Annotated in this window: 127 protein-coding genes, 4 tRNA genes and 1 pseudogene (2 of these 132 cut by a window edge); 60 read left to right on the top strand and 72 right to left on the bottom strand. The window is 39.3% G+C overall.

All coding sequences use genetic code 11. The features are described 5' to 3' along the window. The 3 genes in view from lpxD to LS69_RS00610 are tightly spaced (at most 8 nt apart) and all read right to left on the bottom strand, a layout consistent with a single transcriptional unit that may run on beyond the window. Positions 1–247, bottom strand: partial view of a UDP-3-O-(3-hydroxymyristoyl)glucosamine N-acyltransferase gene (gene lpxD, locus LS69_RS00600; protein WP_138121454.1) — the start only. Its footprint begins 758 nt before the window's first position; only the first 247 of its 1,005 coding nucleotides appear in the window; it begins with the start codon at positions 245–247; its stop codon lies off the left edge, out of view. Positions 248–255: 8 nt separating this feature from the next. Continuing rightward, on the bottom strand, positions 256–729 hold the full coding sequence (ilvN, locus tag LS69_RS00605) for an acetolactate synthase small subunit (protein ID WP_138121455.1): 474 nt from the start codon (positions 727–729) through the stop codon (positions 256–258). Positions 730–732: 3 nt separating this feature from the next. Further along, a complete protein-coding gene (locus LS69_RS00610; protein WP_138121579.1) occupies positions 733–2,424 on the bottom strand; it encodes an acetolactate synthase large subunit in 1,692 nt (563 codons plus the stop codon). A 412-nt stretch (positions 2,425–2,836) separates the two neighbouring features. Between LS69_RS00610 and LS69_RS00615 the strand changes: the two genes are divergently transcribed. After that, positions 2,837–3,334, top strand: coding sequence for a flavodoxin (locus LS69_RS00615; RefSeq protein WP_138121456.1), 498 nt, complete (start codon positions 2,837–2,839; stop codon positions 3,332–3,334). Between the two features lie 171 nt (positions 3,335–3,505). Here LS69_RS00615 and LS69_RS00620 read toward each other — a convergent pair whose 3' ends face one another. Further along, positions 3,506–4,333 (bottom strand): prephenate dehydrogenase, encoded by an 828-nt coding sequence (locus tag LS69_RS00620; RefSeq protein WP_138121457.1) that lies wholly within the window; start codon positions 4,331–4,333, stop codon positions 3,506–3,508. 128 nt (positions 4,334–4,461) lie between these two features. Between LS69_RS00620 and bamA the strand changes: the two genes are divergently transcribed. From bamA to recG, 4 genes are read left to right on the top strand one after another with little or no spacing between them, the layout of a single operon-like run. After that, entirely contained in the window at positions 4,462–6,717 is a 2,256-nt protein-coding gene (gene bamA / locus LS69_RS00625; protein ID WP_138121458.1) for an outer membrane protein assembly factor BamA, read from the top strand. Further along, positions 6,717–7,868, top strand: coding sequence for a dehypoxanthine futalosine cyclase (locus LS69_RS00630; RefSeq protein ID WP_138121459.1), 1,152 nt, complete (start codon positions 6,717–6,719; stop codon positions 7,866–7,868). Before bamA ends, LS69_RS00630 begins: the two co-directional genes overlap by 1 nt. Positions 7,869–7,923: 55 nt before the next feature. After that, the gene (locus LS69_RS00635) at positions 7,924–9,168 is read left to right on the top strand and encodes a pitrilysin family protein (RefSeq protein ID WP_194145354.1); all 1,245 of its coding nucleotides are present in this window, start codon (positions 7,924–7,926) and stop codon (positions 9,166–9,168) included. Between the two features lie 12 nt (positions 9,169–9,180). Further along, positions 9,181–10,977: an ATP-dependent DNA helicase RecG gene (gene recG, locus LS69_RS00640; RefSeq protein WP_138121461.1), complete on the top strand. Its 1,797-nt coding sequence runs from the start codon at positions 9,181–9,183 to the stop codon at positions 10,975–10,977. Between the two features lie 484 nt (positions 10,978–11,461). On the opposite strand, the gene LS69_RS00645 is transcribed toward recG, so the two are convergent. The 5 genes from LS69_RS00645 to LS69_RS00665 are packed head-to-tail and all read right to left on the bottom strand — an operon-like array spanning position 11,462 to position 16,178. Continuing rightward, positions 11,462–11,848, bottom strand: coding sequence for a hypothetical protein (locus tag LS69_RS00645; RefSeq protein WP_138121462.1), 387 nt, complete (start codon positions 11,846–11,848; stop codon positions 11,462–11,464). Continuing rightward, positions 11,845–12,960 carry a hypothetical protein gene (locus LS69_RS00650; RefSeq protein ID WP_238699040.1) on the bottom strand — a complete coding sequence of 372 codons (1,116 nt, stop codon included), beginning with the start codon at positions 12,958–12,960 and terminating at the stop codon, positions 11,845–11,847. The genes LS69_RS00645 and LS69_RS00650 overlap by 4 nt, the downstream gene beginning before the upstream one ends. Positions 12,961–12,969: 9 nt before the next feature. Next, on the bottom strand, positions 12,970–14,934 hold the full coding sequence (gene metG / locus LS69_RS00655; protein WP_138121581.1) for a methionine--tRNA ligase: 1,965 nt from the start codon (positions 14,932–14,934) through the stop codon (positions 12,970–12,972). After that, positions 14,924–15,301, bottom strand: coding sequence for a hypothetical protein (locus LS69_RS00660; RefSeq protein ID WP_238699041.1), 378 nt, complete (start codon positions 15,299–15,301; stop codon positions 14,924–14,926). The genes metG and LS69_RS00660 overlap by 11 nt, the downstream gene beginning before the upstream one ends. Then, positions 15,285–16,178 carry a class 1 fructose-bisphosphatase gene (locus LS69_RS00665; protein WP_138121463.1) on the bottom strand — a complete coding sequence of 298 codons (894 nt, stop codon included), beginning with the start codon at positions 16,176–16,178 and terminating at the stop codon, positions 15,285–15,287. The genes LS69_RS00660 and LS69_RS00665 overlap by 17 nt, the downstream gene beginning before the upstream one ends. 138 nt (positions 16,179–16,316) lie before the next feature. Between LS69_RS00665 and rpe the strand changes: the two genes are divergently transcribed. Beyond that, positions 16,317–16,952, top strand: coding sequence for a ribulose-phosphate 3-epimerase (rpe, locus tag LS69_RS00670; RefSeq protein WP_138121464.1), 636 nt, complete (start codon positions 16,317–16,319; stop codon positions 16,950–16,952). Positions 16,953–17,431: 479 nt separating this feature from the next. Here rpe and LS69_RS00675 read toward each other — a convergent pair whose 3' ends face one another. From LS69_RS00675 to LS69_RS00700, 6 genes are all read right to left on the bottom strand, one after another. After that, positions 17,432–18,127 (bottom strand): ABC transporter ATP-binding protein, encoded by a 696-nt coding sequence (locus tag LS69_RS00675; RefSeq protein ID WP_138121465.1) that lies wholly within the window; start codon positions 18,125–18,127, stop codon positions 17,432–17,434. Next, a complete protein-coding gene (locus tag LS69_RS00680; RefSeq protein ID WP_138121466.1) occupies positions 18,114–18,887 on the bottom strand; it encodes an ABC transporter ATP-binding protein in 774 nt (257 codons plus the stop codon). Before LS69_RS00680 ends, LS69_RS00675 begins: the two co-directional genes overlap by 14 nt. Next, positions 18,887–20,068 carry a branched-chain amino acid ABC transporter permease gene (locus tag LS69_RS00685; protein WP_138121467.1) on the bottom strand — a complete coding sequence of 394 codons (1,182 nt, stop codon included), beginning with the start codon at positions 20,066–20,068 and terminating at the stop codon, positions 18,887–18,889. The genes LS69_RS00680 and LS69_RS00685 overlap by 1 nt, the downstream gene beginning before the upstream one ends. Positions 20,069–20,077: 9 nt before the next feature. Further along, on the bottom strand, positions 20,078–20,977 hold the full coding sequence (locus LS69_RS00690; protein ID WP_138121468.1) for a branched-chain amino acid ABC transporter permease: 900 nt from the start codon (positions 20,975–20,977) through the stop codon (positions 20,078–20,080). Between the two features lie 30 nt (positions 20,978–21,007). Then, the gene (locus LS69_RS00695; RefSeq protein ID WP_138121469.1) at positions 21,008–22,123 is read right to left on the bottom strand and encodes an ABC transporter substrate-binding protein; all 1,116 of its coding nucleotides are present in this window, start codon (positions 22,121–22,123) and stop codon (positions 21,008–21,010) included. Between the two features lie 174 nt (positions 22,124–22,297). Further along, positions 22,298–22,840 (bottom strand): YceI family protein, encoded by a 543-nt coding sequence (locus tag LS69_RS00700; protein ID WP_138121470.1) that lies wholly within the window; start codon positions 22,838–22,840, stop codon positions 22,298–22,300. 319 nt (positions 22,841–23,159) lie between these two features. On the opposite strand from LS69_RS00700, the gene ffh reads away from it, so the two are divergent. The 8 genes from ffh to LS69_RS00740 all read left to right on the top strand — a co-directional run bounded on the left by ffh (position 23,160) and on the right by LS69_RS00740 (position 28,809). Continuing rightward, a complete protein-coding gene (ffh, locus tag LS69_RS00705) occupies positions 23,160–24,500 on the top strand; it encodes a signal recognition particle protein (protein ID WP_138121583.1) in 1,341 nt (446 codons plus the stop codon). 111 nt (positions 24,501–24,611) lie between these two features. Next, complete coding sequence (gene rpsP / locus LS69_RS00710; protein WP_138121471.1) at positions 24,612–24,839, top strand: 30S ribosomal protein S16; 228 nt, start codon at positions 24,612–24,614, stop codon at positions 24,837–24,839. 18 nt (positions 24,840–24,857) lie between these two features. Continuing rightward, positions 24,858–25,100, top strand: coding sequence for a KH domain-containing protein (locus LS69_RS00715; RefSeq protein WP_138121472.1), 243 nt, complete (start codon positions 24,858–24,860; stop codon positions 25,098–25,100). A 40-nt stretch (positions 25,101–25,140) separates the two neighbouring features. Beyond that, on the top strand, positions 25,141–25,701 hold the full coding sequence (gene rimM, locus LS69_RS00720; protein WP_238699042.1) for a ribosome maturation factor RimM: 561 nt from the start codon (positions 25,141–25,143) through the stop codon (positions 25,699–25,701). Next, positions 25,701–26,405: a tRNA (guanosine(37)-N1)-methyltransferase TrmD gene (gene trmD / locus LS69_RS00725; RefSeq protein ID WP_138121473.1), complete on the top strand. Its 705-nt coding sequence runs from the start codon at positions 25,701–25,703 to the stop codon at positions 26,403–26,405. The genes rimM and trmD overlap by 1 nt, the downstream gene beginning before the upstream one ends. Continuing rightward, positions 26,395–26,751, top strand: coding sequence for a 50S ribosomal protein L19 (gene rplS, locus LS69_RS00730; RefSeq protein ID WP_138121474.1), 357 nt, complete (start codon positions 26,395–26,397; stop codon positions 26,749–26,751). Before trmD ends, rplS begins: the two co-directional genes overlap by 11 nt. Positions 26,752–26,951: 200 nt before the next feature. Continuing rightward, a complete protein-coding gene (locus tag LS69_RS00735; protein ID WP_138121475.1) occupies positions 26,952–27,458 on the top strand; it encodes a PAS domain-containing protein in 507 nt (168 codons plus the stop codon). Continuing rightward, a complete protein-coding gene (locus tag LS69_RS00740) occupies positions 27,433–28,809 on the top strand; it encodes a methyl-accepting chemotaxis protein (protein WP_138121476.1) in 1,377 nt (458 codons plus the stop codon). Before LS69_RS00735 ends, LS69_RS00740 begins: the two co-directional genes overlap by 26 nt. Here LS69_RS00740 and LS69_RS00745 read toward each other — a convergent pair. Together LS69_RS00745 and LS69_RS00750 are read right to left on the bottom strand one after the other, a co-directional pair. Next, complete coding sequence (locus LS69_RS00745; protein WP_138121477.1) at positions 28,735–28,947, bottom strand: hypothetical protein; 213 nt, start codon at positions 28,945–28,947, stop codon at positions 28,735–28,737. The genes LS69_RS00740 and LS69_RS00745 overlap by 75 nt on opposite strands. A gap of 9 nt (positions 28,948–28,956) precedes the next feature. Then, positions 28,957–30,039 carry an FUSC family protein gene (locus LS69_RS00750; protein ID WP_138121478.1) on the bottom strand — a complete coding sequence of 361 codons (1,083 nt, stop codon included), beginning with the start codon at positions 30,037–30,039 and terminating at the stop codon, positions 28,957–28,959. 106 nt (positions 30,040–30,145) lie between these two features. Here LS69_RS00750 and LS69_RS00755 point away from each other — a divergent pair, with 106 nt between their 5' ends. The 5 genes from LS69_RS00755 to LS69_RS00775 all read left to right on the top strand — a co-directional run bounded on the left by LS69_RS00755 (position 30,146) and on the right by LS69_RS00775 (position 33,579). Next, entirely contained in the window at positions 30,146–30,862 is a 717-nt protein-coding gene (locus tag LS69_RS00755) for a triose-phosphate isomerase (protein WP_138121479.1), read from the top strand. A gap of 12 nt (positions 30,863–30,874) precedes the next feature. Continuing rightward, positions 30,875–31,696 (top strand): enoyl-ACP reductase FabI, encoded by an 822-nt coding sequence (gene fabI, locus LS69_RS00760; RefSeq protein ID WP_138121480.1) that lies wholly within the window; start codon positions 30,875–30,877, stop codon positions 31,694–31,696. Between the two features lie 23 nt (positions 31,697–31,719). Then, positions 31,720–31,986 carry a flagellar biosynthesis protein FliQ gene (gene fliQ, locus LS69_RS00765; RefSeq protein WP_138121481.1) on the top strand — a complete coding sequence of 89 codons (267 nt, stop codon included), beginning with the start codon at positions 31,720–31,722 and terminating at the stop codon, positions 31,984–31,986. Then, the gene (locus LS69_RS00770; RefSeq protein ID WP_138121482.1) at positions 31,987–32,805 is read left to right on the top strand and encodes a UDP-N-acetylmuramate dehydrogenase; all 819 of its coding nucleotides are present in this window, start codon (positions 31,987–31,989) and stop codon (positions 32,803–32,805) included. 177 nt (positions 32,806–32,982) lie between these two features. Continuing rightward, complete coding sequence (locus tag LS69_RS00775; RefSeq protein WP_138121483.1) at positions 32,983–33,579, top strand: pyridoxamine 5'-phosphate oxidase family protein; 597 nt, start codon at positions 32,983–32,985, stop codon at positions 33,577–33,579. Positions 33,580–33,802: 223 nt separating this feature from the next. Here the strand turns inward: LS69_RS00775 and LS69_RS00780 are convergent, their stop codons facing one another. From LS69_RS00780 to flhA, 5 genes are read right to left on the bottom strand one after another with little or no spacing between them, the layout of a single operon-like run. After that, the gene (locus LS69_RS00780) at positions 33,803–34,912 is read right to left on the bottom strand and encodes a glycosyltransferase family 4 protein (RefSeq protein ID WP_138121484.1); all 1,110 of its coding nucleotides are present in this window, start codon (positions 34,910–34,912) and stop codon (positions 33,803–33,805) included. Beyond that, the gene (locus LS69_RS00785) at positions 34,909–35,673 is read right to left on the bottom strand and encodes a phosphoribosylglycinamide formyltransferase (RefSeq protein ID WP_138121485.1); all 765 of its coding nucleotides are present in this window, start codon (positions 35,671–35,673) and stop codon (positions 34,909–34,911) included. Before LS69_RS00785 ends, LS69_RS00780 begins: the two co-directional genes overlap by 4 nt. Then, entirely contained in the window at positions 35,673–35,915 is a 243-nt protein-coding gene (locus tag LS69_RS00790) for a hypothetical protein (RefSeq protein ID WP_138121486.1), read from the bottom strand. The genes LS69_RS00785 and LS69_RS00790 overlap by 1 nt, the downstream gene beginning before the upstream one ends. Continuing rightward, a complete protein-coding gene (locus LS69_RS00795) occupies positions 35,908–36,984 on the bottom strand; it encodes a 3',5'-cyclic-nucleotide phosphodiesterase (protein ID WP_138121487.1) in 1,077 nt (358 codons plus the stop codon). The genes LS69_RS00790 and LS69_RS00795 overlap by 8 nt, the downstream gene beginning before the upstream one ends. A gap of 8 nt (positions 36,985–36,992) precedes the next feature. Continuing rightward, entirely contained in the window at positions 36,993–39,254 is a 2,262-nt protein-coding gene (gene flhA, locus LS69_RS00800; protein ID WP_138121488.1) for a flagellar biosynthesis protein FlhA, read from the bottom strand. A 154-nt stretch (positions 39,255–39,408) separates the two neighbouring features. Between flhA and rpsO the strand changes: the two genes are divergently transcribed. After that, positions 39,409–39,684: a 30S ribosomal protein S15 gene (rpsO, locus tag LS69_RS00805; RefSeq protein ID WP_138121489.1), complete on the top strand. Its 276-nt coding sequence runs from the start codon at positions 39,409–39,411 to the stop codon at positions 39,682–39,684. 471 nt (positions 39,685–40,155) lie between these two features. Beyond that, complete coding sequence (locus LS69_RS00810) at positions 40,156–40,785, top strand: Crp/Fnr family transcriptional regulator (RefSeq protein WP_238699057.1); 630 nt, start codon at positions 40,156–40,158, stop codon at positions 40,783–40,785. A 5-nt stretch (positions 40,786–40,790) separates the two neighbouring features. Here the strand turns inward: LS69_RS00810 and LS69_RS00815 are convergent, their stop codons facing one another. After that, complete coding sequence (locus tag LS69_RS00815; RefSeq protein WP_138121490.1) at positions 40,791–41,573, bottom strand: MBL fold metallo-hydrolase; 783 nt, start codon at positions 41,571–41,573, stop codon at positions 40,791–40,793. A gap of 94 nt (positions 41,574–41,667) precedes the next feature. Here LS69_RS00815 and LS69_RS00820 point away from each other — a divergent pair, with 94 nt between their 5' ends. After that, on the top strand, positions 41,668–42,756 hold the full coding sequence (locus tag LS69_RS00820) for a deoxyguanosinetriphosphate triphosphohydrolase (RefSeq protein WP_138121586.1): 1,089 nt from the start codon (positions 41,668–41,670) through the stop codon (positions 42,754–42,756). A gap of 6 nt (positions 42,757–42,762) precedes the next feature. Here LS69_RS00820 and LS69_RS00825 read toward each other — a convergent pair whose 3' ends face one another. From LS69_RS00825 to LS69_RS00830, 3 genes are all read right to left on the bottom strand, one after another. Beyond that, the gene (locus tag LS69_RS00825; RefSeq protein ID WP_138121491.1) at positions 42,763–43,464 is read right to left on the bottom strand and encodes a hypothetical protein; all 702 of its coding nucleotides are present in this window, start codon (positions 43,462–43,464) and stop codon (positions 42,763–42,765) included. Further along, complete coding sequence (locus LS69_RS10235; RefSeq protein ID WP_194145356.1) at positions 43,412–43,696, bottom strand: hypothetical protein; 285 nt, start codon at positions 43,694–43,696, stop codon at positions 43,412–43,414. Before LS69_RS10235 ends, LS69_RS00825 begins: the two co-directional genes overlap by 53 nt. Positions 43,697–44,097: 401 nt before the next feature. Next, the gene (locus tag LS69_RS00830) at positions 44,098–44,388 is read right to left on the bottom strand and encodes a hypothetical protein (protein WP_238699043.1); all 291 of its coding nucleotides are present in this window, start codon (positions 44,386–44,388) and stop codon (positions 44,098–44,100) included. 134 nt (positions 44,389–44,522) lie between these two features. Between LS69_RS00830 and LS69_RS00835 the strand changes: the two genes are divergently transcribed. The 3 genes from LS69_RS00835 to LS69_RS00840 all read left to right on the top strand — a co-directional run bounded on the left by LS69_RS00835 (position 44,523) and on the right by LS69_RS00840 (position 45,430). Further along, positions 44,523–44,708 (top strand): hypothetical protein, encoded by a 186-nt coding sequence (locus LS69_RS00835; protein WP_138121493.1) that lies wholly within the window; start codon positions 44,523–44,525, stop codon positions 44,706–44,708. 24 nt (positions 44,709–44,732) lie between these two features. Continuing rightward, positions 44,733–44,867, top strand: a complete 135-nt coding sequence (locus LS69_RS11020) for a hypothetical protein (protein ID WP_275050947.1) — start codon at positions 44,733–44,735, stop codon at positions 44,865–44,867. Positions 44,868–44,938: 71 nt separating this feature from the next. Next, positions 44,939–45,430, top strand: coding sequence for a cysteine peptidase family C39 domain-containing protein (locus LS69_RS00840; protein ID WP_138121494.1), 492 nt, complete (start codon positions 44,939–44,941; stop codon positions 45,428–45,430). 20 nt (positions 45,431–45,450) lie between these two features. Here LS69_RS00840 and LS69_RS00845 read toward each other — a convergent pair whose 3' ends face one another. The 5 genes from LS69_RS00845 to LS69_RS00865 all read right to left on the bottom strand — a co-directional run bounded on the left by LS69_RS00845 (position 45,451) and on the right by LS69_RS00865 (position 50,879). Further along, complete coding sequence (locus LS69_RS00845) at positions 45,451–46,584, bottom strand: glycosyltransferase (RefSeq protein WP_238699044.1); 1,134 nt, start codon at positions 46,582–46,584, stop codon at positions 45,451–45,453. Beyond that, on the bottom strand, positions 46,571–48,406 hold the full coding sequence (gene pglF / locus LS69_RS00850) for a UDP-N-acetylglucosamine 4,6-dehydratase (configuration-retaining) (protein WP_138121495.1): 1,836 nt from the start codon (positions 48,404–48,406) through the stop codon (positions 46,571–46,573). The genes LS69_RS00845 and pglF overlap by 14 nt, the downstream gene beginning before the upstream one ends. After that, positions 48,406–49,533 (bottom strand): UDP-N-acetylbacillosamine transaminase, encoded by a 1,128-nt coding sequence (gene pglE, locus LS69_RS00855; RefSeq protein WP_138121496.1) that lies wholly within the window; start codon positions 49,531–49,533, stop codon positions 48,406–48,408. The genes pglF and pglE overlap by 1 nt, the downstream gene beginning before the upstream one ends. A gap of 10 nt (positions 49,534–49,543) precedes the next feature. Then, the gene (locus LS69_RS00860; protein WP_138121497.1) at positions 49,544–50,164 is read right to left on the bottom strand and encodes an acetyltransferase; all 621 of its coding nucleotides are present in this window, start codon (positions 50,162–50,164) and stop codon (positions 49,544–49,546) included. A 109-nt stretch (positions 50,165–50,273) separates the two neighbouring features. After that, on the bottom strand, positions 50,274–50,879 hold the full coding sequence (locus LS69_RS00865; protein WP_138121498.1) for a Crp/Fnr family transcriptional regulator: 606 nt from the start codon (positions 50,877–50,879) through the stop codon (positions 50,274–50,276). A 406-nt stretch (positions 50,880–51,285) separates the two neighbouring features. Between LS69_RS00865 and LS69_RS00870 the strand changes: the two genes are divergently transcribed. Together LS69_RS00870 and cmoB are read left to right on the top strand one after the other, a co-directional pair. Beyond that, the gene (locus LS69_RS00870) at positions 51,286–51,510 is read left to right on the top strand and encodes a hypothetical protein (protein WP_238699045.1); all 225 of its coding nucleotides are present in this window, start codon (positions 51,286–51,288) and stop codon (positions 51,508–51,510) included. 31 nt (positions 51,511–51,541) lie between these two features. After that, positions 51,542–52,480 carry a tRNA 5-methoxyuridine(34)/uridine 5-oxyacetic acid(34) synthase CmoB gene (cmoB, locus tag LS69_RS00875; RefSeq protein ID WP_138121499.1) on the top strand — a complete coding sequence of 313 codons (939 nt, stop codon included), beginning with the start codon at positions 51,542–51,544 and terminating at the stop codon, positions 52,478–52,480. Positions 52,481–52,532: 52 nt separating this feature from the next. Here the strand turns inward: cmoB and LS69_RS00880 are convergent, their stop codons facing one another. After that, positions 52,533–53,135: a sugar transferase gene (locus LS69_RS00880; protein WP_202978657.1), complete on the bottom strand. Its 603-nt coding sequence runs from the start codon at positions 53,133–53,135 to the stop codon at positions 52,533–52,535. 75 nt (positions 53,136–53,210) lie between these two features. Then, positions 53,211–54,332, bottom strand: a pseudogene (locus tag LS69_RS00885) (glycosyltransferase family 4 protein); the annotation flags it as partial. Positions 54,333–54,436: 104 nt separating this feature from the next. Here LS69_RS00885 and LS69_RS00890 point away from each other — a divergent pair. Continuing rightward, positions 54,437–54,916 (top strand): hypothetical protein, encoded by a 480-nt coding sequence (locus tag LS69_RS00890; RefSeq protein WP_138121500.1) that lies wholly within the window; start codon positions 54,437–54,439, stop codon positions 54,914–54,916. Between the two features lie 86 nt (positions 54,917–55,002). Here LS69_RS00890 and LS69_RS00895 read toward each other — a convergent pair whose 3' ends face one another. Beyond that, positions 55,003–55,506 carry a hypothetical protein gene (locus tag LS69_RS00895; protein ID WP_138121501.1) on the bottom strand — a complete coding sequence of 168 codons (504 nt, stop codon included), beginning with the start codon at positions 55,504–55,506 and terminating at the stop codon, positions 55,003–55,005. 172 nt (positions 55,507–55,678) lie between these two features. Next, a complete protein-coding gene (locus LS69_RS10240) occupies positions 55,679–55,855 on the bottom strand; it encodes a hypothetical protein (RefSeq protein WP_194145357.1) in 177 nt (58 codons plus the stop codon). Between LS69_RS10240 and LS69_RS00900 the strand changes: the two genes are divergently transcribed. The 8 genes from LS69_RS00900 (at position 55,838) to LS69_RS10245 (ending at position 64,456) form a co-directional block, all read left to right on the top strand. Then, positions 55,838–56,617 carry a histidinol-phosphatase gene (locus LS69_RS00900; RefSeq protein WP_138121502.1) on the top strand — a complete coding sequence of 260 codons (780 nt, stop codon included), beginning with the start codon at positions 55,838–55,840 and terminating at the stop codon, positions 56,615–56,617. The two genes, LS69_RS10240 and LS69_RS00900, sit on opposite strands and share 18 nt — an antisense overlap. Before the next feature lie 99 nt (positions 56,618–56,716). Continuing rightward, a tRNA-Sec gene (locus tag LS69_RS10210) sits at positions 56,717–56,815 on the top strand. A gap of 1,608 nt (positions 56,816–58,423) precedes the next feature. Continuing rightward, entirely contained in the window at positions 58,424–60,652 is a 2,229-nt protein-coding gene (locus LS69_RS00905; RefSeq protein ID WP_238699058.1) for a DNA translocase FtsK, read from the top strand. Between the two features lie 100 nt (positions 60,653–60,752). Beyond that, positions 60,753–62,054 (top strand): trigger factor, encoded by a 1,302-nt coding sequence (gene tig, locus LS69_RS00910; protein ID WP_138121503.1) that lies wholly within the window; start codon positions 60,753–60,755, stop codon positions 62,052–62,054. Then, positions 62,054–62,644: an ATP-dependent Clp endopeptidase proteolytic subunit ClpP gene (gene clpP / locus LS69_RS00915; RefSeq protein ID WP_138121504.1), complete on the top strand. Its 591-nt coding sequence runs from the start codon at positions 62,054–62,056 to the stop codon at positions 62,642–62,644. The genes tig and clpP overlap by 1 nt, the downstream gene beginning before the upstream one ends. Before the next feature lie 11 nt (positions 62,645–62,655). Then, positions 62,656–63,765, top strand: coding sequence for a diguanylate cyclase (locus tag LS69_RS00920; RefSeq protein ID WP_138121505.1), 1,110 nt, complete (start codon positions 62,656–62,658; stop codon positions 63,763–63,765). Next, positions 63,762–64,271, top strand: coding sequence for a peptide deformylase (def, locus tag LS69_RS00925; protein WP_138121506.1), 510 nt, complete (start codon positions 63,762–63,764; stop codon positions 64,269–64,271). Before LS69_RS00920 ends, def begins: the two co-directional genes overlap by 4 nt. Before the next feature lie 47 nt (positions 64,272–64,318). Beyond that, a complete protein-coding gene (locus LS69_RS10245) occupies positions 64,319–64,456 on the top strand; it encodes a hypothetical protein (RefSeq protein WP_194145358.1) in 138 nt (45 codons plus the stop codon). A 29-nt stretch (positions 64,457–64,485) separates the two neighbouring features. Here the strand turns inward: LS69_RS10245 and LS69_RS00930 are convergent, their stop codons facing one another. Next, on the bottom strand, positions 64,486–65,655 hold the full coding sequence (locus LS69_RS00930) for a cation:proton antiporter (RefSeq protein WP_138121507.1): 1,170 nt from the start codon (positions 65,653–65,655) through the stop codon (positions 64,486–64,488). Between the two features lie 114 nt (positions 65,656–65,769). On the opposite strand from LS69_RS00930, the gene LS69_RS00935 reads away from it, so the two are divergent. Beyond that, positions 65,770–67,098 carry an aminotransferase class V-fold PLP-dependent enzyme gene (locus LS69_RS00935; RefSeq protein WP_138121508.1) on the top strand — a complete coding sequence of 443 codons (1,329 nt, stop codon included), beginning with the start codon at positions 65,770–65,772 and terminating at the stop codon, positions 67,096–67,098. Positions 67,099–67,204: 106 nt separating this feature from the next. Here the strand turns inward: LS69_RS00935 and LS69_RS00940 are convergent, their stop codons facing one another. Then, positions 67,205–67,387 carry a hypothetical protein gene (locus LS69_RS00940; protein WP_138121509.1) on the bottom strand — a complete coding sequence of 61 codons (183 nt, stop codon included), beginning with the start codon at positions 67,385–67,387 and terminating at the stop codon, positions 67,205–67,207. Between the two features lie 180 nt (positions 67,388–67,567). On the opposite strand from LS69_RS00940, the gene LS69_RS00945 reads away from it, so the two are divergent. The 9 genes from LS69_RS00945 to LS69_RS00975 all read left to right on the top strand — a co-directional run bounded on the left by LS69_RS00945 (position 67,568) and on the right by LS69_RS00975 (position 72,903). Next, on the top strand, positions 67,568–67,750 hold the full coding sequence (locus LS69_RS00945; protein ID WP_138121510.1) for a hypothetical protein: 183 nt from the start codon (positions 67,568–67,570) through the stop codon (positions 67,748–67,750). A 312-nt stretch (positions 67,751–68,062) separates the two neighbouring features. Continuing rightward, positions 68,063–68,839: a hypothetical protein gene (locus LS69_RS10250; RefSeq protein ID WP_194145359.1), complete on the top strand. Its 777-nt coding sequence runs from the start codon at positions 68,063–68,065 to the stop codon at positions 68,837–68,839. Positions 68,840–68,850: 11 nt separating this feature from the next. Next, entirely contained in the window at positions 68,851–69,663 is an 813-nt protein-coding gene (locus LS69_RS00955; protein WP_138121512.1) for a hypothetical protein, read from the top strand. Positions 69,664–69,971: 308 nt separating this feature from the next. Further along, entirely contained in the window at positions 69,972–70,241 is a 270-nt protein-coding gene (locus LS69_RS00960) for a hypothetical protein (RefSeq protein ID WP_194145360.1), read from the top strand. A 58-nt stretch (positions 70,242–70,299) separates the two neighbouring features. Next, positions 70,300–71,001: a hypothetical protein gene (locus tag LS69_RS00965; protein WP_202978655.1), complete on the top strand. Its 702-nt coding sequence runs from the start codon at positions 70,300–70,302 to the stop codon at positions 70,999–71,001. A 312-nt stretch (positions 71,002–71,313) separates the two neighbouring features. Next, the gene (locus tag LS69_RS00970) at positions 71,314–71,976 is read left to right on the top strand and encodes an acylneuraminate cytidylyltransferase family protein (RefSeq protein WP_138121513.1); all 663 of its coding nucleotides are present in this window, start codon (positions 71,314–71,316) and stop codon (positions 71,974–71,976) included. Positions 71,977–72,012: 36 nt separating this feature from the next. After that, positions 72,013–72,174 carry a hypothetical protein gene (locus LS69_RS10255; protein ID WP_194145361.1) on the top strand — a complete coding sequence of 54 codons (162 nt, stop codon included), beginning with the start codon at positions 72,013–72,015 and terminating at the stop codon, positions 72,172–72,174. Continuing rightward, positions 72,168–72,485, top strand: a complete 318-nt coding sequence (locus tag LS69_RS10745) for a hypothetical protein (protein WP_238699046.1) — start codon at positions 72,168–72,170, stop codon at positions 72,483–72,485. Before LS69_RS10255 ends, LS69_RS10745 begins: the two co-directional genes overlap by 7 nt. A 19-nt stretch (positions 72,486–72,504) precedes the next feature. Further along, positions 72,505–72,903 (top strand): class I SAM-dependent methyltransferase, encoded by a 399-nt coding sequence (locus LS69_RS00975; protein WP_238699047.1) that lies wholly within the window; start codon positions 72,505–72,507, stop codon positions 72,901–72,903. Positions 72,904–73,127: 224 nt separating this feature from the next. Here LS69_RS00975 and trpA read toward each other — a convergent pair whose 3' ends face one another. Next, positions 73,128–73,919, bottom strand: coding sequence for a tryptophan synthase subunit alpha (trpA, locus tag LS69_RS00980; RefSeq protein ID WP_138121514.1), 792 nt, complete (start codon positions 73,917–73,919; stop codon positions 73,128–73,130). An 11-nt stretch (positions 73,920–73,930) separates the two neighbouring features. Further along, positions 73,931–75,214 (bottom strand): tryptophan synthase subunit beta, encoded by a 1,284-nt coding sequence (gene trpB, locus LS69_RS00985; protein WP_138121515.1) that lies wholly within the window; start codon positions 75,212–75,214, stop codon positions 73,931–73,933. A gap of 400 nt (positions 75,215–75,614) precedes the next feature. Here trpB and LS69_RS00990 point away from each other — a divergent pair, with 400 nt between their 5' ends. The 5 genes from LS69_RS00990 to LS69_RS01010 all read left to right on the top strand — a co-directional run bounded on the left by LS69_RS00990 (position 75,615) and on the right by LS69_RS01010 (position 83,210). Continuing rightward, entirely contained in the window at positions 75,615–76,700 is a 1,086-nt protein-coding gene (locus LS69_RS00990; protein WP_138121516.1) for a hypothetical protein, read from the top strand. A gap of 9 nt (positions 76,701–76,709) precedes the next feature. Beyond that, positions 76,710–78,344 (top strand): hypothetical protein, encoded by a 1,635-nt coding sequence (locus tag LS69_RS00995; RefSeq protein WP_138121517.1) that lies wholly within the window; start codon positions 76,710–76,712, stop codon positions 78,342–78,344. A 176-nt stretch (positions 78,345–78,520) separates the two neighbouring features. Further along, a complete protein-coding gene (locus LS69_RS01000; RefSeq protein WP_138121518.1) occupies positions 78,521–80,056 on the top strand; it encodes a chorismate-binding protein in 1,536 nt (511 codons plus the stop codon). Further along, on the top strand, positions 80,053–81,672 hold the full coding sequence (locus LS69_RS01005) for a bifunctional anthranilate synthase component II/anthranilate phosphoribosyltransferase (RefSeq protein ID WP_138121519.1): 1,620 nt from the start codon (positions 80,053–80,055) through the stop codon (positions 81,670–81,672). Before LS69_RS01000 ends, LS69_RS01005 begins: the two co-directional genes overlap by 4 nt. Then, positions 81,672–83,210, top strand: coding sequence for a bifunctional indole-3-glycerol phosphate synthase/phosphoribosylanthranilate isomerase (locus LS69_RS01010; RefSeq protein WP_238699048.1), 1,539 nt, complete (start codon positions 81,672–81,674; stop codon positions 83,208–83,210). Before LS69_RS01005 ends, LS69_RS01010 begins: the two co-directional genes overlap by 1 nt. A gap of 351 nt (positions 83,211–83,561) precedes the next feature. On the opposite strand, the gene LS69_RS01015 is transcribed toward LS69_RS01010, so the two are convergent. The 16 genes from LS69_RS01015 to LS69_RS01090 all read right to left on the bottom strand — a co-directional run bounded on the left by LS69_RS01015 (position 83,562) and on the right by LS69_RS01090 (position 96,762). Further along, the gene (locus tag LS69_RS01015; protein ID WP_138121520.1) at positions 83,562–84,128 is read right to left on the bottom strand and encodes a thiamine phosphate synthase; all 567 of its coding nucleotides are present in this window, start codon (positions 84,126–84,128) and stop codon (positions 83,562–83,564) included. Further along, a complete protein-coding gene (locus LS69_RS01020) occupies positions 84,112–84,795 on the bottom strand; it encodes a F0F1 ATP synthase subunit A (RefSeq protein WP_138121521.1) in 684 nt (227 codons plus the stop codon). The genes LS69_RS01015 and LS69_RS01020 overlap by 17 nt, the downstream gene beginning before the upstream one ends. 56 nt (positions 84,796–84,851) lie before the next feature. Continuing rightward, positions 84,852–85,400 carry an RDD family protein gene (locus LS69_RS01025; protein ID WP_138121522.1) on the bottom strand — a complete coding sequence of 183 codons (549 nt, stop codon included), beginning with the start codon at positions 85,398–85,400 and terminating at the stop codon, positions 84,852–84,854. Between the two features lie 20 nt (positions 85,401–85,420). After that, complete coding sequence (gene pyrE, locus LS69_RS01030) at positions 85,421–86,032, bottom strand: orotate phosphoribosyltransferase (protein WP_138121523.1); 612 nt, start codon at positions 86,030–86,032, stop codon at positions 85,421–85,423. Positions 86,033–86,107: 75 nt separating this feature from the next. After that, a complete protein-coding gene (gene frr / locus LS69_RS01035; protein WP_138121524.1) occupies positions 86,108–86,668 on the bottom strand; it encodes a ribosome recycling factor in 561 nt (186 codons plus the stop codon). A gap of 9 nt (positions 86,669–86,677) precedes the next feature. Continuing rightward, positions 86,678–87,025, bottom strand: coding sequence for a preprotein translocase subunit SecG (gene secG, locus LS69_RS01040; protein WP_138121525.1), 348 nt, complete (start codon positions 87,023–87,025; stop codon positions 86,678–86,680). Positions 87,026–87,100: 75 nt separating this feature from the next. Continuing rightward, positions 87,101–88,642, bottom strand: coding sequence for a 2-isopropylmalate synthase (locus LS69_RS01045; RefSeq protein WP_138121526.1), 1,542 nt, complete (start codon positions 88,640–88,642; stop codon positions 87,101–87,103). Between the two features lie 131 nt (positions 88,643–88,773). Then, the gene (gene pssA / locus LS69_RS01050) at positions 88,774–89,523 is read right to left on the bottom strand and encodes a CDP-diacylglycerol--serine O-phosphatidyltransferase (protein WP_138121527.1); all 750 of its coding nucleotides are present in this window, start codon (positions 89,521–89,523) and stop codon (positions 88,774–88,776) included. 80 nt (positions 89,524–89,603) lie between these two features. Next, positions 89,604–90,257: a hypothetical protein gene (locus LS69_RS01055; RefSeq protein WP_138121528.1), complete on the bottom strand. Its 654-nt coding sequence runs from the start codon at positions 90,255–90,257 to the stop codon at positions 89,604–89,606. Positions 90,258–90,266: 9 nt separating this feature from the next. Then, on the bottom strand, positions 90,267–92,195 hold the full coding sequence (ftsH, locus tag LS69_RS01060) for an ATP-dependent zinc metalloprotease FtsH (protein ID WP_138121529.1): 1,929 nt from the start codon (positions 92,193–92,195) through the stop codon (positions 90,267–90,269). Positions 92,196–92,197: 2 nt separating this feature from the next. Further along, the gene (locus LS69_RS10750) at positions 92,198–93,172 is read right to left on the bottom strand and encodes a 50S ribosomal protein L11 methyltransferase (RefSeq protein WP_238699049.1); all 975 of its coding nucleotides are present in this window, start codon (positions 93,170–93,172) and stop codon (positions 92,198–92,200) included. 2 nt (positions 93,173–93,174) lie between these two features. Continuing rightward, the gene (locus tag LS69_RS01070; RefSeq protein WP_138121530.1) at positions 93,175–93,549 is read right to left on the bottom strand and encodes a chemotaxis response regulator CheY; all 375 of its coding nucleotides are present in this window, start codon (positions 93,547–93,549) and stop codon (positions 93,175–93,177) included. Positions 93,550–93,677: 128 nt separating this feature from the next. Beyond that, positions 93,678–94,385, bottom strand: coding sequence for a 1-(5-phosphoribosyl)-5-[(5-phosphoribosylamino)methylideneamino]imidazole-4-carboxamide isomerase (gene hisA, locus LS69_RS01075; protein WP_138121531.1), 708 nt, complete (start codon positions 94,383–94,385; stop codon positions 93,678–93,680). 8 nt (positions 94,386–94,393) lie between these two features. Beyond that, on the bottom strand, positions 94,394–95,002 hold the full coding sequence (hisH, locus tag LS69_RS01080; protein ID WP_138121532.1) for an imidazole glycerol phosphate synthase subunit HisH: 609 nt from the start codon (positions 95,000–95,002) through the stop codon (positions 94,394–94,396). Between the two features lies 1 nt (position 95,003). Continuing rightward, a complete protein-coding gene (locus LS69_RS01085; protein ID WP_138121533.1) occupies positions 95,004–95,918 on the bottom strand; it encodes a PDC sensor domain-containing protein in 915 nt (304 codons plus the stop codon). A gap of 16 nt (positions 95,919–95,934) precedes the next feature. After that, positions 95,935–96,762, bottom strand: a complete 828-nt coding sequence (locus LS69_RS01090; RefSeq protein ID WP_138121534.1) for a 3'-5' exonuclease — start codon at positions 96,760–96,762, stop codon at positions 95,935–95,937. A 99-nt stretch (positions 96,763–96,861) separates the two neighbouring features. On the opposite strand from LS69_RS01090, the gene LS69_RS01095 reads away from it, so the two are divergent. After that, complete coding sequence (locus LS69_RS01095; RefSeq protein WP_138121535.1) at positions 96,862–97,653, top strand: pyridoxine 5'-phosphate synthase; 792 nt, start codon at positions 96,862–96,864, stop codon at positions 97,651–97,653. A 212-nt stretch (positions 97,654–97,865) separates the two neighbouring features. Here the strand turns inward: LS69_RS01095 and LS69_RS01100 are convergent, their stop codons facing one another. Genes LS69_RS01100 through LS69_RS01115 form a run of 4 tightly spaced genes read right to left on the bottom strand, consistent with a single transcriptional unit; the run spans position 97,866 to position 101,534 of the window. Next, positions 97,866–99,320, bottom strand: coding sequence for a replicative DNA helicase (locus LS69_RS01100; RefSeq protein ID WP_138121594.1), 1,455 nt, complete (start codon positions 99,318–99,320; stop codon positions 97,866–97,868). 14 nt (positions 99,321–99,334) lie between these two features. Further along, positions 99,335–100,072, bottom strand: coding sequence for an EI24 domain-containing protein (locus tag LS69_RS01105; protein WP_238699050.1), 738 nt, complete (start codon positions 100,070–100,072; stop codon positions 99,335–99,337). A 57-nt stretch (positions 100,073–100,129) separates the two neighbouring features. Further along, positions 100,130–100,369 carry a DUF2443 family protein gene (locus LS69_RS01110; RefSeq protein WP_138121536.1) on the bottom strand — a complete coding sequence of 80 codons (240 nt, stop codon included), beginning with the start codon at positions 100,367–100,369 and terminating at the stop codon, positions 100,130–100,132. Positions 100,370–100,421: 52 nt separating this feature from the next. Beyond that, on the bottom strand, positions 100,422–101,534 hold the full coding sequence (locus tag LS69_RS01115) for an epoxyqueuosine reductase QueH (RefSeq protein WP_138121537.1): 1,113 nt from the start codon (positions 101,532–101,534) through the stop codon (positions 100,422–100,424). Positions 101,535–101,617: 83 nt separating this feature from the next. Between LS69_RS01115 and LS69_RS10215 the strand changes: the two genes are divergently transcribed. Then, positions 101,618–101,693 (top strand) — tRNA-Glu (locus tag LS69_RS10215). On the opposite strand, the gene LS69_RS01120 is transcribed toward LS69_RS10215, so the two are convergent. Beyond that, a complete protein-coding gene (locus tag LS69_RS01120; protein WP_138121538.1) occupies positions 101,672–101,956 on the bottom strand; it encodes a hypothetical protein in 285 nt (94 codons plus the stop codon). The genes LS69_RS10215 and LS69_RS01120 overlap by 22 nt on opposite strands. A 17-nt stretch (positions 101,957–101,973) precedes the next feature. Further along, positions 101,974–102,324: a diacylglycerol kinase gene (locus tag LS69_RS01125; protein WP_138121539.1), complete on the bottom strand. Its 351-nt coding sequence runs from the start codon at positions 102,322–102,324 to the stop codon at positions 101,974–101,976. Between the two features lie 92 nt (positions 102,325–102,416). On the opposite strand from LS69_RS01125, the gene LS69_RS01130 reads away from it, so the two are divergent. After that, positions 102,417–102,839: a hypothetical protein gene (locus tag LS69_RS01130; RefSeq protein ID WP_138121540.1), complete on the top strand. Its 423-nt coding sequence runs from the start codon at positions 102,417–102,419 to the stop codon at positions 102,837–102,839. Next, a complete protein-coding gene (gene mnmA / locus LS69_RS01135; RefSeq protein WP_138121541.1) occupies positions 102,836–103,894 on the top strand; it encodes a tRNA 2-thiouridine(34) synthase MnmA in 1,059 nt (352 codons plus the stop codon). Before LS69_RS01130 ends, mnmA begins: the two co-directional genes overlap by 4 nt. Positions 103,895–103,986: 92 nt before the next feature. Here mnmA and LS69_RS10265 read toward each other — a convergent pair whose 3' ends face one another. From LS69_RS10265 to ribE, 7 genes are all read right to left on the bottom strand, one after another. Further along, complete coding sequence (locus LS69_RS10265) at positions 103,987–104,160, bottom strand: hypothetical protein (protein WP_194145363.1); 174 nt, start codon at positions 104,158–104,160, stop codon at positions 103,987–103,989. Between the two features lie 99 nt (positions 104,161–104,259). After that, the gene (locus LS69_RS01140; RefSeq protein ID WP_138121542.1) at positions 104,260–104,448 is read right to left on the bottom strand and encodes a hypothetical protein; all 189 of its coding nucleotides are present in this window, start codon (positions 104,446–104,448) and stop codon (positions 104,260–104,262) included. A gap of 76 nt (positions 104,449–104,524) precedes the next feature. Further along, entirely contained in the window at positions 104,525–104,701 is a 177-nt protein-coding gene (locus LS69_RS10270; RefSeq protein WP_194145364.1) for a hypothetical protein, read from the bottom strand. Positions 104,702–104,736: 35 nt separating this feature from the next. Next, positions 104,737–105,528, bottom strand: a complete 792-nt coding sequence (gene flgG / locus LS69_RS01145) for a flagellar basal-body rod protein FlgG (protein WP_138121543.1) — start codon at positions 105,526–105,528, stop codon at positions 104,737–104,739. Between the two features lie 14 nt (positions 105,529–105,542). Then, entirely contained in the window at positions 105,543–106,376 is an 834-nt protein-coding gene (locus LS69_RS01150; protein WP_138121544.1) for a flagellar hook-basal body protein, read from the bottom strand. 146 nt (positions 106,377–106,522) lie between these two features. Next, on the bottom strand, positions 106,523–106,810 hold the full coding sequence (locus LS69_RS01155) for an EscU/YscU/HrcU family type III secretion system export apparatus switch protein (protein WP_138121545.1): 288 nt from the start codon (positions 106,808–106,810) through the stop codon (positions 106,523–106,525). Then, positions 106,810–107,445 (bottom strand): riboflavin synthase, encoded by a 636-nt coding sequence (gene ribE, locus LS69_RS01160; RefSeq protein WP_138121546.1) that lies wholly within the window; start codon positions 107,443–107,445, stop codon positions 106,810–106,812. Before ribE ends, LS69_RS01155 begins: the two co-directional genes overlap by 1 nt. 59 nt (positions 107,446–107,504) lie before the next feature. Between ribE and LS69_RS01165 the strand changes: the two genes are divergently transcribed. From LS69_RS01165 to LS69_RS01180, 5 genes are read left to right on the top strand one after another with little or no spacing between them, the layout of a single operon-like run. After that, positions 107,505–108,299 (top strand): TatD family hydrolase, encoded by a 795-nt coding sequence (locus LS69_RS01165; RefSeq protein ID WP_138121547.1) that lies wholly within the window; start codon positions 107,505–107,507, stop codon positions 108,297–108,299. Then, on the top strand, positions 108,299–108,505 hold the full coding sequence (locus tag LS69_RS01170; protein ID WP_138121548.1) for a hypothetical protein: 207 nt from the start codon (positions 108,299–108,301) through the stop codon (positions 108,503–108,505). Before LS69_RS01165 ends, LS69_RS01170 begins: the two co-directional genes overlap by 1 nt. A 17-nt stretch (positions 108,506–108,522) precedes the next feature. Continuing rightward, positions 108,523–108,813: a hypothetical protein gene (locus tag LS69_RS01175; RefSeq protein WP_138121549.1), complete on the top strand. Its 291-nt coding sequence runs from the start codon at positions 108,523–108,525 to the stop codon at positions 108,811–108,813. Positions 108,814–108,845: 32 nt separating this feature from the next. Next, positions 108,846–109,013 carry a hypothetical protein gene (locus tag LS69_RS10275; protein WP_194145365.1) on the top strand — a complete coding sequence of 56 codons (168 nt, stop codon included), beginning with the start codon at positions 108,846–108,848 and terminating at the stop codon, positions 109,011–109,013. Between the two features lie 20 nt (positions 109,014–109,033). Beyond that, positions 109,034–109,291 (top strand): hypothetical protein, encoded by a 258-nt coding sequence (locus LS69_RS01180; RefSeq protein WP_138121550.1) that lies wholly within the window; start codon positions 109,034–109,036, stop codon positions 109,289–109,291. A gap of 342 nt (positions 109,292–109,633) precedes the next feature. Here LS69_RS01180 and LS69_RS01185 read toward each other — a convergent pair whose 3' ends face one another. The 4 genes from LS69_RS01185 to pseF form a co-directional block, all read right to left on the bottom strand. Continuing rightward, positions 109,634–110,398, bottom strand: coding sequence for a complement resistance protein TraT (locus LS69_RS01185; protein WP_138121551.1), 765 nt, complete (start codon positions 110,396–110,398; stop codon positions 109,634–109,636). Positions 110,399–110,589: 191 nt separating this feature from the next. Then, a tRNA-His gene (locus LS69_RS01190) sits at positions 110,590–110,666 on the bottom strand. A 17-nt stretch (positions 110,667–110,683) separates the two neighbouring features. Continuing rightward, positions 110,684–110,761, bottom strand: a tRNA-Pro gene (locus LS69_RS01195). 118 nt (positions 110,762–110,879) lie between these two features. Continuing rightward, positions 110,880–111,271: the 3' portion of a pseudaminic acid cytidylyltransferase gene (gene pseF, locus LS69_RS01200; protein ID WP_138121552.1), read on the bottom strand. 346 nt of this gene lie beyond the right edge of the window; the window shows 392 of its 738 coding nt (coding positions 347–738); its start codon lies beyond the right edge, outside the window; the stop codon is at positions 110,880–110,882.

Raw genomic sequence — 111,271 nt, forward strand, 5'->3', positions numbered from 1 at the left:
TCGCGTTTAAATGCGCCCTTCTAACCAAAATCGCTTTTGCTTCGCTATGTGTGATTTGTTCGCAATATTGTTCCTTTTCTAAAAAAGTGAGAGAATCGCTTGTCGCGTCTTTTGGGGATTCTAAATTTAAAATGGCAACCGAATCTAACGCATTATGAGATTCTTCCCAATTACTGCCATTATGCCACAAAACGGATTCTAGCGCGTTGTGTTTGTGTAGAATTTCAACAATATTTTTAAGCTTCATTTTTTGCCCTAATTGTTTGTTTCAATCGCCAAGATTCCACTGCGCGTAATGTCTTTTGGCTTGTGGATTTTAAGCGCGTTTAAAAGCATATCAATGCGCGTATGTGTATCACACGCCACAAAAATCGCACATTTATCATTGACTTCTAAGATTCTCCCATGAAAGGCATTAAAAATCGTGTGAATCTCACTTAAGTTGCTCTCTAATGTGAATTTTACCAACAAAGATTCTTGTTCAATCATTTGTTCATTTTCTAGCACTTTAAGCACGGGGATTAGTTTGTGGAGCTGTTTGATGATTTGCTCTAACACTTTGTTGTCGCCTTTGGTGGCAATCGTAATGCGTGAGAGATTGGAATCCAAAATTGGCGCAACCGTGAGGGATTCTATATTATACCCCCTCCCTGAAAACAATCCGCTAATGCGCGAGAGAACGCCGTGTTCGTTCAAGACGGTAACTGCAATCGTGCGTCTAATTTCCATATTTTACTCCTTATACTCTAACATCATATTAAATAATGCCCCACCGGTTGGAACCATAGGCAAAACATTTTCCATTCGATCTATGCGCACATCTAGGAGTGCAGGTTTTTGGGAATTGATTGCAGCATTTAAGGCGTTGGTAAATTCTTCTTTAGTATGGCAAACATAACCCACTCCACCAAAGGATTCTACAAGCTTCACGAAATCCGGCTGTTTTTCTAAATCGGTTTCAGAATAATGCTTGTCATAGAAGAAAGTTTGCCATTGGCGCACCATACCTAAGTAGTTGTTATTCAAAATAACATTAATTACAGGGATTCCATAAACCGCACAAGTCATTAGTTCTTGAATATTCATCAATATTGAGCCGTCTCCGCTGACATTGATAGAAATTTTATCAGGAAATGCGCATTTTACGCCCATAGCGGCGGGTAATCCGAATCCCATCGTGCCTAAACCGCCACTGCTGACGAATTGACGCGGGAAGCTAAAGGGATAAAACTGCGCCGCCCACATTTGGTGCTGTCCTACATCGGTGCTGATGATGGCGTTTTCTCCAAGTAGATTGCCGAGTTGTTCAATCACCCATTGGGGCTTAAGAGGTGTAGTAGAATCCTGATAGCTTAGCGGGTGCAGTTTGTTGTATTGGTTAAGACGCTCCCGCCATGGAAGAATGTTTTGTGTGTTATAGCCTTCGCGCAAAAGCGGCAAAAGATCTTCTAATACACTGCTCACATCACCAACGATTGGGAAGTTTGCTTCTACGATTTTACTAATACTGCTAGGATCAATATCTACATGGATAATTTGTGCATATTTGCCAAACTCGCTTAATTTGCCCGTTACTCTATCATCAAAGCGCACTCCAAGCGCGATAATCAAATCCGCTTCACTCATCGCCATATTTGCAACATAGCTTCCGTGCATTCCTACCATACCCAAAGAATCCGGGTTATTCGTGCTTAAAAGCCCGCAAGCCATAAAGGTATTTACTGCTGGAATATGCGTCATCTCACAAAGTTCGCGCACTAAATTAGCGGATTTTGAAGCGATACAGCCTCCGCCTAAATACAATAAAGGCTTTTTGGCTTCTTTGATGGCAAGGGCTGCTTTTTTGATTTGGCGCAAATTGCCTTTGTAGGTTGGTTTGTAGGTTTGGAGTTTAATCGTGCTAGGATAATCAAACTCCCCAATCGTCGCGGTAATGTCCTTTGGAATATCAATATGCACAGGACCAGGACGCCCACTACTTGCGATATAAAACGCTTCTTTTAAGATTCTAGGCAGTTCTTCAATATGTTTAACTAGATAGTTGTGTTTTGTGCATGGGCGCGAGATTCCGACCGCGTCAATCTCTTGAAATGCGTCTGTGCCGATGAGGCTTGTCGGGACTTGCGCACTAATAATCACCAAAGGCACAGAATCCGCATAGGCAGTCGCAATGCCTGTGATTGTGTTGGTGAAGCCCGGACCGCTTGTAACAATCGCAACGCCTACTTCCCCACTTGCCCTCGCATAGCCATCGGCAGCGTGGATTGCCGCTTGTTCGTGGCGTGTAAGGATATGTTTAAAAAACTTCTGCTTATAAATTTCATCATAAATATTCAAAGCCGCCCCACCGGGATAGCCAAAGACGATTTTTACACCCTCGTTTTTAAGGGCGTGGATTACCATTTCTGAACCATTGAGTCGCATAAAGAATCCTGATTTTAAAGATGATTTTCTTAAATTATATTTCAAAAAAGCTTTAGGAATGCTTCCTGCTTTAATCAAACGCGTGATTTTATCATAGAATTTAAGAGATAGTTTGCACAAAGTTTAAAAACTTCAATTTTGATTTAAAGAAAATTTTCTATTGTGCTATTGCAAGGATTATAAGGACGACTTACCAACCTGCGATTCTACTATATTCTGTCATTGCGCGGAGCGAACGAAGTAAGCAACAAAACAATCTATAATGCTACATATCAGAGATATTGCAATGGAATCATAAATTGCCAAACATTATCAAACTTATAATGAAAAATATTCTCATAATTATTTTATTTTAAAGTTTTTTAGTCTAAAATAAAAATGATTCTTAAAATTTTAAAACTAAGGATAAACAATGCAAAAAATAGGACTATTTTATGGTAGTGATGGTGGAAACACTGAAAATGTAGCAAAAAGAATCGCAAATGCTCTAGGAGATGTGGAAGTTTTTGATGTCGCAAAAGTAGAAAAATCAAAACTCTTAGAATATAAGAATCTAATTCTTGCAACCCCAACTTATGGTAGCGGAGATATGCAAGGAGATTGGGAAGAGTTTTTGGATACATTAAAGTCGGAGGATTTTAGTGGCAAAGTCGTAGCGTTCGTAGGTTTGGGCGACCAAGATACTTATGGAGAGACTTTTTGCGATGGTTTGTTGCCAATCTATGAGGTTGCGCACAAAGAGGGCAGAATCGTAGGATTTACCGCGACAGATGGCTATGAATATGAAGAGAGTAAGGCGGTGGTTGAGGGGCAGTTTGTCGGACTAATTCTTGATGAAGACAATCAAGAAGAATTAAGCGAACAAAGAATCCAAGAATGGACGCAGAATCTTAAAGGGCAGTTTCAGTAGCGTTGGCTAGGGCTTTTAGGATTCTTGTTTGAAATCTAAGTCTTAAACCTATACTTTAAAAGATTCTTGCTTTTTATTATGGATTTTTGCGGAATCTTATTTAAGAATCTTTATTTGTGATTTTTAAATTTAGGATTCCGCAGATTGCTTTTAGCTTAAATCTTGCGGATTCTAAAAAATTTCATACAGAGAATTTGCCTTTGCCATCCATTTTTCTAACTCTTCCCAGTGCTCTTCTTGAATCAGCTTTTGGGCATAACGAATCTCCTCTTGAAAAAACTCTAGCGATTTTAATAATTCTTGGCGGTTTTGTTTAGAAACATCACACCACATTCTTGAGGAGCTTTTCGCGATTCTTACCATACTTTTGAATCCTCCACCTGCAAGGGCTAGAATATCGTTTGGATTCTGTTGGGATAACACGGTGTTAGCAAGTGCATAGCTGATAATGTGGGGCAAATGGCTAATAAACGCCGCGTGATTATCGTGAGATTTGGAATCCATTTTGATAATATTCATCTTGAGTGCGACAAAAATTTCTTTTGCCATGGCAACTTGCAATTCTCCACTTTTCTCCAAATCTGTCAAAACCAAAATATGATGCGGCAAAAGTTCTTTAAAAGCCGCTTTGGGTCCGAAATTTTCTGTCCCACTCATCGGGTGTGCGCAAACAAAGTTTTTGCGAATCTCCTTTGGCACACTCATAGAAATTAAATGTTTGGTGCTTCCTAAATCAATAATCGTGCAATGCGGTGCGACACCAACGAGGCTAGGGAGAATCTGCAAAATCGCCTCTACGGGAGTTGCGAGAAATATCACATCGCAAAGCTTGATTTCTTCTAACTCTGCTCCCTCGTCTATTAACCCAAGTGAAAGGGCTTGTTGGAGATGTAAGGGATTGTTGTCTAACCCTATAATGCGCTTAAACATTCCGATTTCTTTAAGAGCTAACCCTAACGAGCCACCAATTAATCCAAGTCCAATAATTCCTGCTTGCATAAGTCGTTCCATTTGTAAAATTTTGTAAAATTATATATTTTTTTTGCTTTAGTTGTGTTATTTAATCTACTAAAGGGTATAATCACAAATTTTTAAGTAATAAAATTAATTTTTAAGGTTTTTTAAAAATGCACTCTTTTTCTAAAGCTTTTTTGTTTCCTTTAGGTTTATTAGCGTTTGTTCCTAAGATTTTTGCAGCGGATCTCCCGACGATTAAAGAGGTGCGCTATGAGGGTTTAAACTATATTTCTCCCTTGATTGCAAATGAAATTTCTAGAATCCCTTTGAATGCGCCCTTAGATATTAACCGCGTAGATACTTCCATTCATAATTTTTATGCACAAGGCTATTTTCAAGATATTTGGGTTACAGAAGAAAACGGGATTCTTACCTTTCACTTCGTAGAAAAGCCCGTGATTGCTAGTTTGATTATTAGCGGTTATGGCGCAGGGAAAGACCAAGAAGTCTTGGATAAAGAAATCGGGCTAAAAAAGGGTGATGTGTATGATGAGGCAAAAATCGCGAATGTGCGCAAAAAAATCGTTGATTTGCTAGAAGCGCAAGGCTACTATGATACAATCGTCGAAGTCAAAACAGAAGAAATTTCCCATAATGCACTTAAGGTTACGCTAGAGATTAATAAGGGAGAAGAAATTATTATCCAAAAAGCCAACTATTATGGCAGAGAAAACTTAAGAGTTTCGCGCATTGAGGCGGCAACTGCCAACAAAGAAAGAGAGTTTCTTGGCTGGATGTGGGGGTTTAATAGTGGAAAATTGCGCATCAATGAGATTGAAACTGATGGGCATAGAATCCGTGATTTGTATATGCAAAAAGGCTATTTGGACGCGGAAGTGGGTGCGCCTTTTTTGAAAACAGATTTTACAACTTACAAGGCAGAACTTGATTTTTATATTGATGAGGGAGAGCTTTATCGGATTTCAGAGATTGAGATTGTGCTAGAAGAAGATGTGATTGAGATGGAAGAATTATACGATGTGATTAAAGCGAAAAAGGGCAAAAAATTCAACATTGATACGATGCGCAAAGACACAGAGGCGATTCGTTATAAAGTAGGGGATTTGGGTTATGCTTTCACAAGAGTAACGCCGGATTTAGATAAAGACAAAGAAAATAGCGAAGTAAGAATCGTTTATTATGTGCAGCCGGGCAAAAAGGTGCGCGTGAATGATGTGCTGATTTCGGGCAACAATAGAACGCTAGACCGCGTGATTCGTCGTAATGTTTTATTAGCTCCGGGCGATCAATATGAAATGAGTAAAATCACGCTCTCTAAAAATGCGATTATGAGAACAGGGGGATTTGATAGCGTTGAGATTGAGGAAGAGCGGATTGATGAGGAGCGCGTGAATCTTCTTGTGAATGTCAAAGAGGGCAAAACGGGGGAATTTACTTTTGGAATCGGCTATGGAAGCTATGATGGACTAATGGGTAGCGTTTCTGTTAAAGATAGAAATATTTTTGGCACAGGTTTGACTGCAGGGGTTTATTTGGATAAAAGTGAAGTTTCTGATTCTTATCGTGTGAATCTCTACAATCCTGCGGTGTTAGATAGTGATTATTCTCTTGCAACCGAAGTTTATCGGCTAGAATACGATGATTATGATTATACTGAAACAATGACAGGCTTTAATGTCGTGGGCGGACGCAGAATCTGGAATCAGCTAGATTTGACTTTGGGCTATACCTATCAAGAAACCAAGCTTTCAAACTTTGAAAACTCTTATTTGCGTGATCATTATTATAAATATTACAGAGGTGAAAAATACACAAAATCTTCTGCAATTCCCGGTCTTAGCTATGATAGCACAGACGCGTATTTTTTCCCTAAAAGCGGAATCAAAGCAACAGGTAGCACAGAGGTAGCAGGTTTGGGAGGAGACGCGGAGTTTATCAAATATTATGGTTCGTTTAACTTCTATCAATCCATTGAAGATTGGACGGATTTGGATTTAATCTTCCGCTATCGTGCAAGGGCTGGATATGCCCAAGATGAGGGATTTTTGCCCATTAATGAGAAGTTTTATCTAGGGGGTGTAACAAGCGTGCGGGGATTCCAAAACCGCTCCATCACTCCGCGCGATAAAGATGGGCTAAGAATCGGTGGAAAATCTATGTTTTATAACACTTTTGAGCTTAGTTATAGTATGTTTGAAACCGTGCAAATGCGCTTCCTTGCATTTTATGACTATGGTATGATTGGAGATAAAAACATTAACGATATTAGGCGTAGCTCTGTGGGGCTTGGAATCGAATGGATTTCTCCTATTGGCGCAATCACTTTCTTGTTCCCGCGCGCACTTGATGATAAGCCCGGAGATGATACTTCATCGTTTGAATTTACTATGGGACAAAGATTCTAATGACAAAGATTGCCAAAGAATGCGTGGAATCACACGAAAAAGAAGCATTGCAAAGGGCATTTGCTAGAAATTCGCAAGAGGCAAGGACGATTGTTGATGTTAAATTGCCACGAGTTAGTCGCGAAGAGATTTTGGATTTAATGCAAAACGCCCCGCTTAAAGAATTGGGAGAACGCGCGTTTGCGGTAAAGAAGCAGTTGCATTCAGACAATCTTACGACTTTTGTTGTGGATAGAAATATTAATTATACAAATATTTGCTGGGTGGATTGCAAGTTTTGCGCGTTTAAAAGACGCATTAACGAGAATGAAACTTATATTTTAAGCTTTGAAGAAATTGATAAAAAAATTGAAGAATTACTAGAGATTGGTGGCACACAGATTCTTTTTCAAGGCGGTGTGCATCCGAGCTTAAAGATTGAATGGTATGAAGATTTGGTAAAGCATATCGCACAAAAATATCCGCAAATCACTTTGCATGGATTCTCTGCAATTGAAATTGATTATATCGCTAAGATTTCTAAAATCTCCATTAGTGAAGTTTTAGAGCGTCTGCATAAATGTGGATTGGCTTCTATTCCCGGTGCGGGAGCGGAGATTCTAAGTGATAAGGTGCGGGATATTATCGCGCCCAAAAAACTAGATAGCGACCAATGGATAGAGGTGCATAAAGAAGCGCATAAGCTAGGAATCAAAAGCACAGCTACAATGATGTTTGGAAGTGTAGAGAGTGATTTGGATATTGTAGAACATTGGGAGAGAATCCGCGACTTGCAGGATTTAACCAATGGATTTAGAGCGTTTATTTTGTGGAGTTTTCAACCTGCTTTTACTCCTTTGCAAAAGGAATTCCCAAATCTGCATAAAGCCTCTTCTAATCGCTATCTAAGGCTTCTTGCGTGTAGTAGAATCTTTTTAGATAATTTCCAAAATATCCAAAGTAGTTGGGTTACGCAAGGGTCTTATATCGGGCAACTCGCCTTGCTTTTTGGGGCAAACGACTTAGGAAGCACGATGATGGAAGAAAATGTCGTCGCTGCCGCAGGGGCTAGAAATTCTATGAATCAAGCCGAAATGATTTCTTTGATTCGTGATATTGGAGAGATTCCTGCTAAACGCGATACAGCTTATAATATTTTGGAGCAATTTTAGCGTGAAAAAGTTTTGGATAATTTTTTTTGGCTTTTGGATTATGAAAGGAAATTTAATGGCGATTGAAATGAAGAGTTTATCTGTAAAGGGCGTAGAGATTCCTGTGATTTATGAGCAAAACACGCAATTACCTTTGTTTTATCTGCAACTTGTCTTTAAAGGCGGGGGTGGTGTGAGTAATGGCAAAAGCTTGGGATTGTCCGATATTACAAGCTCTTTGTTAAATGAAGGCACAAAAGAATTGGGCGTTACAAGATTCTCTAAAAAGCTAGAAGAAAAAGCTCTCGCACTTAGTGTGGGTAGCGGTTTGGAGACTTTGAGTTTTACGCTAAGCGGAATGAGTGCGGTGCAAAGAGAGGGAATCTCATTTCTTAAAGAATTGCTAAAAAGCCCAAATTTCACACAAAAAACATTAGAAAAAGTCAAAGAAAATTCTTTGGTATCCATTTTGGAAAAAGAAAGCGACTATGACTATCAAGCAAGTCGTGCGCTTAAATCCATACTTTTTAAAGGCACTCCTTTAGAGTTTCCCCTAAGCGGTACACAGGATTCTATTGGCAAGATTACATTAAAAGAAGTAGAAAACTTCTATGGGCAACACATTAATTTAAATTCCTTGATTCTAGTTGTGGGTGGAGATGTGGAGTTTGCTAGTGTTGCTAAGGAATTAGAAAAAATGTTAGAATCGTTGCCACAAGGTAAAAAGGTCACATTAAAGCCGATTGTCGCTAAGGATTCTATGCAGACAAAAGTTATGGCTAAAGATACGCAACAAGCTTATATTTATTTTGGCGCACCTTTGGAGGTTAGGGATTTGCAAAAGGAATCCGCTTTGATTAAAGTCGCTTCTTTTGTGCTTGGAGGCGGTGGATTTGGAAGTCGTATGCTAGAAGAAGTGCGTGTCAAGCGCGGGTTGGCTTATTCGGCTGTGATGCGTTTGAGTGCGACACATACGCAATCTTTTGCGCAAGGATATTTGCAAACAAGCTTGGAGAATGAAAAAGAGGCGAAAAGGCTTGTGCAAGAAGTTGTCAATGAGTTTGTTAAAAATGGAATCACAAACAAAGAATTGCAAGAAGCAAAGCAGTATTTGCTAGGAAGTGAGCCTTTGCGTAATGAGACACTTTCGCAGAGATTGGGTGCGGCTTTTAACTGCTATTATAATGGTTTGCCATTGGATTGTAATAAGCAGGTTTTAGATGAGATTTCAAAACTAACCTTGCAAGAAGTTAATCAATACATTAAAACACATCAAGAGATTCAAAAGCTTAGTTTCGCGATTATTAACGCAGAAAATTAACTAGAGTTAAGAGTGATTCAAGATTCCTTTGATAAGCTTGGTAAAACGCCCTTTGAAGCGATTTTGCACCATTTACCAAAGACCTACACAAATGCCTTTATCAGCGAATCTTTGGAAGTGGACAAAAATGTTGTGCTAGAAGTAGAAGTGCGCGGATTTAGGAATCTCAAAACGACTGCGTGTGTTTCGTGCTTCGCTCCGAAGTTTCAATGTGAAATTGAAATGGTGATTTTCCACCCAAAATCTTACCATAAGACTATTTTTAAATCAGATTCCACACTGATTGTCAGCGGGAAGATTCAAAAGGCGGGAGGAATTTATAGTTTGTTGCAGCCCAAAGTATTGAAACACACAAATGAAATTGTGTTGGGATTTGGGTTTAAAGGCGCGAAAGAAAAAAGCTTAAGAGACTTTGCGACAAAAATTTCTTTGGAATCCTTGCATTCTTTTTATCCCAAAGTGCCTTTGTGGATTTTAGAATCTCTTGTTAGCATTTATCGTCCTAGTGTTGGTTTCGTGCAAAGCTTTACACAAAATCATGGGTATTTTGGCAAGTTTTTAGAGGCGATTAAGTTTGTTGAAATTTACGAATATATGAGGCTTTTACGCATTAAAAAGCGTTCTTTCCCAAGCCTCACTCCTCTAAAAGGTGAAATACAATCGTGGGTTGCTTCGCTGCCCTTTAAGCTAACTAAGGGGCAAGAAAAAGCGATTGGTGAGATTCAAGAATCCCTTGCAAGTAATCAATCTGCAAGACGCGTGATTGTGGGTGATGTGGGCTGTGGGAAAACCATCGTGATTTTGGCTAGTGTGATGATGGCGCGTCCTTTTAGGAGTATTCTTATGGCACCGACTTCAATCCTAGCAAAACAGCTTTTTAACGAAGCGAAGAAGCTTTTGCCAACGACCCTTAGAATCGCGCTTTTTACGCAGAGTGAAAAAATCGGTGTGCTAGAGCAAAGCGATTTTGTGATTGGCACCCACGCCTTGCTTTATCAGGATTTGAGTGATTGTGCGCTTGTGATGATAGATGAGCAACATCGTTTTGGCACAGCGCAGAGGCATACGCTAGAAAAAATGTTTGAATGCGATTCTAAACGCGCACATATTTTGCAGTTTTCCGCTACTCCGATTCCGCGCACACAGGCGATGATAGAATCCAACTTCTTGGATTTTAGTTTCATTAGGGATTTGCCTTTTAAAAAAGACATCACGACAAAAATAATCTATAAAAGTGATTTTAAGGATTTATTGGAGCATATCAGGGCAGAAATCGCACAACAACACCAAATCGTCCTTGTTTATCCTTTGGTAGAAGAGAGCGAAAGCTCCAATTACACAGCCCTTAAAGAGGGTGAAGAGTTTTGGCGTAAGAATTTTGAAGGCGTTTTTAGCACACATGGCAAGGATAAAAACAAAGAGCAGGTTTTGGAAGAGTTTAGGGAAGGGGGCAATATTTTGTTGGCAACCACGGTGATTGAAGTTGGAATCTCTTTGCCGCGCTTAAGCACGATTGTGATTGTAGGTGCGGAGCGATTGGGATTGGCGACTTTGCACCAACTGCGCGGGAGAGTGAGTCGCAATGGCTTGAAAGGATATTGCTTTTTATTTACCAAGCAGAAGGCAAGTGAAAGATTGGAGCGGTTTTGCCAAACCCAAAATGGCTTTGAGATTGCGCAAATGGATTTGGAATATCGCAATAGTGGGGATTTGTTGAGTGGAGAGGTTCAGAGCGGAAAGCAGTTTGTGTGGGTGAATTTAGGAAGCGATGAGAAGATTATCCAACAAGCAAAGGAATCTTTGAATTAAAAGTTTTTGTGTTGGAATCTTGCAAAATAAAAGAGTTTCAAAAAGAATTGTAGAGATTCCTTATTCTAAGCCCAAAAAATTAAATGTAGAATCCCTTTGTTTTCTTGCAGAGTGATAAAGCCAAAATGGGGTTGTGAGAGTGCTCTAAATGCACTAATAATGCTTCTTATAACTTAGAATCGTCCAAAGGTTGAATCCCAAAACGACAATTTCCCTCCAAGCTTTCTTTTTGAAGTAACAAAGGCATATCGTCAATATACGCGACGATTTGATTTCGCACCAATTTATTGCCTTCTTGAATCTTGAAATCTACAATTTTCCCCTCACTTCAGAAGAGATGGAAATCTCATCACTTTCAAAGGTCCCCCCATCGCATCGGATTCTATGTTGTTGCCACAAGCCCCCAAAATCAATATGCCCATTAAGCAAATACAGGCGCATTTATTATGGTTTTCATTATCCGATTTCCTAAGGAATTTTGCATTTAGGCTTTGATGAATACGAAAGAATCTTTGGCATTTTGACAATTCGTGTCCATTTTGCAGACTTTGATACCCTTTTGACTGAAGACTTTTGCGGTATTTGCACATGCTTTTTTGACAAGCACCACAGCGCAATCACTGATGATTTCGCCGAGTATATTGTGTTCTTTGGCGTGTGCGATTCTTTCTTCTTCGCTCATTTCTTCATCTTTGTGGGAGCAACCCTCACTTGCTTCTTTGTTGGCGCGTGGATTCTCTCGCAATTCGAGCAGGTCAATCTTTTTAAACATTCCCGCACCTTTTTGTTCAAAGATTGCAAAAAAGGGCGTATGTCCTGTGTTATTAAAGATTCTTAGGCTTTCATCATAAACAGGCACAGCAATTCTCATTGGTTTCCTTTCTTATTGGTTTCTTGAGTGTCATCTAAATGTGCGTAATCAAATAAGCTTTGCTCATGCGCATCATTGACAAATTCTTGTTCAAACACTTCTGTTTCCACGCCTAAGATAAGAGCGAAATTGTATTTCTCATCAAGGAGCTTCCCAAATAACTCTTGAGGGCTATCAAAGCAACGCACTGCGGCATAAGGCGCGTAAAGTTCTTGATAGATTTGTGGGACAAAAAGCATTAAACGCGCCCATTTTGCATACATTGTGAAGTAGGCTAAATAGCGTTCATAAAGCTCTGTATCCATACAAGCAAGGAGGACTTTATTTGTCGCGCCGGGTTTGGAAATAAACCCTCGTTCGTCCAGATACAAGGGTCTAAAGCTAGAGATTCTCTCTAAATTATTCATCTGCACTTCTAAAGAATATTCTTCGCAAAACTTTACTACACGCGCAAGAGGTTGGATAAAGAGTTTAGGCAATGGAATCTCATAATCAAAGGTTTTATAAAATATCTTAATGCCAAAGAGTGAATAAGAGTTGATAGCAAAAGGCAATGCGGAATCTTCAAGTTTTTCTTGGGGGAGGAGTTTGATTTCTTGTTGTTTTTTAGGTAGGGAGCTTAAGTTGATTTGAGAATTACAATGCAAAATATAAGCAACATCACTTGCAAGAATATAGCGCACGAGTTTTACGAGTGAGCCACAATAACAGCCTAGATTTTTCTTTGGTAGCAAGATTTGCGAGGCGATTTGGTATTCATCAGGGCTTAGCAAAAACAAGATTTTGTTCCCGACGATTAGATAATGCCGCGCAATGCGGACTAAAGACTGCTCCAAATCTTCCACGCTAATCCAAGCAACTTCTGGGTCGCTCATTGCGATATTTCCGCTAAAGAGAATCCCAAATGCGCCCTTTTTCACAGCTTCTTCAATTTCTTTTTCTGTTTCTTCTAAGGTTTTGCCAAAAGCTACAAATAAATCCCCTTGTTTAACCTCATTGACTTCATCGCAAATGGAGTTAAAAAAAGAAATACTTGGCTGATTCAATAAAGTTCCAAATGCGATTTCTACTATCTCATTAACGCTGATTTGCATTTCTTTCTTTTTTATCATAAGGTCTCCTTAGCTGATTGGACTCCCATTTTTTTTGGAATTTTGTGGAACGATGAGCGTTAGCCCCTCTTCGTCTTTGGTAGCAAGAATCATTCCCTCACTTATTTGTCCCATAAGTTTGGCGGGTTTGAGGTTTGCAAGGACGCAAACTTGTTTGCCAATTAAGCTTTGTGTATCATAGTGCGCTTTGATTCCTGCAAGAATCTGACGCGCTCTTGCTTCTCCTAAATCCACTTGTAGTTTTAAGAGTTTTTCGCTTTTGGGTAATTCTTCTGCGCTGATAACCGTGCCGACTTTGATTTCTATTTTGGCGAAGTCTTCTTTGCTGATTGGATTGGCAATCTCCAAAGCGGGAACAGAAGAAGAATCTTGCAACAAATGCTTTGGCTTGTCTTCTTGTTTGGGTGTATCTTCTAGCAATGCGGATTCTATTTTGGGGAACAATACGCCAATCGCGCTTAGGTGCATTGTCCCTAGCAATTCACCTTGAACAACAAAGCGTTGATAGTTTTTAGAATCCACTTCTAGCCCAAAAACCTTAAGGATAGATTCTGCGCTTTTTGGCATACAAGGAGAAAGGCAAAGTGCGGATTTGATTAATAGGTTTGCGATAAAGACAAGCAATTCTGCAACTTCTTCTTTTTTGCCCTCTTTGATGAGTCTCCAAGGCTCTTTTTTGGCGATGATTCCATTACCTAGACCAAAAAGTGTCCAAAGATCCTCTAAATAACGATGAATTTGCACCGCATTCATAGAATCCTCTAAGCCTGTTAAAACCTTACTAATTTGCGTAAATTCCGCATTATAATGTGCTTGAAGTTGCACACAATCTACTTCTAGCTGGTTATCAAAGTATTTTGCACTCATTCCTAAAAGCCGATTGAGCAGATTCCCTAAATCATTCCCCAAATCCGCATTGATGCGCTCAATAAGTGCTTTTTGTGAAAAATCTCCGTCTTGTCCAAAAGGCACTTCGCGTAAGACAAAATACCTAAAACAATCCAATCCATAGGCTTCTACAACTTCCTTTGGATTCACGACATTGCCGATACTTTTGCTCATTTTTGCGCCATCTTTCGTCCACCAACCATGCGCTGCAATATGGCGTGGTAAGGGCAAATCTAAGCTCATCAAAAACGCGGGCCAATAAATCGCGTGGAATCGCAAAATATCCTTGCCTACGATATGATAATCTGCCGCCCAAAAGTCCATTCTATCTTCTAAATCATTGCAGAATCCAAGCGCACTTAGATAGTTGATGAGCGCGTCTAGCCATACATACATTACATGTTTTTCGTTTTTTGGGTCTTTGTCAAGCAAGGCTTTGGGGAGCTTAATACCCCAATCAAAAGTCGTGCGCGTGATAGAGAGGTCTTCTAAACCGGATTGAACAAAGTTAATGACTTCATTGCGGCGGAATTTTGGCAGGATAAAATCCGAATGCTCCTCGTAAAATCGCAACAATTTATCGCCATAAGCACTTAATCTAAAGAAATAGCTTTCTTCTTCTAGGATTGTGGTTTCTTTGCCACAATCGGGGCAATATTTGTCGTCTTTTAATTGGAATTTTGTAAAAAAAGATTCGCAAGAAACGCAGTAATGCCCCTCATACTTGCCCTTGTAAATATCCCCTTTTTCAAACATTTTTAAAAACGCGGCTTGAGCGGTCGTGAGATGATAGGAATCCGTCGTGCGGATAAAATGATCGTAAGAGATTCCAAAGCTATCCCAAATATCTTTAAATTTTTGGGAGATTTCATCAACATATTCTTTGGGGCTTCTTCCTTTTTTTTGTGCGGATTGTTCAATCTTTTGTCCGTGTTCGTCTGTGCCTGTGAGGAAATAGACTTCTTTACCCTTTAACCTCGCAAATCGTGCGAGAGTATCTACGATAATTGTCGTATAGGCGTGTCCAATATGTGGAATATCATTCACATAATAAATTGGCGATGTGATATAAAACTTAGAATTCAAAACTTCCTCCATTTCCTTTATTCATACTTAAATACACTGCGCTTACATAGTCGTTGCGCACTTTGCATTCTAGGATTTCTGGGCATTTTAGGCAGCTAGAGAATCCCTTAGAGTTTTGGCAATGCATCAGTGCTTCTTGTTTGTTGGTTAGGTTTTCTTGTGTTTTTTCTCCAAACTCATCTTTTTGGGTGCAATCCACCATATCTTTACAAAAAATGCAACTTGTAGTATTGTGTCGCGTTTGGCACTCTTTGATAGCTTTTAGGGCGGATTCTATCATATCAGAAGTGATTGCAGGAGGAATCCCGATTCCTTGTTGGGGATTAGTTGCTGAATTGTTTTCTAAATTTTCAAGATTCGCTGACAAATTTTATTTCCTCCTGACTACCAAAAAAGCAAGGCGTCGTATCGTGCAAATGCTTAGGAATAAGCTCTAAAAGCCTTTTAGCTTCAATTTCTCCTTGTGTTGGATTCTCTTGTATGCACACGGCATTGCCACCCGCTCTTTCAAAGATAAATGCAAAAGGAAAAACTTCAAACAGCATTCTAAGCTTGCCTTGTGGCGCATCGCTCGTGCTGGGATAAGAAAAAATCCCACCGCCTTTGACTAAAATATGGTGCAAATCCGGCACCATTCCGCCACTATATCGCAAACGATAACCCGCGTTAAAGAGGGATTCTATCTTGGATTTATGGAATTTGCTCCAATTTTTTTGTGTGCCACCCGTTGCATTGAGTTTGCCTTTGTGAGAGAGTTTGAGAGTTTTTTGTAGCTGAAACTCTTTGCCATTATGCACAAAATAATCCACGCCTTCTTGAAGCAAAGAAGCAAATCCAATTCCAATTACCATACCATACACAACATACGCGCTTGCCACGAGATTGTGAGGGAGAAAATCACCTTGATAGATTCCAAAAATACTTCCAACGCTAAGATTCGCGCCCATCAAAGAAGAACCATCAAGCGGGTCATAAGCAATGCTATAAATACCCTCTTTATGCAAAGGAATTGCGTGTTCTTGCTCCTCGCTACAAATTTGTTTGATGATTTTTAGGTCTTTGAAAGTAGTTTGTAGAATCTCATCGGCAGCAACATCAGCCTTTAGCTGTGTATCGCCGGTGGCATTGGTGTTTTGCGTGTATTCGCCTAGACTTTGTTTGAGCGTCTCATAAATCGGCAAACTCGCCTTTTGAATTTGGATTAAAATTTGTTCTAAATCACGCGCTAAATTTGCGTTTGTCATCATTTGCTCCCTTGCGCATAGCAAAAATTTGCGTATTATAACCTAATTTATGATTTATGTGGCTGTTTTTAGGGCAAACTTTATAGTTTTTTGCTACAATTTTGGCTAATTTTTGCAAGAAGATTTGATGGAGAGGTTATGTTAGTTGCGCCAAGTATTTTAGCTGCGGATTTTGGGAAGTTAGAATCCGAAATTAAAGCGATTTGTCAAGCGGGTTGTGATTTGATTCATATTGATGTGATGGACGGGCATTTTGTGCCAAATCTCACGCTTGGTCCTGTGGTCGTGCAATCGGTGGCAAAAGTCGCAAGCAAGCCACTTGATATTCATTTAATGGTGCGCAACAATTCTTTTTTTGTGGAGCTTTTTGCGCCTTTTAAACCCGAATTTATTTCCTTTCATATTGAAGAAGAAAAACACGCAAACTCTTTGTGTCAGAAGATTCGTAACTTTGGAATCAAACCTGCAATCGTGTTAAATCCTCATACGGGTTTGGATTCCATAGAGTATTTGTTGGAATTTGTGGATATGGTGCTGTTAATGAGCGTGAATCCGGGATTTGGGGGGCAGAAGTTTATTCCTAATGTGCTAGATAAAATCAAAGCCCTAAAAGACAAGATAGAATTGCGCAATCCTAAATGCCTCATTGAAGTTGATGGCGGCGTGTGCAATTCCAATATAGAATCTCTTAAGATTGCGGGAGCAGATATTGTTGTTGCGGGAAGTTATGTTTTTGGCGGGGATTATAAGGAGCGGATAGAGAGTTTGCGGTAACTTGCGTCAAATCTCTTGTTTGGTATTTTAAAGCCCTTGTAAAGGGCTATGGCAATTCCGTAAGACAGAATCTCGCCCTTGTGTTATTGCGAGAATTGCTCAATTCGTGGCAATCCATAGTCTTAAATCTCGCTTTTTTAGAATCCACTTTATGCATGATTATAGATTGCCGCGTTTATTTCGCTCACTCGCAATGACGCAAGGGCAAGATTCTACATTTGAAAATCAAGAGGTAATAAGGAAAAATTTGCCCCATTGTTGCAATTTTGCAGAAATGGGAGCAAATTAAGGTAGTCTTCTTTTGCCTCGTATTTTTAAATGCAGAATCTAAAGGTGAGATTCTGCATTATGGATTGCTTCGTTGCACTTCGTGCGCCTTGCAATGACGGCTGGGGGAGGATTTCACATTGGATTATTTTGCTCTTGTCTTTCTCGCAATGACGGGGTAAAACACAAATGTCCCAACCTCTTATCTTTGCTTATCCGCCCAAATATCGCTTTTTAATCTCTTTGTCTTCTAGTAGGTTTTTCGCGGAATCTTTCATTACGATTTTGCCATTTTCTAAGACATACGCGCGATTTGCGATTTTAAGCGCGGCAAAGGCGTTTTGCTCTACAAGCAAAATCGTGATTCCATTCTCGCGCAAACTTAGAAGAATCTCAAAAAGCTCCCCGACGACTTTAGGGGCAAGTCCCAAGCTTGGTTCATCAAGCATTAGGAGTTTTGGCTCACTCATCAAGGCTCTAGCAATCGCTAACATTTGTTGCTCACCGCCGCTCATTGTTCCTGCCATTTGTTTTTGTCTTTCTTTAAGGCGCGGGAAAAGCCGATACATCTTTTCGCGCATAACTTCAAAGTTTTCATCGTTATGATATGCGCCCATTCGGAGATTTTCATCAACGCTAAGATTCGTAAAAATATGCCGACCCTCCGGCACGAGTGCGATTCCGCGTTGGATAATCTTATGTGTTGGAATATTGGAAATATTTGCGCCAAAGAATCGGACTTTGCCTTTTGTTTTGACACTATGTACGATTCCATTAAGCGTTGAAGTTTTCCCTGCGCCATTGCTACCAATTAAAGTAACGATTTCGTGTTCTTCAATGTGGAAATCAATGCCCTTTAAGGCTGAAATTTTGCCATAATGGACTTGTAAGTTTTCAATTTGTAGCATAGAAATCCCCCAAATACGCGGCAATTACTTCTTGGTTGTTAATTGCCTCATAAGGTGTGCCGCTAAAGAGTTTTTTGCCATAATCTAGCACCAAAACTTGCTCGCAAAGTTGATTTACAAAAGGCATATCATGTTCAATCAGCAAAATGCTTAAATCAAAGTCTTTTTTCATTTTTAAAATCAGCTCACAAAGCTCTTGCGTTTCTTTAGGATTCATTCCTGCTGCGGGTTCATCAAGCAAAAGTAGCTTTGGATTCGTTGCTAAAGCCCTTGCAATCTCTACTTTACGACTATTTCCATAGCTTAATGCGTTTGCGTTCGCATCGCGTTCTTTGTCTAGTCCGATATAATCCAAAATCCAACGCGCCCTTTCTTTGATGCGCTTTTCTTCTTTGAAATATCTGCCCACACGAAACGCAGCTTCAAGGAAGCTATATTGTGCGCTATTGTGCAAACCAATCAATACATTATCTAAGACACTCATTGAACCAAAAAGGCGAATATTCTGAAAAGTGCGCGCAATTCCTAATTGAACAATCGTATTGGGTTTGTATTTGGAGATATTTTTGCCTAGAAAATTCACCTTTCCGCTGTTGGGTTTGTAGTTTGCAGTGATGATGTTAAACATCGTAGTTTTCCCTGCGCCATTAGGACCAATAAGCCCGAAAATTTGGTTTTCTTGCACACTAAAGCTAACATTATCAATTGCCTTTAAGCCTCCAAAAGCAATACTGACATTTTCTAATTCTAAAATCGCCATTATTGCGCCTTTTTAAAGATTCTAAAGCGCGTAGGATTCAAATCCCAAATTTCGCGTTTGCCCATAATTCCTTCTCTTGCAAAAAGCATAATCACTAGCAAAATAAGGGAGAAAAACACCATTCTAAGTCCCGGATATGAGCCAAGATCATTCCCAAAAAACACTAAAGGTTGGTCTAAAAATCTAAGCCATTCTCCTCCGCCAATCACCAAAATCGCTCCGATAATCGCGCCACTTGTGCTACCCAAACCTCCAAGCACGATAATGATGAGGAGTTGGAAAGTGAGTTCAAAGCCGAAGATTTTTGGGTCAATGGTAGTAAGCCAAACTGCCATAAGTCCGCCCCCAACGCCCTCTAAAAATGCGCTTGTTGAAAATGCAAAAGTTTTGATTTTGAAAGTATTAATCCCCATTGCAATCGCGGCGTCTTCGTCATCACGCACCGCTTTCATCGCGCGTCCGTATTTGGAATACACGATTTGCAAAATCAAAATCACAGAAGCAGTAGCGAAAATCCCGCTCCAAAAAAAGATTGTGATATTTGCACCATTGGTAAATGCGTGTGTATAGAGGAATCCAAAAAACTCTCTTAAAGGAATTTCGCTTTGGCTAAGACTTAGGAGTGCATTTTCTATTGTCTTGACAATAGAATCGTGGTCGTTTGGAATCTCATTTAAGCCAATTGCGCCATTAGTCCATTCTGGGTTGTTAATCGCTAGAATCTTGATGATAAATCCAAAGCCAAGTGTTACAATCGCCAAATAATCACCACGCACCCGAAATACAGGGAAAGAAAGTATAATCGCAATCACCGCAGCCACGATTCCGCTACAAAGCAAAGCAGGTAACAATTCGCTTGACATACTTAGCACAAAAGGGTGTGGGTCGGCGAGTTGGAACATACCCCATTTTAAATCCGAATCCAAAAGCATAAGCGCAGTGATATATGCGCCGATTGCCACAAATCCATTGGGTTCTAGAGAAAGTTGTCCTGTAACGCCATTGATGAGGTTGTAACTCACGGCTAGAATCACAAAAATAAGGATATTGTTAAAGATTCTTAAAGCATAATCACCAAGGAAACTTTGCGCGGCAAAAAGAATGCAGATTGCAAGAATGTAAATGCTAATATGGAATCCTAAAGTCGCTGTGGTTGGGTTGTTTGCATAAAATTTATTCATCATCCAATCCTAAAAACGACTTTTTTCCAAACGCCAATCGCCCATAATGCCAACAGGGCGAAACAATAAAACAAGAATCAAAAACAAAAACGCAAAGGCATCTTTGTATCCGCCAAGCTCTGGAAATACCGCGACTGCCATTACTTCGGTAAATCCTAAAATAAACCCTCCAAGCACTGCTCCACCTACACTTCCGATTCCGCCCAATACCGCAGCTGCAAAGGCTTTTAAGCCAATTAGCACTCCCATAAGCGGGTCAATCGTAGGATAAGAAATTGCATAAAAAATCCCCCCGATTCCAGCTAGTGTGCTACCAATAGCAAAAACAAGCGCAATAATGTGATTGACATTAATCCCCATTAAGCGCACGGTGTTAATATCAAAGGCACTTGCGCGAATCGCCATTCCTTGCTTGGTGTAATGCAAGAATCGTAAAAGCACACCTAAAAGTAACAGCGTAACCACAGGAATAATTAGTGTAATGAGTGTGAAACTAATATCAAAAACTTCTAAGGATTGCGAAAAAACCTTAGGCGCATTAAAGAATCGTGGCGTAGAACCAAAAAGAACATTAAAGAGATTCTCCAAAAAAAAGCTCACACCAATGGCGGTAATCAACATAGAGATTCTAGGAGCGGCTCTTAAAGGCGTGTAGGCGATTTTATCAATCAACACTCCTAAGATTCCACAAAGTGCGATAGAAAGAATAGCAGCAGCATAAAAAGGCAGCTCAAAAGAACCAATCGCAAAAAACACTAGAAATGCGCCCACCATCATAATATCTGCGTGGGCGAAGTTGATAAGGCGCAAACAGCCATAAACCATAGTGTAGCCGATTGCAATCAAAGCATACATGCTACCCAAACTCAAGCCATTAATGCACTGCTGAAAAAAAGTCAAAAAATCCAAAGAAAAAACCTTATGATTGAATCGTAAAATTTATGGTTCAATCGTAGTTTTATAAACTAAATTTCCATTATGCACTTGATTAATCACCGCACTACGAATGGATTCGCCATTTTGCAAAGAAAATTTACCACTAATTCCCTCATAATCTTTGACATTACGGATTTTGTCGTTAATGCACACACGATTTTCTGCGCCACATTCTTCAATCGCAAGAACAGCGATTCCATAAGCGTCGGCTAACATTGCACTAAAAGAGCTAATGGGTTCTTTGTAAGTTTTTTCATAATTCTTGATGAATTTTTCACCTTTTGGTGTTTGTTTGGAGCTTGTAGAGTAATAATCAGTTACCATATAGCCCTCACCCGCTTCTTTGGCAACATCAAAGAAGATTCTATTAGAAACCAAACCATCGCCACCGATTGTTGGGACGCTAAGTCCTAATTGTTGTGCTTGCACTGCAATCAATGCGCCCTCGTTGTAATAAATTGGCAAATAAAGAACATCGGGATTCTTTGCTTTAATGCTTGAAATTTGCGCTTTAAAATCTTTAGTTCCTGCTTGTGCGTTTGCTTCAATGATAATTTCCCCGCCGAGTGCTTTAAATTGGTTTCTAAAAGCACGAGTAAGCCCGATAGAATAGTCGCTACTATTGTCAAATAAAATCGCAGCCCTCTTAGCTCCCAAATCCTTAAAGGCTAGATTTGCGGCAATCAAACCTTGAAAACTATCTGCGAAAGAAACGCGAGAAACGAATTTTTTGCCTTTTGTTACGCGGTCATTTGTCGCCACAGGAGCGATAAGAGGTGTTTGGTTGTCATCAGCGATTTTTGTCATCGCCAAAGCATTTGTAGAAATCATTGGTCCAATCACGACACTTACTTTTTCGCTTGAAACTAGCTTTTGCATTGCGTTTGCGGATTCTATCTTGTCGCTTTTGTTGTCAATGAAGACAATCTTAATCTCATCTCCATTTTTGGTTTTGCTTTGTGCTTTGTGAGCCAAATCAATCCCTCGTTTTCCAAGTTCTCCAAATCCACCTACTGCGCCACTTGCAGGTAAAACTACCCCGATTTTTACTTCTCCGCCCAAAAGATGACTTGCCAAGATTCCACACGCCAAAGATACAGCCAAAAAATGCTTTTTCATACAAAATCCTTAGAATTTTAAAAGATGAAAGCTAATATTACAATATTTTTTTAAAAAACGCCTTAATACCATTGTTGAAATGGATTCCAAAAGCATTAATAGTGAAAGATTGTGTGATTCAGAAAGAATTGTGGTGAGAATCTTCAGGAAAGAATCCCAAAGATTCTAGGCGGTTTATTGCGCGTTTGCTTTGAGGTTGAGGGAGATTTTGACTTCATCGCCTACGGAATTGTCTTTAAAAATATTTCCCCAAGTAATATCAAATTCGCTTCTTAAAATGCTTGTTGTCGCGCTAATATCTAGCACCTTGCCATTTGCTTGCACTTTGGCATCAAGCACGATAGGTTTAGTAGTGGAACGAATCGTTAAGTCTCCATAAATCTTACCCGCCTCAAATTTTGTCATTTTAAATGACATATTAGGGTATTGTTTGACATCAAACATATCGGGAGCTTGTAAATGCGCGTCTCGCTTAGGGTTTGCTGTATCCACAGAAGCAATATCTACCACGCCTTCAAAGACTTTAAGGGCATTGGAAGCAGAATCAAAGTCAATGTTTGCGCTGAATTTATTGAACTTGCCATCAACTTGTGTGAGTTTAAGATGAGAGACTTGAAAATCTACTTTGGAGTTTGCCGTATCTAGCACATAAGGTGTTGCAAGTGCAGGGAGACTAAGAGCCGCTACTAAGCTTGAAAACATAAGAAATTTTTTCATCGTGGAATCCTTTTTAAAAAATTTAAACACTGAAATTATACAAAAAATAAAAATAACCAATGGTAAATAAGGTTAAATTTTCGCATTACTACTGCGTCATTGTGAGAAACACGCAGTGTTTCGTGGCAATCCATAATCTTAAACAAAAGTGGATTCTACAATAGCGAGATTTAAGGCGTGGATTGCTTCGTCCTATCGTCCTCGCAATGATGGCAAAGCAAGACACAATGTAGCGTGGGGTTGCAATCAAATAATTTTAAGCAAATTTAATGTAGAATCCCAAACTTTATTTATTTTTAAATATTTGGGGTTATTTGAGTTGTTTGGTGTGATTACAGAGAGCTTTCAGAGTGCAATTAGCAAAATCCGATTCCAAGATGATGAAAAGGCATTAAAACGCGCTTTAGATGAGCTTAAAAAGTCCTTATTAAAATCTGATGTGCATTATAAAGTGCTTAAAAGTCTTTTGGGTGAAATTGAAAGCAAAACAAAACTTGCAGGAATCGGCAAAGAGAACTTTTTAAACGCATTAAAGGAATCCCTCCATACGATTCTAACCGCACCGGGAAATTATGGCTTTATCTTCGCGCCAAAACCCCCTACGATTGTTTTAATGGCAGGTTTGCAAGGAAGCGGGAAGACAACCACAACGGCTAAACTTGCAAACTACCTTAAAGGCAAACAAAAAAAGGTTCTTTTAGCTGCATGTGATTTACAGAGATTAGCCGCTGTGGAGCAGTTGCGTCAGTTGGCTATGCAAGTGGAAGTGGATTTTTTTCATTTGGAGGGGAAATCCCCAGCAGAAATTGCAATACAAGCCAAACAAAAAGCGATTGAGGGGCTTTATGATGTGTTGTTGGTGGATACTGCGGGAAGATTGGCGATTGATGAATCTCTAATGCAGGAATTGCAAGGAATCAAAGCGGCAATTAATCCCAATGAAATCTTTTATGTCGTGGATAGCTTAAGCGGACAAGATGGCGTGAAAAGTGCCGAGACTTTCCACCAAAAAATGGATTTAAGCGGAGTGATTTTGAGTAAGTTTGACGGGGATAGTAGAGGCGGAATCGCGCTTTCTATTGCGCATCAGCTTGGGATTCCTTTGCGCTTTATTGGGGTGGGAGAAAAAGTTGCTGATTTGGAAGTTTTTATCCCAGAACGCATTGTTGGGCGACTAATGGGCGCGGGAGATATTCACTCTCTTGCCGAAAAAACCGCTGCGGTGATTAGCGAAAAAGAAGCGAAAGATATTTCTAAAAAAATCAAAAAAGGCAAATTCACTTTTAATGACTTTATTGCGCAACTAGACAATATCAAAAAAATTGGTTCTATGCAGTCTATTTTGTCTATGTTGCCCGGACTTGGAAATATGGCAAGTGCGCTTAAAGATGTGGATTTGGATAATTCAAAAGAGCTAAAACAAATGCGAGCTATCGTGTATTCTATGACGCCAAAAGAGCGCGAAAATCCTGATTTGCTTAATGGTAGTCGCAAAAAACGCATTGCAATGGGTGCGGGGATTGATGTGAGTGATGTCAATCGGTTTTTGAAGCAATTTGAAAATGCGGCAAAAATGGCGAAAAAATTTTCCAACAAAGGTGGAATGGGCGATTTAATGAATTTGATGAAAGACGCAAGAATGGGGCAGCTTAGACGCTAAATCTTGACTTGTCCTTACGCCATTTAAGCATAAGTTTGTCTAAAAATGAGTAGAATATCGTTTTTAGACAGATTTATCTGTAAATGAAATATTGACTTTAAGGAGTATAATTTGGCAACCGTTATCCGCTTAACAAAAATGGGACGCAAGAAAAAGCCGTTTTATAGAATCGTTGTAACTGATAGTAGAAAAAGACGCGATGGAGGTTGGATTGAATCCATTGGTTATTATAATCCATTAGTAGAACCTTCTATCGTGAAATATGATGCAGAGAAATTGAAGTATTGGACAAGTGTCGGCGCAAAAATGAGTGAAAGAGTCAAAGCAATTACAAAATAATTTTTAAGCAATTAAGTTATGGTAGAGAATTTTATAGAAGCTTATGTGAAAAAGATTGTCGCCGAACCCGATAAGATTCGCGTAATCAAAACAGAGCTTGACGCTAATTTTTATGAAATTGAGATTTTGTCTTCATTGCAAGATGCTGGACGCTTGATTGGCAAAGATGGCAAAATGATTGGTGCGATTAAGACTTTTATTTCTGGAATCAAAGCAAAAGATGGAAATTCCTATCGTATCATTGTGAAGCCACAAGACTAAAAGCTGTAAAATTTCCAAAGTTTAGTGCAAGAGGATTTAGGTGCAAAAAGAGTGGAAAGAATCCTTAGCTAAAAACGATTTAGTGAGTGTTGCAAAAATCGGTCGCTCGGTGGGTTTTAAGGGCGAGGTTTTGTTGCACTTATTGAGTGATTTTCCTGAATCTCTGCAAAAGGGAAACACTTACTTTTCGCAGATTGGAGATTTGACGCTTGAATACTACCATGCTAAAAGTTCTGTGGCAAAATTTGTTCAAATCAACTCCAAAGAATCCGCTAAACAAATTACAAATCTGATACTTTATACAACAAAATCCCAAAGCAAAGAGCAATGCAAACTTCAAGAAAACGAATTTTTTTGGTTTGACATTATTGGAAGCAAGATTGTAGAAAAGGGTGAGGTTTTAGGCGGTGTTTATGAGATTGAGAGATTTTGCGGGCAAGACTTTTTGTCGGTTCAAACAGACGCATCACTTGTCGCGCAAAAACTTCCAAAAACTTTTCTGATTCCTTATACTGCGCGTTATATCTTGGAGGTTGATTCTATGCAGAATCCAAAAGTCATTCAAACGCAGTTTTGTAAAGAAATTTTAGAAAATAGTTAATGCAATTTTCTATCGTTTCGTTATTCCCGCATTTAATAGAATCTTATTTTGGTGATTCTATCCTTTCTCGGGCGTGTAAGCAGGGGTTGATACAGGTAGATTTCGTCAATCCACGCACATTCAGTCCGCATCGTTTTTCAAAAGCAGATGATTATCAAGTAGGCGGCGGAGCAGGGCTTGTGCTAGACCCGCTCACGCTTGGAAATGCGCTAGATTCTATTAAGGCACAGAATCCCAAAACGCATATTATTTTTCTCACGCCTTGTGCAAAAACTTTCACCCAAAAGGACGCCAAAAGATTAAGCAAACAATCCCATATTACTTTAGTTTGTGGGAGATATGAGGGATTTGATGAGCGTTTGATTGAATGCTTTGCCGATGAAGTGTTTAGCATTGGGGATTTTATTTTGACCGGTGGCGAGATTGCCGCACTCTGCCTGTGCGATAGCATTTCTAGGCAAGTGGAGGGTGTGCTTGGAAACAGCGAATCCTTGCATGGCGAGAGTTATGAGGAGTTTTTGTTGGAATCTCCAAATTTCACCAAACCTAATAAATTTAAAAATTTAGCGATTCCTTCAGAGTATTCAAAGGGAAATCACGCTAAAATTCGCGATTTAAAATTAAAAGCATCAGAGGCAAAAACTAGATTCCATAGACTAGACCTCTATATTCGCTACAAACAAAGGTTTGAAAATGAGAAATAAGTATATTCAGCATTTTGAAGACGCGCAAATTGCAGGAAAGGAAATCCCGCAATTTAAAGCAGGAGATACGCTAAGAATCGGGATTAAAATCTCTGAAGGGGATAAAACAAGGATTCAAAACTTTGAGGGAGTTTGCATTTCACTTCGTGGAAGTGGGACAGGAAAGACTTTTACAATTAGAAAAATCGGCGCGAATGGCGTAGGTGTGGAAAGAATCTTCCCTATTTATTCTGAAAGCATTGAAAGCATTAAAGTGCTTAAAATTGGGCGTGTTAGACGCGCGAAACTTTACTACTTGCGTTCAAGAAGCGGAAAATCAGCAAGAATCAAAGAAATTAGAAAATAATTTCTTGATTTTCCCTTTTTGGGATTTTGCTTTTGCTTCTTGTTTCATATTTACCCCTCCATTACTTGTATTTCAAAAGAGTTTTCCATTTGTTAATAATTTCTTAACAATTATAAGATATAGTATTTTCTTTTAAATGTTGAATCTTTTTAGGAATCATTAGGTTTAACGCCTTGATTTTTAGTGTTTTAAGGAGAAAAATGAGAAAAACAATAACGCCCAACCAAACAGAAAGGCAATTCAAAGAGGGAGAAATAATCGTCTCTAAGACGGATTTGAAAGGCAAAATCCTCTATGGAAATAGAATCTTTATTGAACTTTCAGGCTATAAAGAAAGAGAGCTTTTGGGTAAGCCACACAATATCGTGCGCCACCCCGATATGCCAAAAGTTATTTTTAAGTTTTTGTGGGATTCTATTAAAAATGGTAGAGAAATTGTCGCGTATGTGAAAAATCTCTCTAAAGATGGTTCGTATTATTGGGTGAAAGCATTTGTTACGCCCTCTTTTAATGGGAGCGGAGAGATTGTTGGCTACCATTCTATCAGAATCAAACCCACAGAACAAGCTAAACTAGCCATTGGGGAGCTTTATAAAGAGCTATTAGAAGCAGAACGACAAGGCGGAATCCAAAAAAGTCAAGAAAAACTAGAGCAGATTTTGACACAAAAAGGAGCAAGTTATGAAGAATTCATACTATCTTTATAGATATTCCCGATATTTCAATTATTGTTTTATTGCGATTTTTGTTTTATTGTTTGTGATTGAACTTTTGGATATTCATATTCTTTTGGAGTTTTTTGTTTTTGCGTTAGGGATTTTTGCCTGCACAATGACTTTGATTGCGGGGAATAGGCGCGATATGTATATCAAAGAAATTACACATTGCGTCAAGCAACTCTCTACAGGAAACTTAGAAGCTAGAATCACAAACATTCAAGACAATGGGGCTTTGGGCAATCTTTCTTGGACGATTAACGATTTGGCAGATCAAGTGGAATCTTTCGTGCGTGCAAGTGCCTCGACAATCACCGCTGCAAGTGAAAAACGCTATACTAGGCAAGTCAATGCAGATAGTTTAAAGGGGAGTTTCTCGTATGTGGGTAAGCTTATCAACAAAGCCTCTGGTGCAATTCAAGAGGCGGACAAGTTGAGCGCAAAAGGATTGGTGGTCAATCAAATCTCCAAACAAAGCTCCATAAGTCTTAAAAAAGATTTAAATTCTATTTCTACTAACTTAAATGCGGTGATTCAGACAATGGACGAAACTTCTAAAGAAACTAGGTTAATCTCCGAATCCTCCAACAATGGAATGCAAAGTGTGCAGGTGATTACAAACAACTTCTCCAGCCTCTCTGCAATGATGGCGCAAACCTCGCAGTCTTTTGAAGTATTTTCAAAGCGCATCAAAGAGATTGATTCCTTTGTGCTTTTGATTAAAGAGATTACAGATCAAACGAATCTTCTCGCCCTTAATGCTGCGATTGAAGCGGCAAGAGCAGGAGAACATGGTAGAGGATTTGCTGTGGTTGCCGATGAAGTGCGCAAACTCGCAGAACGCGCGACAAAAACCGCGTCAGAAATTTCTTCAACCACGCAAGTGATTAATCAAGAAATGAATGAGATTTCAAACTATGTCAAGGAAATTGACGCAATTACTAATAATTCTAATGATTTGATGATTTCTTTTAATGAAACTTTTGGGCAAATGGATAAACAAGCTTCGTTTTTGTTGGAATCTATTTTGCACACCAACAAGCGGTCTTACATTACTTTGCTTGAATTGGATTGTATTTTGAAAAAGTTCGCTTCTTACTCTGCGGTGATTACGAGTGAGATTCCACAAATCGTTTCGCATTGTGAGGTTGGCGAGGATTCTATGATTGACAAAAGCATTTGCCAAAGCATTTTTAGTTTTGATGAGAGCATACGCGAGTTTTTGGAATTTATCAACACGCAAGATTACACCAAGCAACAAGCGCAATTACAGGATCATTGCCGTAGCATAGAATCCAAAAGTGAGGTGATTTACCAACAACTGCATACGATGAGTGCTTAGGCTTTCATCGTAGAATCCTTGTAGAATCCACTTTTGTTTAAAATTATGGATTGCTTTGCGCCTTGTAATGACAGAAATATCGGAATCGCAAAGGTTAGCAAGTTGTCCTTGCAGTCCGCGCAATGATGACAAATCCATTGCGCCTTTTTAATCTTCTCCAATCCACCGAAAGATGATTTTACGCAAAATCTTTTCTAGCACTTGACGCAAAGCCTGCCAATGCAATACCACTCCGCCTAGAAGTCCAAACAAGCTACCAATGGTAATATCCAAGATTCGCGCTTTAATAATCAAATCTGGATTGTAATTCATAAAACTTGCTACTTCCGCTAAATAGGTTGAATAGGGCGTCAAAAATATCATTGCTAAAGCATAATTCCTAACAACAGTTAATTCTGCAAAAAACATTAATAACATCATCAAGAGCGCAAATTGAATCGGGCTAAAACTAAAATGTAATAAAAAGTAAGAAAAGCTCACGCCCAAAATCGTGCCTAAGATTCTTTGGATTTGTTTGATCCAAATTTGCTTAAAAGTAACAGCTGTTAAGATTGCCGCACAACTCACGCCAACCCAATAGCCTCTCTCTAGCTCCAAAAAGCTTTGTAAAACCATAGAAGCACTCACAAAAAATGCAATAATAATGGGGTCAATAATAATCACGCCAAAGCCAAATTCTCCAATCTTTGGAATCGGTTTTGGTGGGTGTTTGAAAAGATAAATTACACTTAATGAATAAAGCAAAACCATAACATTTGCAATCATTGTGCCGAGCGCGACAAGCCCGATTGCAAAGGGATAGTCTTTGACTTCAAAAGGAATGTAAGTCCCTAAAATCATCGCAAAAGTGAAGAAAAAGAATCCCGGTGCGCCGATGTTAAAATACCGCACAATTTGTGCGCTAATCATGGTAACAAAAAAGACAATTAGAGGAATTAACATAGGATAAGTTTGCCCTACAAGCCCGAGTGTAAAGGACGCAGTGATTCCAAAAGCGCACGCCATACAAAGAATCATTTTGTGATAAATTGGCGTGTTGGGGACATAAAGAAAAATATTTGTGCCAATAATCGCGACAAGCCCTAAATCTGGGCGATTAAAAAAAGCCGCGATAAAAAGCACAATTGCCACACTAAGCCCAGCAAAAAAGGGCATTTGCCAAAGTCTATCACTCGGATTCCAAGTAAAGATAAGTTGAATCGTTTCTTGTATTTTTGTTGAAAAATTCATGGGGACTCCTTAGAGCGGATTGGCAAAATTATCAAAATTATAGCATTAAATTATCGTTGCGATTCCTAAAAGTGTTATAATGCCAAAAACTAAAAGGCTATCCATAATGAAAATCATTGCAAGTAATTTCAAAACCAATCACACGAGAAAAAGCACTTCTGCGTTCTGCGAAGAGCTAGAGCGATTTATCACGCAAAAACAAGCCAAAAGTCAGCCATTTGCGCATCAAATTACCCTTTTTCCTCCACAAAGTGCGCTTTTGGAAAATCGCTTTGATTCCTTTACAATCGGGGCACAAAACGCCTATCCTACGAAAAATGGTTCTTATACAGGCGAAATTGGCTTAGAGCAATTAGTAGAATTTGGAATCCAAACGCTTTTAATTGGGCATAGTGAGAGGCGCGAGATTCTCAAAGAATCTCAAAGCTTCTGCGCGGAAAAATTTGAATTTTTCAAACAGCTTGGATTCCACATTTATTATTGCATTGGAGAATCCCAAGCTACCAAGCAACAAGGCTTAAATGCAACTTTGGAGTTTTTAGAATCGCAATTTTGTGGGATTGATTTGGCATACCCAAATCTCATTGTCGCCTATGAGCCGATTTGGGCGATTGGTAGCGGGGTGAGTGCGAGTTTGGAGGAAATCGCGCAAATCCACATGCACTTAAAGAAAAAATTGGGTAAAATTCCGCTTTTGTATGGCGGAAGTGTGAAGCCCCAAAATGTGCGTGAGATTCTCTCTATTAGCGGCGTAGATGGTGTGCTAGTTGGGAGTGCTAGTTGGGAGATTTCAAGTTTTTGTCAGATTTTAGAAAATTCTTAAAAGGAGCGAACGATGATTATGCAGGGCAAAAAAGGCTTAATTGTAGGTGTGGCAAACAATAAATCTATTGCGTATGGAATCACAAAAGCTTGTAAAGAGCAGGGTGCAACGATTGGATTAACCTATATGAACGAACAAATTCAAAAGCGTGTGCTTCCTATTGCTGAAGAGATTGGCGATTCGCAATTTGTTTATGAGCTTGATGTGAGCAAAAAAGAGCATTTTGCAAGTTTAAGAGAGAGTATTTTGCGTGATTTTGGTGCGTTGGATTTTTTGGTGCATAGCGTTGCCTTTGCTCCCAAAGAAGCGTTAGATGGGAGTTTTTTAGATACAAGCAAAGAGGCTTTTAATGTCGCAATGGAAGTTTCTGTGTATTCGTTAATTGAACTTTGCCGTGAACTAAAGCCTGTCCTTAGCCCTAATGCTTCAATCTTGACTTTAAGTTATCTTGGTAGTGTGAAGCATGTCGCGCATTATAATGTAATGGGTGTTGCTAAAGCTGCTTTGGAATCTAGTGTGCGTTATCTTGCGCATGATTTGGGCAAAGACGGAATCCGCGTCAATGCAATCTCCGCAGGTCCGATTCGCACTCTTGCAGCAAGTGGAATCGGGGATTTTAGATTTATCTTGAAATGGAATGAAGCTAACTCTCCTTTGCGTAAAAATGTAACCATAGAAGAAGTTGGAAACTCTGCAATGTATTTGCTTTCTCCTCTTGCAAGTGCCGTGAGTGGTGAGATTCATTATGTGGATTGTGGTTATAATATTATGGGAATGTGTGCCGTAGATGAGGAAGATGGCAAAGCAACAATGGTGTGGGATTCTTATAAATAATCCAAAATCTTAAGGAGAAGGCTTTGGAATCGCAATTAATGGGTTTGGCGATTGAAACCTATAAAATCACTCTAACTTTGTCGCTTCCTATGCTGTTGGTCGGGCTTGTGGTCGGGCTTATGATTAGTATTTTTCAAGCGACAACGCAAATTAACGAGATGACGCTAACTTTCGTCCCAAAGATTCTTGCCGTCATTGTCGTGATTATCTTTACAATGCCTTGGATGTTGAATATGTTGATGGATTTTACAACAAGAATCTTCAATATGATGCCAAGCTTTCTTTTCTAAATGCTTCAGAAACTCGTAGATTTTTCGAAGCTTTCTAGTGTGCGAATTGGAGCGGAAGTGCCGCTAAACTACATAGAATCTCCGCTAGATTATGAGGAGTTGCGCCAACAAACTACGCCCCAAATCATAGGCAAAGCCAACAATCTTTTAGTAAGCCCACAAGCGCAGAATCTCTGTGCGCTTGGCAAGGTATTTGATTATATCAAAGATTTGGGGGATTGCTTAGAAGTCGGAGCGGCAACGCCAAGCGGGAAGCTGTTTTCTTATGCAAAAAGGCATAATTTAAGCGGTTTTGAGATTCTTGCTGGATTGCCCGGAAGTTTGGGTGGAATCATCAAAATGAATGCTGGGCTTAAGGAATATGAAATTAAAAGTGTATTGCTTGGAATCTTGCAGTTAGATTCTGAATCTAGGCTTGATTTTAGGGCAGTTGAGAGTTTGGAATTAGGCTATCGTAGCAGTGGGATTTCTGGAATGATTTTTGCGGGAATTTTCAAAAAACAAGTGGGTTTTAGGCGAGGGCTTGTGGAATCCTTTGTGAAAATGCGTCAAAATCAGCCAAAAGAACCTAGTTTCGGGAGTTGTTTTAAGAATCCCAAAGGAGATTTTGCCGGAAGATTGATTGAGCAAGTAGGGTTAAAGGGGGCGAAATTTGGCAAAAATAAAAGCCTGTGCTTTAGCCCAAAACACGCGAATTTCCTTGTCAATCTTGGAGATTCTAGCTTTGAAGAGGCTTTGGAGTTGATTGCCTTAGCGGAGGAAAAAGTGCAGCAAGAGTGCGGAATTGCGCTTGAGAGAGAAGTGCAGATTGTGTATTAGGAGATTGTAGAATCTTGGCGATTTTTCTTGCAATAAGGATTTGGCTACGATGACGCAATGCCCTTTGTAGAATCTTTGCAGGGACGCGGTGGGGATTCTATATTTTGTGCTGTGTGGTGCATTTTGGTATAATGTGCAGTTTTGAAACCTTGAAACCTTTAAGTTTTAGGAGGATTAATGCGGCGCAGTGATTTTGATTGCAAGGATTTGGGAATCATTGCAGAGTTTTTAAACAAAATTGAATTTGGCACCCTTGTGATTGCAGATAGCATTCCTTATGCGATTCCACTTAGCTTTTGTTATGAGGATTCCAAGATTTATTTGCATGGCGCAAAAGCAGGGCGCAAACACGCACTACTTAAAGAAAATCCCAAAGTCTCCTTTAGTTGTGCCAAGCCTTATGCTTATATCCCTTCAAGCTTTCTAAATCACACAATGATTCCGACGCAATTTTTCTTTTCTGTGTTTTTGGAGGGGCAGTTTTTTGTCGTGGAGGATTTGGAGGAAAAAAGGCATATTTTAACGCGTCTTGTGCAAAAATACGAACCAGACAATACACAAATGGATATGCAAAGAGGGCAGTTTGTAGGCAAAGAGCGGGGGACTTTTGTAGCCAAGATTCTCATTTCGCATTTAAGTGCCAAAGCGAAATTTGGGCAGAATCTGAAAAAAGAGGATTTTGAGCAAATCTTGCAGGATTTAGAGAATCGCAATGGCAAAATGGACACAGAGACAATCAAGATGATGAGAAGCTTCTCGCTAAAATATCAATAAATATTAGGAATTATGCTTTAAGGTTTAAGTTGTAAATGTGGAATCCTATAATTGCCCACAGGAAGAATACAATTGCGTCATTGTGGGAGTTTTATAGACATTCACAGCGATTTATGATTGCTTAAAGCAAGGATTATAGCGGAATCGCAAAGGGATTTTAAGCAAAGATTGGATTGCTTTGGCTTCGCGCTCACAATATGCGGGATTAAGCGCATAAATGAGACTAAGGGTTTAATAGCTTTTGATAGATGGACAAAATCTTCTCACCCATTATTTTAAGGGAGAAATTCTCCACGATAAATTCGCGGTTAGGTTTGATGAAATCCCTCTCGCAGATAAGCGATTCTAAGGCTTTAGTAAATTCCTCTTTACTAGGATTTGGCGTGAGGATAAAGTTTGACTTCCCTTGCGAAATACAATGTAAATCTGCAATAGAGCCAATATCTGCGGCGATGCTTGGAATCTCCATTGATAAGGCTTGTATAAGGGCTTGTGGGACGCCCTCGTTTTTATCACTTGTGAGCATAAAAGAATCCAAAGTGCTTAAAAATTCTGCTGGTTGCTTGACAAACCCAACTAGGCGCACAACCTCCCTGCCTATTTCTTGATTAGTTTTGTTGGTAAGATTTTCTAAAGAGGCTTGCATATCGCCATTTCCTGCGATGACAAAAAACAGATTTTCGTGCTTTTGGCAAATTGTTTTTGCAACTTCAATAAAAATATCCTGCCTTTTAAATCCTCTTAAAATGCCTAAATTACCTACAATAAACGCATTTTGTGGGATTTTATATTTTTCTCGCATTTCGTGCTTATTATATTTGCTTGGATTAAAGATTTCTGTGTCAATTCCTGTGGGTATGGATTGGATTCTAGCGGGTTTAATGCGATTGTCTTGTATCATAGCTTCGCGCACACTCTCACCTGTGGTGATGATAAAATCTGCTAAAGAATTGATAAAGTTGAATCTTGAGGGGTGGATTTTGTTGGATAAATGGCGTGTGCGGATAAATTTCGCGCCACTTCCTAGGCTTGCAAACCCGCCACACCAAGTATCAACGCCACTATGTGTGTTGATAATATCAAAGGAATCCCGTTTTAGGATTTTATGGAGATTCCAAATTGTATGCAAATCTGTCTTGCGCTTAAAAGGCAAAATATAGGTATCAAACCCCATTTCACGGGCTTTAGGCAAGATTCTATTATTTTCCTTTGTAGCAAGGGCGAGGTGAATCCCTAGTTTGCGCATTTCTTCCATTTCATTAAGAATCCGAATCTCTTGTCCTCCAAAACCACCCGACCATTCTGTGTGTAAAACGCGTATTTTTTGGCTCATTTTATTCCTTGATTTAGTGCTTCTAACACCGCTAAGGGATATAATTGGTGTTCTAGTTGATGAATGCGGCTTTCATAGGATTCTAAACTCTCATTCGCGTTTTTTGCCAAAACGCCTTGTGCGATGATTTCCCCGCTATCTAGTTCTTCGCTTACATAATGCACACTCACGCCGCCTAAGCGCATTGGGGAAGCATACGATTCTGCGATTCCGTGTGCGCCTTTGAATAAGGGCAAAAGAGAGGGGTGGATATTGATTGCGTGAATGTTTTGTGTGAAAAGAGGCGTGAGGATTCTCATAAATCCTGCCAACACACACAAATCTAATTGCAATGCCTGTAATGTCGCGACCACTTCTTTATCAAAGTCTTCCCGCGCTTTCCCCGCGCTTTCTATGACTTTAGTTGCTACGCCTAGAGATTCCGCGCGTTTTAGCCCATACGCATTAGCTTTGTTGCTTAAAGCCAACACAACTTCCACTTTAAAAGGCGCATTTTCTTGCATTGTGGAATCCCGTGATTGCGCACTTTTTAGATTTTTGGATTCTAGCTTTGTGTATTTAGAATCTGTCAATGCGTTAGGTTCTAGCAATGTAAATGAATGCGCAATGCCACCAATCAAGAATCCCTCATTTTTCATATTACTTTGTGAATCTCTCTCTAGCTTTTTGCTTATAAAACATTTTTGGTGCAACGCCCTAATTAATGCCTCTAAATTACTCCCATTCCCGCTAAAAAGAATCGCAATTCGTTTGGTTTGCATTATTTTTGCTTACTAAAAAAATGCGGGTGGGTTGTTTTGAGCTGTTCAAGGTTTTGCAAGATTTCTTGCACACCATATTCCAAGCTTTGTTCATCTAACCCTTCAATGTAAGCGTCAAGTGCCTCTTGCATTGCGGATTCTTTGACGCCGCTTAGGATTAACGCCACGCAAAGCATATCACTAAGCTGGATTGAGAGTTCCTCTATTTCTTCTTCTAATTCTTGGATTTTTTCTTTACTCATATTCTTCTCCTTTTAAGATAGTTTGCACACTTTCTTTGATGTCTTCATAGATAAAGCTTTCTTTAAAACCATCAATCTTGCCTCCACTTGCGTTTGTATGCCCACCCCCATTAAAAAACTTTCGTGCTAGTTGGCTCACATCGCATTGATGATTTGCGCGCAAACTCACATTGCCACGCGCACTAATATCCATAAAAAAGTCAAATTGTGGATTGTTTTTCAAAAACAAATTTGCCAACACCGAAATATTGCCAATGCTATAACTTAAAAACCCACGATACTCTTCGTAAATAACACTGCATTTCTCTGATTTTTGCGCTAATAGATTGCATTGGAAATTAGAAGCAAGATTATCCAAAGTATCGCTGGTTAAACTCCCGCCTAAGAAGCATTTTTTCATTTCTAAAATCGCATTATCTAGCGCGATTTCGCCTTTGGGTTGAGAGAGGAATTTCGCAGATTCTTTAAGCAAGGCAAGTTTGTAGTTACGGTCTTCATCATCAAACATAAAGCGATTGAGTTCTTTGCATTCCACAATGAGGCGCATTGCGACTTTTCCAAATTCAAAGCCAAACCCGCCCTCTTGCCATAAATCAATGCTATTAATCATCTCCACCATAGGTTTTAGCCATTCTTGCGTAGAACCGCAAAGCCCAAAACGCGCTAAAAGGGTCTCATATACGATTTTTGTCGCGCAGCGTTTGGTATCTAAATAATACCATTCATAGGCTTGTGCACATTCTTGTCCGCTTTTGTGATGGTCTAAGACTTCAAAAGTGATTTGGAATCCACTTAGATTAAGTTCTAGCACCGATTGTGCTAAGCTTTTACATTCATCAAGCGTGAGGTTTAAATCGCTAATGAGGATATGCGTTTTATCTTTTGTGATTCCATTTTGTTTGATTTGTCTATAAATCTGCTCCAATCGCGCCCCTACTTCTTTGCCATAATTGGCGTTATAAAAGTAAAATGACACCGCAGATTCAAAGGCTTGAGAATAGATTTCACGACTCACCATTTGGCAGCCATAGCCATCTAAATCAATGTGGGATAAATGATAGAGTTGCATAAACTTCCTTAAATGGCAAATTCAACCGTGCCTAGAATTTCATATTTACTTTGATAGTCTATTTCTGCTGTGCTTAGCACAATCATATTGCGTCCAAAGCCATATTGTTCAATGAAAATTGCCAAAGGCTTCCTTAGCACCATAGAAGTGCCACCAATAATCGTTGGCACAGCACCCATAGAAGCACCCTTTTGAAGTGCGACATTGAGCGCGTCAAGCAAGTTTTGGGATTCTGTTGGGCTTAGGCGCAATCTTTGTCCCATTTTTTGCTGGTCAGGCAGTCGTTCTAATAAAAATTGCTCCAACGCAGGAGAGAGGATAAAATAGCGTAAGATTCCATCATCGCTTTGGAAGTTGTGCGTAATGAGCCGTTTCAAACACGCGCGGACATATTCAGTTAGCGTTGGCAAGTCGCCTTTGTAGGCTGGATAGCCATCGGCGATTGCTTCGGCGATGCTTAACATATCTTTGATAGGAATCTGCTCGTGCAAGAGTTCTTTTAAGATATGTTGAATCGTGCCAACGCCAACGCCTTTGATTTCTTCTGCTAGAATCGGATAATCTTTGCCTAATTTTTCAAGGAGATTATGCACTTCTTGGCGTGTGAGCAATTCTTCTGCGTGTTGTTTGATGAGTTCTTGAATGTGTGTGCTAATCACGGTCGCGCCATCAATAGGGGTGTAGCCCTCAATAATTGCGTCTTCTTTTTTGCTCTCATCAATCCAATATGCGTCTAATCCAAATACAGGTTCTTTGGTTGGGATTCCATCGGGCAATTCCCCGACAAACCCACTTGCTGCAACTGCAAGGTATTTGTCCGCCATTACTTTACCGCGCCCGATTTCTATTTCTTTGAGTAAAATTTGGTATTCATCAGGAGGTAGATTCAAATCATCACGCAAATGCACCATAGGGACTAGGATTCCATATTCTGTTGCCATTGTTTTACGGATTTGACGAATCTTATTAACCAATTCCCCGCCTTGCGCAGGGTCTGCGAATTTGATAAGTTGGTATCCAAGCCCCACGCGCAAAATCTTGACTTTAAGCGCATTGTCAATCTCTGCTTCATCGCGTTTTTTGCGTTCTTCTTCGCTTTCTTTTGGCTTTTGAGCGGCAGCTTGTGCGGCTGCGGATTGTTGCCTTGCTTGTTGGCGTTGGGGGAGATTGTCAGAATCCTGCAACTCTCCACCCTTTGCTTTATCGTCTCTTTTAATTTTCTTAAATAGCGATTCTACATATTTCCATACTTCGCCCTCTTTTTGTTTGTTTAGAAGTAAGGCAAGGCTTAAAAAAAGCAATCCAACAAAACCAAGTGAAAGCGTAGGCAAACCCGGCACAAGTGCGAAAAGCAACAAAATACAACCCACAATCATCAAGGTTTTAGATTCGTTGATGAGTTGGTCAATGATTCCCGAAGCGAAGTTTTCGCCTTCTTTGCTAAAGCGCGTTACGATAATACCCGTCGCGGTGGCAACGATAAGTGCGGGGAGTTGGGAGACTAAACCATCGCCAATGGTTAGAATCGTGAAAGTTGAAGCGGAATCCGCCATTGTCATATCACGCTGAAAAACACCAATAAGGAATCCCCCGATGATATTAATTAGCGTGATGATGATTCCTGCAATCGCATCGCCTTTGACAAATTTATTTGCTCCGTCCATTGAACCATAGAAATCCGCTTCTGTGGCGAGTGCATCACGCCTTGCTTTGGCTTCTTCTTGTCCGATGATACCGGAGTTTAAGTCCGCGTCAATCGCCATTTGCTTACCCGGCATTGCGTCTAATGTAAAACGCGCTTTGACTTCAGAAACCCTTGTAGAACCATTAGTTACAACCATAAAGTTAATAATAACTAAGATAATAAATAAAATAATCCCAATGACATAGTTTCCGCCAACAACAAATTGCCCAAACGCATTGATAATATCACTCACCGCCGCAGGTCCTAAGTGTCCATTGCTTAGAATCATTCTTGTCGTGGCGATATTAAGAGCAAGGCGAAAAAGCGTAATGATAAGCAAAAGCGTAGGAAAAGCAGAAAAATCTGTGGGCTTTTTGACATACAGCGCGATTAAGATAATCAGCGCAGAAAGCGCGATAGAAATCGCTAGGAAAAAATCCAGCAAAGAGCTTGGTAAAGGCACGATGATGATTGCCAAAATCGCGATGATAAAAAAGACAACCGTGAGGTCTTTTGAGCCCGATAAAAAGGACAAAAAAGGCATAATTTTATCAAGTAAAGACGCTTTTTTATCTGCTGTTGCCAAATCCACTCCCAAAATAATAAATTTAGATTCGCAATTCTAAGCGTTTTTGACAAATAAATCAAGGAATCTACGATAAATTTTTAAAATTTTAGCGTATTTTTACATTTTTATGATAGAATCCCAAACTTTATTTTATACCAATCAGGAGGTCAAAATGGCTCAAGATTCGGCGAAAAAAAGAGAAATTACTTCTGCTTTTGCTAGAAATCCCAAAGACACAGGTTCCACAGAGGTGCAGATTGCTCTGCTTAGCGATAGAATCAAAACTTTAACTGAACACTTGAAAGTGAATAAAAAAGATCATTCTAGCCGCCTAGGACTTAGAAAAATCGTTTCTCAAAGAAAAGGCTTACTCACTTATTTGCGCCGCACAAACTTCAAAAGTTATGCAAATGTGATTGAAAAGCTAGGATTAAAAGATAGGGGTTAATCTCCTATCGCTTCTTTTACACTTCTCCTTTAAATTTTCCTCTTTATTTTTAATTTTGTTTTAGATTGCAGAATCCTTAGCATGTCAATGTTGCACTTGTAATTTCGCATTGCTTTGCGCCCTCGTAAGATGGCAAAGCGGACGAAGCAATCTATAATTCCCGCTTGTCATTGCGAGGAGCGAAGCAACAAAGCAATCCATAATCTATAATCTCGCTATTTTAGAATCCACTTTGTGCGTGATTATGGATTTGCAAGTGCGGGTGGGTTACTCACACAACACGCTGCGAGATTCTAAGTAATTTCTTGCAATAACAAAGGGTTTTGCCTCGCAATAAATGCGAAATGTGGAATCCCAAGATTGCAATAATGCAAAGACAATTCCGCGAAGTTTTGCCAATGCTTTTAAGCTAACTTAGCTTATAATAAAGCTTTTTTAGGATTCTTGACTTAAAGGCTAGATTTGAATGCGATGATTAAAAACCTAATGGAATCTTGGAATCTTTGCGAAGAGGATTTGGAGATTTATTTGCAAAGTGCTTATACTAAGACTTTTCCGAAGAATTACAAGATTTTCAGCAGTGCGCAAGAATGTCGTGGGCTGGTTTTAATCTTAAATGGTGCGTTGCGCAGTTTCATCGTCTCTCCTAATAACAAAGAAGTGAATCTTTTTATCCTAAAAAGCGGGGAGTTTTGCATTCTTTCTGCTTCGTGTTTGTTTAAAAATCTCTCGTTTGAGATTCATTTGGAGTTTATGGAAACTTCTAGCGTGTGGATTCTGCCTAGCAAGACTTTTCAGGCTTTAAGCTTAAAATACCCAATCGCTAAGCAATTCCAAATGGATTTAATTAGTGAGCGTTTAAGTCGCGTTGTTTCTTCTTTGAACTCCCTTGCTTTTGATTCTTTAGAGAGTAGAATCCTAGAGTTTTTGCGCGATTCCTTAGAGCGGAATCCTAAAAACTTCCAAACGCTTTATATCACACACGAGGAAATTGCCAATGCTTTAGGAAGTGCGCGAGAGTCTATTTCAAGGGCATTAAAGAATCTTGAAAAACAAGGCAAACTTAAGCTAAAACGCGGAATGATTGAGCTTATCTCTTAACTAAATCATAGGCGCGTTAGCCAATAAGGGATGTTTTGCTTCTCTTGCGCGACGCTTGTGCTTTCTCCATGTCCGGGGAGAATTTGTAGGTTTTCTTGTCTTTGCATAAACTCTTCCAAACTCGCTTTCATCGCCGCATTAGAAGAATAAGGAAAATCACTGCGCCCAATGGAGCGATAAAAGATAAAATCCCCGCTAAACATTACCCTTTGTTTAGAAAGAGACGAAATGTCTTTTGGGGATTCCGCATTTTGCGCTGGGCTAGAATCTGCGCCTTGGTGTTTGGATTCTACGACAATCACGCTACAACCGGGTGTGTGTCCGGGATAGCAAATAAATTCCACTACAAAATTCCCTAGTTCATAAGTGTTTTGTCTGCCTAGATTGTGAGTGTCGGAAGTTTTTGGGCTTAGGGCGTCGTCGGATTTTGTTTGTGCGCCTACGAGGATATTAGGAGTAGAGATTGGCAAACCTAGTTCAAAGCAATCTTGCATCAGCATAAAAGCATCTTCTAAGGGGCATAACAAAGGAATCCCGACAAAGTGTTGTGTGAGTTCTGCATTGCTCCAAATATGGTCAAAATGCCCGTGCGTATTCAGAATCGCTAGAGGCTTTGCGCCTTTAAGTGTTTCTATCACCCAATCACTCGCCCCGATTCCTGCGTCTATAATCAAAGCTTCGTTGGTGCGTTTATCTAGTGTGAGATAGCAGTTTGTTTGGTATTCTCCAAAGGCTTTACGCAAAACCTTAAAAGAATCGTTTTCAAAAACTATGAATTTTTCTTGCATTAAATTTCCTTATTTTTTCAAAAAGTCTTAGAAATCTTAACGCAAAATTGCTAAAATAATACAAAAAAGGCACACTCCAATGAAACAAAATCCAATGTCGCCTAATGCGCGATTCTATCAGGCTACTCCAGACTTCCGAAATGCCTTTGGGCGTGATAGAGATAGGATTATTCATAGCTCGTATTTTAGACGCTTAGAATATAAAACGCAAGTTTTCATCAATCATAGCGGGGATTATTTCCGCACACGACTAACGCATTCTTTAGAGGTAAGCCAAATTGCGCGCACATTGGCTAAAAATTTGGGCTTAGATGAGAATCTCGCCGAAGCAATTGCTCTTGCGCACGATTTGGGGCATACGCCCTTTGGACACGCAGGAGGAGATGAGCTAGATAGGATTCTGCGCGAAAATGACTCCTGTGGGTTTGACCATAATTTCCAATCTTTTCGCGTGGTAACAAGGCTTGAAAAGCGTTACAAAGAATTTGACGGGCTGAATCTTACTTTTGCGACTTTGGAGGGGATTTTGAAGCATTCTTATCCTTATGAGAAGCCATTTTTGGGCGAAACTTTGAAGGATTTGTTTGCTTTGCAATTCCACCCGAGCCTTGAAGCAATGATTGTGGATTTATCCGATGAGATTGCTTATATCAGCGCGGATATTGACGATGGTATCAAGTATTGTTTGATTGATTTTAGAGATTTGCGTGAGAGTGAGTTAGTCGCGGAGGCGATGGAGTTTGTAGAGAAAGAAGAGGGGGTAGAATGTGGGGATTCTATCTTCCGCCATCGTTTTACTTCGCGTTTGATTACGATGCTAGTTTATGATGTTTTGGAAAACAATCAGCCCTTTGTGCAGGATTTTCCCCAATGCTTTGTTTATCTTGCCAAAGAATCCTTGCCTATCGCGCATACTCCAATAATGCAGAAAAAAATTAAAATCCTTAAGAAAATCTTGTTTCAGAAACTCTACCGCCACGAAGAGATTTCTAAAAAAATGTTTATGGGCAAAGGCTGTGTGCGCAAACTCTACGAATGCTTCCGCAACGAACCTAATCTGCTTCCAAAAGATTTACAACAAAGAATCGCAAATGGCGAAAAAACTCATCGTGTTTGCGCGGATTATATCGCTTCTATGACAGACCGCTATGCGATTGCCCTCTATCACGAGCTGGGCTTCTAGCGGAATTTAAGCCTTTGGATTCTCTTTAGAATCCTTAGCTTCTTTTAGCAAGGTTTGCATGATAGAATCACTTGCAGAATCTGTTTGGATAGAGTTCGTGGTATTAGAGATTCCATAAGCGTTATAAGCTTGTCGTGTTTTTAAGTCTTGATTTTCTTTTTCTAGTTTGTCTCTTTGTTCTAAGACTTCAAAGAAAGTTTGGGAGGAATCAAAGTTGGAGGAAAGGGAAGCGAATAAATCATCGGGTTCAAGAAAAGCTATTTGCACTATTCCATCTGAATAATCTCTAAATGGCGATTCGTCTCCATTCCAACTAATGATTGCATTGCCTAATTGAAAAGATTTATTATCTGAAAATCCACTTTGATTTAGCAAATAAACTTGAGTTGTTTCTAAAGCGTTCGCAATTTTATCTTGCTGATTTTGGGGTAGCATTCCAAATTGATTTGCACAATAGAAAAAATTACTAATTGCGTCCTCTAACACAAAAGAAGCACTCATATATTTCGACATAATTTGATTGCAGAGAGCCTCTTGTGCATCTTGTTTGCAGTTTAGGTAGTGTTGGGTAGCACCCTCCCAATCTTTTGAGCTTGTTTTATTTGTTTTATAGACTGCTAAAAGGCTTTGAATCTCTAAACCATTTGGGTTTTCCTTAATCCCTTTTATCTTGCTGATTTTGGGGTAGCATTCCAAATTGATTTGCACAATAGAAAAAATTACTAATTGCGTCCTCTAACACAAAAGAAGCACTCATATATTTCGACATAATTTGATTGCAGAGAGCCTCTTGTGCATCTTGTTTGCAGTTTAGGTAGTGTTGGGTAGCACCCTCCCAATCTTTTGAGCTTGTTTTATTTGTTTTATAGACTGCTAAAAGGCTTTGAATCTCTAAACCATTTGGGTTTTCCTTAATCCCTTGAACTAAAATTTCGTCCATTTGAGTTAATAAATATTCAAGGCTTGTTTGAAAATCAGAATCGCTAGGAACTATTTTATTTGCACTTTGTTTTATTATTTTATCTTTATATTCTATGTGCTTAGCGACAAATGAATCACTGGTGATAAGGCTAAAATTAATTTCAAGAGGGCTATTTTCAGGATTTGTGAGTAATTCATTGATTTTTTGTCTAGCTTCCTCATCACTTAATTGTGCTGTTTGGGATTCTTGTGTGGCTAAATTTGCATTATTGGCATTTTCATTAATGTTTTTTGGTTTGTGATAGCATTATAATTGCTTGGATAAATGGAGTTAGAAAGATAAGAGGGTAACATTTGCCTATCCTTCAAAAGTTAAAATTACTTCAAGGATAAGCAAAATTTATTCCAAAATAATTTTAATTATTTGAAATATTTAATGTTTATCTTGTCTTGTTGAATCCAACTTCTTACCGAGCTATAATTCGTAATTCTCCCTTTTACATTGTTTTGAGGATTTATTGTTTGCACATCACTTGAATTATTTGCATTAATTTTTACAACTTTATCTGTGATTGTATTGTTTTGGAAATTGTAAGTTGTAGCAATTGCTGCATAATAATTAGAACCTAGATTAAAATATGCAGAATCTCCAGCTTCTAGTTCAACTTTGTAATATGCAGTATAATAAACATTTTGTCCCGAATTATTCACTACACCATATTGCTTTGTGATATTTTGTATGGCACAAGTTGTGGGAGGTTTTATTTATCTTGGAACATCTCAATATGGAACTAGATATTACTATATTGAAGTTCAAAAAGATGTTTATCAAGGATTATGCAATAATGGAAAATGACAAGGAAAAAATAGCTTTGGAGGGTGTTATAATGCTATTTTCTCTCTCAAACCATGGAGAAGCCTATGCCAAATCCAGTAAAAGTGAGCTTGGAGAATATGGAAAATACCTAGTTGGAATTCCAAATTCTTGGTTGGATAGCCCAATGATTGCCAAAGATTCTACATTTGAATAAATCAGCAAAGCAGTAGATAAAAATATGGTTGATTGGTTTTTGCAAGAAATGCTAAACATAGAAAAAGAGAACACAAAGAACAAAAAACACACCACAGATTATATAATACAAACTTTGCCAAAAGACGCAAAAGAAGATAAAAAGGGTGAAAGTTTATAAGGATTCTTGAATGAAAATTATTTTAGTTTTTTCTTTGGGTGTGGAATCTGTTTTGGCTTTAGCGCAAGTCATTGCAAGAAATTCATAATCAAAACATCGTGAGGCAAAAATACGAAGAATCTTGCGGTGCGGCGGCTTTGGCTTCGTTGTTGAATCTTTTTGGGGTTAGACAATATCAAGAGGAAGAGATTCTGCAGCAATTAAATCAAAAAACTGATATGCTAAGCTTCCAAGAGTTGCAAAGTGTAGCTACTGCCTTAGGATATGATACGAGGGGATTTAGGCTCACAAGGGAGATTTTAGCGCAAACTTCCTACCCCCTGCTTGTTAGGATAGAAAACGACCCGAGATTCCCTCATTTTGTCGTGATTGTGAATTTTCAAGGTGATTTTCTTAAAGTCTTTGACCCAAATTTCGGAGAATATATCAGCACAAAAAAGGAATTTTATTCTGCATGGGATAGGGATATGCATGGTGGTTATGCGCTAGTAGTGGCTGATAAGGCAAAGACAAAGCCCAAAATCCAGCCCCTAAGATTCCCAAATCCAAGATTTTTTGACTAAACGCACAGAGTGCAGAATCCTTAAATTAAGGCTTGTTTGATGAGGTGTTGCCATTTTTCTAGCACGACTTTTTTAGAAAAATGCGCGTGAATTTCTGCGGTGTTTTGCGCGTAGGAATTTCTAGCTGCTACTATTTTGACAAGTGCATTGGCTAAGGATTCCACCCTTGCTTCCCGACTTTCGTCCATTTTTACTAGGATTCCATTAGGCTTTTCGCTCGTGATAATCTCTTTGGGACCATAAGGACAATCAAAGCTCACCACAGGAGTGCCACACATTAGCGATTCTATAAGCACATTGCTTAGGGCTTCTTTATGACTTGCGAGGGCGAAAAACTCCGCATTTTCATAAAAAGGGCGCAAGGATTCTATTTTACCTAGAAATACGCACTTTAGCCCTTGTGCTTGGGATTGCAACGCTTCTTTTAGGATTCCATCTCCAGCAAGAAGCAGGGTGTATTGTGGGAATTGTGTGCTAAAGATTCTAAAAGCGTCCAAAAGCTCATCAAATCCTTTAGACTCAATCATTCTTCCCGCACTTAGAATGTAAGGTTTTTGGGAGTTGATAAACTCTAGCGTGGTTTGTGGAATCTGAACTTGGGGGATTTCCACAGGATTAGGCAAGACAAAAGCGTTTTTGATAGAGGAATAATGCCGCAAATCCTGTCTAGTAAGCGTGGTAACACAATATGCCAAAGGATAAACCAAACCCCGCAAAATGCGCCAAAACCTAGAATCTAACGCGGTAAAAATGCTATGTTCTGTTGCAATGCTTGGGATTCTAGCCATTTTGGAGGCAAGAATCGTTAGAATGTTGGTTTGGTGGATAAATCCGATACTTAAATCTACCTTTTCTCGCCTAAAGGCACCGCAGAGCTTGAATATTCGCACGAGATTACCCAAGATTCCTTTGTGCTTAGTTGTGATAGTTTGGATTTCCACTTTGGAATCTAGTGGATAGAATCTCTCTTCATCACTCCAAACAAAAAGCAAGATTCTATATTGGTGTGCTAACGCGTTGGCGAGGATACATGCCACGCGCTCCGCTCCGCCCATTCTAAGGGAGGAAATCACGAGTGCTAGGCTTTTGCGATTCTCTTTTGGCGGTGTTTGGGAGGATTCTTGCGTTTTTGGCATAGTTTTAAGCGTTGGCATTGTGGTTAAACTCTATGACGATTTCTTTGAGCTTCGCGATTCTTTGTGTGTAACTTTCACATTCAAGCAATTCTAAAATATCTGCATTTAGTTTGTTAATATCGTATTTTGTGGGGCGCGCAACTTGTATGGAGGGATATTTTGTTTTTTCTTCACTTTCGTCTAAAAGCAACTCCTCATAGAGTTTTTCTCCCGGACGCAATCCGCTAAATTCAATGGCAATTTCATTTTCCTTGCCATAAAGTCGTAGCATATTTTTCGCCAAATCCACGATTTTTACCGGTTCGCCCATATCCAAGATGAAAATCTCTCCCCCTCTAGCAATCGCACCTGCTTGAAGCACGAGGCGACAAGCTTCGGGAATCAGCATAAAATAGCGCGTGATTTCTGGGTGTGTAACCGTGATAGGACCGCCGCTTTCAATTTGCGCTTTGAATTTCGGCACGACAGAACCGCTACTTCCTAGCACATTGCCAAATCTCACAGCGACAATTTCGCTTCTCTTGGATTCTACATTTTGTGCGTATAATTCCACGATTCGCTTTGTCGCGCCCATTACATTTGTCGGACGCACAGCTTTATCGGTAGAAATGACGACGACTTTTGGCACATTTGCGGCAATCGCACCATCTAGCACATTTTTGCTTCCGATGATGTTGTTTTCAATCGCGCTCTTTTGGTTGTATTCGCACAATGGCACATGCTTATAAGCGGCTGCATGGACGACAATATCGGGTTTTTCTTCTAAAATAAGTGTGTCGAGGCGTTCTTTTTCTAAAATACTTAGCAAACAAGGACGAAATGAAGTGCTTAGATTCCCTATTTTTCGCATAATGTTTTGGTTTAATTCCTCTAAAATATAATAGAGATTAAACTCGCTATGTTCTACTAGCACAATGCGCTTCGCGCCAAATTCTACGCATTGGCGCACGATTTCGCTTCCGATACTTCCACCTGCACCTGTGATAAGAACCTTTTTGTCTTTTAGAAATTTCCCGATGACTTCTGTGTCTAAATCCTTGCTTGGGCGCGAGAGCAAGTCTTCAATAGAGATATTTTTAAGCGGAAGTTTCGGATTCTTTTGCGCGTCGTCTTTAAGTAAGTTAGCGATTTTAATCTCTTCTATACCAAGCTGTGTAAGTTCGTTGAAGATTCCTTCAAGAGGCGGTTTAGCAAAGGTTCTAGTGAGGATTGCGGATTTGATTTTGTGTTTGGAGATGAGTTCTTTAAGCGCGGATTTAGGGTAGATTTTGAGGTTTGAAATATAATTGCCAATGGTTTTTTCATCTTCTTCAATGATTGCAAGGGGATAGAATGGAATCTCGCTATTTAAAGCGGCTTTAATCAAGGTCGCACTTTGGGTGTTCGCACCAAAAATCAAGGTAGGTTTAGGCGAGTTTTTAGGCGAGTTTTCTAAATAAATGCGCTTAGAGATACGAATCGCACCGATGAAAATGCTAGAAATCACGAAATCAATCCCAATCACGCTTAAAGGAAAATCGCCAAAGAATCCGACAAGTGCGAGAGTGCAGAAGATTCCATAAGCTAAAATATGGGCATAAAAGATTTTGAGTGCTTCTAATAAGCCAAAGAATCGCCAAGGCACGAGGTAGATTTTAAAAACGCTTAGACTAAAGATTTTTAGCACAATCAAGGCGCAAAAAACAAGCACGACAGAGCGACTAAACTCCAAAGGTACTTGAAAGCTAAAGCGCAAATCATAAGAAAGAATCAGCGTAAAATAAGAAACCAACAAATCAATGCCAACAAAGAAAATAATGCGCTTGGCATTGCTTGGGCGAAATAGGGTGGATTGTAACACTAGAGCGACTTTAGGAAGTTTTGAACGAGATTTGCGATTCTATCAATATCACGCTTTTGCAATGCGCCGCCACTTGGCAAACAGATTCCGCTTTCAAAAAGTTGCTGACTTGTGCCATCGCTAAAATGCAAAGAATCACGAAAGATTGGTTGCAAGTGCATAGGCTTCCATAAGGGGCGCGATTCTATTTCTTCTTTGGCAAGGGATTCTACGAGTTTAAGCGGGTTTGCCTTGGGGTTTAAAAAGCGCAAAGTGCTAAGCCAACGATTCCCTCTTGAGTTTGGAATCTCTGGCATAAATTCTATGTTTTGGGATTCCACTTCGTTTTGCAAGGCTTCCTCATACCAAGAAAAAATTTCGCGTCTTTTAGCGACTTTTGCTTCAATTTGTTCTAATTGTCCTACGCCAATGGCTGCGCAAATATTGCTTAAGCGGTAGTTGTAGCCATAGTCTAAATGCTCATAAAAAGGCAGATTTTCTCGCGCTTGAGTAGAATAATAACGCGCTTTTTCTATGTTTTTTTGAGATTTGCCAAGTAGCATTCCTCCGCCGCTTGTCGTGATGATTTTGTTGCCATTAAAGGATAAAACGCCATATTCTCCGAAAGTCCCGCTGTGTTTGCCATCATAAAATGCGCCTAGCGATTCTGCGGCATCTTCAATCAGTAAGATTCCATATTGTGCGCAAATCTCCGCAATCTCTGCGATTTTGGCGCATTGCCCATAAAGATGTGTAACGATTAAGGCTTTGGGCTTTTTAGGCATAGATTCTATGGCTTGGACGAGTAGTTTGGGGCTAAGATTCCAAGAAGTAAAATCGCTATCAATGAAAATTGGAATCGCGCCTTGATAAAGAATCGCGTTAATAGAGCCAATAAAGGTAAAACTACTTGCAAGCACGAAATCCCCCTGTGCGATTCCGCTCACGCGCAACGCCAAATGCAAAGCGGCTGTGCCAGAGTTTAAAGCCAAAGCGTTAGGAGAATGCGTGTAGGATTTCATCTCTTCTTCTAAACGATTGACAAACGCTCCCAGCGGGGCGATATAATTGCTTTGGAAAGCTTCATTGACATATTGTTGTTCTTTGCCACTTAGTTCTGGAGGAGATAAAAAAATCTTAAAGCCCATAAATCATTCCTTAGTTTAGAATCTTTTTCGCGGGGTTGCCCACGACTTTTTGGCGGGATTGAATCTCTCCAATCACGACACTTCCTGCTCCAATGACGCAATAATCGCCGATTTGTTTGCCTTCAATTACTACACTACTTGCCCCGATGTGTGTGCAGATTCCGACACACACCCCGCCACAAAGTGTTGCATTAGGCGCGATATGAGAAAAATCGCCGATTTTGCAATCGTGTTCTATAACGCTTCCGCTATTGATGATTGCGCCAATGCCAATTTGCGCGCGCGCATTAATCACTGCATTAGGCATAATCACCGCTCCATCAGAGATTTTAGCTGATTTTGAGATGATAGCACTTTTATGAGCAACAAAAGGCAAACGAAATCCATTTTGGGCAAAAAATTCATAAAGCTTTTGGCGCACATAATCATCACCAATCGCTAGGATAATGCTAAATTCCCTTGCGTCTGCGAGTTTCAGAAATTCCTCTCTTGAAATTGCCCCGATTTTATTGAGGGTTTTGCCTTTGGGATTATCATCTATTAGAATCTTGAAGTTAAGGTTTTGGGATTCCAAAATATCCGCGACAACAGCTCCATGACCACCCGCGCCAAAGATTGCTAGTTTTTCCATTCTCACGCTTTTAACTTACCTTTCCAACTTGCCTTTTTAGAGGTTTAAAATCCTTTGGGATTTTATCCAAAATTTCATCTTTTGGTGCGTTTTTGTTGAAATTTTTGGCTTAAGATTTTAAAACAATCTTTCCTTTTTGCGTGTTTAGGATTCCTTGCGCTTTGAGTTCCCGAATCACGCGGGAGAGCGATTCGGCACTCGTGTTGAGTTGCTGTGCGATTTGTCGTTGGGTGAGGTTTGGAAGTTGGGCAAGATTGGCTTGTAAAAACTGCATCAAGCGTTCTTTTAATCCTAAGGAATTTTGGGTAATGCGCGATTCTAGGGTTTTGATTTTATCGCAAAGTGAGGCAATGAGTTGGAAGCAAAAAGTCGGATTTTCTGTGCATTGTTTTTGTAGGGTTGCAAGGTTGATTTCTAAAATCTCGCATTCTTCCTCACAGGCTGCATTCGCGGGAAAGGGTTGATTAAGGAAACTTGGCATTTCGGCGATAAAGTTGGGCGCGATGATTTGGTGCAAAACCTGTTCTTTTGGTGTTCTTTTGGTGCTTTTATTCCTTGATTTTGTGGCTTCTTCTAGGGTTTTGTAGATTCTGACTTTGCCACTTAAAAGCACAAAAAGTTGTTTTGGATTCTCTCCTTCAAAAAATAGGATTTCATTTTTTTGGTAGAAGCGTTTGTAGCCCAAAGGAAATAATGTCTTGAGATAATCTTGCATTTGGAATCCCTTATAATATGAAGTGTTGCTGTTGGGGTATTTTAACAAAAGGATTAACGATTATCAACTTTTTTAAGAAAAAATTTAAGCAGTATTATAAAAATCAATGAATCTTTGGTTTTTTAAAAAAGGAAAATTTTTTTAATCTCCTTGTTTTTGGTAGTGCGTAGATTGTGTTTAAGAATCCTGCGGAGATGATTTTGGCTTTTGTTACTTATTGTAACAACCATAGCAAAGAGTTGCGAATCCTTAGAGGGATTTGTCTTGCTTTTGGGCTTTGGGTGTTTGATTAGGCTTGTCATAAGGGATTAAAAGCGGACAAAAGAGTTTTAGCTGTAAATAATTTCTTTAGCGGATTGGTTGTATAATTCCACCTTTACAAATAGATTAAATGGGAATTATACAAATGTCAAAGGCTATCAAAATCAGCAAAATCGGAATCTTAACGCTTTGTGCTATCATTAGTAATGGTTGTTATCAAAACTCTTGCGGAATCTCCTCATCTTATTGGGACGAAAAGACTTATTATTATGATGGGCAGGGAAATTATCGCGAGAAATGTCCAGATAATATTATTTACAAAGAAAAAGCCTTGCAACAACAAGAGCAAGATGCTTTGGAATCTTTTTAGATTCTAAATTTATGGAATCTTAAAAACTCCTATGAAGTTAGAGAATCTTCAAGAATGCCTAGCACAAAAACGAAATGAGCGCAAACGCGCTCTGGGTTTTAAGAATATCGCGCCATTTCTTGCGCAGATAGAGCGATTAAATGCGATTCCAACGACTGAATTAGAGGGCGCGAGTATTGAATATCAGGATTCTATCACGCTTTTGCTTCCAAACCTTAGCGCGGAATCTTTTGCTATTGTTTGTGAGGTTGCTAAAGCCTTGATTCCTTGGCGCAAAGGACCTTTTAAGATTCATTCTTTAGAGATTCAAAGCGAATGGAATAGCGCGATTAAATACAATTTGCTTGAGCCTTATTTGGATTTGCAAGGGAAAATTGTGGGAGATATAGGGTGTAATAATGGCTATTATATGCTCCGCGCTTTGGCGAAGAATCCTGCGAAAATCATCGGGTTTGACCCTATGCCATTGTGTTTTTTGCAATACCAATTTTTGCAATTTTTCGCGCAAGAGAATCGTTTGGAGTTTGAATTGCTCGGCATTGAAGAGCTGTTGTATTTTGAAAAGAGATTTGATGTTTTGCTTTGTTTGGGTGTGCTATATCATCGCAAAAGTCCGCTTGATGCAATAAAACTTGTTTATAACGCGCTAAAAAGTGGCGGAGAAGCGGTGTTTGATAGCTTGATTATAGAGGGAGAAGACGCAATTGCGCTTTGTCCGCAAGGAAGCTACGCGAAAATGCCTAATGTTTATTTTATCCCAACGCTCAATACCTTTAAATCGTGGCTTAGTCGGTGCGGATTTAAAGAGATTGTGCATATCGCCACGCTAAAAACTGCGTTTGAAGAGCAACGCAAAACGCAATGGAGTAGCGGGGAATCCTTACAGGATTTTTTAAGCCCCAATGGCGAACGAACCCTTGAAGGTTATCCCGCCCCTAGACGCGCGTATCTAAAGGCGAAAAAAGCTTAAATTGCACTTGGATTCTAAGCACAAAGACGCCAAAAGGATAATGCAATGATTTTTAGTGTTTGGGATTTGGATTGCCTTGAAATTTCTCCATAGTTGGGCTTGTTTTAGAATGAATATCTTTGCGTTTTAGAACCTTGTAAAAAGTCTTCCATAAAATCTTGCAATCAAGCCAAAATCCGATATGATTGACATACCACACATCAAGTGCAAATTTTTCTTCCCAAGAAATCGCATTGCGTCCATTGACTTGCGCCCAACCTGTGATTCCGGGTTTGACTTCGTGGCGACGCGCTTGTTCTTTAGAATACAAAGGCAAATACTCCACCAATAGCGGACGCGGACCTACGAAGCTCATCTCGCCTTTTAGGATATTAAAGAGTTGGGGCAACTCATCTAAACTGCTTTTGCGAATCAACTTCCCAAAGCCCTCTAGTCGCTGTTCATCGGGCAATAACTCTCCCTTTTTGTCGCGTTTGTCGTTCATCGTGCGGAATTTATAGATTTTGAAAATCTTGCCCTCTTTGCCCGGTCGTTCTTGTGTAAAAAGCACAGGTGAGCCTAATTTGGTGCGTATTAATAAAGCTGTGAAGAAAAGAATCGGTGAGAAAAGAATCACCAAAAGGAATGCGAGTGAGAAATCTAGTAAGGGTTTTATGCGATTTTGATAAAACTTGTTTGCTGTGGTAGGTTTGGAATCCAAAGCCAAATGGTAGAGGGATAAATAGCTTTGCACAATGGAATCTGTGCCAAATTGTGCGCAAATCTTCTCGCGGCTTGCTTGTCCAAAATGCTTCCTTAAGTCTCTATCTTCGCTTAATTGTGCGATTCTTTGGGCTAGTTCTTGCGCATTTCCAATTTCAACTAAGAATCCGTTTTTGCCATTTTCTACGACTTCGCGACAGCCGATTGCATTTGTTGTAACGATAGGTTTGCCCATACTTCCAGCCTCTAAAAGTGTGCGCGGAATCCCCTCACGGAAGCTTGGCAAAACAAAAATATCACAAGCCCCAACGAGTTCGCGTATATCGTGGCGCACACCCAAATAAACCACGGCTTTAGAACCTCTTAAAAACTCCAAGCTCACAGGTGCGATATTGCCCAAATCCACCCCGCCAACATATAAAAAAACGAGATTTGGGTGAGTGCGGGAGAGAATCTCTGCGGCTTGGTAGTATTCTCTAACGCCTTTATGGACAATCGCGCGTGCAATCATTAGCACGATGATAGAATTGCTTGAAAGGGGGTGGGGGAGTTGTTGGCTTAAACTTTGTCGCACTGCTTGGCGGGATTCCTCCTTCAAAGGAGCAAAGGAGTGCGTATCAATGCCTGAACCCTTAATCAGCACAGCTTTTTCTCGGCTTAAGATTCCTTTTTGCACATAAAATTCCAAATCGTCATTGTTTTGAAAAAGCACTTTTGTAGCGATGCGAAAAGCGATGCGGTTAAGGGATTCTATCACAAAGCGCAAACAACGGGTTTTAAAGGTTTCTTCAATGTAAAAACTTCCTAATCCTGTAAGGCTATTAATCACACAATCTATCCCTGCAAAAAAAGCCGCAAATGAGCCATAAATGTTAGGTTTGAGCATAAAAGTATGCACAATATCGGGCTTTTCTCTTTGTAAGATTTTCGTAATCTCTTGGATTGTCTTGAAAGCTCCCAAAGGATTCAAACTTCCTCTGTTGATGGAATAATCTATCGCTAAGATTCCAAGCGGTGCAAATTTGTTAAAATCCTTTCCTTTTGGGATTAGCGCAATCACTTCGTGTCCTTTGGCTTGAAGTGCTAACATAATGGGCAAACGAAAAAGATAGAGATTAGAATCTGTATGGGAGAGAAATAAAACTTTCATTTTTAGCCTTTTTAGATTACAAAAATTTCTTAGAATTATAGCACCAATAAAGACAACAGATTGCCTTACGATATGCTATAATTTGCCATTTTTAAGGAGAGTGCATGGACGAGGATTTTATCAAGCCCGAAGAAGAGGATTTTTTAAACAAACCAGACGCTGATGCAGTCTTGCAAAAAGCGTGTTTAAATATTGATTTAAACAATGGCACAATCAAAGAGCAAAAATATGGAAAGTCTGCGGTTTTGCTAGAAACTTCAAGCAAAATGGTAGTGGATAAAAATGGCTTGATTCACTCGGGGAATCTGTTTTCAAGTGCCGCGTATGCTGCGCTTTTGGCGGTGAATAATCCTAATGGAATCGTAATTGGCGCGGAAGTGAAGTTTTTAGCTCCGATTGAATTGGGCAACGAAGTGCTATTTCGCGCAGAAACTCTGCAAGAAGATACCAAAAAGCGCGAAGTCAAAGTAGAGGGATTCGTGCTTGATATTAAGATTTTTGATGCGATGTTTTATATCGCAGTTTTTGACAAGCATGTTTTAAGTCTGCATATTACAAAAGAAATGGAAAAGAAAATGGGCTAATTATGATAGTTTGGATTCTGCATTGCCAAAGCAATCTGCAATATTAACTTTAAGAAAATGTGCAATGGAATCGCAAACTAGCGTAATTATGCCTTAATAGCCTGTAAAATCTCACTTAAAATATCAATGGCTTTTGACTTTTCCGCTTCAAAGATATGTTGGGGCTTTGGACCCCAATTTCCCAATTCATCTAAATATCCGCCATTGTTTGAAAGTCTTTCTAGTGTGCTAATTGACTTCTCTAAAATATTTTCAAATTTTGTAGAATCCGTCTCATTAAACCATTGTTGCATAATATTATATCCATTATCCGTAGTGCCATAAAGCCTTTCTGATTCTAGTGCCGCTGCTTGTGCAAAGCCTACAATAATCATAAAAGTGGCTTTTGCATCAGAAATATCCCATTCAAGAATATCCCATAATCGTTGTGGTGATTCCTCTTGTGTTTCTTGCGTGTCTTGAATCTCATTTGCGTGATTGCTTTGCAAAGATAAAAGCATATCAAACGAAGTTGTGCTATTTTGACTTTTTTCTGTTGCGCTTTTATACGCATGGATTCCATGTGTAAATGAATTTGTGCTAACTTGCATATTCTTGTAATTTTTTCTTTATCCTCTGTGGTGTAGTTCTCTGCGCTAAAGGCGATTCCACAACTCAAAATACTCGCGAGTGCAAAACTAAAGATTCTTTTTGTAATTTTTAATTCCTTAAAAATTAAGATATGTAAAATTTTAAGCAAAAAGTATTCCTAAATCTAAATATTTATGGCAATGGAATCCTCACAATAATATACGGATTTGCTAGAAGCCTAAGATTCTTAACGCAAATGTTGCTATAATAACCCCCTAAATGATTTAGATTTGTTGCGATTCCATACAGCCATATTCTCGCGACAATCAGACAAAATACAAAAGGATAACAATGCGAGTGGATTTGCATAACCACACAAGCCTTTGCAAACACGCAACAGGCACAATGGAAGAGTATGTTTTAAAGGCAATCCAAGAGGGGATTGATGTTTTTGGATTCTCTTGCCATAATCCGATGAATTTTGATAAAGATTACCGAATGAGCTTTGAAGAATTGCCCTTGTATCTGAATGAAATTGCACGACTTAAAGAAAAATATGCGGGGCAAATTGAGATTCTTAGTGCGTTAGAGATTGATTATTTGCCCCCATTTATGGAAGAGAAGTTGCTAGAATTGCCGCTAGATTATAGAATCGGAGCGGTGCATTTTTTGGGAGATTGGGGGTTTGATAATCCGGAATTTATCCGTGAATATGCCAAACGCGATATTAATGATTGTTGGAGTGAGTATTTCAAAGCCACAGAGGCATTGGCAAATAGCGGGAAGTTTGATATTTTGGCGCATATGGATTTGATGAAAATTTTTAATTATCGCCCGACAAAAGACTTGCGCCTTGAAATAGAATCCACGCTTAAAGCAGTAAAAAAAGCGAATATGTGTGTGGAGTTGAATGCTGCGGGATTCCGCAAAGAAGTAGGGGAACAATATCCGAGTGTGGAGATTTTGCAAATGGCGTATGCGTTGGAGATTCCAATCAGCTTTGGAAGCGACGCACACGCGGTGGAGCAAATCAACTTTAAGCGTTTGGAGCTAGAATCTATCGCAAAATCCATAGGCTATACGAAATGCGCAGTATATCGCCAAAGAGAGCGTGAATTGGTGGAATTTTAGTGTTGATTCTTAAAGAATCTCAATAAAAATTAAGTAAAATTGCGCTAAATTCTCATCTCTTTTTACTTTATAATAATGCTTTTGAGTTTGGGAGCTTTTGGAGGGTATATGTCGCTGGTGGGCATCGTGGGCTTCAAACCCATTTGAGCGGATAGGTGTCTATTTGCTGGGGAGTTCGATTCTCTCACCCTCTCGCCACTTTTAAGATATTTTTAAGGAATTACTATCAAAACAAATTTTTTAAAAACTCTAACGGAATATTTTACAAAGAAAAAAATCTCTTACAAAATGCAGAGTGTCTCTGCGTTGCTAATATTTGGAATCTTGACGATTTTAGGGACTTTGGAGACTTTTTCGTTTTTAAACCCTTTGAGCAAAGCCCAATTTTGGCTTTTTGGCTATGTGGGTTATGTTTGGCTGTTTGTTGTGGCATTTTTGGCTTATCGTTCTGCGGGTTTACCTAATTTCAAAGAAAGTCGGTTTTTAGAAAAAACGCTTGGTGCTGTTATCGGCGTTTTTGCTTTGCTTGTTTTGCAGGGATTGTTTTTTGAACACGCGGGAATTTTAGGTGTTGCATTTAATAGTGTGCTTGCGCCCATCATCACGCCTTTAGGTGTTTTTGTCTTGGATTTGGCTTGTTTTGGGTTTAGTGTGATTCTATATAGCGGAAAATCCCCCAAAGAATTAGCCAAAATGCTTGTTAAAGACTTAAGAGAGGATTTGCAGCAAAGCAAGATTCCGCAAGAAAAAATCACAAAACACAAGCAAAGTATTAAAAATTTCGCCCTAAGATTAAAAGCTTTTTTCACGCCACCAAGCAAACAGGATTCTAAAAACTATCAAGAATTCGCACAAGGAGAAATGCCACAAAACACTATCCAAGAATCCCACGCGCATAAATCCTCCATTTTGCCTTTTGCAAAAACCCCAAATGCTCCACGCGCATTGACTTTGGAAGAGTTGATTGAGCAAAGCAAGAATAATCCACCACCTAATCCATTTGGCTTTAACCTTAAAGAAGCAGAGGAAAATGCACAAGAAGATTCTTTGGAAGAAGATTTTGCCGAAGAATCAGCCAATGAGACTTTTGGAGACTTTAATTCCCAAGAGCCTTTTGAAAAAGAAATTGATGAACTAAGACAAGAAGCCGAATTGCCAATGCGAGAAGACAATCCGCTTGAAAATCATTTCAAAGAATCAGAAAATATCCCGCAAATCCGCATTGTTAGCCCACAAGAAGCAAAGCAACAAGGCTTTGATGTCGCGCAATTTCAGCAGGAATCTATCGCAAGTTTGGAGAGTTTCAAACTCTTTGAACAAAATTATTCATATCCCGATGAAGAGCCAAAAGAAGAGGTGATTCGGCTTATCAAAAAAGAAGAATTAAGCACGGATAGGATTGCGCAAAACGACTTTTCTAATGAGTTTAAAACACAACCCCAAGATTCTTATGTAAATCAAGAGATTCCACAAGATTTACGAAACTCGCAGGATTCCACCGCACAAACTCCAAAACCTAAGCCCATCAAGGCTTATCCTAAGAATCTTTACGCCGCCACGCCCTTTAGTGCGTATTATGATAAAAAACCTGTTGGCACACAGGATTGCCTCGTGCAAGAAAATGCGACAAATGGGGATTATGCTCACGATTTGCCCAAATCCAAAGAATCGCGAGTTTCCGAGCCAAGCACGATTTTTTACTATGGCAATCTAAAAAGCACACGCCCAATTCAAGCGCAAGAAATGCAACAGATTGCACAAGCAAGATTGCAAACCAACGAAAGCCCAAAAGAAGCTTTAAATGAGATTCCAAACCCAACGCAAGAAGGAATCCCAAGTGATGGGGGGTTGCCACAAGAAGAGGCGCAAGAAGAGGTTAAAATAGCTGAAACGATTGAAGCAATTGAAACAACAAGTGAAAGCCTAAATGAAAATGCAGAATCCAATGAGGATTTCAGTGTAAATGAAAATGCAATTCCTAAAGAGAATCTTAATGAAAACCTTAATGACAATCCAAACTCCAATGAGAATCCCAATCCGATTCCACAAGAAAATGTAAATGAGATTCCACCTCAAGCAGATTCTCCAACGCTCAACCATATTATCCGACAAGTGATTCAAGAGTTTATGGAATCCCAACCCAAGCAATCTTCTTTGGATTCTAAAGAAAGTGAGAGTTGGGAAGAGGAAAAGGATAAAGCGCAAAAAGAGCCACCAAAAGAAGCGCAAAACTCTAATACTTACGAATCTCTAATGCAGAATCCAAGCTTTTTAAATTCTACAAAGGCGACCGAGATTAACGAAGCGGAAATCCCCTATATTCAGCCTTTTGTGGCGAATAATATTCCTAATTATGGATATATGCCAACGCCACAAAGCATTCCGCAAGAAAAAATGTCAACTTCTGAAGTGATTAGTTTGTTTGACAATGCCACAAAAGCTCAAAAAGTGCCAAATAGTGTGCAAAATGTAGAATCCCAAACTTTAGAGGATTCCGCATTTAAAAACTTAGAAACAAAAGAAGACAACTTAAATTTAGCCAACGAATCTGCCCTTATTGCTTCTGCGTCTTCAAATGCGGAATCTTTAAGCCATTCTGCACAAACTGAACCACAAAACGCGGAATCTCAAAGTGCAGAATCTAAAGAATTTGTCCTGCCCAAACTAGAGTTTTTGCAAGCCCCAAAAGAAGAGCGCGTAGAGATTGATGAGGGGGAGATTGACCGCAAAATCAACGATTTGCTAAGCAAACTTAGAATGTTTAAGATTGAAGGCGATATTGTGCGCACTTATTCAGGACCTATTGTAACGACTTTTGAATTTCGCCCAAGTCCTAATGTCAAAGTCTCTAGGATTCTGACTTTGCAAGATGATTTGGCGATGGCATTACGCGCGAAAACGATTCGGATTCAAGCTCCCGTGCCGGGCAAAGATGTCGTAGGGATAGAGATTCCAAACAACCAAATTGAAACGATTTATTTGCGAGAAATTTTAGAGAATGAATCGTTTGTGAATTCCACTTCGCCTTTGACTTTAGCACTTGGCAAGGACATCGTGGGAAATCCTTTTGTAACAGATTTGAAAAAGCTCCCGCATTTGCTGATTGCTGGGACGACGGGAAGCGGTAAGAGCGTGGGGATTAATGCAATGATTCTTTCTTTGCTGTATAAAAATTCCCCCAAACAGCTTAAGCTGATTATGATTGACCCTAAAATGTTGGAATTTAGTATTTATAATGAAATTCCGCATTTGCTAACACCGGTAATCACGCAACCCAAAAAGGCAATCATTGCGCTTGATAACACGGTTAAAGAAATGGAACGAAGATATGCGCTGATGAGTGAAGCAAGGATTAAAAACATTGAAGGTTATAATCAAAAAGCCGAAATTGAAGGCTTTGAACCTTTCCCTTATATCGTGGTAATCATTGATGAATTGGCAGATTTGATGATGAGCGGAGGCAAGGAAGCGGAAGTCTCTATCTCGCGTCTTGCGCAAATGGCGCGTGCGAGTGGAATCCATCTCATCGTAGCGACACAGCGTCCAAGCGTAGATGTCGTAACAGGGCTGATTAAGGCGAATCTGCCCTCACGCATTAGCTACAAAGTCGGGCAAAAAATTGATTCTAAGGTTATTTTGGATAGTTTTGGCGCAGAATCTTTGCTGGGTCGTGGGGATATGCTTTTCACTCCACCCGGAGGCGGAATCGTGCGCTTACACGCTCCTTGGAGCACAGAAAATGAGATTGAAAAGATTGTGGAGTTTATCAAGTCTCAATGTCCGCCACAATACGATGAAAGCTTTATGCCTAATGAAGATGAGGTTTTGGGTTTGCGCGTAGAGGGGGAAACCGATGAGCTTTATGAGGAAGCCAAACGCATTATCTTAAATGATGGCAAAACCTCCATTAGCTATATCCAGCGAAGACTTGGGATTGGGTATAATAAGGCAGCAAATATTATTGAACAAATGCAAGCGCGTGGATTCTTAAGTGAGCCAAATTCTAAAGGAGTGCGTGAAATTTTGGGTGATTAATCCTTGATAAAATTTTGCCTTTGTAAGGTTAAAGTTTAAGATAAGTTTTGATAGAATAAGCCCCATACAATGTTAAATTAAATTTTGGAGCATACAAAGAATGAACTCAAGTCTGAAAGTTAAAAGTATTAATAGTGCAAATGCGGTTGCAGAGGCTGTTATTCCTACGGATACACTGAATCAAAAGTTGGACAAAGTAACCAAAGCTGCAAGTAAAAATGTCAAAATTGACGGATTCCGCAAAGGGCATGTTCCTGCGAGTGCAATCAAACAACGCTATGGCAAACAGCTAGAAGAAGACGCACAAAGAGAATGTGTGCAAGAACTCTTGCAAGAGATTCTAAAAGAGCTTAAAGTAGAAGCACAAGCACTCATCGGCGACCCACGCATTACGAAGTTTGACAAAAAAGACAATGGGATTGAAGTGGAGATTGAATTGAGCTTGACTCCTAATGTTCCTTTGGATAGAGTAGAAGAATGCGTCCCAGAAGTGAAGATTCCGGAAGTTACAGAGGAAGACATCACAAAAAGACTTGAAGATATAGCAAGTGCAAGAGCTCCTCTTGTAGGTATTGAAGATGGCAGACGCAAACTAAAAGACGGAGAATATGCGAAAATCAACTTTGAAGGGTTTATTGATGGTGAGCCTTTTGAAGGAGGAAAAGCGGAGAATTATTTGTTGCAAATCGGCAGCAAATCTTTCATTGAAGGTTTTGAAGAGCAGCTCATTGGTATGAAAAAAGCAGAGGAAAAAGAAATCAATGTAACTTTCCCAGAGAATTACCAAGCAGCGCATTTAGCAGGGAAACCCGCCGTTTTTAAAGTCAAGTTGTTAGAGATTCAAACAAAAGGAAAGATTGAAATTGACGATAACTTCGCCAAGACGCTTTTGCCAGAAGAGAAAGATGCGAGCGTTGAAACGCTAAAAGAAAAAATCAAACAACAACTCCAAAACGAGAAAAAACACGAGATTTATAACAATCAGCTAAAAGAGATTTTGATTGAAAATCTTAACAAAAATATCACATTTGATTTGCCGGATTCTATCGTGCGCCAAGAAATGGATTTGTTGTTTAGGAATAGCTTGGTTTCTCTTTCTAAAGAAGAGCAAGAAAAACTTGCCAAAGAACCTGAAGCACTCAAATCTAAGCGCGAAGAGCAAAGAGAAAATGCAGAAAAAAGTGTGCGCATCACTTTCATTATTGACGCAATCGCAAAGCGCGATAAAATAGATGTCCCAGATAACGAAGTGGTCAATACAATTTATTATGAAGCCATGGCAATGCGTCAAGATCCAAAGGCGATTTTTGAATATTATAAAAATAACAATTTAATCCCCGCAGTAAAAATGGCAATGCTTGAAGATAGAATTTTAACTGCATTGTTGGATAAGAGGGCATAATGAGCTATTATGTGCCAACGGTCATTGAAAAATCTGGGAGGGGTGAGCGTGCTTATGATATTTATTCTAGGCTTTTAAAAGATAGAATCATTTTGTTAAGTGGGCAAATTGACGATGGGGTAGCTTCTTCTATCGTCGCACAGCTTTTATTTTTGGAAGCTGAAGATCCAGAAAAAGATATTTTTTTGTATATCAATTCTCCCGGAGGAGTTGTAACAAGCGGGCTTAGTATTTATGATACGATGAATTATGTGAAACCTGATATTAGCACGATTTGCATTGGTCAAGCGGCAAGTATGGGAGCATTTTTGCTTAGTTGTGGGACAAAGGGCAAACGCTATTCTCTGCCCAATTCTCGTATTATGATTCATCAGCCATTAGGAGGAGCGCAAGGACAAGCCACAGAGATTGAAATCCAAGCGAAAGAGATTTTGCGCCTTAAGGCAAGTTTGAATGAGATTTTGGCTGCTAATACGAATCAGCCATTAGAGAAAATCGCTAAAGATACCGATAGAGATTTCTATCTAAGTGCTTATGAAGCGCAAGAATATGGATTGATTGACAATGTTTTAACTAAGAGCTTAAAATAAGGGGGTAAGTGATGAAAGATGATTTTGATTCATTTGAAGGATTGCAAAGCTTTGAAACAGATGGAATCGAAGAGGCTTCATCAAATGGTTCTTCTTTCTCATCGTTTGGCTTAGATACTGCTTCAACTCCGGGAGAATCCGTAGATACAGGTTCATCAGAAGCAAATACTTTGGAGGATTATGGTGCACAAATTATCCGCTCATTAAATGCTAATGGAATTGCACCTACTCCCTATAATTATAGAATCTATTTTGAAAAATTGCTAGAGGACAAAACACAGCAGTTTAAAGACAATGCAACCCAATTCATTAGCCTTGATTTAACACCCACAGAGCGGCAGGCTTTGCTTGAAGATAAGGTATTAAAAGCTAAGAATTATATGACAAACACCTTGCAACAAGTGGGCGCGACTTATAAAAATCTCCAACTCTTGCAAAATATTCTTAAAAAACACGAACGCGAAGTGAGTGCTACTAATAATGCGATTGCCTTACAAAACATTATCGCGGTTTTTGAAAAAGAGTTGGTTCAGCTAGGTGAAGCCACAAAAGCGCAACTCCAAAACATCAAATCCTCCTACGATAAAAGCATTCAAGCCATTGAAAGCATCGCAAACAATATTATCTGCGATGAAAAATACGGGCTTTATAACCGCAATTTTTTGGATATTAGAATCCTTGCCGAGCTAGAATCTATCCATGTAGAAAATTACAAATCCTCCCTTGTGCTAATCCAAATCACTAAAAGCCTTGCGCGTCGCATTACTTCAGAAAAAAACACAATGCTAATCAATCGCGCAGTTTCTAAGATTCTACAAAAAATCGCCAACAAAAGTGATGTGTTGGCTTATTGTGGCGGGGAAGTTTTTGGGATTCTGCTTAGCCATAGCGATAAAGAATCCGCCAAACGCTTCGCAAATCGCTTGATTGAAAAAGTCGCAACCACAAATATCTTTTTGGGCGAAGAGGAAATTTCTCTTAGTGTTTGCACTGGAATCGTAGAGATTGATTCTGCTTCTAAAAGCAAAGAAGTCTTCAAAAACGCCCTTGAAGCACTCAAAAAAGCTTCTAATAGCAATGTTTCTTTTGTTCTTGCAGGAGAAGGCAAGGAAAAACATTGAATCTAGAAGTCATCACTTACCCCAATCCGCTTTTGAGGCAAGTTTCAAAGCCAGTGGAATCCTTTGACGCAGAGCTCCATAGTTTACTAGATGCAATGTATGAGATTATGTTGGAGAAAAACGGCGTTGGTATTTCTGCGATTCAAGTTGCTAAGCCTATTCGTGCGCTGTTGATTTGTATCCCCGATGAGGAGGGAAATCAGCACAAAGAAGATTTGCTAGAAGTCATCAATCCCGAAATTATAGAAAAAGATGGTGAAATCGTATTTAGCGAGGGGTGTTTGAGTGTTCCGGAATTTTATGAGGAAATCAAACGCGCAAACACGATTAAAGTCCGCTATCAGAACCGCTTTGGAGAGAAGCAAGAAATCATAGCAGAGGATTATCTAGCAGTGGCTTTTCAGCACGAAATTGACCATTTAAATGGGGTTTTATTTATTGATAAACTTTCCATTGTCAAGCGCAAAAAGTTTGAAAAAGGCTTGAAGCAAAAGCATAAATTCTAAGCTCCAATCTAATAGCTATAATGCTAATTTGATTTTGTAATATCTGTATGCAAACCAAGTTGCTTAAAGTCTTGTCGCGGGATTCTATATTGTTAAGTCCTTATTGCGTGATTACAGACTTAAGCCTTATGGTGCGATTTTGTGCCGCGCATTGTTTGGCTTGTCGTCTTTGTCAAAAGAAGTAAATGTAAATGGCACAACCATTATCAAGCTTTTAAGAAGATTTTGCCGATTGGGAGGGATAGCTTTCAATCAGCTTAATGCAAATAGTCAAAAAGATTCCCTCCAAAAGTGCAGCAAGAATGAAAGCATAATATTCGTGCAGTCTAATAGCGTTAAATTGTAGCCCAAGCTGCGCGGTGGCGACGAGAAATGTGAGTGGCATAGAATGGCTAAAAGCAAATAAAATCGTTCGTTTTGCGTTATTGAAGTATTTGCGATACGCGACAAACGCCCCAAGTAAGCGTAAAGCAACCATTATAAGAATAATTGTAAGGGTGAGCGAAAAAAGTTGTTGGTTTTGCATAATAAGATTCAAATCCAGCGTAGAGCCGACGAAAATAAAAAACAAAGGAATAAAGAATCCAAAGCCAAAATCATTTAGTTTTTCAATCAAGCCTTTATGGTGGTGGAAATAAGTCGCCAAAATCATACCGGCTAAAAATGCTCCAAGCACACGCTCCAAGCCTAGAATTTGCGTGATTCCAATCAGAATTAAAAATAGCATTGCACTGAAGCGAATATCTTGATTTTTGTTTGCATTTTTGGGAATGAAGAAAAATTTAAGAGTAGGAAACCACCAAAACAAAATATCCGCGATTTTAAAGATTCCAACAATTGCGCTTAAGAAGATAAACAAAACAAGCAAAGTCCGATACAATTCCCAATTTAACCCATAAGAATATGCGCCATTAAGCACGACTAACACGACGATACTAATCAACTCACCTAAGATTCCGACATTGAGCGCGAGTTGCAACCAAGGCGTGTTTTTGGGATATTCTTTGAGCAATGCCATAATCATACCCAAGCTCATCACGGGCAAAGCGGCAATGTAGAATTTAGACAAACCTGCATTTAAAACATACAAACAAGCCACGCCATAAAGAATCGCGAAGTAAATAAATGCGGATTTTAAGAAGTGGATTCCGAGTTTGCTAAAAGTCTTCAAATCCACCTCTAAGCCACATAAAAACATCAAAAATAAGAATCCAATATGCGCGATAAAGCTTAAAGAATCCGAATGTGAAAACAGCCCGAAATGAAAAGCAATCGCACCGAGAAGAATCTCTGTAACCACAAGAGGCAAACGCAAAAGTGAGCTTAAAAAGGGTGCGACAACAATCAAAATAGCAATAATACCAAAGGTGATAATGCTTTCCATAAGGCTTGAAACTCCATAAATAAAAGCTAGAAGTATAACTTACTTTAGAATAATTTGCCCTAAATCTGTGGTAAAATGTGCATTAAAAACTAATTTTATTTAGGAATCTTAAAAATGATTCAAGATTTTTTTAAGCCGCTTTTGCAGAATCTGCCCGATGATAAGGAATCCAAACGAGAAGTTTTGCGCCAAGAATGTATTTTGCAAACAGGATTCCACCATTTTGATTGGACTGCAAGCGGATTAGCGGCGCAATGTGTGGAATCACGAATGCGTAAGATTCTGCCATTTTATGCCAACACACATTCGACAAGTAACTCCCATGCGGAACTTACAAGCTCCTTGTATGAGGGTGCGCGCGAGAGGCTAAAAAAGATTTTTGGTTTGGATTCTAGTTTTGCATTAATTGCTTGTGGGTTTGGTTCAAGTGCGGCAATTAAGAAGTTTCAAGAGTTGTTAGGTATTTATATTCCGCCTAAGACGAAGCAGGTTTTAGGGTTGGATTCTTCGTGGAATCCCTCTTCACTTCCTTTGGTGATTATTGGACCTTATGAACATCATAGCAATGAGTTGAGCTTCCGAGAGGGATTGTGCGAAGTCGTGCGCATTGGGCTAGACGCGCAAGGATTGGTGGATTTGGAATCGCTGAAGTCCATTTTAAGCGCAAATGCTGGGCGTAAAATCATCGGTTCTTTCGCGTTGGGTTCTAATGTGAGCGGAATCCTTGCACCTTTTGATAAAATCTCTCATCTGATTCGTTCTTTTGGGGGAATCGTGTGCTTTGATTGCGCAAGCACTTCGGCGTATTTGGATATTCCGCCAAGCTTTTATGATGCGATTTTTCTCTCACCACATAAGCTTTTAGGTGGAATTGGCGGAAGCGGAATCTTGATTGTTTCCTGTGCTTTGATTGACAAAACCTTACCGCCTACCTTTTGTGGTGGAGGTGTCGTGGGATATGTTTCGCGCAAAAGTGCGCAGTATTATGCGCAAGAACAAAGGCGTGAAGAGGCGGGAACTCCCGGAATCTTGGAGTTTTTGAGGAGTTTTTTGGGCTATGCGTTGCGCGAAGAAATTGGGCAAGAATGGATACGCGCTGCTAAGATTCCTTATATCACGCAGTTTAGGGAGTTTTTAGAAAATGAGCCAAAGATTCTTTCTTATGGGAATTTGGCGCATAATGAATTGGGGATTTTTTCTTTTAATCTTCGCGGAATCTCGCCTTTTGAAGTGTCGTATAGGCTATCTAAGCAATATGGGATTCTAACGCGTGCAGGTTGCTCGTGCGCAGGACCTTATGGGCATGATTTGTTGGGGCTAGAAGATGGGGAGATTTTCTCCCAAAAGCCCGGTTGGGTGCGCTTAAATGTGCATTACACGCACACACAAGAAGAAATCAATCAACTCTTAAGCGCACTAAAGGAAATAATTAGGGATTCTTAAAAGCTTTGACTTTAAGTGTGGAATCCCACCTCCTTGCAATGATGATAAGGTAGATATTGTGTTATTATGAATGAGCAAATACACACCGCGAGTTTTTGTAAAACTCTCAATGACATACCTTAGCACCCTTTCGCCATTGCAAGGAGCGAAGCGATAAAGCAATCCATAACTTTAAACAGAATAGGATTCTACAATGGCGAGATTCTATATTGTAGATTGCCACGAATTGCGTTGCAATTCTCGCAATGACGATAGAAACCAGCCCGTCTAAATCAAAGCCAAAGCACATTCATCGTCATTGCGCAGACCGCAAAAGCAGAAAATCCTGAATCCCTAGCTGTTTGTGGTTTTGTAATGGCGAATTTGCACTCCTACCACAATCAAACTACACAAAATCTTAACAACTTCTTTGAAAATTATTTGCAAGTGTTTCTTATAATTCTTGGCAATAAAACATAAAAGGCTTATAATGAAAAAATCAATTTTCATCTTTTTGTTGGCTGTATCATTTTTCGCGGGTTGCGAGGGCAGAGTCCAACCGCTACAAGAATTAGAAGAGATTGCAGAGATTGGCAATCCTCATCTTAATGCTAGTTTGATTTACAAAACCTACTTTAGACGCGCTTTTATCTTCCAAAACGGCGTTTTATAAATCTGCACATTGGGTTTAGAATCCAAAACCAAGCGTGATTTCTCTTCACCCATTTTTCTTCAACAAATCCAATTCCAAGTAATTTATCGCATTAAAATTAAATTAAGCAAATTTTAAGGGGGGGGGGGGGCATAATTATTTTTTATTTGAAAAAAGTGTGAAATGTAAAATCAATCATTATTCAAATTTACGGCTTTTATAGGATTCAATAAAATAAATCATGCAATTTTATATCCTCAAAATAAACGCGTAAGCATGATATTAAATGATTTGTTTAGTGCGGAGAAAAATTCTTCAAACAAGGAAAACACAATGAAGTTTAAAGATTTTAAGCGAATATTAATGAGTGAATATAAAAATAAAGCAATTAAGGACAGAATACAACGATTGCATTCGCAAGATAGTTTCATAAAAATGGTAGAAACAGGTGTTGTTAATTTTGGAAGTGAAGAATTTAGAATCAAGAAGAACATAATAAGGGGAAAGTTTTGTTATATGTGGTTGGAATCCAAAACGCTATCATTTTGGTCTGTAACTTCCGCTATTCCATTTTTCGCAATCATTCCCTCCGAAAAGGCAATTTTGATTTGGAGAAAGGAATTGGAAGAACCATTAGAATCTTGTTTGCGCGTTATTGATGCAAACAAGGGAGCAAATCGTCTAAATCAACAGTCTTTGATGATTTATCTTTCGTATTCAAGACCTGGGCATTTTTATGAGCATATGAATTATTACTATTCATTGTTTGGCAATAATAGAATCAAACCCGATATTGCAATCACAACAGGAGATACATTTTTTGATTTTTCGACATTAGAAGATGCAGAAGGCATTAATGTCTTAAAATTTAAAGACATCAATGCACTTAATCGGTATTGTTTGGAATCTAAAAGAGGGGTTGTGAAAATAAAAAGAACAAATATAAGGGTTTGTTTTGATGAATGCGATCACTGGATTAAGAAATATAATGTTTTTTCTTGCCAACTACACCATACAATACCTAAAGACGCTTTTGTTCTCTGGATTAATATTTGTGGGAAAAGCGGATTTGGAGAGAAAAAGAAGAGACAATCATTAAGCTTATTCTAGAATTTAAAAATATGAAAGATAATCTCTGTGTAATCTTAGATGGTATGACGCGATCAAGCTATACGACAAGAGAAGAATTTTTAGCAGATTCTAGAAGCGCAAAAGCCGATGATGAATTTGCAGAAAAAATCAAATCTTTATTCAAAGAAGTTCAAATCATTAATTCAGTAGGATTTTCATCGGGTGAAAAAATGTATTTAGCCGATAGAGTTTCATTTTTTATAACAGGTTTTTGGACGGATTCTCTCTGGGTTGCAAAATTTGCTAGAGCATATGGCGTAGCATTTGGTTCTAAAGAGGGCTTTAGACAATGTCTAATATGCTTTCAACCAAATACAATCATTATGCCGAGTGAGTATGTAGTGGATATTGGGCATAAAGGACAAAATCTCTCCACCGTTGGTTATAGTATTAATCCAGATTGTTTTATAGGCTTTGTTAAAAACGCATTAAGTAGCTTTGAAAACATTGAAAAACGAGAGATTATTTTTGACGGGAAAGGTTTTGTTAGTAATCATAATAGCCAAAAGAGATTCTACGCTCTAAAGTCTTTGAAACAACATAAAAGTTCCTATCTTTCTGTCGCTGAAAACTTTGCCCCTTTTAGCGTCAATACAAGTAAGTCATATAAGATAGAAAGCGGTATGGAATACAATTTTGCCGTCAATGGTTTTTCTAAAAATGGTTCTTTTGTCTTGATTGTCGGCTATGATGAATATCATAAAAGAGTTTTTGTAGATAAAATGAATTTTTTAGAGACAAAGAAGTGTTTTTTCCCTAAAGAAGTCAAATCGTTTAGGCTTTTCATTAAGCTAATGCCATAAGATGAAATCAAGTTCTATAACATTTGTTGGGTGACGAGAAATGAATCTTCTAATCCTTGGTTTTCTATTAGAGCACCATTGCAATCAGCTAATAGCTCCATTGATACGCTAGAAGAGGAGAATGCAAAACTAAGGATTCTTTTATCTGATTCTCAAATTAACCAAAAATTATTGATTCAAGAGAGTGTTATTAAGGCTAGGCGTATTAGTGAATTGGATAATGCTAAAGTGCGAATCCACAACCATTTAGCCTATAAACTAGGTCGTGCTTTGATTCTAAACTCTAAAAGTCATGGGGATATATTAGAATGCCTTATGTGCTTAGCTACATTAAAGAATCCCATAGAGAAGAACAAAGAAAATATCAAGAAAAAGTAGCAAAGAATCCTAGCTTAAAACTTCCAAAACTAGAATCTTATCCAGACTATAAAGAAGCAATTAAAGAAAAACAATGTTTGACTTATAGATTAGGTGAAGCATTAATGCAAGCAGATAAGGATTGGTTTAAAGGAGGATATTTGAGATTCTATTTCAAAGAAGTGCCACAAATCAAAAGAGGATTAAAGGAGAGGAAATGAAAAATTTCTTGTCGTCATTACAAGGCAGTGAAACGAACAATAAAATAGGAGCAATTAAATGAAGAATAAATATCAAAATATCAAGGTTTTAATCCCTTTGCAACTTGCTTCAGCAAGGGTAAAAATGAAAAACATTAGACCTTTTTATAAAGAAATGAGCCTTTTTGATATTAAAGCGCGACAACTCATCAATGCGGATTTAAATCCTAGTAAAATCTATATTTCAAGTGAAGACAGGGAGGGCAAAGTAGAATCTTTATGCCAACAATATGGATTTAATTTTTTACCAAGAAAACAAGAGCTAACAGGTAATGCAATTAAACAAAGTGAGTTAATAGGATTTATCTTAAAGCAGATTCCAAGCGATAATGATGATATTTTATGGGTTCAAGTAACTAACCCATTATTTGATAAATTCACAATTATGCTAGATTCTTGGAATAAAATCCAAAATTTGGGCTTTGATAGCATTGTGGCAACAAAAACGATTCGCCACCATTTAATCAGCGAAAGTGGAATCCCGCTTAATTTTAATTTTGGTAATTGGCACAAAGTCTCGCAGGATTTGCCAAAAATCTATGAAATCCTATGGAGTGCATTTTTGCTCAAACGCTCTACCATAGAAAGCAATCAATATCATATCGGCACGAAGCCTTATTATATGCCTTTTGATGATATTACGACAATAGATATTGACACAGAAGCAGACTTTGAGCTTGCAAGCAAATATTATGCTATTCTGCGGGGGGGGGGGGGGTAATTCTCTTCCTTTTATCCTGCTTTATTTAATCTACCTTTATTTCCAATATTTCCAAATTTTATTTTCCCGCTTTTTATTTTCTAGTTTTTTGAAATTTCAGATTGATATAAACTCTAGGATTCTTATCTTCATAAGCCATAAGTTAGAATCTTACCATAGGATTTACCCACAAAATGTTCTCTTGTATAGACTAAGTAAAGATTCGCTTAAACTTATATTGGGGCAAATATTTCTCTGTTTACAATTCTGTCCAAAAATACACAAACTAATAAAAAACTTAAGACAAACTAATTCAAAACAAGGAGTGATTCAATGAAGCATAAAATTGTGGCTTTTGTTCCAATTAAGCTAAATAATGAGCGATTTCCGGGCAAAAACCTTAAGAAATTCGGAGATGGCAAGGTATTATTAACTTATTTTTTAGAAAAAATTATCCAAGTTAAGCATATTGATGAATTTTATGTATTTTGTTCAGATGAGTCCATTAAGCCTTTTTTGAACGCCAAAGTTTCTTTTCTGAAGAGACCTCAAACATTAGATTCCCAAGAAACAACCTCTCAAGACATTATCAGAGATTTTATGGATAAGGTGGAAGCGGATATTTATTGTCTTTGTCATTGCACAAGTCCTTTTGTTAGCGTAGAGCATTTTAATCAAGCAGTGGAATCTTTAGTGCTTGGAGAGTTTGATTCCGCATTTACAGCGCGAAAGATTCAAAAGCATTTGTGGAAATCAGATAAAAATGCTTTGAATTTTGACCCGCAAAACATACCAAGAACGCAGGACTTGCCAATTTTGTATGAAGAGATTCCAGCTATATTTGCTTTTAGAAGAGATACATTTAAAATGCTTCAAAGGAGAGTAGGAATAAACCCTTGCATTGTTGAGGTAGATGAAGTAGAAAGTGTGGATATTGACTATCCGCAAGAGTTTTATATAGCTGATGCAATTTATATGAATAAAAAAGATTCTTAAAATTATTAAATAAAACTTAATTTCAAAGGAGTAAAAATGCAATGTTATTTATGTGGAAGTGGAAAAAATCACACAAGAGAGGGGAAAGTCAGAGACAATCCAAGTATTAAAATCTTTGAGTGTGATGAATGTGGATTGGTGTTTTTGGAATCTCAAAAGACTAGTGAGGAGTTTTATAAAGACAATGGAATGTGTTAGGATTTGATTTCTTCAAGTCAGCAAATAGAGAATACAATCCAAACAACCTTCAAGAAACCATTAATCTTTTTCAAAAAGAAAGGAAAATTCAACAACAAAGAAGATTTGAATTTGTTAAATTTATGATTGCAGGAAAAGATATTTTGGATTTTGGAAGTGGTTATGCGGGATTCTTGATTTTAGCGCAAGAGTTTGCCAAAAGTGTTAGAGGCGTAGAGTTAGAAGAGCAAGTTGCGCCCATTTACAAACAGCACAAGATTCCTTTAACTAGAAATATAGCAGATTTAGCGGGGGGGGGGGGCAAAATATGATATTATCACAGCCTTTCATGTGATAGAGCATTTGCAAGACCCTATCATATTAGCCCAATTACTCAAAGAAAATGGCAAGATGATCGTAGAAGTGCCTAATGCCAATGACGCTTTATTGACTATTTTTAAAAACAAATCCTATCAAGACTTTATTTATTGGAGTGCGCATTTGTATTATTTCACTCCAAATACTCTAAGAAAGCTCGGGGAAAAGGCGGGTTTGAAAGTGGATTTTGTCAAAGGAATCCAAAGATATCCATTTTCTAATAACCTCTATTGGCTTGCCTTTGGAAAACCTGCGGGAGAAAAAGAATGGAAAAACTTCATTGATGATGCTTTGTTCCAAAAAAATTGGGAATCCACCCTCGCCTCACTTGGAGCAACAGACACTTTGATTGCTTGTTTTAGGGCAAAATAAACTTTTTGTGTCATTGCAAAGCAAAGCTGAAGCGCACATTTATTGTCATTGCGAATGAGTGAAACGAACGCGGCGCACACTGCGTGAGCAGTTTGCCCACACTTGCAAATCTATAACTTTAAACAAGAGAGGATTTTACAATGGCGAGATTCTTTAGCTTGGATTGCCACTTCGCAATGACGACAGATAGCGTAATGCGCAATGTGGAATCCCTTTGGATTTCCTTAATCCCCCAAAAGTCCTTTAGTAAAGGCGCAGAGTTTATCGGCAATCTCGTTTAGTGTTGTCTCGCCTTTCTCATCAGTTTTTCTGCTAATTTCTCCGATATAGCGCACAAAGGCACTTCCGACAATCGCGATTGGCACGATTCCGCGCAACGCGTCAATTTGTGCTTTGCTTTGGATTCCAAACCCTAGCGCAATGGGCTTTTGGCAATGTTTCTTGACGACTTTAAGATACTTCATCAACGATTCATCAATCTTTGTGGTATCGCCTGTGATTCCATTACGCGCGACGACATAGACAAACGAACCACTCGCATTACTTAGCTTTTCCATGCGTTTAGGCTTGGTTTGTGGCGCAATTAACGCAATGTTTTCCAAGCCCACTTTTCTTGCTTTTGAAAATAGTTTTTCATCGTGATTTAACGACAAATCCGGCACAATTAACCCATAAACCCCGCAATCCTTAGCTTTTTGTAAAAACTTCTCCAAACCATAACAAAACAAAATGTTCCCATAAGTCATAATGAGCAATCGGGTTGTGATTCCATTTTGTGCGAATTTGCGCTGTAATTGCGCGATAAACTCAAACCCTAAATCTGTGTTGAATCCCTTAGCAAGAGAGATTTCACACGCATTTGCAATCGCGATTCCATCGGCATTTGGGTCAGAAAATGGAAATTGCACTTCTAGTAACTCCGCCCCGCCCTGTGCGATTCCAAACGCCGCTTCTAAGCTTTCTTCAAAGCTAGGAAACCCTGCGACAATATGCCCCATTAAAGCAATTTTTTCCATTTCAGATTCCTTTAGTTTTGCTTTGTGTGATGGTTTTGCATTTCTTCTATTTCTCGTGTGAGAAACTCTTTCCAACGCTCTTTTTGCAGTGCTTTTGCAGTGATGAAAATATCTTTGTCTCCGCGTCCTGAAATATTGACAAGAATTTTTTGCCCCTTAACGCTTTTGGCGATTTTCAAAGCCCCAGCTAATGCGTGGCTTGATTCCAAAGCGGCGAGGATTCCTTCAGTTTTGGCAAAAAACTGCATAGCCTCTAATGCTTCGCTATCTAACGCGCTTAAAAACTCTACGCGCCCAATTTCCTTTAAATGTGCTAATTGAGGACCAACCCCTGCATAATCAAGCCCCGCAGAGATGGAGTAGGTTTCTAGCAAGTTGCCATATTTATCGCTTAAAAATAGGCTTTTGTAGCCTTGTGCAATGCAAAGATGCGCGTTTGGATTGTCCATACGCGCGGCATTTTCTCCGATTCCTTTGCCTCTCCCTCCGGCTTCTACACCAATTAATCGCACGGAGCTTTTTAGGTAATGGCTAAAGAATCCTAAAGAGTTGCTCCCACCACCAACACACGCAATCATAATATCTGGATTGCCCTTGAAGAAATTTTTGGTTTGTCTAGAAATTTCTTCGCTGATAATGCTTTGAAACTCTCGCACAATATCGGGATAAGGATAGGGTCCAAGTGTGCTTCCAAGCACATAAAAAGTGTTTTTGCTTTCTTTGCTCCATTCTCGTAAAGCCTCATTAACCGCGTCTTTGAGGGTTTGGCTTCCACTCTCCACGCTAACAACCTTTGCGCCTAAAAGTTCCATATTAAACACATTGGGAAATTGTCGTTTAATATCGCGCGCACCCATAAACACCACGCATTCCATTCCAAGCTTCGCACAAGCAGCACTCGTAGCAAGTCCGTGCTGTCCCGCGCCTGTTTCAGCGATAATGCGCGTTTTGCCCATTTTTTTGGCTAACAAAACCTGCCCGACTGCATTGTTGATTTTATGCGCCCCTGTGTTTGCCAAGCCTTCAAACTTCAAATAAATCTCATTGTTGAGGATTTTACTCGCATTTTTGGCATAAATTAAAGGAGTTGGACGCCCGATAAAATCCCTATATAAAGCGCGTAATTCGCGTTTAAATTCTTTGGAGTTTAAGACATATTTGTAATAAGCCTCTTCTAGTTCTTGAAGTGCGGGATAAAGAATCTCGGGCATATATTGTCCGCCAAATGCGTGTTCCTTGCCTTTTGAAGTCCCAAAAAATCCTTTTTTGGATTTTAAAAATATTTTGTGTTTCATTTCTCTAACTTTATGTTGTGAATTTGGGCGAATTGTAACAAAATTTTTAGGAAATTCTCATTATTTCTACGCATTTGGATTGTGTTTTGGAATCCATAATATTACATACTATGCGTTCTTGCGAGAAGCCGTAGCAATCTAGCCAAAACAACCCTTCGTCATTGCGAGGCACATTGCATAGCAATTTGCCCATACTTGCACAAATTTTTGTGGCAATCTACAATGAAGAATCTCGCCTACACGATATTTCCCTCATTCTCTTAACTTTTTTGCAAAAAAATCCGATATAATAAAAATAATTTATAATTACAAGGAGGAGAAAATGCTAAGAAAATGTCTTTTGAGTTTAGTTTTATGTGGTGTATTAGGCACTCTATCTAATGCACAAACAGATTCTAAAGTGCAAATCAGTGAGCCTTTAAGCGGAGTAGAAGCGAAAAAAGCGTTACAAAACTTCCCAAAGGAAAACAAGAGTGCGCTTAAAGTAAAAAAAGGTGCAAAAGGAGGGAATCTATATCCTTGGGGCAGTTTAGCGTTTGATGAAAATACAGAATCATATTTAACTTTAAGTGATAGTGCGGGAAATCCTGTTTTGATAGTTTTTTATACTAGAAATAATCCGGGATTATCAAAGGGGGAATTGCTCACTATTGATGCTAGAGCAGTGCTAGAGCAATGTGATTCACAATATAAAGATTATGTAGTAAGCCAATGGGATCCAACTACAAAAACTTTCAAAACGAGGAATGTTTGCCCTTTTGAGTATTATAATGGAGGACATAACTTTAATGCCGAATATTCCGAATGGGGAATACCACATATAAATAGTTTTGGACTATGGATAAAGCTTAATTATGGCTATTTTGATAATGACTTTACATTATTTAAAAGAAATGAAAGCCAAGAATATGGCAGTGGATATATTACAGATTATTTCCATATCAAGCTTTTATCTTCTGGAAAACTTTCAATTACAACCAAAATGTCTTCCAATTATGCAAGTCAAAGTGTGGTTACCAATAAACCAATCCCAATTGGTAAATGGGTCTATATTCAAGCTATGCAAGATGGATACAATTATCAGTTGGGCTGGAAAGCGCAAGATGGAAGCGATGAAGAACTAGTAAAAAAAACACTTAGTGCGGAAGTGATTAAATTGGAAGACGAAGCGCAGCGAAATAGAATGTTTAGAGTTTTTGCTGCAGCAGAAATTAATAACAACAAGGAAGTTATTAATGTCAAAGAGGTTTTCTATGAACCAACCATTAAAACAATGTTTGAGTTAATGGATAATTATAATGCTAAAGAAAAGTTAATCTTTTCAGCAGGTGGTTTTGATTATACACCTATTAATATTCTAGGCTTAGAAGCTTATAAAATATTAGTTGGGGCAGGTTCTTCTATCATTACAATTAATGATTTTGATATTTATTATGATGATACCACAGGCAATATCCTAGCAGTGGATTTTAGAGTCAAAAAATAAGGAGAAATCATGATAGACAAAGTCAATTCAAACACTATTTCGCCAATTCCTACAAAAATAGAAGTAGAAAATGCTAGAGTGGTAAATCTCAATGATTCAGAATACCAAAAAGTGCGACAAGAATATGAGGCAAATGCCCCACAACGCGCAAAGGAAGCTGCAGAAGCACAAGCAAAAGCGGAATATGAAGCTAGAGCAATGGAAGCGAAATTTCGCGTTAGAAATGTTTTAAGTTTATCTGGGATTTATAGTGTTGGTCGTCCTGATACATGGAATACTTTGAATTATCAAAAGTTGCATTATTTTGAGTCAAATTCATACGATCATATTCTCTATGGCGGTTATGGTAATAATCGTTACAATGATGGTGTGGGAACTTTCTTTAACTCCAAAGGAACAAGTAAGTATTTGGATACGCCTGTGGGGCAAATGGAAGTATTTTTGGATTTAGACGATGATAACGACCAATATGGTGTGGGGACATTAGAAAGTGTAGGGCAACTAGTTGGTTTAGATATTAATCAAGACGGATTTTTAGATTCTGAAGATGATTTCTTTGATAAGCTGAAACTTAGAGGTTATAACTCTGGTGGTGAAGAAGTGGTCTTAAAACTTAGTGATGTTTATAATGCGTTAGATTTGACAAAGTTTGTTAATACACAAAAAGATGTTGATGAATGGAAAAAGAATTCTACTTACGAACAAGATGGTATCATTTGGCAAAAACAAAAGGTAGTTAATGGCACTTCACTTTTTCGCCCTGAAGAGAGCTATAAAAGGCTTGATGATAGCCAAAAGAGTAGCTTCAAAGAAATGTTTAAAAACAGCGCGGATGAAAATGGCTGGATAGACTTCACCAAAACAAAAACTGATGAATATGGGCAAAAGCAATATGTCTTTAAGGATTTGGCAAACTCACTAAACTTGGCTTATAACAAAGTCGGATTAAATGGAGATACAAGGCTAGAGCGCATAACATTTGGGTTTTTTGATAAAAGCGATAAAAACTATCTAGCCGATGTGAAATCTAGGTTTAATAGTATGTATAAAGATTATTACAATGGTGAGGGTAACAAACTCGCCATAGAGCGCGAATTTCAAGTCATCACCGGAATGAAGTTTAGCGAGGAGAAGTTTAAAGAGTTTTATGAGGGATTAAACAATCCAAAAACTGCAGAAAAATACGCCAACGCGCTTCAAGATGTGGATTCTGTCGTGGGAATGAAGCTGAATGATAATGGAATGCTTACCCTTGCTTTTGATTCTGGAAGGACAATGTCTATTAGTTTGGACGACCTTTGGAGCAGTGATGGCGAGTTTAATCTCACAAGCAAAGGTGAGCGTGCAAGTGCGATGAGTGAGGCTTCCTCTATGAATGAAGAAGACTTAAACCAACTAGATTTTAGCCAAATAGGCACAGATGCCAATGGTGGTATTTTTTCTCTAGCAGAACTCGGAGTAGAGTTTATCCGCAAAGAAGCCTTCGCTAATGGACGCACCGCCTTTGTCCTCACCACAGGCGACGGCAAAGAAATCATCGCTTCTACGCTTTACAAAATCCAGAGTGTAGAAAACATGGTAAAGTTTGCAGAATTAGACGAAAAAGACAAACTAAGGGCTACGAAGTTTGAAAAAGAAGCGTAAGGGAGAAATTTCAACCATTGCGTCATAGTAGCGTAATGAAGCAAATCCACAATAATGAGCCTAAGAGAATTCTACAACAGAATTTCCTTAGGATTCTGCAACCAAACTTGCACATTTAATAAAATCTTTAATCTTAAGAATGTAGAATCCGCGAAAATCATTTTAAAGAAGTTTTGATGTTTGAATTTCTAAAGAATAACGAAAAACAAGGGATTAAAGCAAGTTTTAGTATCCAAAAAATTCCAGCTTCCAAACTCACGCCTTTAATGGTGTGTGAGAGTTTGAATGCTCCTATTTTGTTGGAATCTGCGTTTTTGAAAACAGGCAAAGGACGCTTTTCTATTTTGGTTCTTAAAGAAGCTTTTAGAATCATCAAAGAAAATGGCGTGGTTTTTTTGCTAGAAAATACCCAAAAACACGCACTTGAAAACTTTAGCAAAATCGGCGATTCTACTTTGCCCAAAAAGCCAAAATTTCTTGATTTCTTAGACGCATTCCGTTTGCTTTCTCCGCAGCCTTTGGTGGAATCTTATGTGCAGTCCCAAGCTATTTCTAATGATGAGATAGAATCTCTGCCTTTGCCACTTGGCGGTGTGGGGTATTTGGGCTATGAATTTTTTGGAGAAATTGAAGAAGTAGAGTTCCACAAAAGCGCACTTTATGAGGCAAGTGAAAATGCGTTTATTTTCGGAAGAGATTTTGTGGTTTTTGACCATTTTTTTGAATCCCTTTATGTGATTAGTGTCGCTTACAAAGGAGAATCGCAAAAACAAGATACAGAACAAAGAGTGAAAGAGCTATCCCATACGCTAGAGCATTTGAGTTGGCAAGATACTCCCAAGCCAACTTATCAATCCAAGATTACTTCTAAAGATAAGGAATCTTATTATACGCAAATCGTCAAATCCTTGCAAAATGAGATTTATAAGGGAAATTTGCTCCAATGTGTGCCAAGTCAGAGTTTAGAGATTACTAGCACTTTGCCACCTTTACAAGCTTATGAGAATCTCCGCACACACAATCCAAGCCCTTATATGTATTATTTTAATTTTGGCAACTATCAAATCATTGGAAGTTCTCCTGAAGTGTTGGTAAAAGTCAAAACAACCGCACCAAATTACGCAACTCTTACGATTCGCCCAATTGCTGGGACGCGAAGAAGAGGCAAAAACGCGCTAGAGGATTCCAAACTAGAAGAGGAGCTAAAAGCAAACATCAAAGAAAATGCAGAGCATTTGATGTTGCTTGATTTAGGGCGTAATGATGTAGGCAAGGTTGCAATGTCAAGAAGTGTTAAGGTTACTCAAGAAAAGGTGATTGAAAAATATGCAAGAGTGATGCACTTAGTCTCTGAAGTGCAGGGCGTGATGGATTTGGAATTGCATAAGAAAATAGACGCGCTTTATTCAGCTTTCCCCGCTGGAACCGTGAGCGGTGCACCAAAAATCCAAGCAATCAAAACCATAGAATCCTTAGAAGCTCATAAACGCGCAATCTATGCAGGTGCGATTGGGTATTTTTCGCATAATGGGGATATGGACTTCGCGATTGCTATTCGCACCGCAGTTTATCAAAACGGCGTGTATTATCTCCAAGCAGGAGGCGGAATCGTCTATGATTCTGACCCCAAAGAAGAATATATTGAGACACAAAACAAAATGCGCTCGTTAGTGGAAGCGATTTTGGGGGATACTCTAGGAGGCGAAGAATGATTTTGTTGATTGATAATTACGATTCTTTTACTTATAACATTTATCAAGCTTTTAGCCATTTGGGCTATCCGATTAAGGTTTTGCGCCATGATAAAACAAGCCTAGAAGAGATAGAATCTCTCCGCCCGAGTTATATTGTTTTAGGACCGGGACCTAAAAGCCCAAAGGATTCTCCGCTGAATATCCAAATCGTGCAGAGATTCAAAGGAATTTATCCGATTTTGGGAATTTGTTTGGGGCATCAAGCGATTTTGAGTGCTTTTGGAGTGGAGATTAAAAATGCCAAAAACATTGTGCATGGCAAGGTAGAACCGCTTTTGCATAACCAAAAAGGAATCTTTCGCCATATTACACAAAAAACACCTATTGCGCGTTATCATTCTCTAGTGGGCAAACGCGAGGAGATTCCAGAGTGCTTTATCATCAGTGGAAGCAGTGAAGATGGCGAGGTAATGGCAGTAGAACACAAACAATATCATTTGGTGGGATTGCAGTTTCACCCAGAATCCATTGGCACAAAAGAGGGAGAAAAAATGCTCCAAAACTTCCTGCATTACGCGCGTGAGCCAATCCCTATAAAAGACTATCTGAAAAAATGCCTGAAACTAGAATCCCTAAATTTCCAAGAAAGCTATAATCTTATGGACGAACTCACAGAGGGAAATTTGACAGACGCGCAGATTGGGAGTATTCTTACAAGTTTGGAGATTAAAGGCGTAGATGAATACGAACTTGCAGGATTTGCGTCTGTGCTGAAGCAAAAGGCGGTGCGCTTTGAAACAAGCAAGAAAGAGAAGATTCTGTTTGATATGGTTGGCACAGGCGGAAGCAACGCGAAGACTTTTAATGTCTCTACGACTTGCGCTTTGTTGTTGGCAACCCTTGCTAAAAAGGAAAATTTCGGAATCATCAAGCATGGTAATCGTGCAATCACTTCTAAAAGCGGTTCGGCGGATTTGTTAAGTGCGCTTGGAATCAATCCAAATATGGAATTACAAAACGCGCAAAAAGCGTATGAAGAGTTAAATCTCACCTTTCTTTTTGCGCAGAGATTTCATTCTGCAATGCGCTTTGCTGCTCCAGCGCGTGGAAGTTTAGGGTTTAAAACCGCTTTTAATTTGATTGGTCCTTTAAGCAATCCCGCCCCTATCACGCACCAACTTATCGGCGTATTTGACAAATCCTATACCGAGATTATGGCAAAAGCTTTGGCGATTTTAGGAATCAAACGCGCAATGGTTGTGAGTGGATTAGATGGATATGATGAGGTTTCTCTCTGTGCGCCGACACAAATCACAGAATTACGCGAGGGAAGCATTAAAACCTATATTTTTAATCCGATTGAAGTGGGATTAAATTTTGCAAGTTATTCTATGCTAAAAGGCGGTGGAGCGGAGGAGAATGCGCAAATCACAAAGGATATTTTCAATGCCCTACCTTCGCCTAAACTAGATTTAGTCGCGCTGAATCTAGGCGCGGCGCTTTGTGTATTGGAAAAGGTAGAATCCCTAAAAGAGGGATTCTTCTATGCAAAGAAAATCATAGAATCCAAAGAAGTGTTTGAGGTCTTAGAGAGATTCCAAAGCATTAGCAATATGCGAATAGAGAGCTTATAATGGAATCCCAAAATATTGTGCCAACGATTTTAGCGGAGATTTTAGAAAAAAAGCAAAGCAAGCCTTTGCGCATAAATACGCGCACAACACCGCTAAATCCGCCGAATTTGGATTCTACCCTAATCATCGCAGAGATTAAACGCGCAAGTCCGAGTGCTGGGAATATCGGTGAAATTGCGAATCCTAAGGTGCTTGCAGAATCTTATTTACAAGGGGGCGCGGGTGCGATTTCTGTTTTGTGTGAGCAGGATTACTTTAAGGGCGATTTGGAGGATTTGAGAGAGGTTAAAGAAAGCCACAAAGAAGCGTGTGTGTTGCGCAAAGACTTCATCACAAAGCAAGAGCAAATCGCAGAATCCTATGGCTTTGGCGCAGATATGGTGCTACTCATTGCCGCGGTGTTTGTGGGTCAAAAGAATCCCTATGGAGGATTTGGGCAGTTGCAGAGGCTTTATGAGGAATGCTTGAAGTTTGGCTTGACGCCTTTAATTGAAGTGCATAATGCGCAAGAAGTGGATTTCATCGCTCCTTTACAAGCGAAGTTTATCGGGGTAAATTCTCGCAATCTGCACACTTTTGTGATTGATAGGATTCAAGCCTATAATCTTATAGAGAAAATCCAAGCCCAAAATCCCCAAAGCAAAGTGATTTTTGAATCCTCTCTAAATTGCGATTTTGATGGGTTTGTGGTTGGAAATTTAGGCTTTAATGGGATTTTGTGCGGAAGTTATTTGGTGCGGAATCAGACGCCAAGAGTTGCGCTTGAGAATCTAAAAAAGGCATTAGAGTGTGGAAAAAAGGATTCTAATGTGTTTTATAAAAATGCCTTTAAATTGCTAGATTTACCTTTGGGATTTGTTAAAATCTGTGGAATCACAAATGTGGAAGACGCTTTAATGTGCGCAGAATCCTTGCAGGAGTTGGCAATAAAAGGGGTGGAATGCCAAGCCAAAGAGCAAAAAATCGCTGCTTTGGGATTCATCATAGAGCCAAATTCTCCGCGCTTTGTCGCGATAGAAGAGATTAAAAGAATCACAAAAGAGTTGGAGCGATTCCCTAATATCTTAAAAGTTGTCGTATTAAAAGATGATGAAAGGCAAATGAAATCCGCATTAAAGCTTTATCGTGAGGGAATCGTAGATGCGTTACAACTGCATGGAATCACAAAGGCGGGTTGGTTTGGCGGAGTGGAGCTAAGAGGGGCGAATTTTGCCTTTTATGAAGTGTGGAATGTAGAATCTGCGGAGGATTTAGGCGAGTTTGTCAGTCCTTTTGTGCTGTTGGATTCTAAGAGTGCTTTAGGGGGCGGAAGTGGGCGCAAGATTGATAATAAGGCGTTAGAATCCCTTATGAAAAAGGCGCAATATTTGTGCGTTGCAGGGGGCGTGGGGATAGAAAATGTGGAATCCCTAAAGAAAATAGGCGCAAAAATGCTAGATATTAACTCTAGCATAGAATCCGAGCCTGGCAAAAAAGACTTTGCTAAACTTCAAAGCTTGATTGTGAAACTAAAAACACTTGGTGAAAGTCTTGAGTAAGGGCTAGAATGAGGCTTGTCGCAAGTTTTGTGTTTGGGATTCCACATTGTGCCTTGTATTTTTGAGCTACCATTGCGAGAAATGAAGCGACAAAATAATCCATAATCTTAGTAAAGGGATTCTGCTATGGAATCCCAAAAACATAAATATGATAAAAGATAAGATTTTATAATGGAATCTTGTTTGAAATGTAGAATTAAAAGCCCCATTAAGAGCTTCAAAGAATATGTGAGAATCAAATAACTAACTTGTAAATTTTGCTATGACGCTTGATAGGTAAGAAAGATAAATTAGGAATCTCCAAGGATTTATCTATCGCTAAGAGTTTGTAGTTTTTGTAAAGTTTAGAATCTAGCTTAAAAAATACCGAATAGAGGCGAAGTTTTGGATTTTGGTTTGGGCGAGTTGTTGGAGTTGTTGTTGGCTGATGATTCCGCCAAGAGCGAAAATTTCCGCCAAAAAGTCTTTGGGGTTTAGTGTTTTTAAAAAATCAATCCCTAGTGGAATCCCTTTGTTAGGCGTTTGGAAAATCGGGCTAATCGTGATTCCATTTGCGCCTTGTTTATCTGCTTCCCGCATTTCTTGTAAGTTGTGTGCGCTAAAAAACACAAAAGGCAATTTAGTCTTTGCAAGTGGAATCTGCCACATTTGCGAACTATTGCAATGCACACCATCAAATCCAAATTGGATAGCCAAATCCAAATTAGAGTTTAATAAGCTAGGGATTTTGTGCTTTTGATTGAGTTTTAAAAACACTTCTATGAGGGCGGGGTTGAAATGACAAGCTTTATCGCGATAAGCGGCGAAATGTATAGGGTGGGATTCTATGATTTTGAGATAAAAATCATAGAATTTTAGAGAAGTTGTGGGGTAGAGTGTTGGCTCTGTGATAAGGTAAGCCTTAATGGGCTTCCTCACTCTCCAAAACAGCACCTGCTAGGAACACATAGGTTAGAATCATAAAGATAAAAGCTTGTAAGAATGCCATAAAAGTCAAAACCAAATAAGCAGGGAGCGGAGCAACCCAAGGAGCAAGCATTAACATAACAAGCAAGAACATATCATCGCCCTTGATATTTCCAAAAAGACGGAAAGAAAGCGAAACTAATCTTGAGCAGTGAGAGATGATTTCAATCGGGAACATCAAAGGTGCAAGTGCCTTGACAGGTCCCGCGAAGTGTGCGAAGTATTTTACAACCCCAAAGGTGCGAATCCCTTCAAAGTTATAAAACACAAAAACTACGATTGCCAAAGTGAGCGTGAAGCTAAGGCTAGAAGAGGGTGCTTCAAAGCCCGGAATAATTCCGATTGCATTGGCTAAGAAAATGAAAATCGCAAGAGTCGCGGTAAATGGCAAATAATGACGCGCTTTTTCTTCGCCGATTACATCTTTTGCCATAGAGATGATTCCACCCAAAAGTGCTTCAAAGACATTCTGCATTGTCCCGGGGACGACTTGTAGTTTTGAGGTTGCAAGTTTGGCTAAAACAAGCGCAATGATAGCGATTAAAATCGTGTGGAATGCGATAATAAAGTCGTGGTCGTGGTTAAATAAACCCACAAAAGTAAATAATCTTCCGTCCATTTAAAACTCCTTCTATGTAAGATGGTAATTATGCCAAAAATAAATTTAATAAAAAATTAACCTTTTTTTAGAACGAGGGTTTTAAGTAAAATATCGTGCAAGGCTTTTTTGTCTTTGCGCCATAGAGGCATAAAGATTCCCGCAATACTCGCGCCAGAAACCAAGAAAACAAAGAATCGCAAAAGCGCAAAAAGAAATGTTACATTTTTTCCATTTTCTCGCACAATCCACAGGCTATAAGCTTTTTTGCCCGGCGTTTGTCCGCTTTTGGCGATAAAAACCGCCGCAATGATTCCATAGAGCAAGATGGCTACACTCGGTGCCCAAGGGGATTCCCATAGGGCTTCTTTGCTCCCTAAAACGCCATAAGTGATGAGATACATAATGGGCAAATAAATCATAAAAGTATCAATGATTTGCGCCTTACCACGCTCCAAAAATCCTGCAATTTGCAAAGGAATCCTTTGTGTGGAATCTGATTTGTGCGCGAGTTCTTGCAAGAGTTTATCGGGTAATTTTTGGGGTAATTTGTCGTGAAAGTTTTGTTGTTTGTTGTTGGAATGCGTCGGAGATTGTGGATTTTGTTTGACTTTCCTCCAACGCATTTTAAATCCTAGAATTATGTCTAATTACCGCGACTTCCGGGTTTGATTGCAGTGCTTCCTTGTTGACACAAAGGGCAGTTTGTCGCTTCATAGGTTTCAAAAACAAAATCTTCTAGTGCGAAGAGTGGCAGATTTGGATTAAGTTTGCATTCTTTGGCTTCAAAGTGATTGGGGCTTTGGTAGCGGTTGCAGATTCCACGATTTGCCAAAGCAGCGTATCCAACGACTTTTGCGCCAAGTTTTTCTACGATTTGTGCGGATTCCATCGCAGAACCACCCGTGGTGATAATATCCTCACAAACAAGAATCTTCTCGCCCTCTTTGACTTTAAATCCGCGCCTTAGGCACATCGCACCATTGACGCGCTCGGTAAAGATAAACCGCACTCCAAGTGCGCGTGCAAGCTCATATCCAGCCAAAATACCGCCCAAAGCAGGAGAGCAAACACAATCTACCTGCATTGCGGAATCCCTGATAATTTGTGCAAGAGCCTTTGCCAACTCTTCTGCGATTTTTGGATTCTCTAGCACTTTTGCGGATTGGAGATAAAAGGGCGAATGTCTCCCGCTACTTAGCAAAAAATGTCCTTCTAAAAGCGCGTTAGCGTTTTTGTAGATTTGTGTGATATTCATTTTGTTTCCTTGAGATTGGCGTTTAAGGCTTATTTGGATTAAAAAACCCTAAAGAATCTAAAAGCCTAGATTTCTTTAGATTTTTAGCAATTCCTCTTCTTTATGCTTGACAAGCTCATCAATCTTTTTAACCGCATCGTCGGTGAATTTTTGAATCTCATCTTGCCCTTTTTTGGATTCGTCTTCGCTGATTGCTTTGTCTTTTTCTAGTTTTTTGACTTTGTCGTTGGAATCTTTGCGGATATTGCGAATCGCAACTTTTGTTTTCTCGCCGATATTTTTCGCTTCTTTTGCGATTTCTTTGCGTTGCTCACTTGTCATTGGCGGGAAGAAAAGCTTGATTGTTTCGCCATCATTGTTAGGATTGACGCCGATATTTGCTTCTTGTATTGCGCGTTCAATATCTTTGAGCAGGGTTTTTTCCCAAGGAGTAATCACAATCGTGCTTGCATCTTGTGCAATCACAGAACCCACTTGATTTAGAGGGGTTGGCGTATCATAATAATCAATGCGAATGTGGTCTAAAATCGCAATAGAGACTTTGCCACTACGCAAAGTGCCAAACTCTTTTTTCATTGCTTCAATACTTTTGCCCATTGTTTCTTTGGTGTGTTGGTAAATCGTTTGTAAATCCATAAGATTCCTTTAGTTAGATTCTGTATTAGGCGCGACAGGAGCCGCAGGTGCGTTAGGGGCTGCGGAATCCTGCGGTAAAGTCGGTGTAGGGATAGCGGGAATTGTCGCTTCATCAAGGATAGATTTCTTAGAATCCTGAACATAAAGATAGCTTAATGCAATCGTATTGACAACAAACAATAATCCAAGCCCAAAAGTGAGTTTTGCCAAAAATCCCGCAGGACCTTTTGCCCCAAATAAGCTTTCATTACTTCCGCTATATGCGCCAAGACCGATGCTTGAACTTTTTTGCAACAAGACAATTGCAGTGATTAGGATTGCCAATACAAACTGCAATATTAATAAAATTCCACTCATACTCTTCCTTTAAGCCTCTTAAATCTCAAAAATTCCGCGCATTTTAGCGCAACTTATCTAATACCTTGCTTTAAATTAGCAAATCGTTTTATTGACGATAAGCTCACGCATAGATAAATAGCTATTAAGCGCACCGATATAGGCTTTCGCTGTGGCTTGCATTGTGTCTAAATGTAATCCATGCCCAATCACTGCTGGTTTTTCAGGGTCAAACTCTACTTTGACCACGACTTTTGCAAGTGCGTCTTTGCCCTCACTGACAGCTTCTACCTTGTAATCTTTCAAAACTCCATTATGCCCGCTAATGCGATCAATCGTCTTAAGAATCGCATCTACACTTCCATTGCCAATAGACGCGTCTATTTTGGTCGCACCATCTCTTTGGATAGAGATTGCAGCATAAGGCAAACCTTTGGAACAACTGCTAATTTGCAAACTTAAAAGTTCAAAGATTTGTGGAATCTTTGTGGATTCTTCTGTCATAATGGAGCGAATATCCTCATCATAAACTTCTTTTTTGTGGTCGCATAGGATTTTGAATCTTTCAAACGCCTTGTCTAAAGATTCTTGTGAAATCTCACCAAATCCCATGCTTGTAAGTTTGTCTTTAAATGCCGCGCGTCCGCTGTGTTTGCCAAGCACTAAGCCGTTGTTTTCGGGAATCCCAATATCGCTTGCACGCATAATTTCATAAGTTTCACGATTTTTTAACATTCCATCTTGGTGGATTCCGCTTTCGTGCGCAAAGGCATTTTTGCCTACAATTGCTTTGTTGGGTTGTGGGCGGATTCCTGTAATATCAGAGACAAGTTTGCTGCAAGCATAAATTTCTTTAGTATTAATGCGTGTATCTAAATCTCCAAAAACATCTTTACGAGTTTTTAAAATCATTACAACTTCTTCTAATGCAGTATTTCCTGCGCGTTCTCCTAAACCATTAATGGTGCATTCAAGTTGCCTTGCGCCATTTTGGATTCCGGCAATAGAGTTTGCTACAGCAAGTCCTAAGTCATTATGGCAATGCACCGAAAGGACGATAGAATCTCCCACGAAAGATTTGATTTCTTTCACCATTGCGCCTAATTCTTGGGGCAATCTATAACCCACGGTGTCCGGGAGATTGAGCGTTTTTGCTCCCGCTTCAACCACTGCATGTGCGATTTCTTTTAAGAATCCAAAATCACTCCGACTTGCGTCCTCGCAGCTAAACTCTACATCTTCGCATAAACTCCTTGCTAAACTTACCGCTTCTACTGCGCGTTTAATGACTTCATCAGGCTGCATTTTGAGCTTAAACTCCATATGAATAGGGCTTGTGGCAATAAATGTATGAATGCGTTTGAACTTAGCTTTTTCTAATGCCTTTGCCGCGCTTTCAATATCCTTTGGCACAGCTCTTGCCAAAGAACAAATCGTGCTATTGCTGACTGCTTCAGAGATTCTACTAATGGCTTCAAAATCTCCCGGACTTGCCGCAGCGAATCCCGCTTCAATAATATCCACCCCTAAACGCTCTAAAGCTAAAGCGAGTTTGATTTTTTCTTCTGTATTCATAGAAGCACCGGGGCTTTGCTCACCATCTCTTAAAGTCGTATCAAAAATCTTAATCATTTCCATTAAAAATCCTTTATAAAATATTTTGGTTTGAGTTGAGTAACATAAGCCTTAGAATCCCAGAGGCAAAAGCATAGAAAGCGTCAAGAGATTCCTTTGAAAATGAATATGAAAATAAAAACGCATATACATTGTTATTCCTTAGAATCTTTGGAATCTTTACTAAGATGTCTTATGCAAATATAATAAGTCGCACGCGCCGGACCAAAGCAGACATACAAGCTAATCAAAGTAGTAATGGAATAAATGGGATAAAGATAAAGAATCGCTAAGGCAATCATCAAAAGAACAATCACTTTGCCGAAGCTAAACTTTTCAAAACTCATTTTCTTAAAGCTTGGATAGCGCACATTGCTCACCATTAAAATCGCCACAACGAGACTTACAAACATTAAAGGAAGCAAGAAAATGCTTTCGGAATATTGCGGATATTGTTTGCTAAGCTCCATTTCAAAAAGCAACCAACTTACGACAAAAACAGCGGCAGCAGGGATTGGAAGTCCGATGAAAACATTGGGTTCGTTGTTGTTAGTGGTTACATTAAATCGTGCTAAACGAATCGCGCCAAACACAACATACAATCCAGCCACGACCACGCCGAATTTGCCATAATGGAATCCCCCATAAAAAAACAAAATCATTGCAGGAGCGACGCCAAAGGCAACAACATCGGCTAAAGAATCAAACTCTACGCCAAACTTGCTTGTCGTGCCTGTTAATCGCGCAATGCGTCCATCTAAGCCATCAAAGATAAGACTCATAAGCACGAGCCAACAAGCTAATTCAAAGCGTCCGACAAAAGCATAGGAAACCGCCAAGATTCCAATATAGATACTCGCCCCTGTGAAGAGGTTTGGTAAGATATACAATGGATCAATTTTCATTTATTTTTATTCCTTAAAACCCTTGAAATCGGTTATTCTATCATTATACAAATTTATTTTTTAAATTTTCATCAGAATCTTTACGGATTGGAAACTGATTTGAATGTGCCAAGCAATGTTTTGCCGCCTAAGATTTTATCGTTGACATTGACTTTAAGCTCCGTATCTAATGGAATCTTTAGGAGTGCATTGCCATTGAGAAAAAATCCAATGCGCTCTCCTAGCTTAAAGTTGGAATCCCAAAGATAGAGGGAGATTTGAGCGAAATATTTAGGATAAAGTGTCAAATAAAGCGTGTGGTGATTGAAAGTATCGGATTGGTTTATCTCGCGATTAAAGGCAATCACAATGCGCTCCCCTGTAATTTCATTGGCATTTTTTAATCCCTTAATATGTTCTACTTCTATGGCTTCCCCACATTTACCGAGATTTGCTAAAGGCATTCTAAGCATACCACAAAAGCAAATAGGCTTGGCAATTTGCAAATAAATCCCATCGGATTTGTTTTCTATGTTTTTAACGATTCCGTCAATGGGAGCTAGAATAGAATCGTTTGCAGTGTCTTCTGCAATGCGTTCTGTGTTGCGATAAAAATATAACAAACAAGCAAAAGCAATCCAACAAAAGAATCCAAAAACTTTCCACGAAAGCAAGAAAGCAAGAAAGGCTAAAAGTAGGGCGATTCCAAGAGGTTTCCAGCCTTCTTTAGCAATAAATTCTGTGGTGGTTTTCATAGATTCTCCTTATGCTTCTTCTTTTTCTTCGGTTACAAGTCTGCTTTCTAAATTGTGCGCCTTTTCGTATTCGCTGATGATTTCACGCACTTTTTGCCCATCAATATTTTCTTTATCAAAAAGCTCTTGAACGATATTTTCAATTGCTTCTTTGTAAGTCTCTAGGGATTCTTTGACAGCGAGGAATCGCTCATTAAGCACCGCTTTAATGTGTGCGTCCATTTTTTGCGCCATTTCTTCGCTGTATTCTCGGCTACTTCCTAAGCCACCATTCAAAAACACATTGCGTTGCTTTTCAAGCACCATCAATCCCGCGACATCGGTCATTCCATAATAGCTTACCATTGCCTTAATAATATCTGTCGCTCTCTCTAAATCATTGCTTGCACCTGTTGAGATTTCTCCCAAGAAAACATCTTCAGCGGCTCTTCCTCCAAGCAAAACATCAACCTCGGCAAGTAATTCATGCTTTTGCATTAAGTATTTGTTTTCTTCAGGAGTATTGAGGGTGTAGCCAAGTGCCGCAAGTCCGCGCGGAATAATAGAAACTTTGGTTACCTTTTTTGCCCCTTTGGTGATTTCCGCAATCAATGCGTGTCCGCTTTCGTGATAAGCAACAATCTTTTTCTCTTTGGGTGAGATTCTGCGGGATTTTTTCTCCAATCCTGCGATGCCGCGCTCTACCGCCTCCAAAAAGTCGCCTTGTTCCACTTCTTTTTTATTGCCTCGTCCGGCTAATAGCGCGGCTTCATTGACAATATTTGCTAAATCCGCTCCTGCAAGTCCTGCGGTGAGTTTTGCCACTTCAAATAAATCCACATTTTTTGCTAGTTTGATGTTTTTGATATGCACTTTGAGAATCTCCACGCGCCCTTCAAAGTCTGGCTTATCTACAAGCACTTGCCTATCAAATCTTCCCGGACGCAAAAGTGCTGGGTCTAGCACTTCAGGGCGGTTTGTAGCTGCTAAAACAATCACGGGAGAAGAATCGGAATTAAATCCGTCCATTTCAGCCAAAAGCTGATTGAGTGTCTGTTCGCGCTCATCATTTCCACTTATCATACCACCTGCGGCGCGACTTTTGCCTATCGCGTCAATCTCATCAATAAAGATAATGCTTGGTGCTTCTTTTTTGGCATTTTCAAACAAATCCCGAACGCGACTTGCGCCCACGCCTACAAACATTTCAATAAAGCTACTTCCGCTGACAGAAAAAAACGGCACATTTGCTTCTCCTGCGACAGCTTTAGCCAATAGCGTTTTACCGGTGCCGGGAGGTCCTACAAGCAAGACGCCTTTAGGAATCTTAGCTCCTAATGCAGCGTAACGCTCGGGATTCTTTAAGAAATCCACGATTTCTACGACTTCATCTTTGGCTTCTGCATTCCCTGCCATATCTTCAAATTTAACATTTGGCTTTTCGGCATTGACGAGCTTTTTAGAGCTTCCAATACCTAAGATTCCGCCGCCCATATTTTTTTGCATTCTGTTTGCTAAAAACATCCAAATAGCAAAGAAAATAAACACGGGTAAAACCCAACCAAAAAGCATATCGCTAATCCAATTACTTTCGTTGTAGCCTGTGTATTCTACACCTTTTTCGTCCAATAAAGGAATCAAAGTGTTATCAGGATTCACTCTTTGTGCGTTGTAAGCAATCTTATTGCCACCATTTTGGGCGGTTGCTTTAATATTGGTTTGTCCAATAGCAACGAAATCCACTTCTTTATTTTCAATGAGTTTTTTGAGTTCGTAATAATTAATGGTTTTTGTTGTTGTTGCTCCGCTTAGTTTGCTGACTTCTCCATTGGGAGACATCATACGAAATGCGACAATTGCAACGATTGCAAAAATCACAAACATCAAAAGAGGATTTTGATTGAAAAAATTGTTTGGCTTTTTGTCTTGAGGATTGGGGTTGTTATTTGGTTTTTGCATGATTATCCTTTGTTTTGTAAAACTAAAGTTGCCCATTCTTGATTGAGTTCTTGGGAAACTATTTTAAATCTTTTGAATTTATCAAGAACTTTTGGCAAGTATTTATCTAAAATTCCTGATAAAATCAAATATCCCTCTTGCTTTACAAAGGATTCCAAAGGCAATGCGACAATAATATCTGCCAAAATATTAGCCATCACAATATCAAACTTACCTTTTTCATTGGGAATCGTATGGAGTGAGCCTAAAAAAACTTCGTCTAAAATCGCATCGTTTTTCTGCATATTGTCTTTAGTCGCAGTGATTGCGACTTCGTCTGTATCACATGCCCATACGATTGCCCCGCTTTTTTTGGCGCAAATACTTAGGATTCCACTTCCACACCCAACATCTAAAATTTTTTTGCCCTCCAATGCGTTGAATATGCCGTTCAATGTGCTTAGAAAGCTTTGTTGGGATTGACAAAGAGCTTCGGAAGATTCTTGTGTCCTATTGTAGTTCTTTGGCTTTTGAAGTTTTATTTCATTTCTTTCATGGGTTTGTTGGAGCATTTCCTCTACGATATTTAATGCCATAAGGCAGCCAAAGGTTGTCTCATGATGTCCGCTTCCAAAGGCAAGAGCTGGGTCAATGATTACATTAATCTTCTGCGGTTTTGCTTCAAACCACGAGGGGCGGATATAATACTTGCCACATTCTATGGGTTTAATGGAATTGCGGTAAGCTGCAATCCAATCTTGGTTTTTTAAAATATCTTCGGAAAACTTTAATGTTACGGATTCTGCCATAACAGCTTCCAACTCTTTGGCGTATGCAATGAGTTGCTTTTTGATTGGTTCTATGGCATTTTCTGTGCGTATGATGAACCCTCCATCTATTTCTTCAATTGCCTCGCCCGTAATTTCTAATGCTTTGTCCGCAAAGAGCCATAAGAAATTATCCGCCTTAACGCTTAGACAATTGTAATAGGATTCCATAATTAGTCATTTACACCTAAAACAACTTCTAATTTTTCTTTTAAAACTTGTGGAGTAAAAGGCTTAACGATATAGTTATTCACACCCGCTTTTAATGCGGTGATAACCTCTGCTTTACCACCCTCTGTGGTAACCATAATAATTGGAATATCTTTAAAGCGATCGTCTGCGCGCACTTTTTTGACCAAGTCTAGCCCATTCATTTCAGGCATATTCCAATCGGTGATAAGCACCTTTACATCGGGATTAGAATTCATTTTATCCCAACCTTCAACACCATTTTCGCCTTCCAAAATATCATTATAGCCAAGTCTTGCAAGGGTATTTTTAATAATTCTTCGCATAGTTGAACTATCATCTACAACGACCATTTTCAATGCCAACTCCTTAAAATAAAACTTCTTGATTAAGAAAAAATAACAATAACTGAATATAATAGCATAATTTCTCACAAAATAAGCATAAAATTTCAAATAAATAGAGAATCTAAATGCCAAATTCTTTTTTATTTAAAAGTCCTAAAAGCCTTTTGTAAATCAATTTTGCCCTCATAAAACGCCTTACCCACGATAACGCCATTAATCTTTGCTTCTTTGAGTGCGGCAAAATCAGCCTCGCAAGATAATCCGCCACTTGCAATCGTGAAGATTCCGCTTTTGTCTTGAATTTTTTTTGTAAATTCAATATTGATTCCGCTAAGCATTCCATCACGCGCAATATCAGTGCAAATGATTGCTTCTACTTTGCTTCCTCTAAATCGCTCCGCAAAGTCCCACGCTAGAGTGCCTCCACTCTCCGCCCAACCTTCTGTTGCGACTTTGCCATTTTTGGCGTCAATGCCAATCACAACGGCATATTTTTCTGCCATTTGGAGTGCAAATTCCGGATTCTTAAGTGCAATAGAACCCAAAATCACGCGCGAAACGCCTAAATCCAAATAAGCCTTAATCGTCTCTTCATCGCGGATTCCGCCACCCACTTCAATTTTGAGTTTAGAATCTTTGCAGATTGTTTCAATCACTGCGCGGTTTTTTGGAATCCCCGCAAACGCGCCATCTAAATCCACAATATGCAGAAACTTCGCTCCTAAGCTTTCAAAATGCCTTGCTAATTCCTCTGGGTTTTTGGCATAGATTTTCGCACTCTCCATTAAGCCCTGCCTAAGGCGCACGGCACAACCTTCCTTTAAATCAATTGCGGGAATGATTTGCATAAAACTCCTTATAGGTTTATGAAATTTTGTAGAATCCTAAGCCCAATATCGTGGGATTTTTCCGGGTGTGGCTGGATTCCAAAGACATTGTCTTGTTGCACTATGGAAGCAAATTTCGCTCCATATTGGCTAGTGCCTATGGCATTTTTGAGATTTTTCACATAATAACTATGCACAAAATAAAGATAAAAAGGAGATTCTAAACCCTTTAAAAGCGGGGATTCCTTGCATTTTGCAACAAGATTCCACCCCATGTGTGGAATTTTTTGGTTTGCTTCCATGTCTTTTGCTTCAAACCCAATCACCTCGCCCTCCATTAAGCCTAGCCCAAGATGTTCGCCAAACTCATAGCTTTTTTGAAACAAAAGCTGCATTCCTAAACAGATTCCAAGCAAGGGTTTGCCGCTTTTGGCGAATTCCAATACCGCTTCTTGCATTCCATTGTGCGCAAGGTGCTTCATCGCATCGCCAAACGCCCCCACTCCGGGCAGAATCAGCTTATCAAAGTTTTTAAGATTCTGCGGGTCTTGCGTGATGAGCGACTTTTCGCCTAGTTTTTCTATCGCATTTTGGACACTTGCAAGGTTACCAATTCCGTAATTCACAATGCCAAGCATACTAATCTTTCTTTAAAGTTGCGGTGAGTTTGACATAGAGTGCTAAGCCGACCAACAAACAAGTAACTGCGCCGATGAGATAGACAGCATAAAGCAGCTTTTCAGGCGCAGTAATGGCAAACTTGAAGACAAGCATTAAGGATTCAATCGCTAAAGCAATCACGATAGAGCCTAAGAACCGTGTCATTGTTTTATGCACGACTTTAGAATCTTGCGATTTTTGACGCCCTAGCACTTCTTCTTCAAAGATTGCGCGGACTAAGTCAAAGATTGCTAGGCTTAGAGTGATGAGAATCGTGGCTTCAAAAACATCTTTAATATCCAAAATCTCCAAACTTCCAAAGCGACATAAAGCGTCCCAAAGGCTGATTCCGCCTTTGACAAGTAGCAAAGCACAAACTAAAAAAAGCGATAAGGACATTAAAAAATAAATAACTTTGCCAACTTCAAAAGAAAGCCCAAACAAAGGCGTAGGACGCACAAGCTCCAAGCTTTTTTCCAAGCGTATGTCCATACAAACGATATAAACCAACTCGTCTTTGTCATTATAAAGCGGATAAGAAACGGTGAGAACGAGATTCCCACTTGCTAGAGAGGGGTAGGGGTCTGTGAGGATACATTTTTTTTCATTGATAGCACGATAAAAATAAGCGCGTTCGTTGTGGTTTTCGCCCTTTTTGCATTCTATTTTGGAATCCCTAGAGATTCCATCAATCACTAAAGTCCCGTGAGAATCCAAAACATAGATAAGCTCGAAGATTCCAACTTCTTTTTCTATCTTTTTAATCCCATCAACAATTTTATTTAATTCAATGTGGGGCAAATGGTTTTTGATATTGCGCTGCATTAAAAAGCACAAATAAGCGCGAATCTCATAACGCATTTCACTAAAACGCGCAATGTCTTTTGATAGCATAATTTTCCCTTAAAAATTAAGATTGAATTTGTGCGCTAATTGTATCAAAAAATACCGAATAATAACCCTTATCCTTTGGCAATTTCTCTCTCCAAAGATTCAAAATGCTTTGATAATCTTCCAAGGTTAAATTTCCTTTTAACAATTCGTAATTAAGATATAAGCCATAAGTGTTTAGCACATCGCTTTGGCAATATTCATCAATTTTCTCTTGTGCGCCCTCATAATACATTTGCAAGACTTCCCCGCCATTTGTATCGTATTTTCCGGGAAATCCGACAAGGTTTGCTAGAATGTCTAGTTTAAGATTCCGCACACTGCCGTAGTTTCCTAAGCTATCTAGTAAGTCAATATGGAATCTCTCGCAATAGCGTTGGCGATAATTTTCCCATTTGTTTTTATTAAATTGCACATTGTTTTCTTCAAAATACGCATTGGCTTGAAGTTTGTATTTCATCGCGCGTAATAAAAGCATTGGCAAATCAAAGCCACGCCCATTGTAGCTAACAAGTTTAGGTTGTTTTTTGTTGAGATAATCCAAAAAAGCAGAAATGAGAGATTTTTCTTTCTCTTCTTTAGAATCCCCGCCACTTTTGAAGTTTCCCACGCTTTTGAAGTTTCCAAAATCATCACAAAACACCGCTGCGATGCTTATAACTTGATGATAGCAGACGGGTAGAAATTCTGTCCCGCTTAATTCTTTGTGAATTTCCATTGCGTTTTTGCTGATTTCAAACTCACTCATAGATTCTAGCTCCAAATTGTGCTTTTGAAACTCTTGCCTGAATCCTTTGATAATCAAGGCGGTATCTAAAATTGTTTCACAATCAAACACCATTACCATAATTCGCTCCTTTTAAGGATTTTTGATTTAGTATTTTAAAGTAATTTTGGTTAGAATCCAAATTTAACCCAAAATTCCTATTGAAATTAAGGAGCGATAATGTTGCTTGGAGTGAATATTGATCATATTGCAACCTTAAGAGAAGCGCGTAAAATCAATGACCCAGACCCGCTAGAAGCAGTGTTTATAGCCAAACGCGCAGGAGCAAGTCAAATCACCCTCCATTTGCGCGAAGACCGCAGACATATGCACGATTTGGATATTAAGCGCGTGAAAGATAGCTCCTTTTTGCCTTTGAATGTAGAATGTTCCATTAATCCACAGATTATTGATTATTTGCTAGAGATTGCGCCCCATCGCATTACGCTTGTTCCAGAGAATCGCGAGGAAGTTACCACAGAGGGCGGATTAGATGTTGTTGGCAATCTAGCAAGAATCACAGAAGTTACACAGGCTTTCAAGGAAAAAGGCGTGGAAGTTTCGTTGTTTATTGACACGCAAATTGACCAAATTTGCGCCGCTAAGGAAGTGGGTGCGCAGATGATTGAACTGCACACAGGGACTTATGCGAATTTGCATTTAATGCTTTACTCCAATTTGCCCTCAATGCACAATGCCATAGAATCGCTAAAGTTGCCTAGAAATGAGCTTAAAGCGAGGTTAAAGGATTCCATAGAGAGTTTGCAAAGTGCGTCAAAAGAAGCCAAATGGCTAGGGCTAGAGGTTGCCGCAGGACATGGATTAAACTATGTGAATCTTGCTCCGATTTTGGCGATTCCTGAAATTGTTGAACTCAATATCGGGCAAAGTATTATTGCGCGTGCAATTTTTAGCGGGTTAGAAAATGCGATTAAAGAAATGGTGCAGCTCATCAACGCGTCAAACATATAACCTTGCGAAGCAACTTATTCGTCTGAACAACCATTTGGGTTGTTATTCTGTCATTGTGAAGCCCTTGCAAAAGGGCTGTGGCAATCCATAGCTTTAAATGACCCGCGATTTTGCTACTGCGTCATTGCGAGGTAGCGAAGCGAACGAAGCAATCCATAATGCAGAATCTCGCCAAAAGATTCCATTGTGGAATCCCAAACAATCCTATAAACCTAAATCTGTGGCATATCAATGGAACTTGTGGATTCGCTATTGCTAGGTGGCGTGAATTGCGTTTGCGTATTTTGAGCGGTTTGCTCATAAACGATTTCAAGAGCTGGATTCGTATCTGCCAAATCTACAAAACGCGTGCAATGCTTGTGAAAAGTCAATTTCACCATACCTGTGGGTCCATTACGCTGTTTCCCGATGATAATCTCCGCTTCTTCCTCATTGCGCGGGATATAAGTGCTTTTGTATTCTTTGTTTTCTTTTTTGGCTGCTTCTTCTTTCTCTTTTTCGTCTTTTTGCTTATAAACTGCATCGCGATAAACAAACAAAATAATATCCGCGTCTTGTTCGATAGAGCCGGATTCGCGCAAATCTGAAAGCATTGGGCGGCGGTCGCTTCGGGATTCTAGGCTACGATTTAGTTGAGAAAGCGCAATGATTGGAATCTCTAGTTCTCTTGCTATCATCTTTAGCCCACGACTGATTTCGCTGACTTCTTGATGTCTGTCTTTGTTGTTTGCGCTGCTCATTAATTGCAAATAATCAATCACGGCAAGCCCGATTTCTGGGTGTTTGGATTTGATTTTTCTAAGTTTGCTTCTTAATTGATGAATCGTAAGCAAACTATTATCATCAATAAACAGCGGAGCTTTGCCCATAATTTCCGCTGCACGCGCTAGATTTGTCCATTCCTCATCTTGGAGATTCCCCACGCGCAAGTTTTGCAAGGCGATAGAGGTTTTGGCTGCCAACATTCTTAGCATTAGTTGTTCTGCGGGCATTTCAAGGCTGAAAAACGCTACGCCTTTGCCGGTATCTAATGCCTTTTGTGCCATATTGAGAACGAGCGTTGTTTTGCCCATTGCAGGACGCGCCGCGACGATGATTAAATCGCCCTTGTTAAATCCTGTCGTCATTTTGTTTAATCCTGCAAATCCCGTATCTACGCCAATCAGCAAGGTATTGCCGCGTTTTTTCATTTCTTCAATGTATTCTAAGGTCGCTTCAACAACTTGTTTAGAATCCTGAAATTCCTTGTTTTGATGAATATTTGTGATTTTATAAAGCTCACTTTGGAGATAGTCTATAATCTCTTGCGAACTTGTCTCGCTATCGGTCGCGCTTTGGTTGATTTTCATCGCAAAAGAATGCAGTTTGCGCTTATTGGAGGATTCTATAATCTCTTTGATATAGGATTTCAAATCGCTAATAGGGCTTGTAGTGAGGATATTAAGAATCTCCTCTTGAGCGATAGGACGCGCTTTAGTGGAGAGTTTGAGGATAAACTCTTCATCAATGGGGCGGTCTGTGTGGCGCAACTCCAACATTGCTGCAAAGATATTTTGGTGAGGCGTATAGGCGAAATCCTCCGCAACTAAGGATTCTGCGATAGAATCCAATTGCTCCGGGTCAAACAAAATAGAGCTTAAAACCGCGCGTTCAATTTGTAATTGCATTTCCATAGGTTTCCTTAGCTGCTTTTGAGGCTTAAAAATAAATGCGATAAAGTTGTGAGCGCAAACACAGGTGCGAAAAATCCGATAATTGGAATCAAGCTTAATCCATACAAAGGCAAGGTTACGCTACGGATTCTGCCTTTTTGTTCTTGTTTGATGTGTTTTAAGGTGCTTTTGTCAAAGATTCCTTCGCCTACATCAGCGACGAGCGTTTTGGAAAATAGCCAAAAATTAGGCAATAAAATCACAAATGAACCCACAAAAGGAATAAAATAAAAAGGCAGCAAGAGTATTAAAAAAAAGAGATATAAAAGATAAACGCCAATCAATGAAAGTATTGAAGCTATCGTGCTAGTATCCCCATCTAGAGAAGTGGTGGGATAGTGTTTGTTGCGCACAAAATTGACGACAAAAGGTGCTAAAAAGGAACAAATTATCAAAGTAAGCAATAAAGAAAGAACTAAAAACACAAAAGCCAAAAACACAACAATCGTTGTTCTGATGATATAATCCAAACTGCTTTGAATCCAAGTAAGCCAAGAAATCGTGAGATTCAAATCCCAATGCAATAGCCCATAAAGATTCTCTTGCCAAGTGCTACCAAATAAATAAAGAATTGTGCCTAAAAAAATCAGCGCAAACAACAAGGGCAAAAAGGTGAGCCCGAGCAAATAAGGCGTGAAAATATCTCTTCTTGCAAGTGCGAAGCAGTGTTTGGTTTGGGCGAGTTGTTCTTGCATATTGGGTTGCATTTTTGTCCTTGAAATAGAATCTCTAACAAATGATTGAAGAATTTATCCGCAAGATTCTTACCAAGTGAGAACTTCTCTTTTGATTTTATTGAGTGTTTCAATCGCTTCTTTGAGGCGTGAAACTTCATTGTCAATTTGTTGCAGATTCCACGCGCCAAGCTCATCAGGCATATCTTGTGAGCCGCGTTTAATCATAATATAATCTACAAAAGAAATTTTTGCCATTCCTAAAAGAAGCTCAATCTCTGCTTGTGCTTCTTCAATCTCGCGTAAGATTCCGTCAATGCGTTCAAACATTTTAATCCTTTTTGCTTTTGTAAGCCAAAATTTTAGCATTTTTGATGAATTTTTACAAAGGGATAAAATCTTCTAGTATCTCTTCTTGCATTAGAGAAGAAATTTCTAGTGTAAAATCCTCGTAAATTGGCTCTTTGAGGATAAGAATCGGAGAAGTTAAGAATCCTTGAGGATAAAGTTTTAAGCGCAAATTTAGCTGTATTTCCTCACTAAGCCCCTCTTGTAAAAGTGTCGCGAAATCCTCTTTGCCCAAAAAGTCTTTAAAATCATCAAAACAAAGCAACAAAATCCCCTCTTTGTTTGCATATCCGATTCCATTATGCCAGATTTCCACTTGTGCTTTGGTGGGTTTGGCGAGTTGTGAATGGTTGCAAATAAAGCTAGGAATCGTGCGTTCTTTTGAGGTTAATTTGCCACTTAGCAGGACATAGCGCGAAACTTTGCGTTTGATGATTTTATAGGGTTGGTGTTGTTGTTCTAGTTGGGTGCGTGTTTGGAAATTGTGGAATCGCAAAGCAGGGAGATTCCTTGAATCTTTGGGCAGATTGAGCGGAGAGAGAAGCTCTAATGTGCTTTTGTGTGATTTGTCGCGTTGGGCTTTGAGCGCGAAAACGCAACCACAATAGTTTTGGCGGTAGAGATTCGCACTTTTTGCCAATGCGTTTTGCACTTGTGTGCCGCCTTTGCTGCGCACATCAAGGGGCAAAAAGTCAAGATTCCAATCTTTGCCAATCTTTTCTCCTTGTGCGAAAAGCTCGGCTTGGGATTTCATAGGACTTGCAAGAAGCGTCGTAGTAAATCCTGCACAATGCGTATTTTGTGCTATTTGTGCGGTTTTTGTAAGGCGAAAGTCAAAGCAAAAGCTACACCGCTCTCCCTTTTCAGGTGCATTCTCCAAGCCTCTAGCGTTTTTGAACCATTCTTCATCTTCGTATTCCCCAACAATGAGCGGAATCCCAAGCATTGCGCAACTTCTCTCTACATCACTTAGGCGCAGTTGGTATTCTTCAAAGGGGTGAATGTTGGGGTTATAAAAGAATCCACAAAAACGCTTTTGAGGGTAGAGTTGTTGGAGTTGGGTTAAAAAATGATGGCTATCTACACTGCAACAAATATGCACTAAAATCGTGTTTTGATTGCTAAAATCATAAGGAATTGATGACATTTTCTCTCTTTAAATTAACTTTGGATAATGAAATTTTAATATAAACCTAGCGTAAGTTGCAAGAAATATGCTAAAATTCGTGCGACCCTTTCATCTAGAGGCCAAGGATAATGCCCTTTCACGGCATATACGGAAGTTCAAATCTTCCAAGGGTCGCCAAACTTCTTAATTTTTAAACTTGCCTTCATTAAAAACAAATAAAACTTTAATATCGGGTAATCTGCCGTCATTGCGTCCTTTTGTAGGAGTCGTGGTGTGCAATTTGCAAAACAAATTTCACCCACACTTGCAAATTCATAATACAGAATCTGTTTTAGAGATTCCATTGTAATATCTTTTAGCGTATAAAGCGTGGATTGCTTCGTCCTTGCAGTCCTTGTAATGATGTGCATGACACTTTCGTTTGCTTTGTTGCTTTGCAAAATGCAGTGGCAGAATCCTAGAGATTTATTAGCACAAGTCCCCAAGTGAAAACGGCGGTTAAGATTGCAAAAAACACACCTGCAGACGCGCAATCTTTGGCAATTTTGGCTTTGGTGTGAAATTCTTGCGTAACCAAATCCACGCAGGATTCAATAGCAGAATTAAAGCACTCTGCAATCAAAATCAAAAATAAAACACCAATCAAACAAATTCTCTCCATAAGGGAGATTTCAAGCAAAAATGCAACAAATAACAAAGGACAGACAAAGAGGCATTCTAGCCTGAAACTCATTTCCGCTTTAAGCATAGCAAATACTCCATTTAAGGCATATTTTGTATTGCTGAAGAAACGATATTTTGGTTTCATTTTTGCTTCTTTAGATTCTTAAAATCGCGACATATTACCATTTTTTGGATATTTTATGCTTATTTTTGAAATTTTAGCTACAATTCCGCCCTATGAATGAAAAAATAAAAGATTTTATTAAAAAACAACATTTGTTAGTTTTGAGTGTTTTGGAAGCAGATTCTAGTGGATTTGGGGTTTATAGCGCAAGTTGCTATTACGCCTTTGATGTGCAGAATCTTGCTTTGCTTTTTAAAAGTGCGCAAGATTCGCGACACATTGAGCTTTGTTTTTTAAATCCAAAAGTTGGCATTAACATAGCGCAAGATTCTAAAAATATCGGGCGGATTCAAGGTGTGCAGATAAAGGCGAGATTCCACGAATCCACACAAGCACAAAAAGACCTGTATTATACGCGCTTTCCTTTCGCTAAAATAGGAAGTGGAGAGATTTTTGCGTTGGAGATTTTGTGGGCAAAATACACAAATAATAAACTATTGTTAAGTAATAAAATAACTTTCACGAGGGAAAAATGAAAAAAGTTTTGTTGTTGATGAGCGGAGGTGTGGATTCTAGTTATTGCGCTTATTTGTTGCAAAAAAGCGGGTATTTGGTGTATGGCGTGTATTTGAAGTTGCACGATAGAGAGGAAAAACACCGCTATTATGAAGCAAAAGTCGCACAATGCGCGGAATCTCTAGGAATTTCGTATGAAATTATTGATGAGCGGGAGTTGTTTAAAGAAAAGGTTTATAACTATTTTGTAGAATCTTATGTGCAAGGCAAAACGCCAAATCCTTGCGCCTTGTGCAATCCGCTCGTGAAGTTTGGAATCGCATTTGAAATGGCGGATAGATTGGGATATGATTTTGTTGCTACCGGGCATTATGCGCAAATCAAAGACAACAAAATCGCGCAAGGTGCAGATGGGAGCAAAGACCAAAGTTATTTTTTGTTTGGGCTAAAACAGGATTGGATTCCGCGTATCCTTTTTCCATTAGGAGATAAGAAAAAAGCTGAAATTAAGCCACTTGCGCTTAAAGAGCTTCCTTGGCTTGGAACGCTTGAAAGCTATAAGGATTCGCAAGAAATTTGCTTCGTAGAGAGTAGCTACATAGAAGTCTTGCAAAAACATCATAATGTAGAATCCAAAGGAATCGTGCTAGATTCGCAAGGCAAGGCAATAGGCGCACACAAGGGTTATATGCAATACACGATTGGTAAGCGCAAGGGATTTAGCGTTGCTGGGGCATTAAGTCCGCATTATGTGTTAAAAATCAATCCAAAAGACAATACGATTGTCGTGGGTGGGAAAGAGGAATTGGCGACAACTCAAGTGCGTGCGGTGAATTTTTCTACTCCAAAGGAGGTTTTTGAAAACGCAAAAGAGCTAGAATGCGAGGTTAAGATTCGCTATAAAAGCCACAAAACAAGGGCAAAGGTGAGATTAGAGCAAGAGCTAGATGCACAAGGAATCACGCGTGAGATTCTTGTTGTAAACCTGCAAGAACCTGCTTTTGGCGTGGCAAGCGGACAAGCATTGGTGCTATATGAAGATGATAAGGTATTAGGAGGCGGGTTTATTTTATAACCCCTCCTATAAGTTTTGTTGTGAGGTTCTTAATGCGCAAGAGTATATGCTACAAACGATTCCCATAATGTGAAACTAGCATAGAATGAGGCTTATTTGGGCTGTGCTGTTTCTTGCTTTAATTCTCTGTCATAGTCTGATTTTTTGTTAAAAATTCTAATCCGATTAGCGTTGAAGTCCTCTGTTGTCGGGTCTTTTGTGGCGTCGTAATCTTCAACGCTAATTTGTGCAATCCCACAAAGCAAATGAATCAAATCATCAGACATAAAGCAACAAAACAGCACTTAAAACTCAAAGAAAGGACAAAGCATAACGTTGTAGCTTGGGTGAAAAGATTGTAAAGACTAAATGCAAGAATATGAGTTCTAGTAAAATCGTAGAAAAGATAGATTTAAAGATTTTAGAAAGAAACCAAGTAAAAGAATCGCTGCATAAGCGGAATAATTCCAAACCAACAAAACCACCGCATTGCAAATCAAAATAAATAAAACGCTAGGTAGATTTTGCGATAAAAAACGCACAAAATTATGCCCCAAATGCCTTAATGGAATCATTTAATCTCCTCTTGTAATTTGCTTTTATAGCATTATAACAAGTTTTCACGCTTTTTTAAGATTCCATCGTGAAGTTTTAATGTGCTAGATTGTGGATTGCTTCGTCTTTGAATTCCTTGCAATGTAATGAGACAACGCAATGTGGAATCCTCGTAAAGGTGCGGTGGCAGTGCGTAATGCTACGGATTCCATAATCTTTTGCGGAGATTCCACAAGGGGGATTTGGGATTCCATGTGTGCTGCGGAATCCCATTTCTATAATCGCAAAGTATTTAGTTTAGGCGGCTATTAGTTTCGTTTGAGCTGATTGACGGTTTGGAGCATAGAATCCGCAGTTTGGATAGATTTAGAGTTCGCCTCATAAGCTCTTTGTCCGACGATGAGGTCTGTCATTTCTTCTACAAGTTTAACATTGCTCGTTTCTACGAATCCTTGTCTTAATTGTCCAAAGCCATTAAGTCCGGGTGTGCCTACGATTGGGTCGCCTGATGCGTTGGTGTTCAGATAGAGATTATCTCCTAATGCGTGAAGTCCTGCAGGGTTGATGAAATTCACGGTTTCAATCTGTCCTAGTTGATTGACTTCTGTGGAATTGCCTTGCACGACGGTTACCGTGCCATCAGTTCCGATATTGATTTGGGTTGCGTCATCTGGAATCGTGATATTTGGCACGAGCAAATAGCCTTGTGAATTAACGACATTGCCCTCATCATCTCTTTTGAATGCGCCATCGCGTGTGTAGGCAATCGTGCCATCGGGAAGCTCAATCTGAAAGAATCCATTTCCGGTGATTGCAATATCAAGATTCTGTTCGGTTTCTTTGAAGTTTCCTTGAGAAAACAGCTTTTGCACAGAGGTCGGGCGCACACCTAAGCCCACTTCAATCCCGGTTGGGCTAAGTGTAGTTTCTGAAGTGCTAGAACCCGCGTATTGAATCACTTGATGAAACAAATCCGCAAATTCTGCGCGTTCTTTGCGATAGCCAAATGTATTAACATTAGAAATGTTGTTGGAAGTAACATCAATAAATAATTGTTGTCCTAACATACCTGTGGTTGCTGTGTATAATGCTCGCATCATTTTAGAATCCTTTTTTAAGCTTTCGCTGCTAATTTTGTAATGGCTTCTGTGTTGAGGTCGTCCATATGTGTTTTTAGCACTTTGGAATACGCTTCAACTAAGCGGTTTGTTTCAATCAATCCTGTCATTTCATAAACAACATTGATATTGCTTTTCTCTAAAAACCCTTGATGGACTGCACCGCTTTGCTCCAAAGCTTCGCGCTCATTGGTTCTCTCCTTTGGATAAGAGTAGAGATTATCCCCAACTTTTTTAAGATATTTTGGGTTTTCAAAACTCACGATTCCGATATTGGAGATTAACGCCATTTCACTAATTCCCTCGTTGTTCAAATCGCGAATATAGATGTTTCCGCTACTATCTACTTCTACTTGGAATCCATCGACAAATTCAATGTATTGTGGCGCGTCTAAATATTCTCGTGGAAGCACGGGAAAACCCTCTTTATTGACTAGCCTTCCTTGCTCATTTAGCACGAAAGAACCATCACGCGTATAACGAATCCCCTCGGGTGTTTCAATCATAAAATACGCATTTTCTCGTCCCAAAGCGAAGTCAAAGGTATTATCGGTTTGCATCATTCCGCCCAATGAGCGGTCTGTAAATTCCTCTACGATTTGTGGGACGCGATTTAGTGAGCGATTATAAAATTTCGCCGCGTCTTTGGTTTGGTCGTCTATTGGCAAAAACTCTTTTGCTTGTTCATAGAGACGCAAAAAATCTCCAATCACAACATCATCGCGTTTAAAGCCGGTTGTGTTTGCGTTTGCGATATTGTTTGCAATCACATCTAAGCGGTCAATCTGCGTAACCATACCGCCAACAGAGCTATAATATCCACCTTGCATTTTATGCCTTTTTATAAACTTTTGTGAGAGTTAAAGCAAAAGGTGTTCCAAAATAAGATTTTATGCGTAAAGTTTTGTTTTGGGATTCTTATTTGGCGAATTTAAGGCGATTTTGGGCTTTGTTTGGAATCTTTTGCGTGAGGAAATTATTTGTTTTTGCTCATTTGAGCTTTGTTTTCGGTTTTATAAAGCCAAATAAACACTTCCACGACTGCCTTATAAAGTGCGGGTGGAATCTCCTCGTCTAACTCTAGGCTGATAAGCGAATCCACTAAAGCTTTGCTTTGAAAGAGCGGAATCTCGTATTCTTTTGCTTTTTCAATAATTCGTTGTGCAAGGAATCCCTCGCCTTTGGCGATGACTTTAGGTGCGCGTTGTTTATTTTGTTCATAAGCGAGTGCGACGGCTTTTTGATTGAGTGGCAAAGGTGGCATTAGTAACTCCCTAAGATTCTATCAATTTGCGCCCAACTTAGAGCGGAGTTTTTGGAATCTTGTAGGTTAGGTTGGTGTTTATGGAGGAAATGCCAAACCATACGCGCAAGACAATCGGTTTCTATATTCACACGCGTTCCGACTTTGTAAGTCGGGAAAAGCGTGGAATGCAAAGTGTGCGGAATAATCGTAAGGCGCAACGCATCTTCTAGAATCTCGTTAATCGTAAGGCTGATTCCAGAAATCGCAATGCTCCCTTTGGGCGCACATAAATCTAAAATCTTATCCTCTGTGCGGATAAAAAAATCTGTGCCGATTTTATGGGATTCTATGCGGGTGATTTCTCCGATTCCATCAATATGTCCTTGCACGATATGCCCATCTAGTCTATCGCTAAGGCGCAATGCGGGTTCAATATGCACGAAATCTTTATAGGTTTCTAGCGCGATTCTTTGTTGTGTTTCTTCGCTAAGTTCTAGCGCGAAACCATCGTCAAAAGTTTCAATCGTGGTCAAACACGCGCCATTGACTGCGATAGAATCCCCGATTTTAGGTTTGTGTTGTGCAGCAATACGAAGTGTCGCACCTTGCAAGGATTTGACTTTGCCAAACTCGCGCACAAGTCCAGTAAACATTTCCAACCTTTAAGTAAAATTGCATTAAAATTTGTAAATTGTAGCATAAAAGGAGTGATATGCAGCTTTGTGATACGCATTGCCATTTGGATAGTTCGCGGTATTTTGAGGATTTTGATGCGGTTTTGGAGAGGGCGCAAAATGCAGGAATAACGCGCTTTATTATCCCAGCGGCACACCCAGAAGATTTAGAGAGAGCGCAAAGTCTAGCACATAAGTATTCTAATGTGTATTTTGCCACAGGCACACATCCAAATGGCGCACATTTACACAATGAAGCGTTCGTGAGGAGTTTTATAAATGACCCCAAATGTGTGGCAGTTGGCGAATGTGGCTTGGATTATTATCGGCTAGATGAGGATATGCGCGAGTTTGGCGTGGATTCCAAAGAAGAAGTTAAAGCAATGCAATATAAAGTTTTTCTAGCGCAAATCAAACTTGCCATAGAATCCAAAAAACCCTTAATCGTGCATATTAGAGACGCTTCGCTAGATAGTCTAAATATTTTGCAAAGTTATGCTTCTAAGCTTAAGGGCGGAATCTTGCATTGCTTTAATGCGGATTTTCAGCTTTTGAGTTTGGCAAAATATAATTTTTATTATGGAATCGGCGGGGTTTTGACATTTAAAAACGCGCGAAAGCTCGTAGAGGTGTTGCCAAAGATTCCGCTAGAATCGCTTTTGCTAGAAACAGACGCACCTTATCTCACACCGCACCCACATAGAGGGGAACGCAATGAGCCGTGTTTTATCCCTCTAGTTTTGGATAAAATGAGTGAGATTCTAAATCTCCCCAAAGAACAATTAGTAGCACAAATCAATCAAAACACACAAAGACTTTTTGGGGAATTGTGATGAAGAATATTGTTTTGCTTGGTGGGAGCAATTCGGTTATGGTAAATGGAATCCAAAAAGTCTTAAGCAAGGAAGCAAAGCTTATAAATCTCGCACTTGGTGGTTGCGCGGCGTTGCAGAATCTAGTGTTTGGACGCAGGATAAAGCATTGGAGTTTGCAGAGATTCATTAGCGATTTTGCGCGTATTATGGGTTTAACTTTATGAATTTGCAAGAATATTTTGTGAAACATAATTTAATAGAGTTTGGCAGAAGAAGTGGCAATGGAGGACATTTGCAAGGGCACATTATGCAAGTAGTTGGAGAAGAAATTGTCAAGTTTATAGAGGATTTTAAACCTCCAAAACGCTTAAAAAACTTAAAAAGCAATCCGAATTTTAAAATTTGTCTGCCCTGCAAAATGAAAGGGGGCGAAGAGTTGGAATCCTTTGAAATGTCAAATTCTAGATTCAAAGAAAAAGTATATCGCATACAAAACGAAACTTTAAAATTTCTAAAGAGTTTAGTTTCTTAAACCAATTCATAGAGATTCAAACATGTTTTGCGGTGGATAAACACACATTTTTTAGGCGCAATGATGAGAATCTTGCTCCCGTAGAGTTTCATGTCAATGTCTTAAATCATTTAAAAAACGCCAAAAGAGTGAAGCATAGCGATATTGTGGGATTCTTTTTAAGCGATTCTCTAAAATCTAATGTATTGCCCTCCAAATAAGCTACAAGCTAGGACGCGCAATGTGTGAATGCTATAAAAGCTCTTTTGGGATTTTGGCTATGCCCTTTGTGCTGTGGTTTATCAAAAGCCAATACCAAAAAGATAAAATTCAAAACCCTAAAAATTTGGAATCCCAAAAACTAGAATCTTATGCGGATTTTAAAGAAGCGCAAAAAATCAAAAATCATTTCTCTTATAAACTTGGTGAAGCGTTAATTTACGCAGATTCTGCTATGACACAACGCATTCTTCGGGGGGGGGGGGGATTTGCCGCTTAAAAGCAATCGCCAAAATAATCGCGTATTGTTGGTTTATCAAAGAGTGGCGTAGAATTAAAAGAGAATTAAAACACTCATCTATGCCACCGCGTCCTTGCGAGATTTCGCAGTAGTAGAATCGCGGTATGTGATTGATGAAACAAATTTCACGCCACGCTATGTAAATTTATAATGTTGCCTTATTATGTGTCATTGCAAACGAAGTAGGCGACGAAGCAATTCATAATCTAGAATCCTTGCTATTACAAAATCCATTTTTATTTAAATTATAGATTTCAAGTGTGGGCAAACTGCTAATGCAACACACGCTTTGGCTACGCCTCGCAAGGACGCAGCGGAATCCTAAAAAATCCCTGAAATTTGTGTGGAGATTTTGTCTTCTAGCACAGGGATTGCTTCTTGTAAAGTAAGGTTTAGCTTGGTGGCTTCTGCTAGGAGTGTGGTGGATTTTTCTGAATAATTGCCGCTGTAAGCTTGTTCGTTTAGGGTTGCTTGGTTGGAGTTGAGTTTGCCTCCGCCTTGTGTGCTTGCGGCATTTCCGCCAAAGCTATTGAGGAATCCCGCCCTGCGTCCATCACTCACACTTGCTTGACCGCTCACGGTGGAGTTGTAGTTATAAGTGCCTCCTTCGATTCTTTGGCGCACATTAATATCTACTTGCATTTGGAAAATCGTATCTTCTGTGAGTTTTCCTAGAATCGCTCCTGCGGCTGCACCTGCCAACCCACCTACAACCGTTCCGGTGGTAGAATGATGATTGTATCCCCCGACACCCGCGCCCACGGCACCACCTACGACACCCGCGCCCACGGCGTTATTTTCTTTTTTTGTATCGCAGTATAGGACATTGGCTTGTAGGATAAAAGTAGCAACTTCTGGGTCTTCTACGATTGTGTAACCCTTGCTTTGGAGTTTGCGCAAAATCTTAGATTCCAAATCAATCTCTTGTCCGCTTGTGTTGCGCAGTGCAACAAAAATCGTTTGTTTGGATTTCGCCACAGGATCAATGAAAATGCTCTGCGACATTGTCGCTTTGGTTTCTAAATTTGTCGTTACACAACCGCTTAGTGCCAAAATACAAAGAAAAGGAATCCATATCGTTCTCATATTAAACCTTTGATAAAATTTAGCGATATTATACTTAAATTTTGAGCGTATGCAAAGGTTGCTTTGGGTTTAAGAGTGAGTTGCGAAATGATAGGATTTAAGGTTTTAGAAATGCTAAATTATGCAGTTTGGCGATAATCTGCTGTAAATTAAAAAATGAAATATAAAGGATTTGGCTTTGATAATCTTAATGGGGTGGGCGATGGGAATCGAACCCACGACCCTCAGGACCACAATCTGATGCTCTAACCGACTGAGCTACGCCCACCAAAAATTAAAAGAAAGTGGTCGGGGCGAAAGGATTCGAACCTTCGACCCCTTGGTCCCAAACCAAGTGCGCTAACCAGACTGCGCTACGCCCCGACGAATAGTAGTAACATTAAATATCTTAAAAAAGAAGCGCAATTATACTTTTTAAAACCTTAATTGTCAAGATTTATGCGCATTGCAAAATCCCAACTTTCAAGATAATCCACGCAAATCAAGGATTCAAAAGCTTGAATTTCAACTCTGCAAGTTCCCAATCTTCTAGTGTATCAATATCGCAAACGCGCGAAGGGGGAAGCAAAAAACTAATGGAATTTTCAAAAATATTCGCTTTGCTTTGCCAGATGCTTTTTTTAGCAAAATAAAATTGCCCCGCATCGTGGTAGATTTTTTCTAAATCTTGTGAGCGTTTGGAAAAATGCTCATTAAAAAGCATTTTGTTTTGATTTTCTACGATTCTAAAAGCGCGGTAAGGCGAATAATTGTATTCTACTGCACCAAAACAATAGCAAGATTGCGCTTTGTTTTTTGCTATTTCAAAGGCATTTTGGAGTGCGTTGGATTCTAGCAAGGGCGCAGTGGCATAGAGGCAACACACCCAAAAAT

The organism is Helicobacter sp. MIT 05-5294, assembly GCF_000765675.1.
GTDB lineage: Bacteria > Campylobacterota > Campylobacteria > Campylobacterales > Helicobacteraceae > Helicobacter_D.

What these genes read in the sequence shown, in the direction of transcription:
- LS69_RS00610 (WP_138121579.1), bottom strand. Translation starts at nt 2,424, where the DNA reads ATGCGACTCAATGGTTCAGAAATGGTAATCCACGCCCTTAAAAACGAG.
- cmoB (WP_138121499.1), top strand. Translation starts at nt 51,542, where the DNA reads ATGAAGTTAGAGAATCTTCAAGAATGCCTAGCACAAAAACGAAATGAG.
- LS69_RS00685 (WP_138121467.1), bottom strand. Translation starts at nt 20,068, where the DNA reads ATGAATAAATTTTATGCAAACAACCCAACCACAGCGACTTTAGGATTC.
- LS69_RS00790 (WP_138121486.1), bottom strand. Translation starts at nt 35,915, where the DNA reads ATGAGTAAAGAAAAAATCCAAGAATTAGAAGAAGAAATAGAGGAACTC.
- LS69_RS00860 (WP_138121497.1), bottom strand. Translation starts at nt 50,164, where the DNA reads ATGGAAAAACTAGCAATCTTTGGCGCGGGTGGTCATGGAGCTGTTGTC.
- hisA (WP_138121531.1), bottom strand. Translation starts at nt 94,385, where the DNA reads ATGCAAATCATTCCCGCAATTGATTTAAAGGAAGGTTGTGCCGTGCGC.
- LS69_RS01115 (WP_138121537.1), bottom strand. Translation starts at nt 101,534, where the DNA reads ATGTCATCAATTCCTTATGATTTTAGCAATCAAAACACGATTTTAGTG.
- rplS (WP_138121474.1), top strand. Translation starts at nt 26,395, where the DNA reads ATGAGAAATAAGTATATTCAGCATTTTGAAGACGCGCAAATTGCAGGA.
- LS69_RS00955 (WP_138121512.1), top strand. Translation starts at nt 68,851, where the DNA reads ATGAAAGATAATCTCTGTGTAATCTTAGATGGTATGACGCGATCAAGC.
- LS69_RS00630 (WP_138121459.1), top strand. Translation starts at nt 6,717, where the DNA reads ATGACAAAGATTGCCAAAGAATGCGTGGAATCACACGAAAAAGAAGCA.
- LS69_RS00770 (WP_138121482.1), top strand. Translation starts at nt 31,987, where the DNA reads ATGCTTCAGAAACTCGTAGATTTTTCGAAGCTTTCTAGTGTGCGAATT.
- LS69_RS01025 (WP_138121522.1), bottom strand. Translation starts at nt 85,400, where the DNA reads ATGCGTTGGAGGAAAGTCAAACAAAATCCACAATCTCCGACGCATTCC.
- mnmA (WP_138121541.1), top strand. Translation starts at nt 102,836, where the DNA reads ATGAAAAAAGTTTTGTTGTTGATGAGCGGAGGTGTGGATTCTAGTTAT.
- LS69_RS10235 (WP_194145356.1), bottom strand. Translation starts at nt 43,696, where the DNA reads ATGGACGAAATTTTAGTTCAAGGGATTAAGGAAAACCCAAATGGTTTA.
- ribE (WP_138121546.1), bottom strand. Translation starts at nt 107,445, where the DNA reads ATGTTTACTGGACTTGTGCGCGAGTTTGGCAAAGTCAAATCCTTGCAA.
- LS69_RS01140 (WP_138121542.1), bottom strand. Translation starts at nt 104,448, where the DNA reads ATGATTCCATTAAGGCATTTGGGGCATAATTTTGTGCGTTTTTTATCG.
- LS69_RS00835 (WP_138121493.1), top strand. Translation starts at nt 44,523, where the DNA reads ATGGAAAATGACAAGGAAAAAATAGCTTTGGAGGGTGTTATAATGCTA.
- LS69_RS01165 (WP_138121547.1), top strand. Translation starts at nt 107,505, where the DNA reads ATGCAGCTTTGTGATACGCATTGCCATTTGGATAGTTCGCGGTATTTT.
- hisH (WP_138121532.1), bottom strand. Translation starts at nt 95,002, where the DNA reads ATGCTTGGCATTGTGAATTACGGAATTGGTAACCTTGCAAGTGTCCAA.
- LS69_RS01105 (WP_238699050.1), bottom strand. Translation starts at nt 100,072, where the DNA reads ATGCAACCCAATATGCAAGAACAACTCGCCCAAACCAAACACTGCTTC.
- LS69_RS01170 (WP_138121548.1), top strand. Translation starts at nt 108,299, where the DNA reads ATGAAGAATATTGTTTTGCTTGGTGGGAGCAATTCGGTTATGGTAAAT.
- LS69_RS00870 (WP_238699045.1), top strand. Translation starts at nt 51,286, where the DNA reads ATGTCAAAGGCTATCAAAATCAGCAAAATCGGAATCTTAACGCTTTGT.
- LS69_RS00695 (WP_138121469.1), bottom strand. Translation starts at nt 22,123, where the DNA reads ATGAAAAAGCATTTTTTGGCTGTATCTTTGGCGTGTGGAATCTTGGCA.
- LS69_RS00715 (WP_138121472.1), top strand. Translation starts at nt 24,858, where the DNA reads ATGGTAGAGAATTTTATAGAAGCTTATGTGAAAAAGATTGTCGCCGAA.
- LS69_RS00735 (WP_138121475.1), top strand. Translation starts at nt 26,952, where the DNA reads ATGAGAAAAACAATAACGCCCAACCAAACAGAAAGGCAATTCAAAGAG.
- ftsH (WP_138121529.1), bottom strand. Translation starts at nt 92,195, where the DNA reads ATGCAAAAACCAAATAACAACCCCAATCCTCAAGACAAAAAGCCAAAC.
- LS69_RS00675 (WP_138121465.1), bottom strand. Translation starts at nt 18,127, where the DNA reads ATGCTACAAATTGAAAACTTACAAGTCCATTATGGCAAAATTTCAGCC.
- LS69_RS00620 (WP_138121457.1), bottom strand. Translation starts at nt 4,333, where the DNA reads ATGCAAGCAGGAATTATTGGACTTGGATTAATTGGTGGCTCGTTAGGG.
- LS69_RS01185 (WP_138121551.1), bottom strand. Translation starts at nt 110,398, where the DNA reads ATGAGAACGATATGGATTCCTTTTCTTTGTATTTTGGCACTAAGCGGT.
- bamA (WP_138121458.1), top strand. Translation starts at nt 4,462, where the DNA reads ATGCACTCTTTTTCTAAAGCTTTTTTGTTTCCTTTAGGTTTATTAGCG.
- LS69_RS00965 (WP_202978655.1), top strand. Translation starts at nt 70,300, where the DNA reads ATGAAGAATAAATATCAAAATATCAAGGTTTTAATCCCTTTGCAACTT.
- LS69_RS01055 (WP_138121528.1), bottom strand. Translation starts at nt 90,257, where the DNA reads ATGAAAACCACCACAGAATTTATTGCTAAAGAAGGCTGGAAACCTCTT.
- secG (WP_138121525.1), bottom strand. Translation starts at nt 87,025, where the DNA reads ATGAGTGGAATTTTATTAATATTGCAGTTTGTATTGGCAATCCTAATC.
- trmD (WP_138121473.1), top strand. Translation starts at nt 25,701, where the DNA reads ATGCAATTTTCTATCGTTTCGTTATTCCCGCATTTAATAGAATCTTAT.
- LS69_RS10245 (WP_194145358.1), top strand. Translation starts at nt 64,319, where the DNA reads ATGCAAACCAAGTTGCTTAAAGTCTTGTCGCGGGATTCTATATTGTTA.
- LS69_RS00895 (WP_138121501.1), bottom strand. Translation starts at nt 55,506, where the DNA reads ATGCAAGTTAGCACAAATTCATTTACACATGGAATCCATGCGTATAAA.
- LS69_RS00740 (WP_138121476.1), top strand. Translation starts at nt 27,433, where the DNA reads ATGAAGAATTCATACTATCTTTATAGATATTCCCGATATTTCAATTAT.
- LS69_RS01180 (WP_138121550.1), top strand. Translation starts at nt 109,034, where the DNA reads ATGTGTGAATGCTATAAAAGCTCTTTTGGGATTTTGGCTATGCCCTTT.
- LS69_RS00920 (WP_138121505.1), top strand. Translation starts at nt 62,656, where the DNA reads ATGAAAGATGATTTTGATTCATTTGAAGGATTGCAAAGCTTTGAAACA.
- LS69_RS10265 (WP_194145363.1), bottom strand. Translation starts at nt 104,160, where the DNA reads ATGTCTGATGATTTGATTCATTTGCTTTGTGGGATTGCACAAATTAGC.
- LS69_RS01110 (WP_138121536.1), bottom strand. Translation starts at nt 100,369, where the DNA reads ATGTTTGAACGCATTGACGGAATCTTACGCGAGATTGAAGAAGCACAA.
- fabI (WP_138121480.1), top strand. Translation starts at nt 30,875, where the DNA reads ATGATTATGCAGGGCAAAAAAGGCTTAATTGTAGGTGTGGCAAACAAT.
- LS69_RS00780 (WP_138121484.1), bottom strand. Translation starts at nt 34,912, where the DNA reads ATGAGCCAAAAAATACGCGTTTTACACACAGAATGGTCGGGTGGTTTT.
- frr (WP_138121524.1), bottom strand. Translation starts at nt 86,668, where the DNA reads ATGGATTTACAAACGATTTACCAACACACCAAAGAAACAATGGGCAAA.
- LS69_RS10240 (WP_194145357.1), bottom strand. Translation starts at nt 55,855, where the DNA reads ATGCAAATCCACTCGCATTGTTATCCTTTTGTATTTTGTCTGATTGTC.
- LS69_RS00810 (WP_238699057.1), top strand. Translation starts at nt 40,156, where the DNA reads ATGATTAAAAACCTAATGGAATCTTGGAATCTTTGCGAAGAGGATTTG.
- LS69_RS01155 (WP_138121545.1), bottom strand. Translation starts at nt 106,810, where the DNA reads ATGCCACCTTTGCCACTCAATCAAAAAGCCGTCGCACTCGCTTATGAA.
- LS69_RS01100 (WP_138121594.1), bottom strand. Translation starts at nt 99,320, where the DNA reads ATGCAATTACAAATTGAACGCGCGGTTTTAAGCTCTATTTTGTTTGAC.
- LS69_RS10255 (WP_194145361.1), top strand. Translation starts at nt 72,013, where the DNA reads ATGCAATGTTATTTATGTGGAAGTGGAAAAAATCACACAAGAGAGGGG.
- LS69_RS00940 (WP_138121509.1), bottom strand. Translation starts at nt 67,387, where the DNA reads ATGTGCTTTGGCTTTGATTTAGACGGGCTGGTTTCTATCGTCATTGCG.
- rpsO (WP_138121489.1), top strand. Translation starts at nt 39,409, where the DNA reads ATGGCTCAAGATTCGGCGAAAAAAAGAGAAATTACTTCTGCTTTTGCT.
- LS69_RS11020 (WP_275050947.1), top strand. Translation starts at nt 44,733, where the DNA reads ATGGTTGATTGGTTTTTGCAAGAAATGCTAAACATAGAAAAAGAGAAC.
- LS69_RS01150 (WP_138121544.1), bottom strand. Translation starts at nt 106,376, where the DNA reads ATGCAAGGTGGATATTATAGCTCTGTTGGCGGTATGGTTACGCAGATT.
- LS69_RS10270 (WP_194145364.1), bottom strand. Translation starts at nt 104,701, where the DNA reads ATGGGATTCCGCAGCACACATGGAATCCCAAATCCCCCTTGTGGAATC.
- LS69_RS01005 (WP_138121519.1), top strand. Translation starts at nt 80,053, where the DNA reads ATGATTTTGTTGATTGATAATTACGATTCTTTTACTTATAACATTTAT.
- LS69_RS00820 (WP_138121586.1), top strand. Translation starts at nt 41,668, where the DNA reads ATGTCGCCTAATGCGCGATTCTATCAGGCTACTCCAGACTTCCGAAAT.
- trpA (WP_138121514.1), bottom strand. Translation starts at nt 73,919, where the DNA reads ATGGAAAAAATTGCTTTAATGGGGCATATTGTCGCAGGGTTTCCTAGC.
- LS69_RS00650 (WP_238699040.1), bottom strand. Translation starts at nt 12,960, where the DNA reads ATGATAAAAAAGAAAGAAATGCAAATCAGCGTTAATGAGATAGTAGAA.
- LS69_RS10250 (WP_194145359.1), top strand. Translation starts at nt 68,063, where the DNA reads ATGAAGTTTAAAGATTTTAAGCGAATATTAATGAGTGAATATAAAAAT.
- clpP (WP_138121504.1), top strand. Translation starts at nt 62,054, where the DNA reads ATGAGCTATTATGTGCCAACGGTCATTGAAAAATCTGGGAGGGGTGAG.
- pyrE (WP_138121523.1), bottom strand. Translation starts at nt 86,032, where the DNA reads ATGAATATCACACAAATCTACAAAAACGCTAACGCGCTTTTAGAAGGA.
- LS69_RS01000 (WP_138121518.1), top strand. Translation starts at nt 78,521, where the DNA reads ATGTTTGAATTTCTAAAGAATAACGAAAAACAAGGGATTAAAGCAAGT.
- LS69_RS00815 (WP_138121490.1), bottom strand. Translation starts at nt 41,573, where the DNA reads ATGCAAGAAAAATTCATAGTTTTTGAAAACGATTCTTTTAAGGTTTTG.
- LS69_RS00845 (WP_238699044.1), bottom strand. Translation starts at nt 46,584, where the DNA reads ATGCCAACGCTTAAAACTATGCCAAAAACGCAAGAATCCTCCCAAACA.
- LS69_RS10750 (WP_238699049.1), bottom strand. Translation starts at nt 93,172, where the DNA reads ATGGAATCCTATTACAATTGTCTAAGCGTTAAGGCGGATAATTTCTTA.
- LS69_RS00745 (WP_138121477.1), bottom strand. Translation starts at nt 28,947, where the DNA reads ATGGATTTGTCATCATTGCGCGGACTGCAAGGACAACTTGCTAACCTT.
- LS69_RS01130 (WP_138121540.1), top strand. Translation starts at nt 102,417, where the DNA reads ATGAATGAAAAAATAAAAGATTTTATTAAAAAACAACATTTGTTAGTT.
- ilvN (WP_138121455.1), bottom strand. Translation starts at nt 729, where the DNA reads ATGGAAATTAGACGCACGATTGCAGTTACCGTCTTGAACGAACACGGC.
- pssA (WP_138121527.1), bottom strand. Translation starts at nt 89,523, where the DNA reads ATGAAAATTGATCCATTGTATATCTTACCAAACCTCTTCACAGGGGCG.
- tig (WP_138121503.1), top strand. Translation starts at nt 60,753, where the DNA reads ATGAACTCAAGTCTGAAAGTTAAAAGTATTAATAGTGCAAATGCGGTT.
- trpB (WP_138121515.1), bottom strand. Translation starts at nt 75,214, where the DNA reads ATGAAACACAAAATATTTTTAAAATCCAAAAAAGGATTTTTTGGGACT.
- LS69_RS01045 (WP_138121526.1), bottom strand. Translation starts at nt 88,642, where the DNA reads ATGGAAATGATTAAGATTTTTGATACGACTTTAAGAGATGGTGAGCAA.
- LS69_RS00755 (WP_138121479.1), top strand. Translation starts at nt 30,146, where the DNA reads ATGAAAATCATTGCAAGTAATTTCAAAACCAATCACACGAGAAAAAGC.
- LS69_RS01125 (WP_138121539.1), bottom strand. Translation starts at nt 102,324, where the DNA reads ATGAAACCAAAATATCGTTTCTTCAGCAATACAAAATATGCCTTAAAT.
- flgG (WP_138121543.1), bottom strand. Translation starts at nt 105,528, where the DNA reads ATGATGCGAGCATTATACACAGCAACCACAGGTATGTTAGGACAACAA.
- LS69_RS01020 (WP_138121521.1), bottom strand. Translation starts at nt 84,795, where the DNA reads ATGGACGGAAGATTATTTACTTTTGTGGGTTTATTTAACCACGACCAC.
- LS69_RS00970 (WP_138121513.1), top strand. Translation starts at nt 71,314, where the DNA reads ATGAAGCATAAAATTGTGGCTTTTGTTCCAATTAAGCTAAATAATGAG.
- LS69_RS00775 (WP_138121483.1), top strand. Translation starts at nt 32,983, where the DNA reads ATGCGGCGCAGTGATTTTGATTGCAAGGATTTGGGAATCATTGCAGAG.
- LS69_RS00700 (WP_138121470.1), bottom strand. Translation starts at nt 22,840, where the DNA reads ATGAAAAAATTTCTTATGTTTTCAAGCTTAGTAGCGGCTCTTAGTCTC.
- LS69_RS00750 (WP_138121478.1), bottom strand. Translation starts at nt 30,039, where the DNA reads ATGAATTTTTCAACAAAAATACAAGAAACGATTCAACTTATCTTTACT.
- LS69_RS01095 (WP_138121535.1), top strand. Translation starts at nt 96,862, where the DNA reads ATGTTGCTTGGAGTGAATATTGATCATATTGCAACCTTAAGAGAAGCG.
- LS69_RS01090 (WP_138121534.1), bottom strand. Translation starts at nt 96,762, where the DNA reads ATGGTAATGGTGTTTGATTGTGAAACAATTTTAGATACCGCCTTGATT.
- LS69_RS00615 (WP_138121456.1), top strand. Translation starts at nt 2,837, where the DNA reads ATGCAAAAAATAGGACTATTTTATGGTAGTGATGGTGGAAACACTGAA.
- LS69_RS00935 (WP_138121508.1), top strand. Translation starts at nt 65,770, where the DNA reads ATGATTCAAGATTTTTTTAAGCCGCTTTTGCAGAATCTGCCCGATGAT.
- LS69_RS00890 (WP_138121500.1), top strand. Translation starts at nt 54,437, where the DNA reads ATGGACGAGGATTTTATCAAGCCCGAAGAAGAGGATTTTTTAAACAAA.
- pglE (WP_138121496.1), bottom strand. Translation starts at nt 49,533, where the DNA reads ATGGGCTTTAAGATTTTTTTATCTCCTCCAGAACTAAGTGGCAAAGAA.
- LS69_RS00635 (WP_194145354.1), top strand. Translation starts at nt 7,924, where the DNA reads ATGGCGATTGAAATGAAGAGTTTATCTGTAAAGGGCGTAGAGATTCCT.
- LS69_RS00960 (WP_194145360.1), top strand. Translation starts at nt 69,972, where the DNA reads ATGCCTTATGTGCTTAGCTACATTAAAGAATCCCATAGAGAAGAACAA.
- LS69_RS00865 (WP_138121498.1), bottom strand. Translation starts at nt 50,879, where the DNA reads ATGCAAGATTATCTCAAGACATTATTTCCTTTGGGCTACAAACGCTTC.
- LS69_RS00995 (WP_138121517.1), top strand. Translation starts at nt 76,710, where the DNA reads ATGATAGACAAAGTCAATTCAAACACTATTTCGCCAATTCCTACAAAA.
- LS69_RS00645 (WP_138121462.1), bottom strand. Translation starts at nt 11,848, where the DNA reads ATGAGAATTGCTGTGCCTGTTTATGATGAAAGCCTAAGAATCTTTAAT.
- LS69_RS01085 (WP_138121533.1), bottom strand. Translation starts at nt 95,918, where the DNA reads ATGCTATCAAAAGACATTGCGCGTTTTAGTGAAATGCGTTATGAGATT.
- LS69_RS00900 (WP_138121502.1), top strand. Translation starts at nt 55,838, where the DNA reads ATGCGAGTGGATTTGCATAACCACACAAGCCTTTGCAAACACGCAACA.
- LS69_RS00785 (WP_138121485.1), bottom strand. Translation starts at nt 35,673, where the DNA reads ATGCAAACCAAACGAATTGCGATTCTTTTTAGCGGGAATGGGAGTAAT.
- LS69_RS00945 (WP_138121510.1), top strand. Translation starts at nt 67,568, where the DNA reads ATGAAAAAATCAATTTTCATCTTTTTGTTGGCTGTATCATTTTTCGCG.
- LS69_RS00930 (WP_138121507.1), bottom strand. Translation starts at nt 65,655, where the DNA reads ATGGAAAGCATTATCACCTTTGGTATTATTGCTATTTTGATTGTTGTC.
- LS69_RS00795 (WP_138121487.1), bottom strand. Translation starts at nt 36,984, where the DNA reads ATGCAACTCTATCATTTATCCCACATTGATTTAGATGGCTATGGCTGC.
- LS69_RS01010 (WP_238699048.1), top strand. Translation starts at nt 81,672, where the DNA reads ATGGAATCCCAAAATATTGTGCCAACGATTTTAGCGGAGATTTTAGAA.
- rpe (WP_138121464.1), top strand. Translation starts at nt 16,317, where the DNA reads ATGTTAGTTGCGCCAAGTATTTTAGCTGCGGATTTTGGGAAGTTAGAA.
- LS69_RS00680 (WP_138121466.1), bottom strand. Translation starts at nt 18,887, where the DNA reads ATGGCGATTTTAGAATTAGAAAATGTCAGTATTGCTTTTGGAGGCTTA.
- LS69_RS00665 (WP_138121463.1), bottom strand. Translation starts at nt 16,178, where the DNA reads ATGACAAACGCAAATTTAGCGCGTGATTTAGAACAAATTTTAATCCAA.